General features: G+C 70.3%; 105 protein-coding genes, 3 tRNA genes, 3 rRNA genes, 1 other RNA gene and 9 pseudogenes (2 of these 121 running past the window's edge). 49 read left to right on the forward strand and 72 right to left on the reverse strand.

Translation table 11 applies throughout. From position 1 onward, the window contains the following. The 5 genes from E2C04_RS10980 to E2C04_RS10995 all read right to left on the reverse strand — a co-directional run. Positions 1–1,857, reverse strand: the 5' portion of a protein-coding gene (locus E2C04_RS10980; RefSeq protein WP_238694253.1) for a bifunctional [glutamine synthetase] adenylyltransferase/[glutamine synthetase]-adenylyl-L-tyrosine phosphorylase. It extends 489 nt beyond the left edge of the window; the window shows 1,857 of its 2,346 coding nt (coding positions 1–1,857); the start codon lies at positions 1,855–1,857; its stop codon lies off the left edge, out of view. Positions 1,858–2,038: 181 nt separating this feature from the next. Next, on the reverse strand, positions 2,039–2,509 hold the full coding sequence (locus tag E2C04_RS18760; RefSeq protein WP_202977770.1) for a hypothetical protein: 471 nt from the start codon (positions 2,507–2,509) through the stop codon (positions 2,039–2,041). After that, entirely contained in the window at positions 2,506–3,345 is an 840-nt protein-coding gene (locus E2C04_RS10985) for an SLC5/6 family protein (protein WP_135832610.1), read from the reverse strand. The genes E2C04_RS18760 and E2C04_RS10985 overlap by 4 nt, the downstream gene beginning before the upstream one ends. A 1-nt stretch (position 3,346) precedes the next feature. Continuing rightward, positions 3,347–4,684: a glutamine synthetase family protein gene (locus tag E2C04_RS10990; protein WP_135832611.1), complete on the reverse strand. Its 1,338-nt coding sequence runs from the start codon at positions 4,682–4,684 to the stop codon at positions 3,347–3,349. A gap of 57 nt (positions 4,685–4,741) precedes the next feature. After that, entirely contained in the window at positions 4,742–6,781 is a 2,040-nt protein-coding gene (locus E2C04_RS10995) for an NAD(+) synthase (RefSeq protein WP_188422445.1), read from the reverse strand. 128 nt (positions 6,782–6,909) lie between these two features. Here E2C04_RS10995 and E2C04_RS20975 point away from each other — a divergent pair, with 128 nt between their 5' ends. Both E2C04_RS20975 and panB read left to right on the forward strand, forming a co-directional pair. Beyond that, positions 6,910–7,116 (forward strand): 3-methyl-2-oxobutanoate hydroxymethyltransferase, encoded by a 207-nt coding sequence (locus E2C04_RS20975; RefSeq protein ID WP_275106495.1) that lies wholly within the window; start codon positions 6,910–6,912, stop codon positions 7,114–7,116. Between the two features lie 37 nt (positions 7,117–7,153). Next, the gene (panB, locus tag E2C04_RS11000) at positions 7,154–7,777 is read left to right on the forward strand and encodes a 3-methyl-2-oxobutanoate hydroxymethyltransferase (protein ID WP_275106586.1); all 624 of its coding nucleotides are present in this window, start codon (positions 7,154–7,156) and stop codon (positions 7,775–7,777) included. Between the two features lie 32 nt (positions 7,778–7,809). Here panB and E2C04_RS11005 read toward each other — a convergent pair whose 3' ends face one another. Then, positions 7,810–8,043, reverse strand: coding sequence for a hypothetical protein (locus E2C04_RS11005; protein ID WP_135832613.1), 234 nt, complete (start codon positions 8,041–8,043; stop codon positions 7,810–7,812). 24 nt (positions 8,044–8,067) lie between these two features. On the opposite strand from E2C04_RS11005, the pseudogene map reads away from it, so the two are divergent. After that, positions 8,068–8,915, forward strand: a pseudogene (gene map, locus E2C04_RS11010) (type I methionyl aminopeptidase). 155 nt (positions 8,916–9,070) lie between these two features. Here map and E2C04_RS11015 read toward each other — a convergent pair. From E2C04_RS11015 to idi, 6 genes and pseudogenes are all read right to left on the reverse strand, one after another. After that, on the reverse strand, positions 9,071–10,216 hold the full coding sequence (locus E2C04_RS11015) for a DUF222 domain-containing protein (RefSeq protein ID WP_135832614.1): 1,146 nt from the start codon (positions 10,214–10,216) through the stop codon (positions 9,071–9,073). 236 nt (positions 10,217–10,452) lie between these two features. Then, positions 10,453–11,415: a prenyltransferase gene (locus E2C04_RS11020; protein ID WP_202977771.1), complete on the reverse strand. Its 963-nt coding sequence runs from the start codon at positions 11,413–11,415 to the stop codon at positions 10,453–10,455. Then, positions 11,412–13,067 carry a phytoene desaturase family protein gene (gene crtI / locus E2C04_RS17760; protein WP_158630673.1) on the reverse strand — a complete coding sequence of 552 codons (1,656 nt, stop codon included), beginning with the start codon at positions 13,065–13,067 and terminating at the stop codon, positions 11,412–11,414. The genes E2C04_RS11020 and crtI overlap by 4 nt, the downstream gene beginning before the upstream one ends. Further along, positions 13,064–13,963 (reverse strand): phytoene/squalene synthase family protein, encoded by a 900-nt coding sequence (locus tag E2C04_RS17765; RefSeq protein WP_158630674.1) that lies wholly within the window; start codon positions 13,961–13,963, stop codon positions 13,064–13,066. The genes crtI and E2C04_RS17765 overlap by 4 nt, the downstream gene beginning before the upstream one ends. Beyond that, entirely contained in the window at positions 13,960–14,724 is a 765-nt protein-coding gene (locus tag E2C04_RS20980; RefSeq protein WP_338088841.1) for a polyprenyl synthetase family protein, read from the reverse strand. The genes E2C04_RS17765 and E2C04_RS20980 overlap by 4 nt, the downstream gene beginning before the upstream one ends. 17 nt (positions 14,725–14,741) lie before the next feature. After that, a pseudogene (gene idi / locus E2C04_RS20985) lies at positions 14,742–15,665 on the reverse strand (isopentenyl-diphosphate Delta-isomerase); the annotation flags it as partial. A gap of 200 nt (positions 15,666–15,865) precedes the next feature. On the opposite strand from idi, the gene E2C04_RS11045 reads away from it, so the two are divergent. After that, positions 15,866–16,747 carry a MerR family transcriptional regulator gene (locus E2C04_RS11045; RefSeq protein ID WP_275106496.1) on the forward strand — a complete coding sequence of 294 codons (882 nt, stop codon included), beginning with the start codon at positions 15,866–15,868 and terminating at the stop codon, positions 16,745–16,747. Between the two features lie 51 nt (positions 16,748–16,798). Next, positions 16,799–17,185: RNase P RNA component class A (rnpB, locus tag E2C04_RS11050), an RNA gene on the forward strand. A gap of 93 nt (positions 17,186–17,278) precedes the next feature. Here rnpB and E2C04_RS11055 read toward each other — a convergent pair. The 7 genes from E2C04_RS11055 to E2C04_RS11085 all read right to left on the reverse strand — a co-directional run bounded on the left by E2C04_RS11055 (position 17,279) and on the right by E2C04_RS11085 (position 21,626). Next, a complete protein-coding gene (locus tag E2C04_RS11055; RefSeq protein ID WP_338088749.1) occupies positions 17,279–17,899 on the reverse strand; it encodes a helix-turn-helix domain-containing protein in 621 nt (206 codons plus the stop codon). Then, entirely contained in the window at positions 17,850–18,254 is a 405-nt protein-coding gene (locus E2C04_RS11060; RefSeq protein WP_135832619.1) for a hypothetical protein, read from the reverse strand. The genes E2C04_RS11055 and E2C04_RS11060 overlap by 50 nt, the downstream gene beginning before the upstream one ends. 222 nt (positions 18,255–18,476) lie before the next feature. Continuing rightward, the gene (locus tag E2C04_RS11065) at positions 18,477–18,710 is read right to left on the reverse strand and encodes a tyrosine-type recombinase/integrase (protein WP_135832620.1); all 234 of its coding nucleotides are present in this window, start codon (positions 18,708–18,710) and stop codon (positions 18,477–18,479) included. A 121-nt stretch (positions 18,711–18,831) separates the two neighbouring features. Continuing rightward, positions 18,832–19,266 carry a hypothetical protein gene (locus E2C04_RS11070; protein ID WP_135832621.1) on the reverse strand — a complete coding sequence of 145 codons (435 nt, stop codon included), beginning with the start codon at positions 19,264–19,266 and terminating at the stop codon, positions 18,832–18,834. A 294-nt stretch (positions 19,267–19,560) separates the two neighbouring features. Continuing rightward, entirely contained in the window at positions 19,561–20,028 is a 468-nt protein-coding gene (locus tag E2C04_RS11075) for a relaxase domain-containing protein (protein ID WP_229721699.1), read from the reverse strand. A 136-nt stretch (positions 20,029–20,164) separates the two neighbouring features. After that, positions 20,165–21,004 (reverse strand): hypothetical protein, encoded by an 840-nt coding sequence (locus E2C04_RS11080; RefSeq protein ID WP_135832622.1) that lies wholly within the window; start codon positions 21,002–21,004, stop codon positions 20,165–20,167. 94 nt (positions 21,005–21,098) lie between these two features. Beyond that, positions 21,099–21,626: a DUF6932 family protein gene (locus tag E2C04_RS11085; RefSeq protein WP_135832623.1), complete on the reverse strand. Its 528-nt coding sequence runs from the start codon at positions 21,624–21,626 to the stop codon at positions 21,099–21,101. A 527-nt stretch (positions 21,627–22,153) separates the two neighbouring features. Between E2C04_RS11085 and E2C04_RS11090 the strand changes: the two genes are divergently transcribed. The 4 genes from E2C04_RS11090 to E2C04_RS11100 all read left to right on the forward strand — a co-directional run bounded on the left by E2C04_RS11090 (position 22,154) and on the right by E2C04_RS11100 (position 25,194). Further along, positions 22,154–22,549, forward strand: a complete 396-nt coding sequence (locus E2C04_RS11090; protein ID WP_135832624.1) for a helix-turn-helix domain-containing protein — start codon at positions 22,154–22,156, stop codon at positions 22,547–22,549. 45 nt (positions 22,550–22,594) lie between these two features. After that, entirely contained in the window at positions 22,595–23,593 is a 999-nt protein-coding gene (locus E2C04_RS11095; RefSeq protein ID WP_135832625.1) for a DUF3039 domain-containing protein, read from the forward strand. Positions 23,594–24,460: 867 nt separating this feature from the next. Continuing rightward, positions 24,461–24,979: a DUF5677 domain-containing protein gene (locus E2C04_RS22035; RefSeq protein ID WP_420873080.1), complete on the forward strand. Its 519-nt coding sequence runs from the start codon at positions 24,461–24,463 to the stop codon at positions 24,977–24,979. Next, positions 24,922–25,194 carry a hypothetical protein gene (locus E2C04_RS11100; protein ID WP_135832626.1) on the forward strand — a complete coding sequence of 91 codons (273 nt, stop codon included), beginning with the start codon at positions 24,922–24,924 and terminating at the stop codon, positions 25,192–25,194. The genes E2C04_RS22035 and E2C04_RS11100 overlap by 58 nt, the downstream gene beginning before the upstream one ends. A gap of 309 nt (positions 25,195–25,503) precedes the next feature. On the opposite strand, the gene E2C04_RS11105 is transcribed toward E2C04_RS11100, so the two are convergent. Beyond that, positions 25,504–26,124 (reverse strand): TetR/AcrR family transcriptional regulator, encoded by a 621-nt coding sequence (locus tag E2C04_RS11105; RefSeq protein WP_202977774.1) that lies wholly within the window; start codon positions 26,122–26,124, stop codon positions 25,504–25,506. 70 nt (positions 26,125–26,194) lie between these two features. On the opposite strand from E2C04_RS11105, the gene E2C04_RS11110 reads away from it, so the two are divergent. Both E2C04_RS11110 and E2C04_RS11115 read left to right on the forward strand, forming a co-directional pair. Continuing rightward, entirely contained in the window at positions 26,195–27,355 is a 1,161-nt protein-coding gene (locus E2C04_RS11110; RefSeq protein ID WP_135832628.1) for a sterol desaturase family protein, read from the forward strand. A 106-nt stretch (positions 27,356–27,461) separates the two neighbouring features. Then, positions 27,462–28,799: a glycoside hydrolase domain-containing protein gene (locus E2C04_RS11115; protein WP_158630676.1), complete on the forward strand. Its 1,338-nt coding sequence runs from the start codon at positions 27,462–27,464 to the stop codon at positions 28,797–28,799. Positions 28,800–28,823: 24 nt separating this feature from the next. Here the strand turns inward: E2C04_RS11115 and E2C04_RS11120 are convergent, their stop codons facing one another. From E2C04_RS11120 to E2C04_RS11130, 3 genes are all read right to left on the reverse strand, one after another. Continuing rightward, entirely contained in the window at positions 28,824–29,390 is a 567-nt protein-coding gene (locus E2C04_RS11120) for a hypothetical protein (protein ID WP_135832630.1), read from the reverse strand. A gap of 322 nt (positions 29,391–29,712) precedes the next feature. Further along, complete coding sequence (gene hrpB / locus E2C04_RS11125) at positions 29,713–32,241, reverse strand: ATP-dependent helicase HrpB (RefSeq protein WP_229721698.1); 2,529 nt, start codon at positions 32,239–32,241, stop codon at positions 29,713–29,715. 35 nt (positions 32,242–32,276) lie between these two features. Beyond that, complete coding sequence (locus E2C04_RS11130) at positions 32,277–32,882, reverse strand: DUF1294 domain-containing protein (protein WP_135832631.1); 606 nt, start codon at positions 32,880–32,882, stop codon at positions 32,277–32,279. A 214-nt stretch (positions 32,883–33,096) separates the two neighbouring features. Between E2C04_RS11130 and E2C04_RS11135 the strand changes: the two are divergent. The 3 genes and pseudogenes from E2C04_RS11135 to E2C04_RS11145 all read left to right on the forward strand — a co-directional run bounded on the left by E2C04_RS11135 (position 33,097) and on the right by E2C04_RS11145 (position 36,537). Next, a pseudogene (locus tag E2C04_RS11135) lies at positions 33,097–34,655 on the forward strand (CocE/NonD family hydrolase). Between the two features lie 51 nt (positions 34,656–34,706). Further along, a pseudogene (locus E2C04_RS22040) lies at positions 34,707–35,300 on the forward strand (DUF72 domain-containing protein); the annotation flags it as partial. Between the two features lie 295 nt (positions 35,301–35,595). Continuing rightward, on the forward strand, positions 35,596–36,537 hold the full coding sequence (locus E2C04_RS11145; RefSeq protein WP_202977775.1) for a class II glutamine amidotransferase: 942 nt from the start codon (positions 35,596–35,598) through the stop codon (positions 36,535–36,537). A 113-nt stretch (positions 36,538–36,650) separates the two neighbouring features. Here E2C04_RS11145 and E2C04_RS11150 read toward each other — a convergent pair whose 3' ends face one another. Then, a complete protein-coding gene (locus tag E2C04_RS11150; RefSeq protein WP_229721695.1) occupies positions 36,651–38,138 on the reverse strand; it encodes a malate:quinone oxidoreductase in 1,488 nt (495 codons plus the stop codon). A gap of 210 nt (positions 38,139–38,348) precedes the next feature. On the opposite strand from E2C04_RS11150, the gene E2C04_RS11155 reads away from it, so the two are divergent. Further along, positions 38,349–38,786, forward strand: a complete 438-nt coding sequence (locus tag E2C04_RS11155) for a hypothetical protein (protein ID WP_188422438.1) — start codon at positions 38,349–38,351, stop codon at positions 38,784–38,786. Positions 38,787–38,812: 26 nt separating this feature from the next. On the opposite strand, the gene E2C04_RS11160 is transcribed toward E2C04_RS11155, so the two are convergent. Genes E2C04_RS11160 through E2C04_RS11170 form a run of 3 tightly spaced genes read right to left on the reverse strand, consistent with a single transcriptional unit; the run spans position 38,813 to position 40,794 of the window. After that, positions 38,813–39,301 carry an SRPBCC family protein gene (locus E2C04_RS11160; protein ID WP_135832633.1) on the reverse strand — a complete coding sequence of 163 codons (489 nt, stop codon included), beginning with the start codon at positions 39,299–39,301 and terminating at the stop codon, positions 38,813–38,815. A gap of 5 nt (positions 39,302–39,306) precedes the next feature. After that, positions 39,307–39,678 (reverse strand): ArsR/SmtB family transcription factor, encoded by a 372-nt coding sequence (locus E2C04_RS11165; protein ID WP_135832634.1) that lies wholly within the window; start codon positions 39,676–39,678, stop codon positions 39,307–39,309. A 33-nt stretch (positions 39,679–39,711) separates the two neighbouring features. Beyond that, a complete protein-coding gene (locus tag E2C04_RS11170; RefSeq protein WP_135832635.1) occupies positions 39,712–40,794 on the reverse strand; it encodes an FAD-dependent monooxygenase in 1,083 nt (360 codons plus the stop codon). Between the two features lie 53 nt (positions 40,795–40,847). On the opposite strand from E2C04_RS11170, the gene E2C04_RS11175 reads away from it, so the two are divergent. Both E2C04_RS11175 and E2C04_RS11180 read left to right on the forward strand, forming a co-directional pair. Beyond that, positions 40,848–41,387, forward strand: coding sequence for a TetR/AcrR family transcriptional regulator (locus tag E2C04_RS11175; protein WP_135832636.1), 540 nt, complete (start codon positions 40,848–40,850; stop codon positions 41,385–41,387). Positions 41,388–41,449: 62 nt separating this feature from the next. Next, positions 41,450–41,803: a VOC family protein gene (locus tag E2C04_RS11180; protein ID WP_238694254.1), complete on the forward strand. Its 354-nt coding sequence runs from the start codon at positions 41,450–41,452 to the stop codon at positions 41,801–41,803. Between the two features lie 44 nt (positions 41,804–41,847). On the opposite strand, the gene E2C04_RS11185 is transcribed toward E2C04_RS11180, so the two are convergent. After that, positions 41,848–42,285 (reverse strand): Hsp20/alpha crystallin family protein, encoded by a 438-nt coding sequence (locus E2C04_RS11185; protein WP_135833783.1) that lies wholly within the window; start codon positions 42,283–42,285, stop codon positions 41,848–41,850. A gap of 247 nt (positions 42,286–42,532) precedes the next feature. Next, complete coding sequence (arr, locus tag E2C04_RS11190) at positions 42,533–42,967, reverse strand: NAD(+)--rifampin ADP-ribosyltransferase (RefSeq protein ID WP_135832638.1); 435 nt, start codon at positions 42,965–42,967, stop codon at positions 42,533–42,535. 46 nt (positions 42,968–43,013) lie between these two features. Here arr and E2C04_RS11195 point away from each other — a divergent pair, with 46 nt between their 5' ends. Beyond that, on the forward strand, positions 43,014–43,520 hold the full coding sequence (locus E2C04_RS11195) for a cupin domain-containing protein (protein ID WP_135832639.1): 507 nt from the start codon (positions 43,014–43,016) through the stop codon (positions 43,518–43,520). Here E2C04_RS11195 and E2C04_RS11200 read toward each other — a convergent pair. Beyond that, positions 43,508–44,242, reverse strand: coding sequence for an SDR family oxidoreductase (locus E2C04_RS11200; protein WP_135832640.1), 735 nt, complete (start codon positions 44,240–44,242; stop codon positions 43,508–43,510). The two genes, E2C04_RS11195 and E2C04_RS11200, sit on opposite strands and share 13 nt — an antisense overlap. A gap of 54 nt (positions 44,243–44,296) precedes the next feature. Beyond that, positions 44,297–44,893, reverse strand: coding sequence for a malonic semialdehyde reductase (locus E2C04_RS11205; protein WP_135832641.1), 597 nt, complete (start codon positions 44,891–44,893; stop codon positions 44,297–44,299). An 83-nt stretch (positions 44,894–44,976) separates the two neighbouring features. Between E2C04_RS11205 and E2C04_RS11210 the strand changes: the two genes are divergently transcribed. Together E2C04_RS11210 and arfB are read left to right on the forward strand one after the other, a co-directional pair. Next, positions 44,977–45,687 carry a hypothetical protein gene (locus tag E2C04_RS11210; RefSeq protein WP_135832642.1) on the forward strand — a complete coding sequence of 237 codons (711 nt, stop codon included), beginning with the start codon at positions 44,977–44,979 and terminating at the stop codon, positions 45,685–45,687. Continuing rightward, positions 45,684–46,085, forward strand: a complete 402-nt coding sequence (gene arfB, locus E2C04_RS11215) for an alternative ribosome rescue aminoacyl-tRNA hydrolase ArfB (RefSeq protein WP_135832643.1) — start codon at positions 45,684–45,686, stop codon at positions 46,083–46,085. The genes E2C04_RS11210 and arfB overlap by 4 nt, the downstream gene beginning before the upstream one ends. Before the next feature lie 4 nt (positions 46,086–46,089). Here the strand turns inward: arfB and E2C04_RS11220 are convergent, their stop codons facing one another. Both E2C04_RS11220 and heR read right to left on the reverse strand, forming a co-directional pair. Further along, positions 46,090–48,153 (reverse strand): MMPL family transporter, encoded by a 2,064-nt coding sequence (locus tag E2C04_RS11220; protein WP_229721694.1) that lies wholly within the window; start codon positions 48,151–48,153, stop codon positions 46,090–46,092. A gap of 126 nt (positions 48,154–48,279) precedes the next feature. Next, positions 48,280–49,056: a heliorhodopsin HeR gene (heR, locus tag E2C04_RS11225; RefSeq protein WP_135832645.1), complete on the reverse strand. Its 777-nt coding sequence runs from the start codon at positions 49,054–49,056 to the stop codon at positions 48,280–48,282. Between the two features lie 122 nt (positions 49,057–49,178). Between heR and E2C04_RS11230 the strand changes: the two genes are divergently transcribed. The 4 genes from E2C04_RS11230 (at position 49,179) to E2C04_RS11245 (ending at position 52,226) form a co-directional block, all read left to right on the forward strand. Next, positions 49,179–49,499: a hypothetical protein gene (locus E2C04_RS11230; protein WP_135832646.1), complete on the forward strand. Its 321-nt coding sequence runs from the start codon at positions 49,179–49,181 to the stop codon at positions 49,497–49,499. A 653-nt stretch (positions 49,500–50,152) separates the two neighbouring features. Continuing rightward, positions 50,153–50,599, forward strand: coding sequence for a phage holin family protein (locus E2C04_RS11235; RefSeq protein WP_135832647.1), 447 nt, complete (start codon positions 50,153–50,155; stop codon positions 50,597–50,599). A gap of 47 nt (positions 50,600–50,646) precedes the next feature. Continuing rightward, entirely contained in the window at positions 50,647–50,991 is a 345-nt protein-coding gene (locus tag E2C04_RS11240) for a DUF3618 domain-containing protein (protein WP_135832648.1), read from the forward strand. Next, the gene (locus E2C04_RS11245) at positions 50,991–52,226 is read left to right on the forward strand and encodes a YihY/virulence factor BrkB family protein (protein ID WP_202977776.1); all 1,236 of its coding nucleotides are present in this window, start codon (positions 50,991–50,993) and stop codon (positions 52,224–52,226) included. Before E2C04_RS11240 ends, E2C04_RS11245 begins: the two co-directional genes overlap by 1 nt. A 75-nt stretch (positions 52,227–52,301) precedes the next feature. Here E2C04_RS11245 and E2C04_RS11250 read toward each other — a convergent pair whose 3' ends face one another. After that, entirely contained in the window at positions 52,302–53,795 is a 1,494-nt protein-coding gene (locus E2C04_RS11250; protein ID WP_135832649.1) for an RNB domain-containing ribonuclease, read from the reverse strand. Between the two features lie 9 nt (positions 53,796–53,804). Then, positions 53,805–54,305, reverse strand: a complete 501-nt coding sequence (locus E2C04_RS11255) for an SRPBCC family protein (protein ID WP_135832650.1) — start codon at positions 54,303–54,305, stop codon at positions 53,805–53,807. A 138-nt stretch (positions 54,306–54,443) separates the two neighbouring features. On the opposite strand from E2C04_RS11255, the gene E2C04_RS11260 reads away from it, so the two are divergent. From E2C04_RS11260 to yaaA, 4 genes are all read left to right on the forward strand, one after another. Then, positions 54,444–54,734, forward strand: a complete 291-nt coding sequence (locus E2C04_RS11260) for a hypothetical protein (RefSeq protein WP_158630677.1) — start codon at positions 54,444–54,446, stop codon at positions 54,732–54,734. 87 nt (positions 54,735–54,821) lie between these two features. Beyond that, entirely contained in the window at positions 54,822–55,076 is a 255-nt protein-coding gene (locus tag E2C04_RS11265) for a hypothetical protein (protein ID WP_135832652.1), read from the forward strand. A gap of 16 nt (positions 55,077–55,092) precedes the next feature. Further along, on the forward strand, positions 55,093–55,596 hold the full coding sequence (locus E2C04_RS11270) for a Gmad2 immunoglobulin-like domain-containing protein (protein ID WP_158630678.1): 504 nt from the start codon (positions 55,093–55,095) through the stop codon (positions 55,594–55,596). A 180-nt stretch (positions 55,597–55,776) separates the two neighbouring features. Continuing rightward, entirely contained in the window at positions 55,777–56,556 is a 780-nt protein-coding gene (yaaA, locus tag E2C04_RS11275) for a peroxide stress protein YaaA (RefSeq protein ID WP_135832654.1), read from the forward strand. 66 nt (positions 56,557–56,622) lie between these two features. Here the strand turns inward: yaaA and E2C04_RS11280 are convergent, their stop codons facing one another. Both E2C04_RS11280 and E2C04_RS11285 read right to left on the reverse strand, forming a co-directional pair. Continuing rightward, a complete protein-coding gene (locus E2C04_RS11280) occupies positions 56,623–57,342 on the reverse strand; it encodes a zinc ribbon domain-containing protein (protein WP_229721692.1) in 720 nt (239 codons plus the stop codon). Positions 57,343–57,398: 56 nt separating this feature from the next. Beyond that, entirely contained in the window at positions 57,399–58,523 is a 1,125-nt protein-coding gene (locus tag E2C04_RS11285; RefSeq protein ID WP_135832655.1) for a Nif3-like dinuclear metal center hexameric protein, read from the reverse strand. 111 nt (positions 58,524–58,634) lie between these two features. On the opposite strand from E2C04_RS11285, the gene E2C04_RS18260 reads away from it, so the two are divergent. Further along, entirely contained in the window at positions 58,635–58,949 is a 315-nt protein-coding gene (locus tag E2C04_RS18260) for a hypothetical protein (protein ID WP_188422428.1), read from the forward strand. A 120-nt stretch (positions 58,950–59,069) separates the two neighbouring features. On the opposite strand, the gene E2C04_RS17775 is transcribed toward E2C04_RS18260, so the two are convergent. Continuing rightward, positions 59,070–59,498 (reverse strand): hypothetical protein, encoded by a 429-nt coding sequence (locus E2C04_RS17775; protein WP_158630679.1) that lies wholly within the window; start codon positions 59,496–59,498, stop codon positions 59,070–59,072. Continuing rightward, positions 59,458–59,781, reverse strand: coding sequence for a hypothetical protein (locus E2C04_RS19905; protein WP_238694256.1), 324 nt, complete (start codon positions 59,779–59,781; stop codon positions 59,458–59,460). The genes E2C04_RS17775 and E2C04_RS19905 overlap by 41 nt, the downstream gene beginning before the upstream one ends. Between E2C04_RS19905 and E2C04_RS11300 the strand changes: the two genes are divergently transcribed. Beyond that, positions 59,717–60,478: a sensor histidine kinase gene (locus E2C04_RS11300; protein ID WP_420873107.1), complete on the forward strand. Its 762-nt coding sequence runs from the start codon at positions 59,717–59,719 to the stop codon at positions 60,476–60,478. The two genes, E2C04_RS19905 and E2C04_RS11300, sit on opposite strands and share 65 nt — an antisense overlap. Further along, a complete protein-coding gene (locus E2C04_RS11305) occupies positions 60,463–61,137 on the forward strand; it encodes a response regulator transcription factor (RefSeq protein WP_135832658.1) in 675 nt (224 codons plus the stop codon). Before E2C04_RS11300 ends, E2C04_RS11305 begins: the two co-directional genes overlap by 16 nt. Before the next feature lie 417 nt (positions 61,138–61,554). Here the strand turns inward: E2C04_RS11305 and E2C04_RS11310 are convergent, their stop codons facing one another. From E2C04_RS11310 to E2C04_RS11335, 6 genes and pseudogenes are all read right to left on the reverse strand, one after another. Beyond that, positions 61,555–62,391 carry a serine/threonine-protein kinase gene (locus E2C04_RS11310; protein WP_238694258.1) on the reverse strand — a complete coding sequence of 279 codons (837 nt, stop codon included), beginning with the start codon at positions 62,389–62,391 and terminating at the stop codon, positions 61,555–61,557. A 1-nt stretch (position 62,392) separates the two neighbouring features. After that, positions 62,393–62,737, reverse strand: coding sequence for a hypothetical protein (locus tag E2C04_RS11315; protein WP_135832659.1), 345 nt, complete (start codon positions 62,735–62,737; stop codon positions 62,393–62,395). Between the two features lie 113 nt (positions 62,738–62,850). After that, positions 62,851–62,925, reverse strand: a tRNA-Val gene (locus E2C04_RS11320). A gap of 206 nt (positions 62,926–63,131) precedes the next feature. Then, positions 63,132–63,605 carry a peroxiredoxin gene (locus E2C04_RS11325; RefSeq protein WP_135832660.1) on the reverse strand — a complete coding sequence of 158 codons (474 nt, stop codon included), beginning with the start codon at positions 63,603–63,605 and terminating at the stop codon, positions 63,132–63,134. Between the two features lie 40 nt (positions 63,606–63,645). Beyond that, the gene (locus tag E2C04_RS11330; protein ID WP_135832661.1) at positions 63,646–65,232 is read right to left on the reverse strand and encodes an AMP-binding protein; all 1,587 of its coding nucleotides are present in this window, start codon (positions 65,230–65,232) and stop codon (positions 63,646–63,648) included. Between the two features lie 74 nt (positions 65,233–65,306). Beyond that, positions 65,307–65,737: pseudogene (locus E2C04_RS11335) on the reverse strand (DUF3052 domain-containing protein). Positions 65,738–65,887: 150 nt separating this feature from the next. On the opposite strand from E2C04_RS11335, the pseudogene aceE reads away from it, so the two are divergent. Next, positions 65,888–68,611, forward strand: a pseudogene (gene aceE, locus E2C04_RS11340) (pyruvate dehydrogenase (acetyl-transferring), homodimeric type); the annotation flags it as partial. Here aceE and E2C04_RS11345 read toward each other — a convergent pair. Next, complete coding sequence (locus E2C04_RS11345; RefSeq protein WP_238694259.1) at positions 68,506–69,681, reverse strand: alpha/beta fold hydrolase; 1,176 nt, start codon at positions 69,679–69,681, stop codon at positions 68,506–68,508. The pseudogene aceE and the gene E2C04_RS11345 overlap by 106 nt on opposite strands. 171 nt (positions 69,682–69,852) lie before the next feature. On the opposite strand from E2C04_RS11345, the gene E2C04_RS11350 reads away from it, so the two are divergent. The 6 genes from E2C04_RS11350 (at position 69,853) to E2C04_RS11375 (ending at position 76,390) form a co-directional block, all read left to right on the forward strand. Further along, positions 69,853–71,079: a PucR family transcriptional regulator gene (locus E2C04_RS11350; protein WP_238694260.1), complete on the forward strand. Its 1,227-nt coding sequence runs from the start codon at positions 69,853–69,855 to the stop codon at positions 71,077–71,079. Between the two features lie 79 nt (positions 71,080–71,158). After that, complete coding sequence (locus E2C04_RS11355; protein ID WP_135832663.1) at positions 71,159–72,343, forward strand: acyltransferase domain-containing protein; 1,185 nt, start codon at positions 71,159–71,161, stop codon at positions 72,341–72,343. Beyond that, complete coding sequence (locus E2C04_RS11360) at positions 72,340–73,362, forward strand: beta-ketoacyl-ACP synthase III (protein ID WP_135832664.1); 1,023 nt, start codon at positions 72,340–72,342, stop codon at positions 73,360–73,362. Before E2C04_RS11355 ends, E2C04_RS11360 begins: the two co-directional genes overlap by 4 nt. Before the next feature lie 60 nt (positions 73,363–73,422). Continuing rightward, positions 73,423–73,668 (forward strand): acyl carrier protein, encoded by a 246-nt coding sequence (locus tag E2C04_RS11365; RefSeq protein WP_135832665.1) that lies wholly within the window; start codon positions 73,423–73,425, stop codon positions 73,666–73,668. Between the two features lie 44 nt (positions 73,669–73,712). Beyond that, entirely contained in the window at positions 73,713–74,945 is a 1,233-nt protein-coding gene (locus E2C04_RS11370; RefSeq protein WP_135832666.1) for a beta-ketoacyl-[acyl-carrier-protein] synthase family protein, read from the forward strand. Continuing rightward, positions 74,945–76,390: an acyl-CoA carboxylase subunit beta gene (locus tag E2C04_RS11375; RefSeq protein WP_135832667.1), complete on the forward strand. Its 1,446-nt coding sequence runs from the start codon at positions 74,945–74,947 to the stop codon at positions 76,388–76,390. The genes E2C04_RS11370 and E2C04_RS11375 overlap by 1 nt, the downstream gene beginning before the upstream one ends. A 102-nt stretch (positions 76,391–76,492) precedes the next feature. Here the strand turns inward: E2C04_RS11375 and E2C04_RS11380 are convergent, their stop codons facing one another. The 7 genes from E2C04_RS11380 to tyrS all read right to left on the reverse strand — a co-directional run bounded on the left by E2C04_RS11380 (position 76,493) and on the right by tyrS (position 85,678). Further along, complete coding sequence (locus E2C04_RS11380) at positions 76,493–77,035, reverse strand: DUF3145 domain-containing protein (protein WP_135832668.1); 543 nt, start codon at positions 77,033–77,035, stop codon at positions 76,493–76,495. Between the two features lie 170 nt (positions 77,036–77,205). Next, on the reverse strand, positions 77,206–77,595 hold the full coding sequence (locus E2C04_RS19910; RefSeq protein WP_238694261.1) for a hypothetical protein: 390 nt from the start codon (positions 77,593–77,595) through the stop codon (positions 77,206–77,208). Beyond that, a complete protein-coding gene (locus E2C04_RS11385) occupies positions 77,592–78,332 on the reverse strand; it encodes a hypothetical protein (RefSeq protein WP_238694262.1) in 741 nt (246 codons plus the stop codon). The genes E2C04_RS19910 and E2C04_RS11385 overlap by 4 nt, the downstream gene beginning before the upstream one ends. A gap of 102 nt (positions 78,333–78,434) precedes the next feature. Next, positions 78,435–78,551, reverse strand: a 5S ribosomal RNA gene (gene rrf / locus E2C04_RS11390). 202 nt (positions 78,552–78,753) lie between these two features. Next, a 23S ribosomal RNA gene (locus E2C04_RS11395) occupies positions 78,754–81,861 on the reverse strand. A 478-nt stretch (positions 81,862–82,339) separates the two neighbouring features. Next, positions 82,340–83,854: ribosomal RNA gene (locus tag E2C04_RS11400) — 16S ribosomal RNA — on the reverse strand. The 16S, 23S and 5S rRNA genes sit together here, the layout of an rRNA operon. Positions 83,855–84,412: 558 nt before the next feature. Continuing rightward, complete coding sequence (gene tyrS, locus E2C04_RS11405) at positions 84,413–85,678, reverse strand: tyrosine--tRNA ligase (RefSeq protein ID WP_135832669.1); 1,266 nt, start codon at positions 85,676–85,678, stop codon at positions 84,413–84,415. Between the two features lie 105 nt (positions 85,679–85,783). Here tyrS and E2C04_RS11410 point away from each other — a divergent pair, with 105 nt between their 5' ends. The 4 genes and pseudogenes from E2C04_RS11410 to E2C04_RS19920 all read left to right on the forward strand — a co-directional run bounded on the left by E2C04_RS11410 (position 85,784) and on the right by E2C04_RS19920 (position 89,271). Next, entirely contained in the window at positions 85,784–87,235 is a 1,452-nt protein-coding gene (locus E2C04_RS11410) for a serine/threonine-protein kinase (protein ID WP_158630681.1), read from the forward strand. A gap of 89 nt (positions 87,236–87,324) precedes the next feature. Next, a complete protein-coding gene (locus tag E2C04_RS11415) occupies positions 87,325–88,443 on the forward strand; it encodes a glycosyltransferase family 4 protein (protein ID WP_135832671.1) in 1,119 nt (372 codons plus the stop codon). Between the two features lie 119 nt (positions 88,444–88,562). After that, a pseudogene (locus E2C04_RS19915) lies at positions 88,563–88,931 on the forward strand (GDSL-type esterase/lipase family protein); the annotation flags it as partial. Between the two features lie 58 nt (positions 88,932–88,989). Continuing rightward, positions 88,990–89,271, forward strand: coding sequence for an SGNH/GDSL hydrolase family protein (locus tag E2C04_RS19920; protein ID WP_238694558.1), 282 nt, complete (start codon positions 88,990–88,992; stop codon positions 89,269–89,271). On the opposite strand, the gene E2C04_RS17780 is transcribed toward E2C04_RS19920, so the two are convergent. The 3 genes from E2C04_RS17780 to E2C04_RS11430 all read right to left on the reverse strand — a co-directional run bounded on the left by E2C04_RS17780 (position 89,268) and on the right by E2C04_RS11430 (position 91,222). Beyond that, positions 89,268–90,776, reverse strand: coding sequence for a lipase family protein (locus tag E2C04_RS17780; protein ID WP_135832672.1), 1,509 nt, complete (start codon positions 90,774–90,776; stop codon positions 89,268–89,270). The genes E2C04_RS19920 and E2C04_RS17780 overlap by 4 nt on opposite strands. Positions 90,777–90,977: 201 nt before the next feature. After that, positions 90,978–91,133 carry a hypothetical protein gene (locus E2C04_RS17785; RefSeq protein WP_158630682.1) on the reverse strand — a complete coding sequence of 52 codons (156 nt, stop codon included), beginning with the start codon at positions 91,131–91,133 and terminating at the stop codon, positions 90,978–90,980. Between the two features lie 16 nt (positions 91,134–91,149). Continuing rightward, positions 91,150–91,222, reverse strand: a tRNA-Ile gene (locus E2C04_RS11430). A 96-nt stretch (positions 91,223–91,318) separates the two neighbouring features. Here E2C04_RS11430 and E2C04_RS11435 point away from each other — a divergent pair. Then, a complete protein-coding gene (locus E2C04_RS11435; protein WP_135832673.1) occupies positions 91,319–92,074 on the forward strand; it encodes a PIG-L deacetylase family protein in 756 nt (251 codons plus the stop codon). A 66-nt stretch (positions 92,075–92,140) separates the two neighbouring features. Here E2C04_RS11435 and E2C04_RS11440 read toward each other — a convergent pair. From E2C04_RS11440 to dnaG, 3 genes are all read right to left on the reverse strand, one after another. Further along, positions 92,141–92,213: transfer RNA gene (locus tag E2C04_RS11440), tRNA-Asn, on the reverse strand. A gap of 88 nt (positions 92,214–92,301) precedes the next feature. After that, positions 92,302–92,811 carry a hypothetical protein gene (locus tag E2C04_RS11445; protein WP_135832674.1) on the reverse strand — a complete coding sequence of 170 codons (510 nt, stop codon included), beginning with the start codon at positions 92,809–92,811 and terminating at the stop codon, positions 92,302–92,304. Further along, on the reverse strand, positions 92,808–94,715 hold the full coding sequence (dnaG, locus tag E2C04_RS11450; RefSeq protein WP_135832675.1) for a DNA primase: 1,908 nt from the start codon (positions 94,713–94,715) through the stop codon (positions 92,808–92,810). Before dnaG ends, E2C04_RS11445 begins: the two co-directional genes overlap by 4 nt. Before the next feature lie 98 nt (positions 94,716–94,813). On the opposite strand from dnaG, the gene E2C04_RS11455 reads away from it, so the two are divergent. After that, positions 94,814–95,929 carry an FAD-dependent oxidoreductase gene (locus E2C04_RS11455; protein ID WP_135832676.1) on the forward strand — a complete coding sequence of 372 codons (1,116 nt, stop codon included), beginning with the start codon at positions 94,814–94,816 and terminating at the stop codon, positions 95,927–95,929. Between the two features lie 15 nt (positions 95,930–95,944). On the opposite strand, the gene E2C04_RS21485 is transcribed toward E2C04_RS11455, so the two are convergent. The 10 genes from E2C04_RS21485 to E2C04_RS11500 form a co-directional block, all read right to left on the reverse strand. Continuing rightward, the gene (locus E2C04_RS21485) at positions 95,945–96,256 is read right to left on the reverse strand and encodes a hypothetical protein (RefSeq protein WP_338088751.1); all 312 of its coding nucleotides are present in this window, start codon (positions 96,254–96,256) and stop codon (positions 95,945–95,947) included. A gap of 504 nt (positions 96,257–96,760) precedes the next feature. Continuing rightward, positions 96,761–97,207, reverse strand: a complete 447-nt coding sequence (dgt, locus tag E2C04_RS21490; protein ID WP_338088752.1) for a dGTP triphosphohydrolase — start codon at positions 97,205–97,207, stop codon at positions 96,761–96,763. Between the two features lie 67 nt (positions 97,208–97,274). Further along, entirely contained in the window at positions 97,275–97,658 is a 384-nt protein-coding gene (locus E2C04_RS11465; RefSeq protein WP_135832677.1) for a fluoride efflux transporter FluC, read from the reverse strand. Then, positions 97,655–98,083, reverse strand: coding sequence for a fluoride efflux transporter FluC (locus E2C04_RS11470; RefSeq protein WP_229721682.1), 429 nt, complete (start codon positions 98,081–98,083; stop codon positions 97,655–97,657). The genes E2C04_RS11465 and E2C04_RS11470 overlap by 4 nt, the downstream gene beginning before the upstream one ends. 16 nt (positions 98,084–98,099) lie before the next feature. After that, positions 98,100–98,999, reverse strand: a complete 900-nt coding sequence (locus tag E2C04_RS11475; RefSeq protein ID WP_135832678.1) for a VldE C-terminal domain-containing protein — start codon at positions 98,997–98,999, stop codon at positions 98,100–98,102. A gap of 166 nt (positions 99,000–99,165) precedes the next feature. Beyond that, on the reverse strand, positions 99,166–100,323 hold the full coding sequence (gene dusB, locus E2C04_RS11480) for a tRNA dihydrouridine synthase DusB (protein ID WP_135832679.1): 1,158 nt from the start codon (positions 100,321–100,323) through the stop codon (positions 99,166–99,168). Between the two features lie 68 nt (positions 100,324–100,391). After that, a complete protein-coding gene (locus E2C04_RS11485; RefSeq protein ID WP_135832680.1) occupies positions 100,392–101,384 on the reverse strand; it encodes a hypothetical protein in 993 nt (330 codons plus the stop codon). A gap of 190 nt (positions 101,385–101,574) precedes the next feature. Further along, on the reverse strand, positions 101,575–102,669 hold the full coding sequence (locus E2C04_RS11490) for a hypothetical protein (protein ID WP_135832681.1): 1,095 nt from the start codon (positions 102,667–102,669) through the stop codon (positions 101,575–101,577). A gap of 52 nt (positions 102,670–102,721) precedes the next feature. Then, positions 102,722–104,119 carry a glycine--tRNA ligase gene (locus E2C04_RS11495; RefSeq protein WP_135832682.1) on the reverse strand — a complete coding sequence of 466 codons (1,398 nt, stop codon included), beginning with the start codon at positions 104,117–104,119 and terminating at the stop codon, positions 102,722–102,724. Positions 104,120–104,171: 52 nt separating this feature from the next. Continuing rightward, positions 104,172–104,492 (reverse strand): antibiotic biosynthesis monooxygenase family protein, encoded by a 321-nt coding sequence (locus tag E2C04_RS11500; protein ID WP_135832683.1) that lies wholly within the window; start codon positions 104,490–104,492, stop codon positions 104,172–104,174. 75 nt (positions 104,493–104,567) lie between these two features. Between E2C04_RS11500 and E2C04_RS11505 the strand changes: the two genes are divergently transcribed. The 3 genes and pseudogenes from E2C04_RS11505 to E2C04_RS11520 all read left to right on the forward strand — a co-directional run bounded on the left by E2C04_RS11505 (position 104,568) and on the right by E2C04_RS11520 (position 107,828). Continuing rightward, a complete protein-coding gene (locus E2C04_RS11505) occupies positions 104,568–105,551 on the forward strand; it encodes a metal ABC transporter substrate-binding protein (RefSeq protein WP_135832684.1) in 984 nt (327 codons plus the stop codon). 34 nt (positions 105,552–105,585) lie between these two features. Further along, positions 105,586–107,374: pseudogene (locus E2C04_RS21495) on the forward strand (metal ABC transporter permease). Beyond that, positions 107,361–107,828 carry a Fur family transcriptional regulator gene (locus E2C04_RS11520; RefSeq protein ID WP_135832685.1) on the forward strand — a complete coding sequence of 156 codons (468 nt, stop codon included), beginning with the start codon at positions 107,361–107,363 and terminating at the stop codon, positions 107,826–107,828. The pseudogene E2C04_RS21495 and the gene E2C04_RS11520 overlap by 14 nt, the downstream one beginning before the upstream one ends. 18 nt (positions 107,829–107,846) lie before the next feature. On the opposite strand, the gene E2C04_RS11525 is transcribed toward E2C04_RS11520, so the two are convergent. Both E2C04_RS11525 and E2C04_RS11530 read right to left on the reverse strand, forming a co-directional pair. Continuing rightward, positions 107,847–108,626 (reverse strand): isoprenyl transferase, encoded by a 780-nt coding sequence (locus E2C04_RS11525; RefSeq protein WP_135832686.1) that lies wholly within the window; start codon positions 108,624–108,626, stop codon positions 107,847–107,849. Positions 108,627–108,636: 10 nt separating this feature from the next. Next, complete coding sequence (locus E2C04_RS11530; RefSeq protein ID WP_135832687.1) at positions 108,637–109,071, reverse strand: MarR family winged helix-turn-helix transcriptional regulator; 435 nt, start codon at positions 109,069–109,071, stop codon at positions 108,637–108,639. Between the two features lie 70 nt (positions 109,072–109,141). On the opposite strand from E2C04_RS11530, the pseudogene E2C04_RS22045 reads away from it, so the two are divergent. Next, positions 109,142–109,603: pseudogene (locus E2C04_RS22045) on the forward strand (maleylpyruvate isomerase family mycothiol-dependent enzyme); the annotation flags it as partial. Positions 109,604–109,795: 192 nt separating this feature from the next. On the opposite strand, the gene recO reads toward E2C04_RS22045, so the two are convergent. Continuing rightward, complete coding sequence (recO, locus tag E2C04_RS11540) at positions 109,796–110,524, reverse strand: DNA repair protein RecO (RefSeq protein WP_135832688.1); 729 nt, start codon at positions 110,522–110,524, stop codon at positions 109,796–109,798. A 654-nt stretch (positions 110,525–111,178) separates the two neighbouring features. On the opposite strand from recO, the gene E2C04_RS11550 reads away from it, so the two are divergent. Beyond that, a protein-coding gene (locus E2C04_RS11550) for an ATP-binding protein (protein ID WP_238694515.1) crosses the window boundary here: on the forward strand, positions 111,179–112,925 show its 5' portion. 140 nt of this gene lie beyond the right edge of the window; 1,747 of the gene's 1,887 nt are visible here — the first part of the coding sequence; it begins with the start codon at positions 111,179–111,181; its stop codon lies off the right edge, out of view.

Here is a 112,925-nt window from a genome sequence, read left to right on the forward strand (position 1 = left end):
CGGGTCGATGAGCGCGGTGAAGCGCTCCCGCAGGCCGGGGTCGCCGATCACCGCGTCGGCACGCAGCAGCGCCTGCGCCTCCCACAGCGCCGACCACTTGGCGTAGTAGGCGGCGTACGAGTCGAGGCTGCGGGTCAGCGCACCCTGGCGCCCCTCCGGGCGCAGGTCGGCATCGACCTCCAGCGCCGGGTCGGTGCCCGGGGTGGCGAGCAGCGTGCGTACGTCGTTGGCCACCGCGGCAGCGAACTGCGACGCCTCGTGGGCGTCGGCGCCCTCGACGACCTCGTGCACGAACATCACGTCGGCGTCGCTGGCGTAGGAGAGCTCGAAGCCGCCGTAGCGGCCCATCGCCACGATCGCCATCCGGGCCGGGGGCGCGTCGAAGCCGCGGCTCGCGGCCTGGTCGCGCATGACCGCCTGCAACGTCGCCTCCAGGGTGGCGTCGGTCATCGAGGTGAGGGCCCGGCCCGCCTCCTCGACGTCGGTCTCGCCGAAGATCTCGCCGACGGCGATCCGGAAGAGCTCACGGCGCCGGATGCCGCGGACCGCGCGCACCGCGTCGACCGCGCTGGCCTGGCGCAGCGCGGTGGCCACGGTCTCGGAGGTGAGCGCCTCCTTGCTGAGCGGGGTGAGGTCCTCGCCGAGGATCTTGACGCCCTGGGGCTCACGCTCCAGCAGGCCGCTGACGAAGCGGGAGGTGGAGAGCACGCGGGCGAGGCGCTCGGCCACCTGCCCCTCGTCGCGCAGCTGGCGCAGGTACCAGGGGGTGTCGCCGAGGGTCTCGCTGATCCGACGGAAGCCGAAGAGCCCGGCGTCGGGGTCGGGTGAGTCGGCGAACCACTCCAGCATCACCGGCAGCAGCGTGCGCTGGATGTTGGCGCTGCGCGAGACCCCCGAGGTGAGCGCCTCGAGGTGGCGCAGGGCTGCCCGCGGGTCCCCGTAGCCCAGCGCCTTCAGCCGCTCCTCGGCCTGGGCCAGGGTCAGGCGGGCGTCGGGGCCCGGGATCCGTGCCACCGCCTCCAGCAGCGGCCGGTAGAAGAGCTTCTCGTGGAGGCGTCGCACCAGCCGGCGGCGCCGCTGCCACTCCTCCTCCAGGGTCGTCGCGGGGTTGCGAAAGAAGCCCATGGAGCGGCCCAGGCGGCGCAGGGCGGCCTCGTCGGCCGGGACCACGTGGGTGCGCCGCAGCTGGAAGAGCTGGATGCGGTGCTCGAGTGAGCGGAGGAACGTGTAGGCCTCGTGCAGCGCCTCGCCGTCGGCCCGACCGACGTAGCCGCCGCGGGTCAGCTGGAAGAGGCCGCTGAGCGTCGTCGGGGCGCGCACCGTCTCGTCGGCCCGCCCGTGCACCAACTGGAGCAGCTGCACCGCGAACTCCACGTCGCGCAGGCCACCGGCGCCCAGCTTGAGCTGGCGCTGCGCCTCCTTGCTGGGGATGTGCTCCAGCACCCGGCGTCGCATCGCCTGGACGTCGGGCACGAAGCCGTCGCGCTCGGCCACCGACCAGACCATCGGGGCGACCATCTCGCAGAAGCGCTCACCCAGCTCGACGTCGCCCGCGACGGGGCGCGCCTTCAGCAGTGCCTGGAACTCCCAGGTCTTGGCCCAGCGCTCGTAGTAGCCCCGGTGGCTGGCGACCGTGCGCACCAGCGGGCCCTGGTTGCCCTCGGGCCGCAGGCCTGCGTCGACCGGCCAGATCGTGCCCTCGCGGGTGTGCTCGGAGCAGACCTGCATGAGGTGGGCGGCCAGCTGGGTCGCCACCCGGGTGGCGTCGTGCTCCTCCACCCCGTCGGCGGCCTCGTGCACGAAGATCACGTCGACGTCGGAGACGTAGTTGAGCTCGTGCGCGCCGCACTTGCCCATCGCGATCACCGCGAGCCGCGCCCGGGCGGACTGCTCCCCACCCGCGCGCGGGCGACGGCCAGTGCGGCCTCGAGGGTGCCTGTGGCGAGGTCGGAGATCTCCGCGGCCGTGTCGTCGAGCTGCTGCCCGTGCGCCAGGTCGCGGGCGACCAGGGGCAGCAGCAGCCGGCGGTAGGCGACCCTCAGGTTGTCGACGGCCTCCGCGTCGGGCAGCGTCGCTGTCGGGGCGTCGCTGTCGGGGTCGGCCCCACGCTCTGCAGCAGCTGCTCGCGCAGCCGCCAGGCGGCAGACCGGGTGCAGGGCAGGGAGTCGTCCTGCAGCACCTGCCAGTGGTCGGGGTGGCGTACCAGGTGCTCGCCCAGGGCCTGGCTGGCGCCGAGCACGTGGACCAGGCGGCAGGCGGTCGCGTCATCGGCGGCCAGGGCGGCGAGCAGCTGCGTACGCCCGTCAGTGGCGGCCTCGACCGCGTCGCGCAGGGAGAGCAGCGTACGCAGGGCGAGGTCCGGGTCGGCGGCCTTCGCCAGGTGCTCGAGGACGACCTCGTACGCCTCCCCCAGCTCAGCGAGGCCCGTGCGGGCGGCCGCGAGGTCCTCGAACCCCGTCCGGACGAGGAGCGTGGTGCTGGGGGGTGGGACATCGGTCGAGTCCGTCACTCCATGTAGTGCGGCAACCCGGCGTCGGGCAGCTCGACGTCGGCACGACGCTCGGGCCGCAGCAGCATGAAGCGGACCGCGGCCATCACGATCACGAAGAGTCCGAGCAGCGGGAGCAGACGGTCCCAGCCGGTCTGGCCGCCGGGGCTCACCCCGACGAGGCCGACCTGGGAGGCGTCCCACGCGTAGTAGGCCACGATGCCCGCGATGCCGAGGAGGACGACCAGGACCGTGCGCTCCACCCCCGTGGGGCGGCGCGTCAGCACCGACGGGCTCGTCGGCCAGGGCACGGCGCAGATCGCGACGAGCAGCACGCCGACGCCGATGGAGATCCACGACATGCCGAGCAGGTCCTGGGTGTCGACGGGGTGCAGCTTGGCGAAGAGCCACCCCGACGCGAGCATGCCGAGGCCGGCGAAGGCGGTGCGCGCACGCGTCGAGGAGGTCGAGACCGGCAGCCACATCAGGGCGCTGATCGTCGAGATGAGCAGGATCGCCGCGACGATGATCGCCAGCGGGAGGGTGAACTCGTAGAAGACGATGTCGTCGGCCTGGTTGCGCACGCCGGGGTCGAGGGCGATCAGCACCCAGGTGATGCCGCTGAGGAAGGCCAGCCAGAGCATCGGCTCCAGGACGACCCGGATCGGGCCGCTGACGCGGGTCGCGTCGACACGGACGTCCTTGCCGATCTTCTTCGACCGCTTCACCGAGACCGGGCGGAGCCGGTCGTCGAGCACCGGCCCACGGGCCACCGGCGCGTCACTGACCACGACCCGCTCTGCCTGGTCGGCCCGGCGGGCTCCGGCGCGACGCTGCGACTGCCCCCATGCAGCCATGTCAGATCACCGGAAGCATCTGGTCGCGCTCGAAGGCGGAGACCTGTCCGCGGTAGGCGTCCCACTCCGCCCGCTTGTTGCGCAGGAAGAAGTCGAAGACGTGCTCGCCGAGGGTCTCGGCGACCAGCTCGGAGCTCTCCGCCATGTTGATCGCCTCGTAGAGGGTGCGCGGCAGCTCCTGGATGCCGAGGCTGCGGCGCTCGCGCTCGGTGAGCGACCAGACGTCCTCCTCGGCCTCCCGCGGCAGCTCGTAGCCCTCCTCGATGCCCTTCATGCCGGCGGCGAGCGTCACGGCGAAGGCGAGGTAGGGGTTGCAGGCGGCGTCGAGCGAGCGGAGCTCGATGCGGGTCGACTGGCCCTTGCCGGGCTTGTACATCGGCACCCGGATCATCGCGGAGCGGTTGTTGTGGCCCCACGAGATGTACGACGGCGCCTCGCCGCCGCCGATCAGGCGCTTGTAGGAGTTGACCCACTGGTTGGTCACGGCGGAGATCTCCGCGGCGTGGGTCAGCAGGCCGGCCATGAACTGGCGGCCCGTGGTGGAGAGCTGGTACTGCGAGCCGGCCTCGTAGAAGGCGTTGCGGTCGCCCTCGAAGAGGGAGAGGTGCGTGTGCATGCCGGAGCCGGGCTGCTGGGTGAAGGGCTTGGGCATGAAGGAGGCCCACACGCCCTGGCCCAGCGCCACCTCACGGATGACGGTGCGGAAGGTCATGATGTTGTCGGCCGTGGTCAGGGCGTCGGCGTAGCGCAGGTCGATCTCCTGCTGGCCCGGACCGGCCTCGTGGTGGCTGAACTCCACCGAGATGCCCATCGACTCGAGCATCGTGATCGCCTCGCGGCGGAAGTCGGCGCCGGCCGACTGCGCGGTGTGGTCGAAGTAGCCGGAGCTGTCGACCGGGCGCGGCTCGACGCCGGCCTCCGGGGAGTCCTTGAAGAGGTAGAACTCGATCTCGGGGTGCGTGTAGAAGCTGAAGCCCTTGTCGGCGGCCTTCGCGAGGGTGCGCTTGAGCACGTGGCGAGGGTCGGCGTACGACGGGCTGCCGTCCGGCATCATGATGTCGCAGAACATGCGCGCGGTCGACGGGGCGTCGCCGCGCCACGGCAGGATCTGGAAGGTCGACGGGTCCGGCTTGGCCAGCATGTCGGCCTCCTGGACGCGCGCGAAGCCCTCGATCGCCGAGCCGTCGAAGCCGATGCCCTCACCGAAGGCGCTCTCCAGCTCCGCCGGGGCGATCGCCACCGACTTGAGGAACCCGAGAACGTCGGTGAACCACAGACGTACGAACCGGACGTCGCGCTCCTCGAGAGCGCGGAGAACGAAGTCTTCCTGCTTGCCCATGGGGGCAACTATGTCGTACGCCCACCACCGGGACGTGCAGTTCCCCCCAAACCGGTCTCACGCGGCGGGAATTCGCTCCATCTCGGCCAGCCAGGCGGCCGGGCTGGCGTCCGAGGGCATCCGCCAGTCGCCGCGCGGCGACATGGTGCCGCCGGCGCTGACCTTGGGTCCGTTGGGCAGGGCGCTGCGCTTGAACTGGTTGGCGAAGAAGCGCCGGATGAAGACCTCCAGCCACACGCGCACCTGGGCCAGGTCGTACTCGGGGCGCTCGTCCTCGGGGAAGCCGGGCGGCCACTCGCCCACCGTCGCGTCGCGCCACGCGTGCATCGCCAGGAAGGCGACCTTGCTGGGGCGCTGGCCGCGGCGGACCATGTGGAAGAGCGTGAAGTCCTGGAGGTTGTAGGGGCCGACCGTGTCCTGGGTGGCCTGCGGCTTCACGCCCTCGACGTCGGGGATCAACTCGGGGGTGATCTCCTGCGCCAGCACCGCGCGCAGCACCTCGTTGGTCTCGTCGTCGAACTCGCCCGAGTCGGCGACCCACCGGATCAGGTGCTGCACGAGGGTCTTGGGCACGCCCGCGTTGACGCCGTAGTGCGACATCTGGTCGCCGACACCGTAGGTGCACCAGCCGAGCGCCAGCTCGGACAGGTCGCCCGTGCCCACCACCAGGCCGCCGTTGTGGTTGGCGAGGCGGAAGAGGTAGTCGTAGCGCAGACCTGCCTGGACGTTCTCGAAGGTGACGTCGTAGACCTCCTTGCCCTCGGCGAACGGGTGCCCCAGGTCGGAGAGCATCTGGGTCGCCGCGGGCCGGATGTCGATCTCCTGGAAGGTGACCCCCAAGCTCGTGGCCAACCGGGTGGCCAGTGACTTGGAGGTGTCGCCGGTCGCGAAGCCCGGCATCGTGTAGCCGAGCACGTCGCTGCGCGGGCGCCCGAGACGGTCCATCGCCTTGGCGGCCACGATCAGGGCGTGGGTGGAGTCGAGGCCGCCGCTCACGCCGATGACGGCCTTGGGGGTGCCGATCGACTGGATGCGCTTCTCCAGACCGTTGACCTGGATGTTGTAGGCCTCGAAGCAGTCAAGGGCCAGGCGGGCCGGGTCGTCGGGCACGAACGGGAAGCGGTCGACCTTGCGCCGCAGCCCCACGTCGCCCGTCGGCGCGTCCAGGGTGAACTCGACGGTGCGGAAGTCGTCGGGCCCGGTGCCGGTGCCGCGGCGGTTGTCGTCGAAGGTGTTGAGCCGGAAGCGCTCGTGGTCGATCCGGTCGACGTCGACGTCGGCGACGGTGCGCACGGCGTGCTGCGGGAAGCGCTGGCCCTCGGCCAGCATGTCGCCGACCTCGTAGATCATCGTCTGGCCGTCCCACGAGAGGTCGGTGGTCGACTCCCCCTGGCCGGCGGCGGCATAGACGTACGCCGCGCAGCACCGCGCGCTGGCGGCCTCGACGAGGCGGCGGCGCTCCTCGGCGCGGGCGATGGTGATCGGGCTGCCCGACAGGTTGGCGAGCACGGTGGCGCCGGCCAGGGCCGCCTCCGCGCTGGGCGGGATCGGCACCCACATGTCCTCGCAGATCTCGACGTGCAGGCGCAGCGCGGGGAGATCGGTGGCGGCGAAGATCAGGTCGGGCCCGAAGGGCACCTCGACGCCGTTGAGGTGGATCCAGCTGCCGCGCTGGTCGTCGCCGGGGGCGAAGTGGCGACGCTCGTAGAACTCGCCGTAGGTGGGCACGTGCGACTTCGGCGCGACGCCGAGGACCTCACCGCGGTGGATCACGACGGCACAGTTGTAGAGGCGGCTGCGGTGGCGCAGCGGGGCGCCGACCACGACGACGGGCAGCAGGTCGACGGTCTCGGCGACCAGCCGTTCGAGCTGGACCTCGACGGTGTCCAGCAGGGTCTGCTGGAGGAAGAGGTCGTCGATCGCGTAGCCGGTGAGGGCCAGCTCGGGGAAGACGGCGACGCCGACGGCCTCGTCGTGGCAGGCACGGACCTGCTCGATGATGGTGGTGGTGTTGGCCTCGGGGTCCGCGACGCTCACCGGGACGGTGCAGGCGGCGGTCCGGACGAAGCCCTGGGCGTAGGCCGAGTAGAAGTCCACGTCGCGAGTGTAGGGGCGGACGGGGTGGGCGTGACCACCACCACAGCGCCCGGAGCGGGTCCCGCGACTAACGTGGTGCTCGTCCGTGGACTCCATCAGGGAGCCGCGAGATGCGTCAGGAGAGACCCATGTCCGAAGAGACCGCCCCCTACGGCTCGGGCGCCGCTGCGCCCTCCTCCGAGCCCTCCCCCGCCCCGGTGCGCAAGGTGCGTACGCACCACCTGCGCGAAATGAAGGAGCGGGGCGAGCCGATCACGATGCTCACCTCGTACGACATGTACACGGCGCAGATCTTCGACGAGGCGGGCATCGACCTGCTCCTCGCCTCTCGGTGACAGCGCCTCCAACAACGTCTTCGGCAACGAGACCTCGCTGCCGGTCACGGTCGACGAGCTGGTCCCGCTCACCCGGGCCGTCGCCCGGTCGACGCGGCGCGCCATGGTCGTGGGCGACCTGCCGTTCGGCTCCTACCAGGCCTCGCCGGAGCAGGGCTACCTGACGGCCGTGCGCTTCATGAAGGAGGGCGGCGCCCACTGCGTGAAGCTGGAGGGTGGCGCCGAGATGGCGCCGGTGATCCGCAAGTGCGTGGAGGGCGGCATCCCGGTCATCGCCCACATCGGCTTCACCCCGCAGTCCGAGCACACCCTGGGCGGCTACCGGGTCCAGGGCCGCGGCGACGCCGCCGAGCGCGTGCTCGCCGACGCCCGTGCGGTGCAGGAGGCGGGCGCGTTCGCGGTCGTCATGGAGATGGTGCAGGCCGACGTGGCCGCGAAGGTCTCCGCCGAGCTCGAGATCCCGACGATCGGCATCGGCGGCGGCAACGGCTGCGACGGGCAGGTCCTGGTGTGGACCGACGCCTTCGGCATCCGCACCGGCAGGATGCCGCGCTTCGTCAAGCAGTACGTCGACGTGCGTACGGTCCTGCTCGACGGCGCGAAGGCCTACCGCGACGACGTGAAGGCCCGGACCTTCCCCGGCCCGGAGCACTCCTTCTGAGGTGACGCCCCCGAGGACCGGGGGCCGCCCCGTCAGCCGCGTTCGTTGTCCTCGCTGCTGCGCGGGTCGTCCTCGTCGTCCTCGGGGTCGTTCCACGCCGGGTCGTTGTCCCATGCCTCGTTGCGCTCCTCGACCTTCTCGAGCGCCCGCGACGCGTCCGCCTGGCTGGCGTAGGGGCCGAGCCGGTCGGCGTTCTTGCACCCCTCCCGGGGCTCGACCGTCTTGTGCTTGAGGCAGTACCAGTACTCCGAGTCCGTGTCGCTCATGCTCGCGAAACTACACTCGAACCCGTGAGTCCTGTAGTAGCTGCCGCCATCTCGCCGCGCCTCCCCGTCCCCTCCTTCATCGCCCGCCCGGAGTACGTCGACAAGCCGGCGCCCAGCCCTTCAACGGCTCCGAGGTGAAGGACGCCGAGACGATCGAGAAGATGCGGATCGCCGGCCGCCTGGCCGCGCAGGCCCGTGAGCTGGTCGGCAGCCACGTCGCCCCCGGCGTCACCACCGACGAGCTCGACCGGATCGGCCACGAGTTCCTCTGCGACCACGGCGCCTACCCGTCGACGCTGGGCTACCGCGCCTTTCCGAAGTCGCTGTGCAGCAGCGTCAACGAGGTGATCTGCCACGGCATCCCCGACGCCCGGGTGATCGAGGACGGCGACATCGTCAACATCGACATCACCGCCTTCATCCACGGCGTGCACGGTGACACCAACGCGACCTTCCTCGCCGGCGACGTCGACGAGGAGTCGCGGCTGCTCGTCGAGCGTACGAAGGAGTCGCTGGACCGCGCGATCAAGGCGGTCAAGCCCGGCCGTCGGATCAGCGTGATCGGTCGCGTCATCGAGTCCTACGCGAAGCGCTTCGGCTACGGCGTGGTGCGTGAGTTCACCGGTCACGGCATCGGCACCTCGTTCCACTCCGGCCTGGTCATCCCGCACTACGACCAGGACCACTACGACGACCTGATCGAGGTCGGCATGACCTTCACGATCGAGCCGATGCTCAACCTGGGCACCCACGAGTGGACGATGTGGCCCGACAACTGGACCGTCGTCACCCGTGACCTCAAGCGCAGCGCCCAGTTCGAGCACACCCTCCTGGTGACCTCCGACGGCGCCGAGGTTCTGACCAACCCCTGACCTCCCCTGACCTGCCTGCATCCCTACCGCCGCCTGTGGAAGCGGTAGTCGCCCGAGGCCAGCCGCGTCATGTCGTACGCCGCGTCGTGGGCGCGGTGGTGGTGCCGCGAGCAGAGGAGCGCGGAGTTGTCGAGGTCGGTCGCGCCGCCGTGTGATCAGGGGACGAGGTGGTGGGCCTCGGACCAGGTGCCCGGGATGTCGCACCCCTCGGCACGGCAGGTCGTGTCCCGCAGCAGCAGAGCTCGTCGTTGCGCCCTGGTGAAGAGCCGGGAGGCGCGGCCGAGGTCGAGCACCTCGGAGTCCGTGCCCAGCACCGCCGGGATGATCCGCGCGTTGCACGCCAGCCGGCGCGCCTGCGCAGCCGTGATCGTGTCGAAGCCGTCGCCAGGGACGCCGTTGTCCAACGTCGCCACCCCGAGGCCGTCGCGCAGCGACTCCAGCGAGATCGTCACGGTCACGTTCGTGGCGTCACCGCCATGGATCGGGAGGCGCCGAGGGGCCAGGCACTCCACGAGCTGGCCGAGTGCCTCGGCCAGCCGTCGGGAGTGGTTGACCGGCGAGCCGAAGCCCGTTGCCGTGCTCGCACCGGGGCCCTCGTCCAGGGCGCCGCGCACTGCTCCGTCGGCCAATCGCGGAGTCGTGAAGGCGTGCAGGTAGGTCGCCAGCCGCGCTGCCACCGCGTCCGGGATCACTCCTGAGATCCGGGTCAGCCCGTCACCCGCAGCCCTCATACGCAGGCGCTGCCTCTCGCTGGCATGCCGCTCGGTGTCCTCGAGCCGGCGCCGTTCCTCGTCCTCGAACCGCTCAGGGTCCACGACCTCGAGAATCCGCCGGCCGAGCTTGGCCAGGTCGCCGGGGTCGTGGTCGACGGCGAGCTTGACGAGCTTGACCTCGGCGGCCTCGATCACCTCGCAGCCGACCCGGGCGGGGAGCTCCTCGACGGCGGCCGCGATCACGCGCGCCTGGGCGATGCTCACCCGTCCCTCACGCACTCCCGCCGCCAACGTCGGCCGCTCCCGGTCCAACGCCTCGGCCAGCCGCAGGTCAGCGGCGGCGTCGCCCCGGCGTACGCGACCGTGGTGCGCCAGCCACGCCGCGATCGACCGGAAGCCCTCCCCCTCGGCCACGTCACCCGCAGCGGCCATCACCCGCAACCGCAGCTCGGCGGTGCGCGACTCGACCTCCAGCAGCGACAGCAGTGCACTGGCCTTCTCGTCGGCGCTCATGAACGTCGGGTTCACGTCGCACACCGACTTCAGCGACGCACTCATCTCCTCGGCGACCGCGTTCACCGGATGCATGAGCCCACCTCCCTCGACAACGACGACGAGCGCCCTGCGCGTGGCACCCACTCATTCGTTGCTCCTGGAGGCCCGGACCTGCCGGACGATCACGTCACCCTCGCAACTGGCCCCACCGTCTCCGGCTGCCCCGAGAGGAACCCGGTGTCCTGGGAGAGGACCTGACGCTCACAATATTCGAACACCAGTTCGAATGCCATCCCCCAGATCGGGGAACCGGGTGCGTCGAACCGCCGTCAGAGCACGACGAGCACGATCATCAGCTGCGTGACCAGGAATCCGGTCACGAAGTTGAGCCAGAGGAAGCGCCGCCAGCCCGCGTTGGCCTGCTCGCACTCCTCGTCGGTGATCGCCAGGTAGGGCGCGACGTTGGCGACGTACGGCACCACCAGCGCTGCCGCCCACTGGCCCGGGCCGGGCATCATCAGCAGCGCGGTGCCGCCGGCCACGTAGCAGTAGAGCGCGAACCAGACGGTCGGTCGCGCGCCGAGCACGGTGCCCACCGAGGCGATGCCACCCTCACGGTCGGCGCGCACGTCCTGCACCGCGCCGAAGGCGTGCGAGCCCATCCCCCAGAGGAAGAAGCCGATCAGCGACATGAGCACCGGGCCCTCCCACGTCACGCTGGCGCCGCGGTCGGCGGCGAGCGCGAGGCCGAGGACGGCCGGGCTCACGAAGTGGGTGCTCGAGGTGAGCGAGTCGAGGAACGGCTGCTCCTTGAAGCGCAGTCGCGGGGCCGAGTAGGCAACGACCGCGAAGATGCTGACGGCGAGGACCAGCGCCGAGGTGGTCGACCCCATCGCCAGCAGCGCCACGACGAAGGGCAGCGGCGTCAGCACCGCGGCCCACAGCGTCGTACGGTGCACGGCCCGGTCGAGCACGACGCCCTCGACGCCGCCCTTGCGTGGGTTGCGCAGGTCGGACTCGTGGTCGAAGACGTCGTTCACGCCGTACATCACCAGGTTGTAGGGCACCAGGAAGAAGAGCGTGCCGACCCAGAACGCGGCGTCCAGTCCCCCACCGACGAGCAGGTAGGCGGCGCCGAACGGGAAGGCGGTGTTGACCCACGACAGAGGGCGTGACGAGGCGACGACCGTACGCAGTCGCGACAGCCCGGCAGACGTCTCGCCGTGACCCGTATCACCGCGGCCCAACCCCCCGTCGCCAGGCGCGAGCGGCAGCTCGACGACCGCGCTCACGAGGTCGCTCCTCGTCCGGCTCCGACGGTCTCCAGCTCGCGGCGCGCCACCAGGGGCGTGGCGACCATGCCGCCGACACGATCGCCACGCAGCCTCTTGAGCACCAGCTCGGCGCTGATCAGGCACATCGGCAGCCCGATCCCTGGCAGGGTGCTGGAGCCCGCGTAGAGCAGGCCCTCGACCTTCTTCGAGACGTTGGAGGCGCGGAAGAACGCACTCTGGGAGAGGCGGTGACCGGGGCCCAGCATGGTCCCGGACCAGGCGTTGAGGTCGCCGGCGAAGTCGCCGGGGCCGACGGTGCGGCGTACGACGATCCGTTCGGCCAGGTCGGGGATGCCCGCCCAGCTGGCGACCTGGGCGATGGCCGCGTCGGCGACCCTCTCCACCGCGGGGTCACCCTGGCCGTCGAGGCCGCCGCGACCGAGGTCGACGTCGGCAGGCACCGGCACGAGGACGAAGAGGTTCTCGGCGCCCTCGGGCGCCACGGAGGCGTCGGTGGCGCTGGGGCGGCAGACGTACGACGAGGCCGGGTCGGGGACGTACTTGCCGTGGCCCCTGCGGTCACCGAGCACGCCGTCGAAGTTGGTCTCCCAGTCCTCGGTGAAGAACATGGTGTGGTGCGCCAGCTCGGGCAGCTCGCCGGTGACGCCGAGGTAGACGAGCACGGCGCCGGGGCCGGGGTCGCGACGACGCCACCACGACTCGGGGTAGGTCTGCAGGTCGCTGGGCAGCAGCCGGGTCTCGAGGTGGTGCAGGTCGGCAGCACCGACGACGACGTCAGCCGCGACGCGCTGCTCCGCACCGTCCTGCCCGCGGTAGGCGACGCCGCAGACGGCGGCCTTGCGGCGGGACCAGGGCTTGGCACCGGGCAGCGCGACGGTGTCGATCGAGGTGACGGTCGCACCGGTGCGGATGGTGACGCCGAGCTCGGTGGCGAGCGACACGAGGGTGTCGACGAAGGCAGCGAAACCGCCCTGCGGGTAGAGCACGCCGTCGTCGAGGTCCATGCTGCTCATCAGGTGGTAGAGCGCGGGGATCCGCTCCGGCGAGCCGCCGAGGAAGACCGCGGGATAGCCCAGCACCTGCTGGAGGCGGCGGTCGGAGAAGCGCGAGTGCACGTGCGACTTGAGGCTGCGCAGCAGCAAGGGCAGGAGCTGTGGGGCGCGGCGGAGCACGTCGGCGTTGAGCACGTCGCCGACGCGCTCGAAGCTGGTGTAGAGGAAGTGGCGCAGGGCGACCTGGTAGGTCTCGCCGGCCTGGTCGAGGTAGGCGTCGAGCTGGGCGCCGGCGCCAGGCTCGAAGGACTCGAAGACCGCCTTGTTGTCCTCGCGCGCCACGCGCGTCTCGAGGGGGCGCTCCTCGCCCTCAAAGTAGACCCGGTAGCCGGGGTCGAGGACCTCGAGGTCGAGCTGCTCGGCGGCAGAGGTGCCGAGCAGGCGGTAGAAGTGGTCGAAGACCTCGGGCATCAGGTACCACGACGGCCCGGTGTCGAAGCGGAAGCCGTCCTTGGCCCATGACCCGGCGCGGCCGCCGAGCTCGTCGCGCTGCTCCAGCAGCTCGACCTCCCAGCCGTCGGCGGCGAGCAGGGCCGACGTCGCCAGTCCGGCGACTCCGCCGCCCACCACGACGACGCGGCGTCGGTCGGCGCTCACGCCGCACCTCGGGCCAGCACCAGGGCGACCAGCTGGGCCTTGCGCGGCGACGGCACCCGGACGCGCTGGGTGCGGATCGCGGCGGGCGGCGTACGACGCAGGCGCAGGGCCAGCTCGCCGAAGAGGACGTGGGCGGCGCGCACCGCCCGGCGGCTGCTGGCCGGCAGGTGCGGGATCGCTGCGGCGGCGACGGCCAGGTCGGCGTCGATGTCGTCGAGCAGGCGGTCGCGGGTCGCGTCGTCGAAGTGGTCGACGTCGAGCCCCGGGAAGTAGCTGCGGCCCAGGTCGTCGTGGTCGGCGGCCAGGTCGCGCAGGAAGTTGATCTTCTGGAAGGCCGCGCCGAGGCGCAGGGCGCCCTCGCGCAGCCGGTGGTACTGCAGCTCGGCGTCGGGGGTCTCGAGCAGGAAGGCCTTGAGGCACATCAGGCCGATCACCTCGGCGGAGCCGTGGACGTACGCCGCGAAGCTCGCCTCGTCGTGCTCGACGCGCTCGAGGTCCATCCGCATCGAGGCGAAGAACGGGTCGATGAGCTCGGCGTCGATGCCGCAGGTGCGGGCGGTGCGGGCGAAGGCGTGGACCACCAGGTTGGCGCTGTGGCCGGTCTCCAGCGCGCGCAGCACCTCGGCGTGCAGCTCGGTGAGCAGGGCGGCGCGGCCGGCCACGTCACCGTCGGGGCGCGGGGCGTCGACGACCTCGTCGGCGACCCGGACCAGCGCGTAGACGTTGCGCACGTGCGTACGCACCGAGGGCGCGAGCAGGCGCGAGGCCAGGCCGAACGAGGTCGAGTAGCGGCGGATCACCATGTCTGCGGCGGCCTCCGCGACCTCGTCGTAGAGCTCGTACGGCAGGGGTTGCGCGCCGCGGGCGGGTCTCGCCGCCTTCTCCCTGAGTCTCATGCGACACCCACCGCTGCTCCGACGGGCGCCTCGGCGTGCGCCGGGGCGACGGTGGCGCCGGCGATGTCCCAGGCGGAGGTGAGGGTGTCGACGATCGGGCCGGCGAGCTCGAGGGTGTCGGCGTGCCAGCGGGCGATGCGCACGTGGCGGTTCATGAGGTTCTCGACGTGCTCGAAGGACCCGGCGTCGATGAGCGCGTGGCGGACCTCGTCGGCCTCGTCCTTGGTCACCGCGGCGTTGCCCAGGTGGGGCTCGATGCGCCACCAGTGCGAGGTGGAGGCGGCGTGCACGACCAGCGGGGTGCGCTTGCCCTCGCGGATGTCGCCGTCGACGTCCTTGCCGACGATCTCGGGGTCGCCGAAGGTGCCGAGCAGGTCGTCGCGCAGCTGGAAGGCGATGCCGAGCGAGCGGGCGATGTCGGCGACCTTCTCGACGACCTCCTCGGGGGCACCGGCGACGATCGCGGCGGCCTTCATCGGGAGGACGAAGGAGTACGCAGCCGTCTTGAGCTCGGCGACCGCGATGGCGTCGTCCATGGTCGGGGCGGCGCCGCCGATGGCGAGGCGTACGTCGGAGAGCTCGCCGACCGCGGAGTCGTGCAGCGTGGCGTCGAGCAGGTCGAGCAGCGCGGTGGTGGTCTCGGCGGGGGCGCCGCAGGTGGCGATGCCGCGGACCGCGGCAGCCAGGGCGAGGTCGCCGGTGAGGATGGCGCCGGCCCGGGCGTAGACGTCGAACCCGACGTGGTCGAGCCGCGGAACCAGCCCGGGATGCTGCTGTTCCCGCGGCGCTCGTCGTCGTTGTCGATGACGTCGTCGTGGATGACGAAGGCGGTGTGCAGCAGCTCGATGGCGGCCGCGATGCGCTCAAGGGTCTTGTGGTCGACGGCGGGGGCGTCGTCGTAGCGGCCGTTGAGCTGCTGGTAGGTGGTGGCGAAGAGCCACGGGCGGAAGCGCTTGCCGCCCTCGGTGCCCATCCGCAGGGCGATGCCCAGCATGGAGCGGTCGAGGGAGAGGCCACCCAGTCCGGGCGTCGGGGAAACCAGCGTGTCGATCTGTGCCTGAAGCGTCATCGTGCAACTCCTTGGTCGTCGTTCGTGCGTAGTCCCGGATGAGGTCCCAGGCACGGTGGTCCAGCTGTTCGGCCTGCTCGCGCAGCCAGGGGCTGAGGGCCCACGGGGCGGCGGCGAGCGCGGCGCGCAGTTCATCGATCTCCCCCTCCACCAGACGTGTTCCGACACCTCGGAGGGGTGCGGGACCGGAGGGGTGGTGGTGCGGGCGAGGTGCACGGGGCAGACCTCGTTCTCCACGACGCCCGAGGCGTCGACGGCGCGGTAGGCGAAGTCGGGCAGCAAGGGGCTGACCGCCTCCACGTCGACGCCGAGCTCGTGGCGGCCGCCGCGGACGACGGCCTCGGCCACCGTCTCGCCGGGGCGGGGGTGGCCGCAGAAGGAGTTGGTCCAGACGCCGGGCCAGGAGCGCTTGCCCAGGGCCCGGCGGGTGAGCAGGAAGCGGCCGCCCGGGCAGAAGAGCCAGCACGAGTACGCCAGGTGCAGCGGCGTGTCGAAGCCGTGAACTCCCTCGCGGGGCGCGGTGCCGACCGGGCGACGGTCTGAGTCGAGGAGGACCACCAGGTCGGCCTCGGCGGGTCGTCGTCGTGTCGTCGGAAGTCGGCTGCTCCGGACGCGCCGTGTGCTCCGGGGCACAGGGGCTGTTCAGCATCTCGACTCTTGGTTGGCATCTGTTCGTGGCCATTGCCGCCGAACACTGAGGATGCTAGATTCATCGTCGAAGGTATGTCAAAGGTTTGATCAAGGTTTGACCAAGGTTTTTTCCGGACAGCCTGTCCGGAGCCCCAACCCCGCTCCTCCAGCACCTCCCCCACAGAGAGGCAAACCCCCACTCCTTGTTCACGATCAAGCACGCTGCACGCCTTGTCGGAGTGTCCGAAGCGACCCTCCGAGCCTGGGAGCGCCGCTACGGCATCGGGTCCCCGGTGCGCACCGAGGCGGGATACCGCCTCTACGACGACGCCGCCGTCCAGGCCCTCGAGACGATGAAGCACCTGGTCGACGAGGGCTGGCCGGTGAAGACCGCCGCCGAGGAGACACTGCGCAGGCTCTCCCGCGACGTGACGGCTCAAACCAGCGTCCCGGACGGTGGGTCCACGGCCTACTCCCCTGCCGACCTCGACGCGTTGGTGCCGCTCGCCAAGGCCTACGACGTGCCCGCCCTGGACGAGCTCCTCGACGAGCGCTTCTCGAGCGCGTCGTTCGAGAGCGTCGTCGACGACTGGCTGCTGCCTGCGCTGGGGCGGTTGGGTGCGGCCTGGGAGGCAGGCGAGGTGAGCGTCGCCGGTGAGCACCTGGTGTCGCACGGCGTCACGCGGCGGCTGTCGCGGGCGTACGAGGCTGCGGGCGACAGCCCGGTCGGCCCGCAGGTCGTGATCGGCCTTCCGCCGGGGTCGCGCCACGACCTGGGGCTGCTCTGCTTCGCCACCGCGGCGCGCCGTGTGGGGCTGGCGCCGCGCTACCTCGGCACCGACGTGCCGACCGAGGACTGGATCGGTGCGGTCTCCCCCGCCGCCGTGCGCGCCGTGGTGCTCTCCGCGCCGTTGCGCGAGGACCTGTCGGCGCTCGAGGCGGTGGTCGACGCCGTACGCCTGACCCGCCCCGACGTCCTCGTCGCCGTCGGTGGCGCGCAGCAGGACGACGCCCCGGCCTACTGCCTGCGACTGGGGCACCGCATCGGCGACGCCGCGCACGAGCTGGCCGTACGCCTGGCCTGACGCCTCCGTCTGCGCGTTGCGGCAGACGGGGCATAGACTCGCCCGTGCGAACGGGCCGGCCGGGCGATCGCGTCATCCGAGGGAGACCGAGGGTGCCGAGGAAAGTCCGGGCTCCACAGGGCAGGGTGGTGGGTAACACCCACCCGGGGTGACCCGCGGGACAGTGCCACAGAGAACAGACCGCCGCTCCTCGGAGCGGTAAGGGTGAAACGGTGGTGCAAGAGACCACCAGTGATCCAGGCGACTGGAGCAGCTCGGTAAACCCCACCCGGAGCAAGGTCAAGAAGCCACTCGCTCGCGAGTGGTGCGTGTACGTCCGAGGGCTGCCCGCCCGAGTACACGGGTAGACCGCAGGAGGCGTCAGGCAACTGGCGTCGTAGATGGATGGTCGCCCCCACGCAAGTGGGACAGAACCCGGCTTACAGGCCGGCCCGTTCGCTTCACCCCCTCTGACCTGCGGAAACGCTTCTCGGAGGGGTTTACTGTGCCCGTACTGTGCCCACGATTTTCACTCTAGCCCGCCAGCGAGGGTCATGAACGATCGTCGGCAGGACGTCCTGCGCCGCGCCCTCGCTCCCAGTGCTTCTTGAAGGAGCGCAGGACCTGGACCCGGGTCTCGTCGTCCAGGATTCCGGCGAACGGCGAGTTCTGACGCAGCTCGCAGGCTTCAGGGCTGGTCGAGGTGAGGGTGTCGAGCACGGCCTCCAACCCCTCGTCGAGGACGCGTTCCCAGGCGTCGAGGTAGCGCACCGTCATCCCGTCGCTGCGGTGCTCCGCCCTCCACCGCTCGATGTTGCCTCGCGCGCGATGCAGCCACAGCGACCGCTCCTGCTCACGCGTGAGCTCCCGCCCGGACCCGAGGATCCTCCTGACCTCGCGAGCCGGGATGCGGCGGTGGCGGCCGACGAACACGTGCTCGATCTCGTCGCGGCCGCACATGTTGACCACCTGCTGGCGCGACACGCCCAAGTGCCTGGCGACCTCGCCAGTGCTTAGGAGCTGCCGTTCGCTGGTCATGCGGCCAGCCTCGGCCACAAACACCAAAACACAACGCGCTGCCGAGCGGTGACGCTCCTCGAGGAACGTCCCTGGCGGCGCTGCGCTATGACCGAAGGAGGTCCACGTGGGCGTCGGTCCACGCCACGTAATCATCGGCTGAGAACAGGTCAGTTGACGACGACCGGTTGGGCTTGAGAGTGACGGTCCCCATGAGCGTCCCCACGTTCTGGTCGCCGTCGAAGACGCTCACGGTGATCATCACGTCCTGATACGTGCTGCCCGTGTTCTGGACCGTGATGGCCGCGTCGAAGCGGCCGTCTTCCCCCTTTGTCACCTTCAGGCCGCTGAAGTGTGCGTCCGAACCAACGACCTCGCCCCCACCGCCGATGGCGTCCCGAATCGGTCCCGGCAGGTCACGACCAGTGAGTCCGGACCAGGCGATGTAGGCCGACGCGGCGAACGCGAGCAGGACGAGGACCAGAAGGATCCGCTTCACACGCTTGAACATCAGTGCGCTTCCACTCGGGGCCGATTCAAGCTCTCATCCTCGCGCAGGGAGTCACTCGGCAGGACCGGATTAGCCTTATTCCCTCCGGCACCACGAGCCTCGTCCGAAACGCCTCAGCGCACCCGGGACTGGGTCTCTCCTCCGTCCCGCGGGTCCGCAACCGCAGCGCCTTCGACTGCTCGAAGGACGTGCTGCCTCTCCCCCCAACAGCTCATCCATCACCTAGCGGCTGCGGGGATCCTCGTCGCCTATCAGGTGGCCGTAGGTGTCCCAGGTCTCCATGGCCGACTTGTGGCCGAGGAGAGCTTGGAGCACCTTGATCGACTGTCCGCCGCGGATCTGCGCGGAGGCGAAGTAGTGGCGCAGGTCGTGCGGCGTCGCGGTCAGGCCCAGCTGCTTGTTCGCCGTCGTCCAGGCCGACTGAAGGGTACTGGGAGCCAGAAGCCTGCCGCTCACTCCGGTGCGAGGATTCCGAAGCGTCTGTGTGAAACTCGGACGCTATTCGGGTTCCCGGAGTCAACGGTAAGGCGACAACGGGGCCATCAGCTCTCGGCCTCCGCCGGAGGACGCGATCAGGTCACTCACCCAGGGTTAGTGACAAGGAACCTGCCTCGTCCTGCTTGAACAGGTACGGTTCGGCGCTGGTGGTGCCGACCGTGAGACCGTAGACGTCGGTTTCGCCGACCGGGACCTCGTAGACGACGAAGTCGTAGCGGCACGGACCCATGTACTCCTCGGTGTCGACGTCGACCCCCTCCCCAAGTTCATCGAAGGCCAGAACTTTGCCGCTGTTGTCGGTGATCGTGACGCGAGCACCGTCCTCGACGGAGCCATTGGCTTGGCTACCGCAACCTCCAGGACCTGAGATGGTTCCGGCGACGTCGAAGGTGGTCGGCTCCGTCTCCTTCTCGGACTTGGCTTTCTCCCCGCTGTCGGACGCACCGGAGCCGCACGCGACCAAGGACAGGCCAAGGAATACGGCAATGGCTGCGCTCCGGGTCAGGTTCATCATGGTGCTCCTCGCAGGTTCGGTTGCCCTGGCCGGGCGGGAGCCTTTCTACACCAGCGCGACGACCACTGGGGGGCTAAACCGCGAGGGAGCGTCCCAGATTGCGGAGGTCGCTGAGAGGCGGCGGCGAGGCGCGAGGCGGGCTGAGTTCGGTCACGAGGCTAGACGTGCACAGAATCCGATGGATCAGTCATGCCCCCAAGGGTGTCGCGGTGCCGACCTCGGTGGCGGTGAGGTGAGTGCTCGGGAACGTCTCCACGCCTCGAAAGGGACGGGAAGCCTCCACGCCGCGGACCGTCAGGTCTTCGGCCACCTCGCGTCGCACATTGCCGGTGCGGCGCCGAGGAGGTGTTCGACTTCGCCTCGGGCGTCTGCCTGGTTCCACGCCGAGCACTGCGCGCCGAGACGCAACAGCGCCACGCTCGCCAGGGCGGCGCGGTCCAGAGAGCCGACCGCCACCGCGGGTGGGGCGCCCCGTCGCGGGGCTGGTTTCTGGAAACCCAGCTCGTGGATCTCGTCGACCCAGCGCCGTTCCAGGTCGGCACCGGTGACGGGGACGACCTTGTCCGGGCGGGCGTCCGCCCAGGCGCGTCGGTCCCAGGCTTGCCGCAGCGTCGGCCCGGGCTCCTCACCGGGATGCTCACTGCGCCACTGCGCTTCGTAGGAGTCGACGTCGGTCTCGATCTGGCGGGCCCGGGCACTGAAGGCTGCGGCGTACGCAGCCAGCTCAACGACTTCGCCGCTGTCGGAGTCGATTCGTAGCATGCGTGCCGGTGCTTGGGGAGTCACTAGAGGGTTTGGTGAGTAGTGGATTTCTGAGCCGTCGATGATTGCGAGCGAATACCGAGGGCGGCGACTCAGCATCCGAAGTGCGCCCTATGGCCTCGTGCGCGGCTCCGGTTCATGCGGGACCGAGCAGTTCGAGCGCGGTGTATGTCTCCGAGGAAGTGCCGTCTGGGCGCTCGGTGGGCTGGACGCGGACGCGGAGCGTGATGGTCTCACGAAGCCGGGGCACCTCGAAGGCCTCGGGAGGCAGCTCGGAGACGTCCACGTACCTTGGCCCGTCCTCGGTGTCGATCCGCCATCGTGCGACGTCGCTCAGTGTGTGGGCGACCCCAATCAGTTCATCCTCGTAGGAGTCCAGCGCCTGTCCATCGACAAACTGTGCGAGCCAGCCCGCTATACCGGATGACACCGTCACTCGCGCCGCGGGCTGACCAGGTTCGAGCCAAGTCGCGTCAAGATCAAAGTTCGCGGCACTGAGCGACTTCGCGAGGTCCTTCACGTTCGACGCCACCCGCGCACCGAGCTCGCGCATGTGCTGTGCAAGAGCGTCACCGTCCGGCCCGGCGCTTGCGGCCTCGGACAGCAGCCCGATGAGCGTCTCATTGGCTCGGTCCGCGAGGGGGCGCTCAACATCGACCATCACCCTCTGTCCCTCTGGAGCGACCTCCGCGAACGGGTCACTCCTGGGCGTGAGGTTGAGAATCACAGAACCCGGAGCGGGAGATGTCGCTAGCATCATCGTCGTCCGCTGCACGATCGCTTCGGAGAGGCGGCCACGGTTGACTTTGGCACCCTCGAGGGAGGCACCAACGGCGGACACGGCGCGCTGCCACGTGGCGGCGACCTGGCCGATCGATGCGAGCGGAGCCGAGTGACCCTCGACTCCCGCCCCGTGGATTCGTAGATGACCACGAGAAAGCAGCTCGCGAACATCTCCGAGCTGCTGGGCGATCATGGCCTCTATGCTGCGCCGGCCGAGGTCGCCCGCTGCAGACCAATTCGGCTCAGGGAGATCGCGAGCGCGACCCATGAGAACCTCGAAGGCAGACTCAGACGTAGCCATCTAGGATCACCTCCACGTAGCCGCGTCGGGGAAGGCTGTTCTCACGCAGGTCTAGTGAGCGCTCCCGGGACCACAGGTCATCCCAGTAGCCCCTGCTCTCACGGTACTCCGCCGCCCAATGGACCGGGTTGGTCCCGGGGCGAGGCACCCATTCAAGGATGAAACAGTCGACCTGCAGGCCGAACACTTCCTTCACACGTTTGTCGGCGACCGTCTGGAGGAACTGTGACTTACGCTCGTCCACCTTGGCGCCGAGGACGCGCCAGGACTCGACCACGTAAACGCTGTCGATGTCGCCCGGCTCGTGCTTCTCCGTCAGAAAGCTCCCGCCCAGCCACGCGGCGGGCACGGCCTCGACGACCTCCCGCATCGCTTGGGTGAGCGTCAGCCAATCCGCCCAAATCTGCTGTCGCCGCTCCGATTGGCCAGTGACGAACGCAGCCTCGACCTCCTCGATCGTGGCAGTCCACCGACCTAGCGGAAGGCGGCCAGCATTGAGCTCGGGAACCGACATGTTCCGGATCGTAATGGTCGCCGCGGCCCCTCCGCAGGCGATCAGTGCGGGTGCCCTGGCGCCGACCAGCGTCGACTATGTCGGCGGCAACGCCCCTTGGGGTCACGGGTGCACCGCCGGGGCCAGACGCGCCATGCAGAACGTGGGTTGCAGTTGAGGTGGGGAGGTTCGGTCACTTGCACGCACTGTGCCGGTCCACGGGTCCGGGCGAACGATCAGCGAGGTCCTTCGCGATCACCGACCCTTGACAGCCGCACGGAGAGGCTCAGCACTCTACGGCGAACGCGAACAACGACAAACGGCGGAGTGCAGCAGGCTTGGATGTAGCAAGCATGCAGCAGACGCGGTCCCCGGCGACCCCGGCCCCGGCCCTGCATGGAGTGTCCCGCCTGTGTCGTAGCGCACCTGTTAGTTCCATTGAAAGCAGGGCGTGTCGGCGGTTACAGTTCTTACATCTGTGACAGATAGTAGTGCAGATGCTTCAACTTCCGGGCGAGAGCGACGCCCGCATTATCGAAGGAACCGGCATGAAGACTCTCGATGCATCCACCGTCCACGCAGATGACCTGGACCGTCTCGAGGACACCCTCAAGACGATGCAGCCTGACTCCGAGCTCGCCTTCTTCTTGGCGGCTCTGGCCGCCGCTGTGCGCGACGGCAGTGACATCATCGCTGGACGTGAGGCTGATCTGGTCACGCCCGCCCAGGCTGCGAAGCTCCTTGGGATCAGCCGTGTCCATCTCTACAAGGTCATGGACGCCGGAGACATCCCCTTCGTCCAGGTCGGACGTGATCGCAGGCTCGCGCTCGGGGACGTTAAGACTCTGCTCAACGAGCGGAACGCCGCCAGCAAGGAACTCGCCGAGCGTCTCGCTCGCACCAGCGACGCTCGCGCAGCTGCGCTGGACTCCCTCGACGCATAGGCGCGTCTTGGCTCATTTGTCCGTCCCGTGACCCATAATCATGGGGTGAACTCGGACGGACGGCCCACGCTGCGCTGCCTTAAGGACGACCTGCCCAACGACTGGGAAAGCGCCTCCGATAACGCGGCCGCTCAACAGAGCCGAGTCGACAAGCCCCTGCCGGAACTCGGCCATCCAATCATTCGAAAAGCTGCCGCGGATTTCCCTGCCGAGCGCGCGGTGGTTCAACCAGCCCGAGAAAGCATTTCGGGGCTAAGCGACCCGGTCTGGTGGAAAGTCAAGATCGGCGGGCGCTGGCGTGGTGCAGTGTGGGAGGACCCTGAGACTGGCCAAGGGTGGCTGTGTGCCGCTGGCTACCGGCGCGAGCGCGAAGCCTCTGACTTCTACAAGGGGTTCATGGCTGCGGTGGCAGCTAAGGGCCCGGACATCTTCCTGCCCACGGACGAGGACCGCGCCCTCCTGAAGCGCGAGTTGCAGACACACACCCTGGATGAGTGGTCGCTCTCCCTGCAAGAGCTCGTGCGCTCCGCGGCGCTGACGCACTGGGAGAGTTTTGGCGAGGCGCAAATCGACGTCATGCACCCCATAGCGACAGAGAAAGAAATCGCGCTCGTCACCGTCACGGTAGATCGGGAGACCATCGATGACGAAGTTCTCCTCGAGATTCTGATCTCGATTGAATGCGTAGATTACGCACACCTGCCCCTCGTGCAATGGGCCGAACTGGTCGCCCTCAGCGCCGTTGATCGCCGCGAACAGAGGTGGCGCTCACTACCGATCGCCGGCGTTCCTACTCACTCCCAAGTGCTCGAAGGCATGGACGTCGATGCTGTCGCCTACAGCATGTCGCAGGAGGCCATTCCCGGCTTGTTCGAACTGGGAGACACCGCGCACTTCGCTCACACAGGGAGGCTGGTCGAGAGCATCATCGAAGGCGAGGGAGTCAAATCGCTGTGCGGAGCCTTTTTCGTCCCGCGCCAAGACCACCAGGACCTGCCGAAGTGCCCGCACTGCACCGCAATTCACAATGCGATGTCCGACTAAGCCTTGGCCGTCTCCTCCGTCTCGTTGCCTAGCCACGCATCCGATGCAGCGTCATCGTGGGCGGCGCGCAGCGCCCCACACGGTCTCAACTGGGCCTGCAGCCGGCAGCCACCAACTCAGTTCCACTCAACCATGTGCGACCCGCTACGACGCTGGCTCCAAGGCTCCTCACGGCCGGTTTACTGTGCCTAGATTGTGCCTGCGATTTTCACTGAGGGTCACAACCGACCACCGACGAAATCACGTTTCCGCAGGTCAGGGGGCATATGCCAGTGACGGCCACCAATGACTTTCACGCGAGGGGTCTCCGCGGCTTACAGGCCGGCTCGTTCGCTTCACCCGTCAGGTCGTTCACGCGCCAGCACGCTTTTACGGTCGCCGGGGACCCTGACGACTCCTCACCCCGGGGGCATCTGCGACCTCTTGCGACGACTCGCGACCCTTCACGTTCCCTTCCAGTTGTGCGCGACAACGGCGCACACCCCCTCACGTTTGCGCTTGACTACGTCCTGTGAATCCAGACACTGGACCGAAATCCGATGAGGAGTGCAGTTCCCCCGCAGACTTACTGCCGGCACCATTCGATTTCCACGCTGACGTGCGCCTAGCGGTGCAACAGCTGGCTCGCACTATCAGGCGCCCTCCCGCCACCATCGGTCTCTACGAACGAGCCGATGCTGTGTTTCTCGAGTTCGCCGACCGATTCGAAGAGACCGCCGTCAACACATGGGTTGGCAGGAGGGCCTTCGAGCGGCGCCTAGGGTCCGATTTCCAGAGATTGTTCCAGCACCTTGACGTCTCGATCGGTGTGGGCCGTAGCGTCATGAGGGTCTTGGAGGAGGACAAGCCCATTTGGCCCCCGATCCGGTGGCGTACGCAGCGCTTTCCCTATCTGTCAGAGCCCTGACCGTCTCGCACGAAATATGTGCCCTCCTGCGTGCTGGCTTTCCCCAAGCGGCCATGGGGCGCTGGCGAACCCTCTACGAAGTGAACGTGGTGGCCGCCGTACTGGGGGTTGGAAACCGCCACACTGCAACACGTCTCAACGAACACCGGTGGATCATGCTTGCGAGAGATCGTCGACACGCGGACGGCGAGGCCACTTGGCCACACGATGGGCCAACTCCGGAAGAGATGCAGGAACGGCTGGTCCGACGCTTCGGGCCCACCTACACAGGACGATACGGCTGGGCCGCTGAAGTGACTCGCAGACGGTTAGGCGTCGCAAAGCCGCAGTTCCACCATCTGGAGAAGGTCGCTGCCTTGGGCGGCCGATCTGACAGACATCTCGCCGCACATCACCGCGTGCACGCTGACGCGCTTGGCACTTGGAGCTCCTCACCGAGGACGGCGCCTGGCACATCGGTCCTCGCTACAGCGGGATAGCGCTGGCGGCCTACGAAACGATCCACGTCCTGCGCGACAGCCTGTTGTCTTTGGTGGCACTCTGGGCCTCGTACCGCGAGCATCCGATCACTTCCGCCTGCCACGCTTTGTTGTCTGAAACGCTCCTCGACGCCGAGCACTCGTTCTTCCAGGCTGCGTTAGCCCTCGGGGAGGTTGAACTTGACCCTGGCGCATTCGCCTTCAGGAACCTCTAAAGGAACACAATTCGGTTGACGTCTGAGGGCCGTCGGATCCTGCGTCACCTCGCACAGGCCACTCGGAGGTCTTCCTGGGAAACGGGCGATCAATCCCACATTCTCGCCAGCGTCCACACAGCCCGTCGCTACGCGCTACGAGGCTCGTGGCATGCACGCGATGTCGAAGGAGGCACGCGGGTACTTTACGGAGATCGTGGTCATCATCAGCGGCTGGCGGCTGGATCTCCTCAAGGAGTCCCATTGGCCCGATCGTGCGCGACGGTGCTGGGCCCGGGCCGGATCGCCCTCCGCGGTGCGAACTCTCAACTACACGGACTTCTCCCCACCCGGCTCCACCGGCGGCATGAGCACCCCGAGCAACCTCGCGCAGCGCGTCGCCATCTCCTCGGCACTCAGCTCGTCGTGCGTCTGCCACCAGCGCACGGCGGTCGCCACGGCTGACTGCCACATCCGGTCGAGGAGCTCGTGGTCGAGCGCGTCGTGGTCGCCGGCTACGGTCAAGATCTGACGCGTCCCGTCCGTGCCGAGCGCCTCGAGCTGCTTGCGAAAACCGGCGGCGAGCTGACCGGCGGGGCCGTCCGGGAGCGTCGGGTCGTAGATGACGGCCCAGGCGTGGCGGTTCTCCGCGAGGGCAGTGAAGATCGCGGTCAGCGTGTCGAGGGCGCGCTGCCGGGGGTCGGTCGACTCCTGCGCAGCCGTGACCGCGTCCACGAGGTCCGGTCCGACCGCCTCCAGGCAGGCCCGGCTCAGCCCTTCCTTGGAGCCGAAGAGGTGGTAGACCATCCCCTTCGAGACGCCAGCAGCCTGGGCGACGCGCTCGGTCGAGGCACCGGCGTACCCCTGCCGACCGAACTCCTCGACGGCGCAGAGCACCAGCTGCCGCTCGCGGTCGGCCCGCGCGACGCCCTTGGTTCCGCTGTTTGCCACTTCGCCTCCTCTTGACCGTGATGCAATTTACCGTAGGGTCAATTCGTCGCTCACCACGGAGGAAGTCAGCATGCCGCGTCCCGACCTGACCGTTCTGGCCATCCCTGCCTTCATCGGGGCTATGGGGGCTGAGATGTGGTGGCAGCGCACCCACCCCGCCGAGCCCGGCACGGTCCGACCCGGCGACTACGAGCTCAACGACACCATCGCCAGCCTCACCATGGGCGTCGGCAGCCTCATCGCGCCCTTCGTCACGGGCCCGATCCTGCGCCGCCTCTCCCCCGGCACGACCAAGGCCGGCACAGCCCTCCTCGCGATCGGCGCCGCCGCAGGCCTGGCCACGACCGTGGGCGACGTACTGCGCCGTCGTCGCGAGCACGGCGGCACCCTTCCCGAGGCCGGCACCCTGCCCGCCGACGAGCCAGCACCTGTGGTCGTACGCTCGCGCGCCGAGGCCCTCGGCCTGCTGACCTCCGGCACCGCCGTCGCCGCGGTGGCCTCCACGGCAGTCGCCGCCGCCTCCATCTGGGCCACCCACGCCTCGGCGACGCGCCTGGCGCAGCGGTCACCGTTCCCGATGCGGAGCGGCCCGGCCACCTTCCTGCTCGCGATCGCCGGCTGGGACTTCATCTACTACTGGAACCACCGCCTCTCCCACGAGTCCCGCTGGATGTGGGCCATGCACGTGGTCCACCACAGCAGCGAGCGCTACAACCTCTCGACCGCACTCCGGCAGCCGGTGGCCGAGGGCTGGACCATCACCGTCCCCTACGGGCTGCTCGCCCTCGTCGGCGTCCCCGTGAAGTACATCGAGGACGCGCGGGCGATCAACCTGATCTACCAGTTCTGGATCCACACCGAGGTGGTGCGCTCCATCGGGTGGCTCGAGAAGATCCTCAACACCCCGAGCCACCACCGCGCCCACCACGGCAGCCAGCGCCAGTACCTCGACATCAACCACGGCTCGATCCTCATCATCTGGGACAAGCTCTTCGGGACCTTCGAGCCGGAGGACGAGCGGGTGCGCTACGGCCTGACCCGCAACCTCGACTCCTTCAACCCCGTCACCATCGCCACCCACGAGTGGCGCGACATCGCGACGGACGTTGCCTCCGCACCGACCTGGCGCGACCGCTTCTCCTTCCTGCTGCGCGGGCCGGGATGGGCGTACGAACGCCGCGCGCAGCTCGCACCCGCCGACGAGACGGCCATCGCAGCGGGCGTGGCCTAGGCGGGCTCCGGGGAGCCGGCCGCCCAGCCCGAGCATGTGCACGAACCCGCCGGACGTGTCGGTCCCGTGCACTAGGGTCGTGCCTCCACGATCTCGGGGGAGAACCATGCGCCGCACGTCCGTCCGTCCGCACCACGCACGCGTGGGCGTCGTCGTGGTGGCAGTCCTCGCGTTCTGCGCCTCGCTGCTCTCCGCGGGCCCCGCGACCGCGGCGGCCAAGCCGGCTGGCTTCACGGGCTACGCCTTCGACGCCCGTTGCGCGCCGACGCAGTCGCAGATGGACAGCTGGCTCACCTCGTCGCCCTTCTGGGGCGTGGGGATCTACATCGGCGGCTCGATGATGTCCTGCCGCCCGACGGTGACCGACCCGGGGCAGCCGCACCTCGACGCCACCTGGGTGTCGCGCCAGCGCGCCAAGGGCTGGCGGATGCTGCCGATCTGGGTCGGACCGCAGGCCTCGTGCCACACCCGCTACGGCGACCGCATCGACCCCGACCCCACCGGCTCGTACGCCGCGGCGGACGCGCGAGGGCGTACGGAGGCCGCCGCCGCGGTGAGCCGGGCGCGCGAGCTCGGGCTCCCCGCCAGGAGCACCCTCTGGTACGACCTCGAGGGTGGCTTCGACCTGGAGAACGACGACTGCCGCCGCTCGGCGCTCCGCTTCCTGAGCGGCTGGACGATCGCCGTGCGCCAGCTCGGCTACCGCTCCGGCGTCTACTCGAGCGTCTCCGCCGGCATCCACGCCCTCGACAACGCCGACAACCTCTCCCCCGGCTCCTACGCCATGCCCGACCAGGTCTGGTACGCCTGGTACAACGGCCGCCCCGACGTGCACATCAGCTCCCAGTGGGTGCGCGCCACGAGCTGGCGAGGCCAGCGCGTGCACCAGTACCAGGCGGACACCCCGGCGTCGTACGGCGGCGTCGCCCTCACCATCGACCGCAACTTCATGCAGGTCGACGGCGGCTCGAAGGCGCCGAAGGTGAAGCTGTGCGGCGGCACCCGTATGGACTTCCCCGGCTACCCCAAGCTCAAGAAGGGCGACCGCGGCGGCAAGGTCAAGGCCCTCCAGTGCCTGCTCAAGCGCAACGCCACGTACCGCGGACGGCTCGACGCCAAGTACGACCGGGACGTCGTGCGCTCCGTGAAGTCCTTCCAGCGCAAGCACCGCCTCCGTGTCACCGGCCGCCCCGACACCGCCACCTGGACCGCGCTCTTCGCGCAGGGCTCGGCGCCGCTGCTCAAGGTCGGCTCCGCCGGCGAACCCACGCTGCGGCTCCAGCGGTCGCTGCGCGCCGCCGGCTACACGGGCGTGAAGCCCACCGGGGTCCTCACCGACCAGACCGCCTCCGCGGTGCTCCGCCACCAGAAGAAGCTGGGACTCAAGCGGACCGGAATCGTCACGCCCGACGTCTGGGCGTCGTTGAAGCGCGGCAGGCGCTGACCCACCCTGCCGACCGCCCGGCCGTCAGGCGTCGGCGGACGGATCCTTGCGCTTGCGCAGTGCGTAGACCAGGGTCGCGGCGGTCAGGAGCGTCACCACCAGGCCCGCACCAGCGGCGACCTGCTTCCACACCGCACCCGCAGCGTCCGTGCCCGACCGGGTCACGACGAAGGTCACCTCGTACTCCTCGGTCTGCAGGTCCTCGACCCTGACCTCCCCCTTGTCGTCCGAGATCCGTACGACCGGCTTCAGCTCCACGCTGCCCACGGCCGTGCCAGCGGTGGACGCATCGATCGCCCAGCTCCACCTCACCGGATCGGGCGGCAGGTACTTGTCGGACTGCCAGTCCGTCGGCGCGACGGAGACCACGTCACCGGTGACCACGAGCCTGGCCTCGACGTGGCAGGCGACCGCCAGCTCTCCCTGCACCGGCCCGTCCGACGGGCCGGTGGGGGCGTCGGCAGCCCCCAGGGTCACCCTGAACGTCTTCTGCTCCCCCGTCTGCAGCTCCACCTCGTCGTCGAAGCGCAGGACGGCCTCGTCGAGCGCCTCGGTCGTGTTGGCGCAGCGCTCCCGGACCTGCTCCAACATGCTGGTCGTCGGGCCGGACCCGGTCGTGGGAGGCGGCGACCCGTCCGACGTGGGCGACGGCTCGGTGGTGCCTGGCCGGCCGCCGGACGGCGAGGACGGAGGCGCAGGGGCAGGCGACTCGCTCGCGTCCTCAGCGCATCCCGCGGAGAAGAGCAAGAAGAGGCAGACGATCGCCCAGACGGTTGCTCGGCCGAGTCGCGCGGCACCAGCACCCACCGTGCTCCGCATGCAGCCCTCGCGCGTGCTCATGACGATCACCGCCCCCCGAGACGTCTTCTCACGCTAACGCCGTGCGCGAGGAGCAACAAGCGTGATGCAGGTGTCACCGAGGGCGAGCGGCGGCGTTCGTACGCCGCGTGGCCTGCGCCGAGCGCGGGTCGTCGGGCCACGCGTGCTTGGGGTAGCGCCCCCGCAGGTCAGCGCGCACGCCCGGGTAGCCGTTGTCCCAGAAGGAGTCCAGGTCGGCCGTGACCGCGGCCGGACGGCGGGCGGGCGAGAGCAGGTGCAGCAACAACGGCACCTTCCCGCCCGCTAGCGCCGGGACGGCCGTCCAGCCGAAGACCTCCTGCAACCGCACGGCCAGCACCGGCTGCTCGGCGGTGTAGTCGATCCGCACGCTCGACCCGCTGGGCACCTCGACCCGTTCGGGAGCCAGCTCGTCGAGCCGCCCCGCCTCGGGCCACGGCAGCAGCGCCCGCAGCGCAGCGGTGACGTCGATCCGGCGCAGGTGCTCGACCGAGCGGACCCGCGCCAACTGCGGCCCCAGCCAGGCGTCGAGGTGCTCGGTGAGGGCCTCGTCGCTCACGTCCGGCCACGGCTCGCCGAGCACGCGGTGCAAGAAGTCGAGGCGGACGCGCAGGGTCGTGGCCGCCTCCGACCAGGAGAGCAGGCCGATCCCCTCACGCCTCAGCGCCTCACGGATCGCGCCCGTCACGGCGTCCGTCGGCGGGTCACTGAGCGGCACCGAGGCGAGCTCGATCGCGCCCAGCAGCGTACGACGTCGGGCCCTCACCCTCCCCTCGGTCCAGGTCACCTCGTCGACCTCGGTCCACTGCGAGCCCGCCGCCTCCAGCGCCAGGTCCTCGGTGAGCGGCGCGGCGCCGCGGATCCGGGCCTCGCGCTGCCCGGGCCTGCGGTCGGCGTCGGCGACCGCGAGCCACTCCAGCCCGGCAAGCGGGCCGGGATCACGCACGTCGAAGGCCGCGCCCGTCCCCGACGTCATCAGGTAGCTCGACGCGCCGGGGCGCTTGCGGGCGATCCGGTCCGGGTGGGCCAGGGCCACGACCAGCCCGACGGCCACGTCGTCGGTGAGCGGCCCCCGGGCGTCATGCTGCGGGGCCACGGCCCCCAGGCGGGTGACCTGGCTGCGCCACGCGCCGGAGCGGTGCCCCGCCCGCAGCGACCGCAGGGCCGCCACGAGGTCCCCTCCGGGCGCACGTACGTCCTCGCTCAGCATCGCGACCACCTCGGCAGCACGCCTGGTCCCGACCAGCTGCGCCCCGTCGATCAGGGCCCGTGCGAGCCGCGGGTCGGTCGGCACGCCTGCGATCATCCGTCCGCGAGCAGTGACGCGGCCGTCGTCGTCGATCGCGCCCAGGTCGCGGAGCACCTCACGGGCTGCCGCCAGAGCGTGCGTCGGCGGCTGGTCGAGCAGCGCCAGGTCGCCCACGTCGTCACTCCCCCAGCAGGCCACCTGCAGGGCGAACGCGGTGAGGTCGGCGGTGGCGACCTCGGGCTCGGGGTGGGCGGCCAGGTGCGCGTGCTCGGCCTCCGACCAGCAGCGCAGGACGACGCCCGGGCCGAGCCGTCCGGCGCGTCCGGCGCGCTGCTCGGCCGATGCCCGACTCACCGCGACCGTGACCAGCGAGGCGAGCCCACGGCGGTGGTCGGTCCGCGGCTCGCGGGAGAAGCCGGCGTCCACGACGATGCGGACGCCGGGCACGGTCAGCGACGACTCCGCGACCGCGGTGGAGACGACGACGCGGCGCCGCGGGCCCTCGGTGAGCGCACGGTCCTGCTCGGCTCCGGGCAGGCGTCCGTGCAGGGCATGGACGTCGGCCTCCACCCCGGCCAGGCGGCGTACGGTCGCCTCAACCTCCGCGACGCCCGGCACGAAGACCAGGACGTCACCCTCGTGCTCGGCCAGAGCCCGGCGTACGGTCGCGGCGACGTGGTCGTGGAAGGCCGGCGTGATCCCTCGGTCGTCCGTACGCCGCTGCCCCGCCGGCAGCGGGCACCAGAGCGTCTCGACGGGGTGCAGGGCGCCCGGGACGCTAATCACGGGGACGCTGGCCAGCGGGGGCACGGCCCCGTCGCTGGCGAGCAGCGCGGCTGTGCGCTCGGCCTCGATCGTGGCCGACATCGCCACCAGCCGCAGGTCGTCGCGCAGGTTGGTGCGGATGTCGACGAGCAGCGCCAAGGTCAGGTCCGCGTCGAGGTGCCGCTCGTGCACCTCATCGAGCACGACGGCGCCCACGCCCGCGAGCTCGGGGTCCTGCTGGAGGCGGCGGAGCAGCAGACCGGTCGTGACAACCTCGATGCGCGTACGCCTGCTGGTGCGCCGTTCGCCGCGCACGGAGTAGCCGACCGTCTCCCCCACCGGCTCTCCCAGCAGCTGCGCCAACCGGCGGGCGGCAGCACGCGCCGCTATCCGGCTGGGCTGCGTGACGACCACCCGGCCCTCGACCGCCTCGGCGACCGCCGGCGGGACGAGGGTCGTCTTGCCGGTGCCGGGCGGTGCGTGGACCACCGCCACTGCGTGCGTACGCAGCGCCTCACCGAGCTCAGTCAGCGCCGCGGTGACCGGGAGGTCGGGCGGCGCGGCGAGCAGGCGGCGCAACGGGTCGGACACCCCTGAAGTCTGCCTGACACCCGGCACGGCCACCCTCAGGGCAGCGCTATCGGCGCCTCCACCACGAACCACGCCAGTGCAGCACAGTTGGCGACGACCGTGACCCAGAAGATCGTGCGGAACGGCTGCTTGACGGTCTTGTGGCGGAAGAGCTGGCGCGCGACCAGCGCCCCGGGCCAGCCACCCGCGAGGGCGACGGCGTGCAGGGTGGACTCCGAGGTCCGCCACGCGCCCTTGACGGCCGCCGACTTGTCGACGGCATACATCAGGAACGCGAGACAGCTGACCACGCCGTAGGCCAGGAGCAGGGTGACGGGCAGCGCCGCCCACACCCACAGGCCTGCCAGCACGGAGAAGAAGGCCACGGCGACACCGGTCACCAGGCGCACCCGCGGGCCACCCGCGCGCCTCGTCGACCTGCCGACGTACTGCACCTGGGACGCGGTGGCCCTGTTCCGCTGGTCGCGCCGAGGAGCGTAGGTGACCTCGCGTCCCGCCGTCGGCCGCGGCCCACGTGGAAACGCGCTCACGTGCACGAAGAGACGCTCGCCGCCGGCCGACGGTGTGATGAAGCCGAAGCCTCGCGCATCGTTCCACTCCGCCAGCACTCCCCGCTGGCGCTCGGCACCGTGGCTCGTCACGTGTCACTCCTTGGCTTGAGGGGACGACCAGGCGGAACGCTAACGAACAACCCCTGTACGTCCGGCTCACCGCGCCGGAGGATGAGGGCATGGCGCTGGGCGACGAGGCACCGTGACGCACGGGTCGAGGCACCTGCGCGGAGTCGCCGTGGCTCGACTCCTGAAGATGCCGTGGGGCACGTGCGACGCCACCGTCACCCTGCACCGCGTCGTCATGCGCGACGGCGCGAGCCTCCTGACGGACGTCCACTTCCCCGCCACCACGCCGGACGGCGCGGCCCTGGGCACGGTCCTGATCCGCACCCCCTACGGCCGTCGCGGGCTCCTGGCCGAGCTCACCGCGGGCTGGCTGGCCAGCCACGGCTACCGCGTCGTGAACCAGAGCTGCCGCGGAACGGCAGGGTCGGGCGGCACGTTCGACCCCTTCGCCCAAGAGGTCGACGACGGCGCCGACACCGTCTCCTGGCTGCGGTGCCAGCCGTGGTTCGACGGTCGCTTCGCGCTGTGGGGAGCCTCGTACGTCGGGCACGCGGCGTGGGCGGTCATGGTCGACCCGCCTCCCGAGCTGGCGGCGGCGGTCGTCGCCGTCTCCGCGCACGACGGGCACTGGGTGGCCCACGGCGCCGGCGCCTTCGCGCTCGACGAGGTCGTGGGACTCATGGACGGTCTCGCCCACCTCGACGCGGGCCCCCGAGGACTCCTGAGCGCCGCCAGCGCCCGACGACGCCAGCGACCCGCCTTCGAGGAGCTCCCGCTGGTGGCCGCGCAGGAGACCGTCTTCGCCGACACCGGCATGCTCTACCGCGACTGGCTGCTGGCCACCGATCCGGGCGACCGGGTGTGGCGCCGCATGCGCCTGGGTGAGGCGCTCGACCGGGTGGAGGTGCCGGTGCTGCTGCAGGCCGGGTGGCAGGACCGGTTCTCCACCCAGATGTTCGAGCAGCACGACCGGCTCAGGCGGCGTGGCGTGGTCGTCGGCCTCACGGTCGGCCCGTGGACCCCCTGCAGGCGGCGACCACGGGTGCCGGGATCCTCATGGTCGAGGCCCTCGACTGGCTCGACGAGCACCTGGCCGGGACGGATGCCCGCCGCCCGAGCCCGGTGCGCCTCTTCGTGACCGGGGCCGAGGAGTGGCGCGACCTCGAGACGTGGCCCCCGCCGACCCACGAGCACGTGCTCCACCTCCACCCGCACGGCGCGTTGGCCGAGGCCGCCCCCGCGGCGGGCAGCGGCCCGAGCGTGTTCACGTACAACCCCGCGCGGCCGACACCGGCCGTGGGTGGGCGCGTGACCAACCCGGCCATCGGCGGGAGGCGCGACAACCGCCGGCTGGAGCAGCGGGACGACGTCCTGACCTTCACCACCGCACCCCTCACCGAACCCATGGAGGTCATGGGCAGCCCGGCCGTCGAGCTGTTCCACGCGACCGACAACCCCTACGCCGACCTCTTCGTCCGGCTCTGCGAGGTCACGGAGGACGGCCGCTCGGTCAACCTGAGCGACGGGTTCCGGAGGCTGGGCCCGGCGGACGCCAACGGGTCCGTGGAGATCTCGCTCGATGCGGTGGCCCACCGTTTCAACCCCGGCGTACGCCTCCGCCTGCAGGTGTCAGGAGGGGCTCACCCCCGGTACGCACGCCAGCTCGGGACCAGCGAGGGCCCCGCGACCAGCACCGCGATGGCGAACTCCCACCGCACGATCTCGCACGGCGACGGAGGGTCGTCCAGGCTGCTCCTCCCCTGCCTGCCTGCGACCCCTGTCGAGCGCGCCTGAGCCGACCGCCGTCCACCGTGCTCGTCACCGTGCGCGACCTATAGTCGCGCCATGCCCTCGTCCCGGCCTGCGAAGTCGGCCGCTCCCCAGAAGGAGCGCGAGGGCACGGTGCGCGTGGGCCTGTGCGGCTGGACGATCGCGCAGAGCGCGTACGTCCGCCGCTTCCCGCTCGTGGAGGTCCAGCACACCTTCTACGAACCGCCCACGGACGCGATGCTGGCGCGGTGGCGCGCGCAGGTGCCGGCTGAGTTCGAGTTCACGATCAAGGCGTGGCAGGTCGTCACCCACGAGTCCAGCAGCCCCACCTACCGCCGGATGAAGCAGCCGCTGCCCGACGAGGCCCACGGCCAGGTCGGAGCGTTCCGTACGACGCCCCACGTCCTGGCCGCCTGGCGACGCACCCTCGAGTGCGCGCGCATCCTGGAGGCGAGCGCAGTGCTGCTGCAGTGCCCGAAGAGCTTCCGGCCCACCGCCGCCAACGTCGACCGGCTGCGTACGTTCGTCGCGGAGGTCGAGCGGCCGGCCGGACGCCTCCTCTGGGAGCCGCGCGGTGACTGGCCTCGGTCGTTGGTCGCCGAGCTGTGCACCGAGCTGGGCCTCGTGCATGTGGTCGACCCGATGCAGACGGAGACCGTCACCCCGAGCAGACGTACTACCGGCTGCACGGGACCACTGGCGCGCGCCACGTCCACACCGACGACGAGCTGCGGCGGTTGCACGACCTGGTCGACGGTCGGCCCACGCCCTACGTCATGTTCAACAACATCCCCCGCACGGGCGACGCCGAGCGGTTCCTCGCGCTCCTCCGCGACCGCTGACCAGCGACGTCACTGGGAGGGAAGGGACCGGAGCACGCCCCTCCGGGCGTTTCGTCGCACCTCCCACCGGGCACAGCCGGGGAGGACCCCCACGACGTCAGCGAAGGAAGACCATGTGCCGCGTGCTCGCCTACATCGGGCCGGAGATCCCGCTGGAGAACCTCCTGCTCAAGCCGGAGAACAGCCTCATCAACCAGACCCTCGACCCCGAGCGGCACCCCCAGCTCCAGCTGGCGGGCTGGGGTTTCGGGGCATGGAGCGAGCACCTGCTGGCCCCCGAGAAGCCGTTCCTCTACCACCGCCCCATGGCCGCCTTCTACGACGACAACGTCGAAGGCATCGTGCCGAGCCTCCAGGTGAACACGATGCTGGCCCACGTCCGGGCAGCGGACTACAACGCCAAGACCGTGCTCACCGACGAGAACTGCCACCCGTTCTCCTACATGGGGACTCCGTGGATCGTCGCCCAGAACGGCGACATGCCCCACTGGCAGATCCTCCAGCGCGAGCTGCTGCAGCACTGCAAGGACGAGTACCTGGAGCAGATGGCCGGCAACACCGACACCGAGTTCCTCTACGTGCTCCTGCTCTCCCTGCTGGAGAGCGACAGCGACGAGGACGTGAAGCGCGCCTTCGAGGAGATGCTGAGGCTCATCGTGAAAGCGATGGAGGACCTCGACCTCCAGGCCCTGGTCAAGCTGAAGATGGCGCTGGTCGCCCCCAACCGGATCGTCGGCGTCAACGTCGGCACGGGACACCACGGCGAGACCGAGCCGGAGGGCGACTGGCGGGAGCTGCGCAAGTCCGGCCCCGGCACCGACGACTACGCCCTGGCCATGCTGCTCGAGCCGATGTACATGCTGATGGGCCGCGACTTCCACACCGACAAGGCGGTCTACGAGTTCGAGAACTGCAACGAGGAGGAGGCGACGTCCGTCATCTTCGCCTCCGAGCCGTTGACCGACAGCACCGACGAGTGGTCGACGTTGGAGTTCGGGGAGATCGTGTTCCTCGAGCGGGACGGCGACAGCATCACCCGGACCGTCGACAAGCTGAAGGTGTAGGCCGGCCGGGCGCCGACCACGCGCACCTGTCGAAATGAGTTGAGTGGAGCTCTGCAGTCACCAGGTGACTGCAGAGCTCCACTCACGCGTCTCGGCACGGAGCCGGAGATACGTCAGGCGCGGTCGCGCAGACCCAGCTGCTCGGTGGTCTCGGCCAGCGCCTCGGCAGCACACTCGGGGTGCTCGGCCAGGTTCATGCCGTAGGTCCCGATGGCCTTCTCCAGCGCGGGGGTCCAGTCCTCGATCTTCTCGGGGAAGCACCGCTGCAGCACCTCGAGCATGATCGATGCCGCGGTCGAGGCGCCCGGGGAGGCACCCAGCAGGCCGGCGATCGAGCCGTCGGCCGCAGTGACGACCTCGGTGCCGAACTGGAGCACGCCACCCTGGCCGGGAACCTTCTTGATCACCTGGACGCGCTGACCCGCGGTGACCTTCTCCCAGTCCTCGGCGCGAGCGCCGGGGAAGTACTCCTGCAGCGCCTTGAGCTGGCGGTTCTTCGAGGCCAGGAGCTCCGAGACCAGGTACTTCACCAGGGCCAGGTTGCGGACACCGACCTGGAGCATCGGGACGAGGTTGTGCAGCCGCACCGACTTGACCAGGTCGAAGAGCGAACCGTTCTTCAGGAAGCGGGGGCTGAAGCCGGCGTACGGGCCGAACATCACGGCCGGCTTGCCGTTGACCATGCGGGTGTCGAGGTGCGGCACCGACATCGGCGGCGCGCCGACCGCGGCCTTGCCGTAGACCTTCGCCTGGTGGGCCTCGACGACCTCCGGGGCGGTGGTGCGCCAGAACTCACCCGAGACCGGGAAGCCACCGAAGCCGCGGGCCTCCTCGATGCCGGAGCGCTGCAGCAGCGTGAGGGCCTGGCCGCCGGCGCCGACGAAGACGAAGCGCGCCTTCGCGGTGAACTTGCCGTTCTTTCCCTTGCCCTTGACGCGCCAGCCCTCGGCGTCGCGCTTGATGGTGCGGATCTCGGTGCCGAGGTGGATCTCGGCGTCGCCGTTGTCGACCAGGCGGTGGATCATGTGCGCGGTGAGGGCACCGAAGTCGACGTCGGTGCCGTCGAGCGAACGGGTCGCGGCGACGGGCTGCTCCGGGTCACGCCCCTGGGTGAGCAGCGGGGCCCACTCGGCGATGACGGCCGGGTCCTCGGTGTACTCCATCCCGGCGAAGAGCGGGTGGCCGTGCAGGCTGTCGTAGCGCTTCTTGAGGTAGGCGACGTTGTCGGCGCCCCAGACGAAGGAGATGTGCGGAGTCGGGTGGATGAACGACTCCGGCTCCGGGAGGTGGCCGTTGGCCACGAGGAAGGACCAGAGCTGGCGGCTGACGAGGAACTGCTCGTTGACGTCGATCGCCTTCGACACCTCGACGGAGCCGTCGGGCAGCTGCGGCGAGTAGTTCAGCTCGCAGAGCGCCGCGTGGCCGGTGCCGGCGTTGTTCCACGGACCCGAGGACTCCTGGGCGACTTCGTCGAGCCGCTCGACGAACCCGAGGCGCCAGGTCGGCTCGACCTGGTGCAGCAGGGTGGCGAGCGTGGCGGACATGATTCCGCCTCCGACCAGCAGTACGTCGTACTGGTCGATGTGGTCGGGGGTCTTCACAAACTCTCCTGGCAGGTGTATGGGTCGGAGAACGCACCAACGGTGCCACCCCTGCCGAAAGACCCTTGACAGCGGCCCCCTACCACCCCCCGGTAATTGCGTGCTAGGTCACATTTTGAGGAATCCGTCACGCTCAGGTCACCCCCGGACGGGCTCGATCGTCATGCTGGTGAAGGCCCCACGGGGCAGGGATCGAGCAAGGAGGAAGTCATGGCCGAGAAGACGTTGGAGAAGGGATTCAGCAAGGAGGAGCGCGAGGCCATGAAGGCCCGTGCCGCCGAGCTCAGGACGGCCGGGAAGTCCGGGACCAAGAAGGCCCAGGCCGAGCGCCAGGCCCTGCTCGACGTGATCGACGGGATGCCCGACGACGAGAAGGCGATCGTCACGCGCGTGCACGAGATCGTCGGCGAGCTGGCCCCCGACCTGCTGCCGAAGACCTGGTACGGCATGCCTGCCTGGGCCCGCGACGGCAAGGTCGACGTCTTCGTGAAGCATGCCTCGAAGTTCACGATGCGCTGCACCGAGGTCGGCTTCACCGAGGACGCCCACCTCGACGACGGCGCGATGTGGCCGACGGTCTTCGCGGTCACGGAGATGAACCCCACCGTCGAGAAGCAGCTCGTCGACCTGGTGGGGCGCATCTCCTGATCCTTGACCCGGGTCTCCGGGTCCGCTCAGGCGGCCACCAGGTCGTCGATCTGGTTGATCGCCGAGGAGGCACCCTCGATGACACCCATCTCCAGGACCTTCTCCAGGCCCTCGACGGTCTCGTAGGTGCTCACGAACGTGGCGCGGGTGCCGCCGTCGTGCTCGGCGAAGGAGAAGACGCTGGTGCTGACGGGCATGTCGGGGTTCTTCGTGAACTGCTCGTCCAGCGCGAAGCCGTCGACGAAGTCGAAGGCGTGGGGCTCGTCGACCGACTGGATCTCCCAGTAGCCGTAGTACCGCTCCCCCTCCGGGCTGGTCATGTAGTAGTTCATCCGGCCACCCGGGCTCATGTCGTGGTCGACGAAGGTGGCGGGGTAGGTCGGCGGACCCCAGACGCGCTCAAGCTGCCGCGGGTCGGCGTACACCTCCCAGATGCGCTTCACGGGGGCGGCGAAGTCGGCGACGATCGTGATCGTGCGGCTGTCGAGGTCGTGCGAGACGTCGGTGACGGGCATGGCGATCAGTCCTTCTGTGGGTGACGCGGAGGCGTCGGCTCGGTGTGGGGTGCCGGCTCGGCGATGAGGTCGTCGATCCGGGAGATGCGGCCACGCCAGAGGGACTCCAGCTCGGCGAGCATCGCGCCCACCGACCGCACCGCAGCCACGTCGCCGCTGGCCAGGGCCTCACGTCCCTGCCGACGCTTGGTCAGCAGGCCCGCTCGCTCCAGCACGGCGACGTGCTTCTGCACCGCGGCGAAGCTCATGTCGTACGACGCCGCGAGGGCCGAGACGGAGTGCTCGCCGGCCAGCACTCTGCGCAGGATGTCGCGCCTGGTGCGGTCGGAGAGCGCATGGAACATGGCGTCCGCCCTGTCCTCGTCCTTCTCGTCCACATCCTCAACCTACAACCATATGGTTGTAGTTTGTCAAGGGGTGTCGTGACGTTCCTCGACCGGTGCCACCCGATGCTCGGTGGAGGCCTCCCCGCCCTTCGACAGGGCCGCCACCACGCGCAAGGCCGCCGGGCCGACTCGTCGCGACAGCGCAAGGTGCATCGCGAGACCCGCCGCCACCCTCGTACGCTGCCCCGGCGCCCGGCGCTCCGCGGCATAGTGCTCCACCCCCGCCAGACCTCGGGCATTGAGCGCCTCCCCCAGCACGACTGCGTCGACCAGCGCCTCGCACGCCCCGCGGCCCAGGTTGGGCGTCATGGCGTGAGCAGCGTCGCCCACCAGCACGTAGCGGCCCTCGACCAGACGCCGAGGTCGTCGCGACTCCAGGATGCTGTTGACGACCGTCCGCTCCTCGGTGGCCGCCGCCAGCGTCGCCCGCACCGCCTCGGGCCACTGCGCGTACGCCGAGCGCGCCCACGCCAGAAGCTCGCCAGGGCTGCCCTCAGGGCGTCGCGCCGAGGCGTACCAGTTGGTCCCGAGCCCGTCGGCCATCAGGTTGGGGCCGATCCCGAAGAGCATGCCGTCGCCCCAGAACTCCTGCATGCGGTCGAGCGGCCCCTCGGGCGGCTCCGGGAGCACGCCGCGAACCGCCACCACGCCGGAGTCGCGCGGCTCCTCACCCCAGACCTGTCGCCGGACGACGCTGCGGGCGCCGTCGGCCGCCACGACGAGGTCGCCCTCGAGCGAGGCGACGTCGTCGACGTGACGGCACTCCCGGACCACCGCGTCGGGCACGGCCTGCTCGAGCAGCTGCAGGAGACCGGGACGAGTGACGAGCCAGGTGCTGGCGTCTCGCTTCACCACCGCGACGGGTCGCCGCGCCACGTCGGCCGTCACGACACCTGTCGTCAGGCGCCACCCCCGGGTGCGCAAGGGGTCGGCCAGACCGATGCGATCGAGCGCGTCAAGTGCGAAGGGCCAGATGCCGAACGCGGTCGGCACCTTGCCGCCGTGCGGGTTGCGCTCGATCACCCGCACGTCGTACATCGCGGGGTCCAGCGTCGCCGCGAGCGCGAGGCCAGCAACTCCCCCGCCGAGAATGGTGATGGTGGGCATGTGACGACGCTAGTACTACATTCGTAGTTCCACAACGCCTGTAGTCTTTTCGCGTGCCCACCCGCCGAGAGCTCGTCGCCGACGCCGCCGTGACCGTGCTCGCCACGGAGGGTCCCCGCGGACTCACGCACCGAGCGGTCGACCGGGCGGCAGACCTGCCGCCCGGCAGCACCTCCAACTGCTTCCGCAGCCGCGCGGCCCTGGTGTCGGCCGTCATCGACCGGGTCGAGCAGCTCGACCTCGAGGTGATGGCGTCGACGCTGGGCTCCGATCCCGCGCCGCTCAGCGCGCTTCCGGGCCAGCTCGCCGCCGTCGTCGGGGCGATGACCGCGCCGGAGCACGTGCGGGCGACCCGGGCACGTCTGGCCCTCCTGCTCGACGAGAGCGCCGGTGGGGCGATGGCCCTGGGCCACCACCGTTTCCTGGCCCGACTGCGCGACATGCTCGCCGAGGGTGGGCACCCGACGCCGGACGCCAGTGCGCGGATGGTCTCCGACCTGCTCGACGGCGCCCTGCTGCATGCCGTCGCAGTGCCCACACGACAGGTGGACGTCGACCAGCTGCGCGCAGGGGTGGCGCGTCTTCTCGGCTGAGCCGTGGTCATTGACGGCGCCACGGGCCAGTGGCAGCGTGCAGGAGCATGGCTCTTGCACGCATGCGAACCGTCGTCCTCGACTGCCCCGACCCGCGGGCCCTCGCCGACTTCTACGCCGACCTCGTCGGCGGGGAGGTCACCTCGGCCGAGGACGACTGGGTCGTGCTCGAGCTGGACGGCTGGCGCTTCGCCTTCCAGCGCGCGGAGGACTTCGTCGCCCCCACCTGGCCCACCGGTGAGCGACCCCAGCAGTTCCACCTGGACGTCACGGTGGACAACGTCGACGCCGTCGAGCCGCAGGTGCTCGCGCTCGGCGCCATGAAGCACGACGTACAGCCCGGGGTCGAGGCGGGCGACACCTTCCGCGTCTACCTGGACCCGGCCGGTCATCCCTTCTGCCTCTGCTGGGACTGAACGCAGCGGACCCCGGAGCCGTTCGCTCCGGGGTCCGCGCGGCCTCAGGCAGTGATCTCCTTGCGGTCGTCCCCGGAGTCACCCTGCTCCAGGCTCACCTGGATCTTGCGGGGCTTGGCCCTCTCGGCGACCGGGACGACGAGCCGCAGCACGCCGTCGGCGTACGCCGCCTCGATGGCGTCGAGGTCCAGGTTGTCGCCCAGGACCAGCTGCCGGCTGAAGACGCCGGTGGGGCGCTCGGCAGCCAGCGACTCCCAGTCGCCGTTGCGCGGGACCCGCTCGGCACGGACGGTCAGCACGTTGCGTTCGACGTCAAGGTCGATGCTCTCCTTGACGACTCCCGGCAGGTCGAACTCGATGACGAACCGGTCGCCCTCCCGCCACGCGTCCATCGGCATCACCGCGGGACGGTTGGTGGTGCCCAGCACCTGCTGGGCGAGGCGGTCGAGGTCACGAAACGGGTCAGTGGTGCGGAGCAGCATCATGTCCTCCTGATTCTCATCACGAGGGCCACCAGGGCCCTCAGGCCGTGTCAGCACTTGCACTATTTCTTGTAGCACGCCGTATCCCGGTTTCAAGGCCGCCCGGTGAGGTCCGGTGACGACCCGTGACGACCTACACGTCCCCCACCTGAGGGGTTGACCCCCGCGCCCCACGGGCCTTGCATGGGTCGGGTTGACACCGCCAGCGGTTCTTCGGTCTCCGAGCGCACCAGGCGGCGCCGTGCCCTCAGTCGAGGATGACTGCCTCACCGCGCTGGCGCAGCGCCTCGAGGCCGTCCCGCATGGCCTGGAGCGTCTCCGGCGGGTGCCCCACCCAGTCGTCCAGCTCGCCAACGACCCGCAGCGGGGCACGGCTGCGGTAGGACTGCGTCGGGTTCCCGGGCAGCTTCTTGTCGGTCACGTTGGGGTCGTCCTCGAACTCGCCCGTCGGCTCGACCAGGTAGATGTGCCCCCGACCCTCGCCCGCGGCGAGCTCAGCGCCCCAGGTCGCGGCGTCGAGGGTGCCGGTGAAGTAGACGAAGTTCATCGTCCGACCGCTCTCGAAGTTGGACTCGCGACCGGGCACCAGCAGGTCCCCGACGGCCAGCTCCGCCTTCGTGCCGTGCAGGTGGACCCCGTCCTCGTACGTCTCGAACGGCACTGGCTCTCGCATCTGCCCCATGTCGTCGAGGGTAGCCACCTCGACGAGGCAGCAGTAGCGTCGCGACATGTCGTACCCACCGCCCACCTACCTCGGCGACGACGGCGAGGTCACGGCACGGTTCCGCCCGGTGGACACGCCACCGGAGCTGCCCCTGGCCCACGGGGCGGCGAGCTACCTCGCCACCGGCGCCACGACCGACGGTCGCTTCGGGCTCTACCGCTGGGACATGGGGGCGGAGGCCGGCGGCGCCGAGCCCCACTTCCACCGCACCATCAGCGAGTCGTTCTTCGTGCTCTCCGGGACGGTCCAGCTGTTCGACGGCACGTCATGGCGGCCGAGCGGTCCGGGCGACTTCGCACACGTCCCCGAGGGTGGCGTGCACGGCTTCCGCAACGAGTCGGGCGAGGCGGCCTCGCTGCTCATCCTCTTCGCCCCGGGCGCACCGCGGGAGGCGTACTTCGAGGGGCTCGCCGACCTCGCGGAAGGACGGTGGACCCCCGACCCACGAGGAGTTGCAGGCGTTCCTCGTCGAGCACGACAACATCTACGTGGAGCCGCTCAGATCACGTGACCGCCGTTGACGGTGATCCGCTGTCCGGTGATGAAGGCGCCGCCGTCGCCGAGCAGGTGCGCGACCGTCGCCGCGATGTCCTCGGGCGTGCCCATGCGCCGCAGTGGCACCTCGGCCGCGTACGCCGTGGGGTCGACGCCGGCGTGCCGCTCGACGGGGATCCAGCCGGGTTGGAGGAGGTTGACGGTGATGCCGTCGGGACCGAGCTCCTTGGCCCAGACCTTGGTGAGCCCGACCTGGGCGCTCTTGGCCGCGACGTAGGCCGACATCATCGGGGTCGCCCGGTCGGCGAGGTCGGAGCCGATCAGCACCACCCGGCCGCCGCCGGCGGCGCGCATGCCGGGCAGCGCCGCCTGCACGAGGAGGGTCGGGCTCTTGACGAAGAACTCGAGCTGGTCGAGGTGGTGCCGCCAGGTCAGCTCGTTGAGGCTGATCTCGGGGTGGGGCCCCGTCGCGTTGGCGACGACCGCCGTGACCGGACCGAGGCCGGCCTCGACCGCGTCGAGGAGGGCCGTGACGCCCTCCTCGCTCACGACGTCGGCCCCGAACGCCTCGGCCGTGCCGCCGGCGGCGCGGATGCGGCGCACCACCGACTCGGCACCCTCGCGCCCGTGCAGGTAGTTGACCGCGACCGCCCAGCCGTCGGCAGCCAGGCGCTGCGCGACGGCAGCGCCCAGCCCGCGCGACGCACCGGTGACGAGGGCGACTCCTGCGACGGCCATGCGGTCACCCTAGCCAGTGGGAGACACCCGGTGGAGACGCTCAGCCGGGATGCGTCAGAGAGTGATGACGGCCTCGTCGTGCGCCAGGCGCGGCAGGCGGTCGAACCAGGCGTTCTCGGCCGGGCGACCGATGTTGACCACGGCGATCGACTTCAGGCCGGTGCCCTCGAGGAGGTCGGTGTCGACGCCCGTGGCGTCGTAGCCGGTCATCGGGCCGGCAGCCAGGCCGGCGGCACGCACGCCGATGATGAAGTAGCCGATCTGGAGGCCGGCGTTGAAGCGGGCCGCGTGCTCACGAGCGGTGTCGTCGAGGAAGAAGTCCTTGGCGCCCGGGAAGTGCGGGAAGGTGCGCGGCAGCGTCTCGTGGAAGTTGGTGTCCGCGGCCAGGATGGCGACCAGCGGGGCCGACTCGGTCTTGTCGCGGTTGCTTCCCGACATGTGCTTGAGGAGCTTCTGGCGCGCGTCGTCGCTGCGCACGAGCACGATCCGCATCGGCTGGCTGTTCATCGCGGTCGGGGCGAACTTCACCAGGTCGTAGATCGCGGCGACCTGCTCGTCGCTCACCGGCTCGTCGGTGAAGGCGTTGGCGGTGCGGGCCTCGCGGAAGAGGAGGTCCTGGACGTCGGAGGGCAGCGCAAGCAGATCAGTCATGCCTGCTTCAACGATGCGGCGTTCGGTCGACTTCCCGATCTCGGGGTGACCTGGGTCATGACGTGCGCCTGCGATCGTGAGACATGCGTCAGACTGACCGCAAGACGACGGAGGGACGACGACATGCGTACAACGTGGGCGCGCGGCGGGACGGGCGTACTCCTGCTCGTCTCAGGGGTCCTGCTCGTGGTGGCCTGTGGCAACGGTGGGCCAGCGCCTGCCCGTGGGGTCAGGGCTGGGAGACCGCGTCGTGCCTTCCCCGTCAGGACCACCGCCATGACTTCCTCCCGCCCGGTGACCCCTGGGTCCCCGTCGGCGCGGAGGCCCAGTGGGCTGGCATCTCCCTGCTGGTGCTGGCGCTGGCTCTTCTCACCCTGCCGTGGGCGTTGGTGCGACGCCCCCGACGCCTGCTGGTCGTCTCCACAGCGCTGAGTGCGGTGGCCATGGCCGACCTCGGCCTCGCGACCCTGCGCTCGGGGCTGGGTGGCGAGGTCGTCCTTGCCGTCGGCGGCCTGCTCACGACGGTCGTCCTGGCGCTGCTCCCCCTGGTCCTGTACCTGTCGCTCGCGGTCGTGGCGTCGGGCTGGGACAAGCCCGCAGCCGTGCTCCTGGCCCTCGCCTCGCCGCCGGTCGCCCTGTTCTACTCGATCGGCTCGTACGACGCTCGGCCCTGGTACGAGGCGGTCTCAGGGGCGTCCGTCCTCCTCGCCGGCGCCTGGTTGGTCGCGCGGAGCGTCCGCCGGCCCTCGACCACGGCCGCGAGCCAGACGTACGAGGGCGTGCCGACAGCGTGATCGTCGTCGGCTCCCACGTCATCCCCGACGCCGACCTCACCTGGCGCTTCTCGCGCTCGTCGGGCCCCGGCGGTCAGCACGTCAACACCACCGACAGCAGGGTCCAGCTCGTCCTCGACCTGGCGGGCTCCGAGGCCTTCCCCGACGAGGTGAAGCGGCGGCTGCTGGCACGGCTCGGGCCGGAGGTCGTCGTCACGGCGTCGGAGCGGCGCTCGCAGCTGCTCAACCGCAAGGCCGCCGAGGAGCGACTCGCCGAACGGCTGGAGCGGGCGTTGCGCCCTCCTCCCCCGCGCCGTGTGCCGACCAAGCCGTCGCGGGGTGCCAAGCAGCGCCGGATCGACCAGAAGAAGCAGCGCGGACAGACGAAGCGCCTGCGAGGTCGTCCCCCGATCGACTGAGCGGCTACCGCACGGGCTCGCGTACGCGGTCGACCACCTCCGCGTCCGCCTCGCGGCCACGGACGGCCAGGCGACTCGGCCACCAGATCCGGTCGCCCAGGTCGAGGTTGATCGCCGTCACCAGCACCGAGCGCACGATCATCGTGTCGAGGATGACGCCCAGCGCGACGGCCACCCCGAGCTCCACCAGGAAGACCACGGGGATGGTCGCGAGCACCAGGAAGGTCGCCGCCAGGACCAGTCCGGCCGAGGTGATGACACCTCCGGTGGAGGACAGCGCGACCAGCGACCCCTGCCTGGTCCCGCGCACCTGCGTCTCCTCGCGCACACGGGTCATCAGGAAGATGTTGTAGTCGATGCCGAGCGCGACCAGGAAGACGAAGGCGAAGAGCGGGAATCCGGGGTCGGAGCCCGCGAAGCCGAAGACGAACTCGAAGAGCAGCGCGGAGATGCCCATCGCGGCGCCGAAGGAGAGCACGACGGTGGCCACCAGGATGATCGGCGACACCAGCGCCCGCAGCAGGACCATGAGGATCACCAGCACCATCGCCAGGATGCTCGGGATGATCACCCGGTTGTCACGGGCAGAGGCCTCCTGCGTGTCGAGGTAGAAGGCCGACCCGCCACCGACCAGCGCGTCTGCACCCTCGACGGCGTGGGTGGCCTCTCGCACGTCGCGGACCGCCTCGAACGAGGCGGGCGCGGCGACGTCAGTGTCGATCACCGCCTCGACCAGGGCCAGGTCGTCGATCACGACCGGCTCGGCCGGCTCCTCGATCCCCTGGACGGCCGTCATCGCGTCACGCACCTGGTCGGCGCGGTCGGCGTTGGCGACCACGGCGACGGTGTTGGACTGGTCGACCATGCCGTGGTCGACGAGCTCCTTCTGGCCGGTGATGGACTCGAAGTCACGGGTGTACTGGTCCTCCGTGGCAAGCCCTGCGATGTCCAGGCGCAACGCCCCGAGGCAGGCGATCGCCAGCACCGCCGCGGTCACCACCCAGGTGGTCCGCGGCCGCGCCGCGATCCGGCGGCCCACCTTCGCCCAGAGCCCGGAGCTGGTCGGCTCGGCCGACCCGAACGCCGGGCGCCGCGGCCAGAAGACCCACCGGCCGCAGATCGTCAGCAACGCCGGCAGCAGGGTGATCTGCACGAGGAAGGTCACGCCGATCCCGATCGCCGCCACCGGCCCGAGCCCAGCGGTGGAGTTCAGCTCGGCGAGGAGCAGGCACAGCATCCCGAGGATCACCGTGGCGGCACTCGCCAGGATCGCCGGCGCAGCGCGGTGCAGGGCGAAGCCCATCGCCTCGTGCCGGTCGGCGTGGCGGCGCAGCTCCTCGCGGTAGCGCGCGACGAGCAGGAGGGCGTAGTCGGTGCCCGCGCCGATCACGAGGATGGTGAGGATCGCGTACGACTGCCCGTTCACCGTGAGGTCGGCGTACCGGGCCAGGAAGTAGATGAGCGCCTGCGAGCCGAAGAGGGCCACCCCGGCACAGATGATCGGCAGCACCCACAGCACCGGGCTGCGGTAGGTGAAGAGCAGGATCACGATCACGATGCCGAGCGTGGCGAAGAGCAACGTCGAGTCGATGCCCCCGAAGGCCTCGGCCGAGTCGGCGGCCTGGCCGCCCGGGCCGGTGACGTAGACGTCTCCCCCGTCGAGCGACGCGATCTCGCGCAGCTCGTCGGCGGCGTCCGGCATCGCGTTCCAACCCTCGGCACCGAAGTTGAAGGTGACCACCGTCTGCATGGCCTCACCGTCCTTCGACGGGAACGGGCCCACCACCTCACCCTCGACGCCCTCGACCTGGGCGAAGGCCTTGGCGTCCTCGGCCGCCGTGGCCACGTCCTGCTGGGTGAGCCCGGACTCCTTCGAGTAGACGACGACGGTGGGGATCGAGTTGACGTCCTGGAACTGGCTCAGCTTCTCCAGGGCGCGCGTCGACTCGGCGCTGTCGGGCAGCCAGGAGGAGGCCTCGTTGTTCTGCTCGTCGACCAGCTTGGCCGCGAACATCGACGAACCGACGGTGAGTGCCAGCCAGAGGCCGAGCACCACCCACTTGCTCACGGGGCCGGTCAACCGGCCAGCGATCTGCCGTTGCATCCGTCCAGTGCAGCACCACGGGCGGCGGTGTGCATCAGGGTTTTCCCCGATCCCGCGGGCGTTTACCCAACCGGGCGTAGTGCCCCCACCTCAGCCCGCGAGGGTGCCCCCGAAGACCTGCCACGCGAGCAGCGACTTGGCGACCAGGCTCAGCACGATGTAGATCGTCTCGCCGAACAGGTAGTCGGCCCAGCGTCCCCGGGCCCGGTACTGCAGCCATTGGTTGAGCGCGAAGACGTTGAAGAACACGAAGAGCGAGATGACGATCGCGTAGACGAAGCCGGGAGGGGTCGCCTCCGACGGCGACTGCGGCGCAACGACGTAGACCAGCACCGCGAGCCACGGGACGACACCCGCCACGCACCCGAACCAGAACGGCAACCAGCCGCCGCCACCGGCTTGCTCGTACTTCTCCTGCAGCCAACCGAAGAGGATCATCGAGGCGTTGACGCCGACGATGGCGAGCAGCGCGGTCACGTCGGCGATGCCGACCAGCTGTGCGATCACCACCATCATCAGGGAGGACGAGAGGGAGTACTCCACCCACCGCGCCCGGTTGATCCCGCGCCCCAGGTCGGCCACGTACCCGCGCCACCACACGGTCGAGACCAGAAGGTGCGCGAGCGCGGAGAGCGCCAGGAACGCAGCCACCGCCATGCCGGTCGGGAGGTCGAACAGGACGACCGGCTCCTGCGGTGCCGTGCCGGGCGGGCCGGCCAGGTAGCTCGCCGTGACGGGAAGCGCGAAGTCCGTGGCCAGGGCGACCACGGCCGTGGCCTGGGCCACGTGGAGGACCATCGCTGCCAGGTTGAGGACGCGAAGTCGACGCTGACGCGCCTCGGGAACGGCGACGGTCGTCTGGGTCATGCTTCACCGTAGCGTCTGCGAGGCAGCACGCCGAGGGCCCGAGGGTGACCCGCGAACACGGCCGGCTCGGTCGGGACGGCCTAGGCTCGGGCGCAACCCCACCCCCGACGAACCGAGGCCCCATGCCCGCCAGCCGCTCCGCCCGCGAACGCAAGGCCCAGGCGTCGGCCGGCCCCTTGGCCGAGGTCAGGATCGAGGTCGGCCCCGACGACCAGTTCGTCTACAAGATCCACTGCACCGAGTGCACCAGCCCGCGGCCGGGCTCCGGCGACCGCCGGTGGGGCACCCAGCGCCGCGGCCAGGACAACGGCTACATGGCCGCGATGGACCGCTGGATCTTCCACCTCACCGAGCGCCACCCCGACTCCGAGGCCCCCTGCCTGGCCTACCTCGACGAGGCACGCAGGCGCGTCGAGGAGCGTCGTACCACGTCGTCGGACTGACCTCGGTCTCCCCCGTCACCGAGGCATAACTTGGCCCCAAGTGGGGAACGAGTGCGGCGTTACCCTCGCCACGGCCAGACGGGTCCGCGGCGACACTCGGGAGACAGTGATGGCCAAGAAGATCGGATTCCTGCTGGGAATGGGCGCCGGATACGTCCTCGGAGCTCGAGCAGGACGCCAGCGGTACGAACAGATCGCGAGGAAGGCTCGCGGTGTGTGGCGGGACCCCCGGGTCCAGGCGAAGGCCGAGCAGGCCCAGCACCTCGCCAAGGAGAAGGCCGAGCAGGCCGCCCACGTCGCGAAGGAGAAGGCGGAGATCGCCGGCCAGGCCGCCAAGGAGAAGGCCGGCCAGGCTGCTCACGCCGCCAAGGACAAGGTCGGCAGCAGCGACTCGTCGAGCACGTCGACCAGCGGTGCGACCGGGGCACGACGACGCCCGGTGCGCACAGCACGGGCACGCCCACGAGCACGGGAGGCAGCACTGGAGGCGCCGGCACCGGCTTCCCGGCCGCGACGCCGACCACTGGCGGGCAGCCGTCGACCGCGCCGCCGACCACGTGGCCCTCTAACCCCTCGAGCAGCCAGGCCAACCCGCCGAGCACCCCCTCCGACAAGCTGCCGCCCCACTCCAGCGGCCCCGGCGGGACCCAGTCATGAGCCACCAGGACCCCACCGTCACCCAGGCGACCGGGAGCCATGCGGCCCCTGGGAGCGACCCCTCGACCGGCCAGCTCGTGTCGCAGCTGTCCAACGAGGTGTCGCGCCTGGTGCGTGACGAGCTGAAGCTCGCCCAGGTCGAGGTGACCGGCAAGGCCAAGCAGGCCGGCATCGGGCTCGGCATGTTCGGTGCGGCCGGGATCATCGCCCTGTACGGCGTGGGCGTGCTGCTCGCCGCCATCGTGCTGGCGCTGGCGCTCGTCATGGACGCCTGGCTGGCCGCCCTGATCGTCGCCGTCGTGCTCTTCGCCATCGCCGCCGTCAACGCGCTGATGGGCAAGAAGCGCGTCGAGGAGGCCGCCCCGCCGGTCCCGACCCGGGCCGTCGCCGGGGTCAAGGAGGACGTCGACGCCGTGCGCAACCCCGGTGCCCACCACCACTGACGGGACGTCCCCGCACCACGGACGACCCCCCACCCCAAGGAGTCCTGATGAGTGACATCAACGACCGTACGTCGGGTGCCGACGGCGGTCGCCACCGCCAGAACGACCCCACGGACGGCGACCCCAGGGTCGCCGAGCTGCAGGCCGACATCGAGCAGACCCGTGAGCAGCTGGCCCAGACCGTCGACCAGCTGCAGGCCAAGCTGGACGTGAAGGCGCGGGCCTCGGCCAGCGCCCACGAGACGGCGGAGAAGGCCAAGCAGAAGGTCCTGGACAACCAGGGCAACCCGCGACCTGAGGCCATCGGCGCCGCGGTCGCCGGGGTGCTCGCCCTCGTCCTCGTCGTCCTGTGGCGCCAGCGTGCGCGACGTCGTACGACGGGGAGGCGCTGATGTTCGGTCTCGGCAGGTCGAAGGATGCCGAGCGCAAGGACGAGCGCAAGGACGAGCGCAAGGACGAGCGCAAGGACGAGCGCAAGGACGAGCGCAGGGACCAGCACAGGGGCCAGGAGGCCGGGCGCGACGCCGACCCCGCACGCGGCGCCGCTCCCGACCCCGGTCCCGGCGGCCAGGCGAGCGCCCTCGACCATGCGCCCAGCCACGAGCACGAGGCCGCCGACAAGCCGGAGTCGCCCAGCGACCTCACCAAGCCCTCGTGGCTCTACACGGTGCGCTCGACGGTGCGCGAGTTCGTGGAGGACGAGTGCACCGACCTCGCCGCCGCGCTGACGTACTACTCGGTGCTGGCGATCTTCCCGGCGTCCATCGCGCTGCTCTCCCTGGTCGGCCTCGCCGACCAGGGTGACGAGACGGTGGACACGCTGCTGACGATGCTGCGCGACCTCGGAGCGTCCGGGGCCGCGGAGAACCTCGAGCCCACCCTCACCGAGCTCAGCCAGAGCACCGGCGCCGGGTGGGGTCTCGCGATCGGTCTGCTCGTCGCCCTCTGGTCGGCGTCGGGCTACGTCAACGCCTTCAGCCGCGGCATGAACCGGATCTACGAGATCGACGAGGGTCGCCCGATCTGGAAGCTCCGCCCGCTGATGCTGCTGATCACCGCGGTCACGATCACCCTGGCCGCGCTGGTCGCCCTGGGCCTGATCGTCACTGGACCCGCCGCCGAGGTGGTGGGTGACGCCATCGGGCTCGGATCGACGGCGGTGACCGTCTGGAACATCGCCAAGTGGCCGGTGCTGCTGTTCGTGGTCATCCTGATCGTGGCGCTGCTCTACTACGCGACCCCCAACGTCAAGCAGCCGAAGTTCCGCTGGCTCAGCGTAGGGGCGACGGTCGCCATCTTGGTGTGGGTGCTGGCCTCGGTCGGCTTCGGCCTCTACGTCGCCAACTTCTCCAACTACAACCGCACCTACGGCTCGCTGGCCGGCGCGGTGGTCTTCCTGCTGTGGCTGTGGATCACCAACCTGGCCCTGATGTTCGGCGCCGAGCTCGACGCCGAGCTCGAGCGGGCGCGGGAGCTCCAGGCCGGCATGCCGGCGGAGGAGACGATCCAGCTCCCGCCGCGCGACACCACCAAGAGCGAGAAGGCCGCGAAGAAGCGGGAGAAGGACGTCGCCCGGGCCCGTGCCCTGCGCCGCTCACGCGGGGAGCACCAGGACCCCGTCCGCTGACCTGCGGCTCGTCCAGCACAGGACCTGCGGCCCGCCGGGGCGTCGACCCCGGCGGGCCGCAGGTGCATGGTGGCCTCAGACGACCTCGAAGCGCACGGTCCGGGTCGCTGGGTCGGCGGCCGTCAGCACGACCGTGATCTCCTCGCCCAGCGGCAGCGGCGCCGTGCCCTCGGCGCGCGCCTCGATGGCAGGCTCGGGGATGGTGATGTCGCCGCGCTCGGGGCGCTTCTCGTCCACCTCCACGACCGCCGCGGCGAACCGCTCCCCGAGCCGGTCGTGCAGCAGCACGGCCTCGGTCAGGTTGAGCACCTCGCGCTCGTACTTCCCGGCCAGGCTGCCGGACTCGCGCATCACGGCCGGCACGGACTCCAGCTTCTCCAGGACCCAGTCGGGCACCTGCTGGCCGGCGCAGAGCGCCACGCAGATCTCGGAGGCGTAGCGGTCGACGAGACGGCGCAGGGGCGCGGTGACGTGGGCGTAGTCGGCCGCCACGGCTGCGTGGCCGGTGTGCTCGGGAAGCTCGCCGTGGAACCCTGCGTAGCCGCTGCCGCGGAAGAGCCGCGTACAGGCCAGCACCATCGCCGCGTGGCGTGAGTTGCCGGGGTCCAGCGAGCGCACGAAGTCGGGGTAGGACATCGAGGCCGGCCACTCGATGCGCAGGGCGTGCGCGGTGCCACGCAACCGGTCGACGTCGCGCTCCTGGGCGGGCGGCAGCGTACGCAGCAGCCCGACGCGCGCCTCGACCATCAGCGAGGCTGCGGCCATCCCGGTCAGCAGCGAGATCTGGGCGTTCCACTCCTCCACCGGCGTCATCGAGCGGAACTCAAGGTGCCACTCCTCCTCCGTGACCACGACCTCCTGCTCGGGCAGCGGCAGGCTCACGCCGCCACGGGCAGCCTCCAGCGTCAGGCGCAACGGTCCCACCTCGGCCAGCAGGGCCAAGGTGTCGGCCCCCTCGGCAGGGGCGTCGGTGGAGCCGTCGACGACCTGCTGGGCCTGCTCGTAGGTGAGCTGGGCCCGCGAGCGCACCAGGGCGCGCTCCACGGTCGCGGCGCGGCGCTCCCCCGCCGCGTCCAGCGTGATGGTCCACAGCAGAGCGGGACGCGTCTGGTCGGGCAGCAACGACCCGGCCTGCTCGGAGATCACCGGCGGGTGCAGCGGAATCTTGGAGTCGGCACCGTAGAGCGTCTGGCCCCGCTTGTTGGCCTCCACGTCGACCGCGTCGCCGGGCGTGACGAAGGCGCCGAGGTCGGCGATGGCGTAGTGGACGACGAACCCCTCGTCGGCGCGCTCGATGTGCAGGGCCTGGTCGAGGTCGCGGGCGCCGGGCGGGTCGATCGTGACGAACGGGATGTCGGTGCGGTCGAGGTCGGGCAACCGCGGCGCTGCGGCAGCGGCCTCGGCGGTGGCCAGGACGTCGGCAGGGAACTCCTCACTCACCCCGAGCTCGGTGCGGATCGCCTCGATCCCCTCGCGCAGCACGCGTTCACCGGGGAAGACCTCACCGGGCTCGGACCCGGCGGGCGGCGACCCGAGGGGGTGGACACGGACGTAGCGGGGACTGGCCATGCAGGCACCTTAGCCAGCGCCACCGACACCGGGGCCGCGCACGGCGTCGAGCACCACGGGGTCCTCGCAGGCACGCGCCCACGCCGCGATCCGGGCCCGGATCTCCCGTCCGAGCAGCCACTGCCCGATCGGCTCGGCGACGAAGCGCAACCACGAGGGCCTCACGGTGTAGCTGTACTTCCACACCGCGCGGGTTCCGCGCACCCCGTCGCGGACGTCCGGGACGAAGCGCCACCCGCCGCCGAAGGTGGCGAAGAACCACGGTCCGCTCACCATCGTCATCCCGACGGAGGTCGGCGGTCGGTAGGAGACGTACTCCGAGACCATCTGCGGGCCGACACGGGCGCGCGTCCACGTGCGTACGCCCTTGCTGGGGACCTCGGCGTCGAGCAGCCGCTGCTCGCGGATGAACGGGTCCCAGCGCAGCCGCAGCTCGCCGGTCGTCTGCGACACCGCGAAGGCCGTCCCCGGCTCGACGGGCACCCATGCCTCGGCGCTCACCTGGGGCATCCCCACCTCCTGGTCTCCCGATCCTGTCTCGCGACGAACCTAGCGACCGCGGTCGAACCGCCGATAGCGTGGACGCCACCCGGCGCCCGGCAGGTGGAAATGCAGCAGCGGAGATCACGGAGAGCGGCACGCCCCTCGGTGCTGGCCTGGACGGGCGCGATCGCCCTGCTGGCCGTGGCGCTGCTGGTGGTCAGCGGCCTCGGCCGCTGGGGCGGCTCGCACCGAGCAGGGCTGGTCTGGCTCGGCGCCCTCCTCTACTTCGTGTACGCCTTCGTCGTCTACGCGATGGCGGTCCACTTCAACTCGCTCTTCCTCGCCTACGTCGCCGTCCTGGGGCTCAGCACGTACGCCGCGTTCTACGCCGCCGACGAGCTGCGGGCCAGCGACCGTGCGCTGCTCCGCCGCCCGCGCACGCGGCTCGCGGGATGAGTCTGCGTCACGATCGGCGCGGTCTTCGCCCTGCTCTGGCTGGCCGAGGTCGTGCCGGCGAGCCTCGAGGGTGAGCCGCCGAGCAGCGTGGTCGAGGCGGGGCTGCGGGTGAACCCGATCCACGTCATCGACCTCGCGGTGGTGCTTCCGGCCTTTGCCCTGGCGGGCGCGTCGGCGCTGCGTGGCCGGGCCACCGGACTCTTCCTGGTCGGTCCGATGCTGACCTTCTCGGTACTGGTGCTGGCCAGCCTCGTGGCCGCCGTGCGGTACCTGCGCGAGGACCGCACCGATGACCCTCTGGCCAACCCGCGCGCCGAGGGCCACACTGAGAAATCCAGGTGACGACAGGGGGCAGATCATGGGACTGGTCACGGACGTACGGGTGCGGCAACCCGCCAAGCACGACCTGGTGGACAAGAAGTTCACCGTCTCGGGCGTGGGGGCCGGCTTCGAGGGCACCATCGGCATGCGGCTGCTGGACCCGAACGGCAAGGTGCTCGGCACCGGCCACGCACAGTCGGAGGGCGGCGGCTACGGGGTCGGCGAGTTCACCGGCTCGGTGACCATCACGAAGCCACCGCGCCCGGGCACGCGCTGCACGCTGGAGGTCTTCGGGGACAACCCCGGCCTGCCCGACGAGGGCCCGACCCCGGGCTTCAACACCCGCCGCGTCGAGGTCATCGTCTTCCCCGACCTGGCCGGGTGGCTGCTCTACCGGGTCGATCCCGGCGACACCCTCTCCGGATCGTCAAGAAGCTCAAGGACTACGGGAAGTTCACCGTCGCGCAGGTCGTCGCGGCCAACCCGAAGATCACCGACCCCGACCACATCGAGGTCGGGTGGCGGCTGCGGATCCCGATGAAGCGCTGACGCTCCCGGCAAGGCACGCACACGGCGGCGCCCGTGGCACTACGCTTGTCGAATGCCCGAGAGCCGCTCCCCGGAGTCCCATCTGCTGAGCCATTAGGCAGAATGGCCCCCGCGCCGTCCTTCGAGGTCGGCCGGTTCGGGGGCGCCCGCCAACCGTACCTAGAGTGTGGGCGTGCTGATCCTCCTCCCGCCCAGCGAGGGCAAGACCGCCCCCAGCCGCGGCAAGCCCCTGGACCTGGCCACCCTCTCCCACCCCACGCTGACCGAGACCCGCTCTTGCGTGCTCAAGCACCTCGTCACGCTCTGCGAGGGCGACGAACTGGAGGCCGCGGCGACGCTGGGGCTGGGCGCGAAGCAGGTCGACCTCGTCGCCCGCAACGCCGCACTGGCCACCGCCCCGACGGCCCGTGCCGACGCCGTCTACACCGGCGTCCTCTACGACGCGCTCGACTTCGCCACGCTCTCGTCGGCCGCCAAGCGACGCGCCACGAGCCGGGTCGGCATCGCCTCCGCGCTCTTCGGGCTGCTCTCCCCCGGCGACCGCATCCCCGCCTACCGACTTTCCGGCGACGCCAGCCTGCCCGGCCTCGGTTCGCTCGCCCCCGTCTGGCGCCCGGTCCTCGGTGAGGCGGTCGCCGCCCGGCTGGGCAACGGGCTGCTCGTCGACCTGCGCTCGGGGATGTACGCCAACCTGTGGCGTCCTGCCCCGGAGGCGGCGGCCCGGGTCGCCGGTGTCCGGGTGCTCCACGAGCACAACGGCCAGCGCAAGGTCGTGAGCCACTTCAACAAGTCCACCAAGGGTCGCATCGTCCGCGCCCTGCTGGAGGCCGGAGCCACGCCGCGTACGCCGGCGGCCCTGGCCGACGCGCTCCGCGACCTCGGCTGGCACGTCGAGGTGGGCCAGCCCGGCCCGAGGGGCACCGAGCTCGACGTGGTCGTCGCCGAGCTCTGAGCACGCAGGAGCTCCGGTCACCTCATGGCGCCCGGGGCTCCTGTTGTGCGGGGGTGGTCGAGACGGTCAGAGGCCCGACTCGGACGTACGCACCATGATGCGGCTGCACTCCTCGCACCGGACGACCTCGTCCGGGGCGGCGGCCTTGACCCGCGCCAGCTCGGCGTGGTCGAGACCCAAGCGGCAACCGCCGCACTCGCGGGCACGGATCTCGGCGGCGGCCAGGCCACCCTTCGACTCGCGCAGACGCTCGTAGAGGGCCAGCAGGTCGTCGGCGATGCCGTTGGCCGCGGCGGCACGGGTGCCGCTGGTCTGCTCGATCTCGGCGTCGATCTCGCGCCAGGCGTCGTCGCGCTCGGCCTCGAGGTCGGCGACGCGCTGGTCGAGGGCGGAGAGCTCCTCCTCGGCGCGGGTGAGAACGGCTTGGGCCTCCTCGAGGCGCTCCATGATGTCGAGCTCGACCTCCTCGAGCGAGGAGACCCGACGCTCCAGCGACTCCAGCTCGTGAGTCATCCGCTGGAGGTCCTTGGGGTTGGTGACCAGGCCGGCGTCCATGCGCTCGCGGTCGCGGGTGCGGCGGGCCTTGACCTGCTCGACGTCGGCGTCGGCCTTGGCCTGCTCGGTGGTCAGGTCGTCGACGACGATCCGGGCGTCACGGACACGGTCCACCACGACCGATCGCTCGGCGCCGAGGGTGGTGAGCTCTCGCAGCTGCGGGAGGCTCGACCGACGGTGGCGCAGCTGCGCGACCTTCGAGTCGATCGCCTGCAGGTCGAGCAGCTTCAACTGGTCGGTGGGATCGGCTTTCAGCGGAGGCTCCTTCAAACGACGGCGATCACGGGTCAGCCCGTGACCAGCATTGTCCACGGGTCGGTGGGCGTCGTGCTCACGCGGGTCTCCACCGTATCCCCCCACGCCTCCCGCAGTCTCGCCTCGACGACAGGCAGCCACGTCCACTCCGCCGCCCAGTGGGCCACGTCGACCAGCGCAGGCCCGTCCTTCTCGAGGAACTCCGAGGCGGGGTGGTGCCGCAGGTCGGAGGTCACGTAGACGTCCGCGTCGCTGCGCGCCATCGCGTCGAGCAGGAAGTCGCCGGCGCCGCCGACGAGCGCGACCCGACGCACCGTACGTCCCGGGTCACCGGCCACGCGCACCCCACCGACGGTCCGGGGCAGGGCGGCCGCGACGCGCTCGGCGAAGCCGGCCAGGTCGGTCTCGTCCACGTCTCCGATGCGTCCGGTCCCGGTGCCGGCCAGGCCGGGGTCGGCGGTCTCGACCACGTCGTACGCCGGCTCCTCGTAGGGGTGCGCGGCGAGAAGCGCCCGGACGACCGCCCCGCGTCGCGACCGCGGCAGCACGGCCTCGATCCGGACCTCCTCGACGACCTCGGCGACACCCACCGCGCCGATGTGGGGCTGGGCGCCGTCCAGCGGCCGGAAGCGCCCCTCGCCGGGCGTGGAGAAGGAGCACGAGTCGTAGTCGCCGATGCTCCCGGCGCCGGCCTCCGCCAGCGCAGCGCGCACGGCCTCGGCGTGAGTGGTCGGGACGTACGTCGTGACCTTGTCGAGCGGCCCGGACGGCGCCGGGACGAGCGGGCGCTGGTTGCGCAGGCCCAGCGCGGTCGCCATCGCCTCGGAGACACCGCCGACGGCCTGGTCGGCGTTGGTGTGCGCGGCCAGCAGGGCGCAGCCGGCGCGGGTCAGCGCGTGCAGGGTGCGGCCCTTCGGGGTGGTCGCGGCGACACCGTGGACCGGCTTGAGGAAGAGGGGGTGGTGCACGACGAGCAGGTCGGCGCCCCACTCGACGGCCTCGGCCGCCACCGTCTCGGTGGGGTCGACAGCGAACATCACCTTGCGCACCTGCGCAGCCGGGTCGCCGGAGACCAGCCCGACGGCGTCCCACGACTCCGCGGTGGCGGGCGGGTACCAGGTGTGCAGGAGGTCGACGACGTCACCGAGGGAAGGCATGGCGCGAGCCTAACGACGAGCTCCGGCGTTCGTGCCGTGGACGCCGTCGCGATGAGAGCCTTCTCATCGTCGTCTCACGCCGCTCCCACGATGAGGGAGGATGCTCCTGCCATGAGTTCGTTCGCCCGGATCGCCGTCGCCCTGGCCTTTGCGCTGCCCCTGGCGGCCTATGTGCTCGGCACCCTGGTGGCGGCCGAGCCGGCGCCGGCGGAGCACGCCCCGATCATCCTGGAGAAGTCGACCGGATCGTCGGCGCCGACTCCGACGCCCAGCCCGACGCCGTCACCGAGTGCCTCCGCCACCCCGGACGACGACGATGACGCGGACGACGATGACGACGACGGCCCCGAGGTGGTCAACCCGCGCCCCGTCGAGTCGGACGACGACGACTGGGACGACGACGATGACGACGGGGACGATGACTGAGCCGCACCCCGAGCCGTCGACCGCCGATCCTGCTGCCGAGGCCACGGCCCAGCTCCCCGTCGTACGGGATGCCAGACGAGACACCCGCCACCAGCGCACCGAGCCCCACCGCACCAACGCTCAGCGCTCGGGTCTCTCGGTCCGTCTGCGGCTCACGCTGACCGTCGCCCTGCTGACCACCTTCGCGATGCTCACCGCAGGCGTCGTGATCCACACGATCGAGAGCGCGCGACGCGACGCGGCCGTCGTCGACGACGCCAACCAGGAGGTGGCCGAGCTGCGCCAGCTGGTGCGCAACGGCGTCGACCCCACCACCGGGACGGGCTTCACCAGCGCCGAGCCGCTGCTGCGTGCCTTCATGGAGCGCAACGTCGCCGGGCCCCACGAGATGCTGCTGGGGTGGATCAACGGTGCTGCGGTGCTGCGCAGTCCCTCCTCGCCGCACCCGGAGATCGCCCGAGACCCCGCCTTCACGCAGGTCGTCGACGACCTGGTCACCGAAGGCGGGTCACGGCGCATCGACACGGCGTACGGCGAGGTGCTGGTCACCGTGCAGCCCGTCGTCGGTGACGAGCAGGACGCCGCCCTCGTGGTCGCCTCCTTCTTCGCCGACGAGCACGAGAGCCTCAACGACCTGCTGCGCACCTACACGGTGGTCTCGCTGCTCGCGATCCTGCTCATCACCGGGCTCGCGGCGTGGCAGGGTCGGCGGCTGCTCTCCCCTGCGCGACCTGTCGGACGCTGCCCGCGAGATCTCCGGCACCGACCTGTCGCGCCGGGTCCCCGAGACCGGCAACGACATCACCCAGCTGACCCGCACGGTCAACGACATGCTGGAGCGGCTCGAGACCGCGTTCGTGGGCCAGCGCCAGTTCCTCGACGACGCCGGGCACGAGCTGCGTACGCCGCTCACCGTGCTCCGCGGGCACCTCGAGCTGCTCGACGCGAGCGACCCCGCCGACGTCCGCGCCACGCGCGACCTGCTGCTCGACGAGGTCGACCGGATGGGGCGACTGGTCGACGACCTGATCATGCTCGCCAAGTCGCGCCGTCCGGACTTCCTCACGCCCTCCCCCGTCGACCTCGACGACCTGACGACGACGGTCCTGGCCAAGGCCAGGGCGATGGCCGACCGCGAGTGGCAGCTCGACGAGGTGGCCCCCGCGCGCGTCGTTGCCGACGAGCACCGCATCACCCAGGCGCTGCTCCAGCTGGTCGACAACGCCGTCAAGCACACCAACCCGGGCGACACGATCGCCCTCGGCTCCCGGGTCGACGGAGGCACGGCTCGCCTCTGGGTGCGCGACACCGGCGACGGCATCGCCCCCGAAGCCCGTACGGTGGTGCTCCAGCGCTTCGCGCGCGCCGAGGTCCGCCCCGGCGACGAGGGCTTCGGCCTGGGCCTGTCGATCGTCTCGGCGATCGCCCAGGCGCACGGGGGCCGGGTGGTCATCGAGGAGACCGAGGGTGGCGGCGCCACCGTCATCGTGGAGATCGCAGTCCAGGAGGATTCGTGGCCAGCATCCTGATCGTCGAGGACGAGGAGCGGATCGCCTCGTTCGTCGCGAAGGGCCTGACCGCGGAGGGCCACGTCACGACCATCCGAGGCGATGGCCCGTCCGGGCTGGACGAGGCCCTGTCGGGGCTGCACGACCTGGTCGTGCTCGACATCGGCCTGCCCGGCATGGACGGCCTCGAGGTGCTCGACCAGCTGCGCTCCCAGGGTTCGACGGTCCCCGTGATCGTGCTGACCGCGCGCGACTCCGTCACCGACACCGTGGCCGCGCTGGAGGGCGGCGCCGACGACTACATGGCCAAGCCGTTCCGCTTCGCCGAGCTGCTCGCCCGGGTGCGGGTGCGTCTGCGGCAGAGCCAGTCCGGCAACGGCTCGGGCGGCGGCCAGGACTCCCTGCACGCGGGAGGCGTCGACCTCGACCTGCGGACGCGGCGTGCCACCGTCGACGGCCGCCAGGTCGACCTCTCAGCGCGCGAGTTCACGCTCGCGGAGATCTTCATGCTCAACGCCGGCCACGTGCTGTCGCGCGAGCAGCTCCTCGACCACGTCTGGGGCCTCGACTTCGACCCCGGTTCCAACGTCGTCGACGTGTACGTCGGTTACCTGCGCAGGAAGTTCGGCGCCGGCGCGATCAGCACGGTGCGCGGGATGGGGTACCGCTTCAACGCGTGAGCGGCGAGCGAGTCGACCGAGCGGGGTCAGGACGGGAGCCGGTGGAGCAAGGTCCGGTTGTCGCAGGTGCGTACGGGGTAACCGTGGACGATGGAGATCCTCTCGGTCACAGGCGTCCTGCCTCCGCACCGTCACGGTCAGGGCGAGATCACGGACGCCTTCGCCGAGGTGGTGTGGCCGAAACGCTTCCACGGCGTGAGCTCGACCCTCATGATCGCGCTCCTGCTAGAGCCGATGGCCCGGTTCTCACGCTGCCGGTGCCCGGGAGGAAGAGGATGGAGTTCATGGCGTCCTGGCGAGTCGGAGTGTCGAGACGATCCTGAGGTACGCAGCTGAGGTCGTGGGCGGAAACCGGGAAACCACAGGACGAACGAGGGCGGGCGGTGAGCACCCGCTCCCATCACCGCACCTTGTACGTCAACCTCGCCGCCGGCTGGCGCCCCAGCACGGGCTGCAGCGCGTGCGCGATCTGCGCAGGAGTGGGACGCAGCCCAGGGTTCGGGTCGAGGGCTGCGGCGACGACGCCGCGTACCTCGTCGGGCACGCGCCGTCCCAGCGCAGGCGCGCGACCAGTGAGCTGAGGGAACCCCTCCCCCGAGCCGAACGGCTTCTCGCCGCTGATCGCCTCGAAGAGCGTCGCCCCAGCCCCCAGACGTCGCTGGCCGGGGTCGGGCCGCCGAGCCGCCCGGGGTCGCACTGCTCGGGCGCCATGTAGGCGTCGGTGCCGATCGGCGTACGCAGCGCAGCGGCCTCGGTCACAGGACGCGCGACCGAGAGGTCGATGACCCGGGCAGGGGCGCCCATGATGATGTTGCTCGGCTTGATGTCGAGGTGCACGTAGCCGACGTGGCGCAGGTAGTGCAGCACCGAGGCGACGTCGAGGGCCAGCGGCAGGTACTGCTGCTCCTGGAGCGGGCCGTGGCGACGTACGAGGGTGGAGAGCCGCGGCCCGTCGGCCTGCTCGAGCACGAGGTGGGGTCGCGGGCCGGTGGAGGTGTGCCGCAAGCCGCGCACCACCACGGGGTGGTTCACCGCCGCCAGGGCGACCGCCTCCCGCTCCAGCGCCGCGTGCGCGCGCTCGTCGCCCACCTTGGAGGGGCGCAGCACCTTCACCACGACGGGGGCGAAGGTGAGCTCGTCGAAGGCGAGCCACGCCTCGTAGGACGAGCCGCCCCCGAGCCGCCGCATGACGGTCAGCTCGGGGGTCAGGGCCTCGCCGGGGGCCAGGCCCCAGGAGTCCTCGGTACGTCCCACGTCAGGCCGCGGTACGGGTGTCGACGTCGCCCTTGGTCTCGTCGCCCTTGGTGTTCGTGACGTCGCCCTTGGTCTCACCCTTGGTGTTCGTCACGTCGCCCTTGGTCTCGTCGCCCTTGGTGTTGGTGACGTCGTCGCGCGTCGTGTCGTTCGTGGCGTCGTTGGTGACGTCGTCGCGGGTGCGGTCGGCAGTGTCGTCATCGTCGTCGTTGTCGTCGACCAGCACCACCTCGGCGGTGTCCTCGTCGCGCTTCGCCTCGTCGGCGAAGGCCTGCGTGGTGAGGACGCCGGTGGTGACGAGGCCGGCGAGGACCAGGGCGGTGAGGGGAAGAAGCTTGGAGGTCATGGAGGCTCCTCGGTCAGTGGCACTGGGGCCGTGTGTGTGGTGTGAGACCACTGTGACCAGACCGGGTGAGGACAAGGTGAAGCCGGCATGAGAGGGCTCTCATGCCGGCTTCGTGGTGCGTCGGGACGGTTTCGAACCGCCGACCGCTCGGGTGTAAACCGAGTGCTCTACCGCTGAGCTACCGACGCAGGTGAGGACGGCCCACAGCGTACGGGAACGGATGCCGGGCCGCACACTGGGCGACGCCCGTGGCGCCTGTCCCAGAAATGTGTCGAGCCGCCGGCGTCTCGGGTCACCAGCGGCTCAACAAGAAGAAGATTAAAGGGGTTCGCTGGACCTTGTCTCGCAAGTCCCAGCAATTGATCTTGAAATCTCCCACTGTGAGACGGGACCCTCAGGAATCGTCCGCGGCAGCGCGCAGCTGGCGCAGGTGCTCCCCCAGGTCGCGCCCCTGGGGCATCGCGTTGTGGACGCTCCAGCGGATCAGGCCCTGCTTGTCGACCACGTAGGACGAGCGCCGCGGCATGCCCTTCTCGGCGTTGAACACGTCGTACGCCGTGGCGACCTCACCGTGCGGCCAGAAGTCCGACAGCAGCGGGAAGTTCAGCCCGTCGGAGTCGGCGAAGGCGCGCAGCGAGTAGACCGGGTCGCACGAGATCGCCAGGACCTCGGTGTCGAAGGTCATGAACTCGTCGAGCCGCTCACGCACCCCCGCCATCTCGCCGGTGCAGACGCCGGAGAAGGCGAACGGGTAGAACAGGATCGCGACGGCCTTACGACCGCGGAAGTCCGACAGGGTCACGTCCTGGCCGAACTGGTCACGCAGTGTGAAGTCGGGGGCCGGCCCCCCACAGATGAGTCCACTCATAACGGCCTCATCCTCGCACCGGCACCCCTCCTGTCCGCACTCAGGGGCGCTGCGCCAGCACCCGCTTGAGGATCTTGCCCGTGGCGTTGCGCGGGAGCTCGTCGAGGAAGATGATCTCGCGCGGCACCTTGTAGCGGGCGAGGTTGGCCCGTACCCAGTCCTTGAGCGCCTCCTCGTTGGCCGCCGCGGGGTCGGAGACCACCACGAAGGCGCGCAGCCGGTAGCCGAACTCCTTGTCCTCAACGCCGACCGCGGCCGCCTCGACGACCGCGTCGTGCAGCACCAGGCAGTCCTCCACCTCGCGCGGGAAGACGTTCTCGCCGCCGCTCACGATCATCTCGTCGTCACGGCCCTCAACGTAGAGCCGACCGTGCTCGTCGAAGCGGCCGACGTCACCGGTCGACATCAGGCCCTGGATCATCTCCTTGGACCCACCACCGGTGTAGCCCTCGAAGAGCATTGCGTTGCCCACGAAGATGCGGCCCGTGGATCCCTGCGGGACCTCGTTGCCGTCGGCGTCGAAGATCTTGACCACGGTGGCGTGCGGCGGCTTGCCCGCCGAGAACGGGGCGGCACGCAGGTCCTCGGGCATGGCGATGGAGGCGTACGCGACCTCCGTCGAGCCGTAGATGTTGTAGAGGTTGTCGCCGAACTCGTCCATCCACTCGACGGCCATCTCACCCTGCATCGCGGAGCCGGAGGCGGCCGTCATCTTGAGGTGGGGCAGCGGCTTGTACTTCTCCCGCACCTCGGGCGGCAGCGTGAGGATCCGCTGCAGCATCACCGGGATGACGACGAAGGAGTCGCATTTCTCGTCCCGTACGACGCGCAGCGCCTCCTCGGGGTCGAAGCGGCGGCGCAGCACCATGGTCGAGCCGAGCAGCATCGCCATGAAGAGGTGCGCGAAGCCCCACGTGTGGAAGAGGGGCGCCGCGATGTGCGTACGCCAGCCGTGCTTCATCGGCAGGCGCGAGAGCAGGGCCACCGCGTTGGCGATGCCGGCCTCCTTGCGGGGCGCCCCCTTCGGCGTGCCGGTGGTGCCCGAGGTCAGGATCACGATCTTCGAGTGGTGCTCGACCGGGGTGTGGTCGGTCGTGGGGTTGGCGGCGATCAGCGCCTCGACGGTGTCGTCGCCCTGCGGCGTGTCCTGCCACGCGACCAGCCGGTGCTTCACGTCGGCCCCGGCCAGCAGCCCGGCGAACTCCTCGTCGGCCACCACGAGCACGGGCTTCTCCCGGGCGATCACCTCGACCAGCTGGGGCCCGGCGAACGCGGTGTTCAGGTAGAGCAGGTCGGCGCCCAGCTTGGCCGCCGCGATGGTCGCCTCGATGAAGCCACGGTGGTTGCGGCACATGATCGCGACCTGGTCGCGCTCCTTGATGCCGAGCGCCGCGAAGCCGTGGGCCAGCGCGTTCGAGCGCTGGTGGAGCTCGGCGAAGGTGAGCTGGCCGAGCTCGTCGATGACCCCCACCCGGTCAGGGTTGGAGACCGCGAGCTGCGAGAAACCACCCGCAGGGCCGGTCCCCCACGCCTTCACGATCTTGACGATCTGGGCGAGCGTGGAGAGCGGCATCCGACGGATCACACCCGCCTCGCGCAGTACGGACAGGTTCTTGATGGTGCTCATCTGGGTCCTCACGGTGGGTACGACGAGTACCCCCGGGCCCCCTGCTCAGGACCGGGTGGAGAGACGTCGTCGTGTCAGGCGGGCGTCTTGGGCGTGACCAGTCGCGTCGCCTGCCAGTCCTTGCTGACGGCGGCGGTGGTGGTCTGGGACAGCCCCGCGATCGGCGCGGCCTCTGCGATGTCGGCGGCGTCGACACTGTTGGGTCGACCCACCTTCGGGTGAGCAACCAGATCACTCCGCCGCCGACCAGGTCGGACTTGGCGTCGACGAGGCCGTCGACCAGGTCGCCATCCTCGTCGCGCCACCACAGCACGACGGCCTCGACCACGTTGCCGTAGTCGCCGTCGACCATGTCGGCGTCGAGAAGGTCCTCGATGGCGATCCGCAGGTCGTCGTCGGTGTCGTTGTCCCAGCCAAGTTCCTGGACGACCTGCCCGGGCGTAAAGCCCAGCTTCTCAGCAGGTCCAGGGGTCTGGGTGGACTCGCCGCCCACGGTCGCGCTCAAGGGAAACTCTCCTCAGGGGTGTGGCTCAAGATCTCGTGATCACCGCAGGTGTGCGGTGGGGAGTAGTCCAGCGGAGTTGTTCGCCAGACGCAACCCCCCGTACCGGAGAGTAGATTTTTTATCCTCCGGGGGCATGACAGCATGGGCGATGTGACTGAACAGACGCAACCCGAACGTCCTCCGATTCCTTCGGTCATCCATGAGGGCCTCCCGACCCAGCTCCCGGACATCGATCCCGAGGAGACGCTGGAGTGGCTCGGCAGCTTCGACGCACTGGTCGAGGGCCGAGGACGGGACCGCGCACGCTACGTGATGCTCCGACTTCTCGAGAGGGCTCGTGAGAGCAACGTGGGCGTTCCGGCCCTCCGCTCCACGGACTACATCAACACGATCCCGCCCGAGCGCGAACCCTGGTTCCCCGGTGACGAGGACATCGAGCGCCGCATCCGCGCGTTCATCCGCTGGAACGCAGCCGTCATGGTCTCCAGCGCCAACCGCAAGGGCATCGAGGTCGGCGGCCACATCGCGACCTACCAGTCCTCCGCCAGCCTGTACGAGGTGGGCTTCAACCACTTCTTCCGTGGCAAGGACCACCCCGGCGGCGGCGACCAGATCTACTTCCAGGGCCACGCCTCCCCGGGCATCTACGCCCGCGCCTTCCTCGAGGGACGTCTCGACGAGGAGCAGCTCTACCGCTTCCGCCAGGAGGTCCAGCACGGTCAGGGCGCCGGCCTCTCCTCCTACCCGCACCCGCGCCTCATGTCGGACTTCTGGGAGTTCCCGACGGTCTCGATGGGTCTCACGGGCATCAACTCGATCTACCAGGCGCGCTTCAACCGCTACCTGCACAACCGCGGCGTCAAGGACACCAGCCAGCAGCGTGTGTGGGCCTTCCTCGGTGACGGCGAGATGGCCGAGCCCGAGTCGCTGGGCGCGATCCGCGTCGCCGCGCGCGAGGAGCTCGACAACCTGACCTGGGTCGTCAACTGCAACCTCCAGCAGCTCGACGGACCGGTGACCGGCAACGGCAAGATCATGCAGGAGCTGGAGGCCAACTTCCGCGGCGCCGGCTGGAACGTGATCAAGGTCGTCTGGGGCCGCGAGTGGGACGACCTCCTCGCCCGCGACGTCAACGGCGTGCTCGTCAACAAGATGAACACCACCCCCGACGGCGACTTCCAGACCTTCTCGGTCGAGGACGGTGCCTACACCCGCGAGCACTTCTTCGGTGACGACGAGCGCCTGCGCAAGATGGTCGAGCACATGACCGACCGCCAGATCGAGCTGCTCCCCCGCGGTGGTCACGACTACCGCAAGGTGTACGCCGCCTTCGACGCCGCCACGAAGCACGTCGGCCAGCCGACCGTGATCCTGGCCAAGACGATCAAGGGCTGGACGATCGACGCACTGGAGGGCAGGAACGCCACCCACCAGATGAAGAAGCTGACGCCGGAGGACATCAAGAAGTTCCGCGACCGCCTGCGTCTCCCGATCTCCGACCGCGACCTCGAGCGCTCGTACGAGGAGACCGGCGCGCCGCCGTTCTTCCACCCCGGCGCCGACTCCCCCGAGATCAAGTACATGATGGAGCGCCGCAGCCAGCTCGGCGGCTCGATCCCCCGCCGCGTGGAGCGTGCCGAGCCGCTGAAGCTGCCGTCGGACGCTGCGTACAAGGACATCAAGCAGGGCGGCGGCAAGAACAAGGTCGCCACCACCATGGCCGTCGTGCGCCTGCTCAAGGAGTGGATGCGCGACCCCGAGATCGGCAAGCGCATCGTGCCGATCGCGCCCGACGAGTACCGCACCTTCGGCATGGACGCCATGTTCCCGAGCGCCAAGGTCTACAACCCGGGCGGCCAGCAGTACGAGTCGGTCGACCGCAAGCTGCTGCTCTCCTACAAGGAGTCGGCGCAGGGCCAGATGCTCCACGAGGGCATCTCCGAGGCCGGCGCGCTCGCGTCCGCCACGGCCGCAGGGTCGGCGTACTCCACCCACGGCGAGCACATGATCCCCTTCTACATCTTCTACTCGATGTTCGGGTTCCAGCGCACGGGTGACTCGATCTGGGCGATGGCCGACCAGCTGTCGCGCGGCTTCCTGATCGGCGCCACCGCCGGCCGTACGACGCTGACCGGCGAGGGCCTGCAGCACGCGGACGGCCACTCGCCGCTGCTCGCTGCGACCAACCCGGCGGTCGTGCACTACGACCCGGCGTTCGCCTACGAGATCGCGCACATCATGAAGAGCGGCCTCGAGCGGATGTACGGCACGGGCGGCCCGCACGGCAACGGCGAGAACGTCATCTTCTACCTGACGGTCTACAACGAGCCGGTGCACCAGCCCGCCGAGCCCGAGGGCGTCGACGTCGAGGGCATCCTCAAGGGCCTGCACCGCGTCTCCGCGGCCGAGGGAGACGGTCCGAAGGTCCGCCTGCTCGGCTCGGGCGTCGGCTTCCCGTGGGTCGAAAAGGCCGCCGAGATGCTCCGCGAGGAGTGGGGCGTGGCTGCGGACACCTGGTCGGTGACCTCGTGGAACGAGCTGGCCCGTGACGCCATCGCGGCCGAGGACTGGAACCTCCTCAACCCGGCCGAGCCCAAGCGCACCGCCTACGTCACCGACAAGCTCGGCGACGGCAACGCGCCGGTCGTCGCGGTCTCCGACTACATGACCGCCGTGCCGATGCAGATCGCCCGCTGGGTGCCGGCCGACTACCGGGTGCTCGGCACCGACGGGTTCGGCTTCGCCGACACCCGCCCGGCCGCGCGTCGCTACTTCCGCGTCGACGCGGAGTCGGTCGTCGTGCAGGCGCTGCAGGCGCTGGCCGACGCCGGTGAGATCGAGGTCGACAAGGTCGTCGAGGCCCGCACGAAGTATCGCATCGACGACCCGACCGCGGTCCAGGGAGTGCAGCAGGAGGGCGGGACGCCTGACCGCTCGCAGGCCCCGGTCGGGTGGAGCTCCCGCACCGGTGCCAAACCCTCGACACCCGTCCCGCCGCCCACGGTGGGGCGGGTGTCGTGCTTGACGGGGGCGGAGATCGCCGGGGCGCCCGAGGCGAGCATCCGCCGCCACTGCGCCTTGGTGTGACGGTTGGGCACCGTCGTACGCATGAAGTCGCGCACGATGGCGACGAAACGCCCCGGGTGGTCGCGGTGCGGGAAGTGGCCCGACTGCTCGATGACCTCGACCTGCGCCCACGGCGCCAGCTCTGCCGCGCGCTGGGCGTGCCGAGCGGGGATGACGTGGTCCTGCGAGCCCCACACCACGCACATCGGCAGCCCGCTGGTGAGGTAGGCCCGGTCGGACATCGTGACGACCTGCCCACGGAAGTCGACGACGGCGCGCACGACGTGGCGGGTGGCCGCCCGGGCGCGCGGGTCGGCGAGGTACTCGTACACCCGGGCGACCTCGGCCAGGTCGCGGGTTTGCGGGAGGCCGGTGGCCGAGAGCGCCCGCAGCGCGGTGGTGTTGACGTGGCGCACGACCGGCATGGTCAGCGCCCCCATCACGTAGTGGAAGCCAGGGGCGGTGATCGCCCGGATCGCAGGGCTGACCTCGCGTCCCAGCCCGCCGGAGGAGACGAGGACGATGCGCTCGGTGCGCTCGGGGAACTGGTAGGCGAACTGCATCGCGACGCCACCGCCGAAGCTGTGGCCCACCACGGTCACCCGGTCGATCCTCAGCACGCTGAGCAGGTCGCGCATCCCGTTGGCGTAGCCGCCGAGGCTGTAGTCGGCGCGAGGCTTGTCGGAGGCGCCGTGGCCGAGCAGGTCGGGCACGATCACGGTGTGGTCGAGGGCGAGCTCGTCGATGACGGTGTCCCAGGTCTGGTGGTCGCACCCGATGCCGTGGAGGAGCAGCAGCACGGGCCCCTGCCCAGCACGGACGTAGGCGCGCCGGTGACCGTTGATGGTCACGTACTGGATCTCGTGGTTGCTGCTCATGCCGTGTCTCCCCGCTCTGCGACACCCTCCCCGGCCCACGTCCAGGTGAACCGCGGATGAACGGTTCGAGTATCGCAGGTCACTGGTCGCGTGCGCGGCAAGTTCGACAGGATTAACACGATCTACACACCGCCGCCGGGGACCGGGCGCCCCACCAACTAGCCTCGAGGCGTGGACACCGACCCTCGAGAGCCCGCCACGCACGAGCTGGCACGGCTCGCGAGCGCCCTCGCCCGAGCCAGCGGCGCCATGAGCACCGCGGCGACCGCGCGGATGGACCGCGACATGCCGTGGTTCGCCGACCTGAGCGCGTCGGACCGGTCCTGGGTCGGGCTCATCGTGCACGCCGGCATCCAGAACTTCGTCGACTGGTTGCGCTCCAGCGCCTCCACCCCCGACGGCAGCGGGCCGGACGGCCACGCGCTGGCCACCGCGGTCTTCGGCGCGGCGCCCCGCGAGCTCGCCGGCGTGATCACGCTTCGCCAGACCGTCGACCTGATCCGGCTGAGCATCGACGTGGTGGAGAGCCACATCGACGACACCGTCGCGGCCGAGGACGCGCCGCTGGTCCACAGGGCCGTGCTGCGCTACGGGCGCGAGGTCGCCTTCGCGACAGCGGAGGTGTACGCCCGTGCCGCCGAGTCGCGCGGCGCCTGGGACGCCCGGCTCGAGGCGCTCGTGGTCGACGCCGTGCTGCGCGCCGAGCCCGACGACTCGTTGCTGTCGCGGGCCAACGCGCTCGGCTGGAACTCCCTCGGCGGGGTCGCCGTGGTCATGGGGGCCTCCCCCGACCGCCGCACCGACAGCGACGTCTTCGAGGGCGTACGACGTGCTGCCCGCACCGCCGGCGCCGACGCGCTGTGCGCCGTGCAGGGCGACCGCCTCGTCGTCGTGCTCGGTGGCGTCGAGGACGCGTTGGCCGGCGCCCGGAGCGTGGTCCACTTCTTCGGCGACGGCCCCGTCGTGGTGGGTCCGGTGACCTCCGGCTTGGGCTCGGCCCACGTCTCCGCACGTGCCGCGCTCTCCGCCGCCCACCGCGCCAGTGCCGGGTGGCCCGAGGCCCCCCGTCCCGTACGCAGCCTCGACCTGCTCGCCGAGCGGGCGCTGGCCGGCGACGGCCATGCCCGCCGCCACCTGGTGGAGGCGGTCTTCCTGCCCCTGTCGGGGCCGCGCCGGTCGTTGGTGGAGACGCTGGCGGCGTGGTTCGAGGCGGGGGGCTCGACCGAGGCGACGGCCCGTGCGCTCTTCGTCCACCCCAACACCGTGCGCTACCGCCTGCGCCAGGTCGCCGAGGTGACCGGGCTGACCCCGACCATGGCCCGCGACGCCTTCACCCTGCAGATCGCCCTGGTGCTGGGCCGGCAGTCGGGCCGGGCCCCCACCGACCCCGCTTTGTAGGAACCACACAAAGAATCGCCCCAGTTTTTCGTTCCCTGCTGTGGCGAACCGACGTCTCCGGACAGGCAGAGTGGTTCTCGTGCTCGTCATCGTCGCCCCAGGCCAAGGTGCCCAGACCCCCGGTTTTCTCACCCCGTGGTTGGAGGACCCGACCTTCCGAACCCGCTTCGAGTGGCTCTCCACCGTCGCCGGCATCGACCTCGTCACCCACGGGACCGTCTCCGACGCGGAGACCATCCGGGACACCGAGATCGCCCAGCCGCTGCTCGTGGCCACCGGGCTGATCGCGGCCCTGGAGCTCTTCCCGCACCCCGCGGACGCCTTCAGCAAGGTCGGCGCCGTCGTCGGGCACAGCGTCGGAGAGCTGACCGTCGCCGCAGGTGCACGGGCCATCACCGCGGAGCAGGCGATGGTCCTGGTGCGTGAGCGCGGCCGGGCCATGGCCCAGGCCTCCGCCCTCACCCCGACCGGCATGACGGCCGTCCTCGGTGGCGACCGCGCCGAGGTCCTCGCCGCCCTGGGGCGCCACGGCCTCACCGCCGCCAACGACAACGGCCCCGGGCAGGTCATCGCCGCCGGCACCCTGGAGCAGCTCGCGGCCCTCGCCGACGAGCCGCCCGCCAAGGCGCGCCTGATGCCGCTGAGCGTCGCCGGCGCCTTCCACACCACGCACATGGAGCCGGCCGTCAGCCACCTCGTCGCCCTCGCCCGGTCGGTCTCGACGCACGACCCGCGTACGCGTGTCATCTCCAACCGCGACGGCCGGGTCGTCCACGACGGCCGCGAGGTCGTCCAGCGCATGGTCGGCCAGATCGCCAGCCCGGTCCGTTGGGACCTCTGCATGGAGACCATGACCGACCTCGGCGTCACGGGCGTGCTCGAGATGCCCCCGGCCGGCACCCTGACCGGGATCGTCAAGCGCAACCTCAAGGGCGTGGAGACCTTCGCGCTCAAGACCCCCGACCAGCTCGACGCCGCCCGCGACTTCTGCGAGCGCCACGGCGAGGCCTCCCCCATCGAGACCTCCCCCACCTGGCGGATGGTGGTCGCCCCCTCGAAGGGCACCTTCCACCGCACCGCCGGCACCGACCACGCCGAGCGCTTCGCCGCCGGCGCCGTGATCGGTGACGTGGCCAGCACCCGCGACCGCGCCGAGGTGCGCGCGCTGCACGGCGGCCGCGTCGTCGAGTGGCTCGTCGAGGACGGCGACCTCGTCTCCCCCGGCCAGCCGCTGCTCCGCCTCCACCCGGAGGGCGCGGCATGACGCTCGCCTCACCCCTGGCCTCGGCGACGGGTGCTGCCCACACGCGCATCCTCGGCATCGGCGCCTACCGTCCCAGCCGCGTCGTGCCCAACGCCGACATCGTCGAGGCGATCGACTCCAGCGACGAGTGGATCCAGCAGCGCTCGGGCATCCGGCAGCGCCGCTGGGCCGACGACCACGAGACCGTGCAGATGATGTCCGTCGAGGCCTCGCGCAAGGCGCTCGAGCGCTCCGGTCTCACCGCCACCGACATCGACTGCGTGATCGTCGCGACCGTCTCGCACCTGCTCCAGACCCCGGCGGTGGCCACCGCCGTCGCCCACGAGCTCGGCACCGACCAGGCCGCTGCCTTCGACATCTCCGCGGCGTGTGCGGGCTTCTGCCACGGCGTCGCGCTCGCCAACGACCTCGTCCGCGCCGGGAGCGCGACCAACGTCCTGGTCATCGGCGTCGAGCGACTCAGTGACATCACCGACCTCGACGACCGTGGCACCGCCTTCATCTTCGCCGACGGCGCAGGTGCGGCGGTGGTCGGTCCGAGCGACACCCCGGGCATCGCGCCGGTCGTGTGGGGCTCCGACGGCGAGCAGTTCGACCTGATCCGGCAGCGCGAGGACTGGCGCGACGTCGTCGGCACCGACGCAGCGCCGGGCAGCGGCGTGATGCCCTACCTGACGATGCAGGGCAACCCGGTCTTCCGCTGGGCCTCCTTCGCGATGGCCAAGGTCGCGCACCAGGCGCTCGAGCGTGCCGGCATCACCGTCGACGACCTCGACGTCTTCGTGCCCCACCAGGCCAACATGCGCATCATCGACGCGATGGCACGCTCCATGAAGCTGCCCGAGAAGGTCCGCATCGCCCGCGACATCGCCGAGCAGGGCAACACCTCGGCGGCGTCCGTGCCGCTGGCGCTCGACAGGATGATCGCCGAGGGCGACGCCAAGTCCGGTGACGTCGCGCTGCTGATCGCCTTCGGCGCCGGGCTGGCGTACGCCGCCCAGGTCGTCGTCGTGCCCTGACGCACCACCTGCACCACACCCCGCAGTTTCAACCCCACCCAGTAGAGAAGGAAGCCAGCCATGGCCACCACCGAAGAGATCCGCTCCGACCTCGCCGAGATCGTCAACGAGGTCGCCGGTGTCGACACCGCCGACGTCCAGCTCGACAAGTCCTTCGTCGACGACCTCGACGTCGACTCGCTCTCCATGGTCGAGGTCGTCGTGGCCGCCGAGGAAAAGTTCGGCGTCTCGATCCCCGACGACCAGGTGAAGAACCTCAAGACCGTCGGCGACGCCGTCGCCTTCATCGAGCAGGCCTCCGCCTGACCTGAGGGACCACCTCTCCCGTCCGCACCGACCCAGGAGTATCCATGTCAGCCTCCCGTGTCGTCGTCACCGGTCTCGGAGCCACCTCTCCGGTCGGCGGCGACGTTCCCTCCACCTGGTCCGCCCTCCTCGCCGGCACCTCCGGTGTCTCCCTGCTCACCGAGGAGTGGGCCGAGCCCCTCGGGGCCCGGATCGCCGCCCGCGTGGCGGTCGAGCCCGACCAGGTGCTGGACCGCGTGAAGGCCAGGCGCATGGACCGCTCCGGTCAGCTGGCCGTGGTGGCCGCCACCGAGGCCTGGGCCGACGCCGGGCTCGCCGAGTCCGGCGTCGACCCCGAGCGCGTGGCGGTCGCCGTCGCCTCGGGCATCGGTGGCGTCACCACCCTGCTGGGCAACTACGACCAGCTCCTCGAGAAGGGTCCCCGCCGCGTCTCGCCGCTGGCGATCCCGATGCTGATGCCCAACGGGCCGGCCGCGAGCATCGGCCTCATGATCGGCGCCAAGGCGGGGGTCCACACCCCCGTCTCGGCCTGCGCCTCCGGCAACGAGGCGATCGCGCTGGGCATCGACCTGATCCGCCTCGGCCGTGCCGACGTGGTCGTCTGCGGCGGCACCGAGGCCGCGGTCCACGCCCTGCCGATGGCCGCCTTCGGCCAGATGATGGCGCTCAGCAAGCGCAACGACGACCCGAGCGCCGCCTCCCGACCGTGGGACAAGGGTCGTGACGGCTTCGTCCTCGGTGAGGGCGCCGCCGTGGTGGTGCTGGAGTCCGAGGAGCACGCCCGCGCCCGTGGCGCGAAGGTGTACGCCGAGGCAGCAGGCGCTGGCATCACCTCCGACTCGCACGACGTCGCGCAGCCCGACCCTGCCGGAGCCGGTGCCACCCGCGCCATGGGGATCGCCCTGCGCGAGGCCAGCCTCTCCCCCGGCGACGTCGTGCACGTCAACGCCCACGCCACCTCCACCCCGCAGGGTGACGTGGCCGAGGCGCTGGCGATCCGCACCGCCCTGGGCGAGGACACCTCCGCGGTCCTCACCTCGACCAAGTCGATGACCGGCCACCTGCTCGGCGCGGCCGGCGCCCTGGAGTCGGTCGCCACCGTACTGGCGCTGCACCACCGCGTGGTGCCGCCCACCATCAACCTCGACGACCCCGAGGACGTCGGGCTCGACCTGGCCACCGAGCAGCGCACGCTGCCGGACGGCGACCTCGCCGCCCTCAACAACTCTTTCGGCTTCGGCGGTCACAACGTCGCCCTCGCCTTCAGGAGCGTCTGATGACTGCCGCCCCGGCCCCCGCCTCCGCACCGAAGGCCGCCAAGCTGCCGCGCGAGGACGACCCCCGCAACCCGGTGCACCGCCTCACCGCCCTCTTCGACGAGGGATCGGTCGAGTTCCTCAGCCTCTTCGACGACTCCGGCATGATGTCGGCGATCGGCACCGTGCACGGCACCCGCGCCGTCGCCTTCTGCTCCGACCCCACCGTCATGGGTGGCGCGATGGGTGAGGCTGGCTGCCGCGTCGCCGTGGAGGCGTACGACCGCGCCCTCGCCGACGGCGTCCCGATCATCGGCCTGTGGCACTCCGGTGGCGCACGTCTGGCCGAGGGTGTGCTCTCGCTGCACGCGGTCGGCCTGATCTTCCACGCCATGACCCGGGCGTCGGGCAAGATCCCGCAGGTCTCCGTGGTGCTCGGCCCGGCAGCCGGTGGCGCCGCCTACGGCCCCGCGCTCACCGACGTGGTGATCCTCGGTCCCGAGGGTCGCATCTTCGTCACCGGCCCCGACGTGGTCCGTTCGGTCACCGGCGAGGACGTCGACATGCTGCGCCTGGGTGGCCCTGAGCCGCACGGCCGCCGCTCGGGCGTGGTGCACGTGCTGACCGACACCGAGCGCGAGGCGCTCGACGCGGCCCGCGACGTCACGTCGCTGCTGGGCGACCAGGGCACGCTCGACACCGCTGCCGTGGCCGACGTCGACCTGGCTTCCTTCCTCCCCGAGAACAAGAAGCGCGCCTACGACGTGCACCCGCTCGTGGAGGGTGTCCTCGACGAGGGCAGCGCCCGTGAGCTGCACGCCCGCTGGGCGCCCAACGTGGCCACGGTGCTGGGGCGCATGGGTGGACGTACCGTCGGCGTCATCGCCAACAACCCGCTGCGCCTGGGCGGCTGCCTCGACTCGCTCTCCGCGGAGAAGGCGTCACGCTTCGTACGCCTGTGCGACGCCCTCGGCATCCCGCTCGTCGTGCTCGTCGACGTCCCCGGCTACCTGCCCGGTGTCGGGCAGGAGTGGGACGGTGTCGTACGCCGCGGTGCCAAGCTGCTGCACGCCTTCGCCGAATCGGTGGTCCCGCGCGTCACCGTGGTGACGCGCAAGACCTACGGCGGCGCCTACATCGCGATGAACGCCCGCTCGCTGGGCGCGACAAAGGTCTTCGCCTGGCCCGGCGCCGAGGTGGCCGTCATGGGGCCCGTGGCTGCCATCAGGATCATCCACCGCCGCAAGCTGGCCGAGGTGCCTGCCGACCTTCGCGCCCAGGTCGAGGAGGAGCTGGCGGCCGAGCACGAGCGGATCGCGGGTGGCGTGGAGAAGGCCGTGGAGATCGGCGTCGTCGACGACGTGGTGGCCCCCGAGCTCACCCGCAGCGCCATCGCCGGCGCGATCGCGGACGCGTTCGCTGCCCACGGCCCGGTACGGGGGCAGCACGGCAACATCCCGCTCTGACCCACGTCCGACAACGTCGAAGGGCGGCCCTCCCGCGGGAGGGCCGCCCTTCGGCGTCGTACGAGGTGCGGTGGTTGCTCGGACCACCGCAGGGAGGTCGCGTCAGACGACCTGGTGCAGCCAGCGCACCGGGGCGCCCTCGCCGGCGTACCGGAAGGACTCCAGCTCGTCGTCCCACGGCTTGCCGAGCAGCTTGTCGACCTCGAGCTCGAGGGTCGTCTCGCCCGTCCCTGCCTTCACCATCGCCGAGCGGAGACGGTCCTCGGGGATCATGATGTCACCGTGGAGGCCGGTGACGGCGTGGAAGACGCCCAGCTCAGGGGTGAACGAGTAGCGGGAACCCTCGGTCGAGGCCGTGGGCTCCTCCGTGATCTCGAAGCGGAGGTGGTTCCAGCCGCGCAGGGCGGACACCACCGCAGCAGCGGTCCCCGCCGCCCCGGTCCAGGAGAGCTCAGCACGGTAGGTGCCAGGCTGTGCCGGCTGAGGGGTCCAGTCGAGACTCACGGCAGCGCCGAGCACACCCCCCACAGCCCACTCGATGTGAGGGCTGAGCGCGGAGGGCGTTGAGTGCACGAACAGAATCCCCCGAGTGGCAGGTCCATTCGGGCGGGGTGCAGTACGTGAAGTCACCGTTATCTCCTTCATCTCCGGCGCGAGCTACGCCTTCCCCAGCGATCTCATGACCAGAAACGAATCGTGCACAGTGACACCTATGTAATTAGTCGGTCCATTGTGACCCATGGGGTAGAAGAAAACCAGCGCACACGCCCGGACACGCCGGAGGTGTGCGCTGGTCAAGCACTGCGGTGGAGCCGTCAGTCGCGACGCTTCTCGAGCACCTCGGCACGCTCGGCAGCGTCGGTGATCTCCTCACTGTCGATCGCGTGGGTCCGGTGGAACCACGCCAGCGCGTCGGCCTCGCGGCCGGCGGCCTCGAGGATGTCGGCGTACGCGTAGCGCAGGCGGACCACCCAGGCGTCACGCGTCTTGTGCATGAGCGGTGCGAGCTCGAGCGTACGCAGCGCGGCGTCGAGCTGGCCCATGTCGCGACGGGCGCCCGCCTCGACGATCGTCATCTCGGCCTTGGCCTCGGCCGAGAAGTTGGAGACCGACGGGCTCTTGGCGAGCTTGATCGCCTGCTCGGGCTGGCCGAGCGCGCGGTGGCAGTCGGCCATGATCGGCAGGTAGTCGGTGGCGCCGTTCATCCGCTTCGCGGCCCGCAGCTCGGCGAGCGCCTCGGCGTAGTGACCAGCCGCGTACGCTGCCTCCCCCGTCGCCTCGCGGACGACAGCCGGCGGGACGCACGGCGGCGGGCCGCCAGCGTGTGCTGGTAGGCAGTCTCCGGGTCTGAGTCGATCAGCTGGCCAGCGGCCGCCAGGTGGCGCGCCACGCGGGCAGCGAGCTTCTCCGGCAGACCCTTGAGCTGAGCCGTGATGGAGCGGTCCAGCTCCTTGCCGGTGATTCCCTCCGGCAGCGGAGGACCGTCGTAGCGCTCCTGGTCCTTGGTGCGCTGCTCCTGGGTGCGCGCCGGCCCCTGGCGGTCGCGGGAGTAGGGACGTTCGCCGCGGGCACCGCGGTCGTCACGCCCGCCCCGCTCGCCGGACTTGGCGTAGGGCTTGCGGCTGTCACCGGACTTGGCGCCGTACGGCTTGCGGTCACGGCTGTCGCCCGACTTGGCACCGTAGGGCTTGCGGTCGTCGCCCGACTTCGCGCCGTAGGGCTTGCGGTCGCGGCTGTCACCGGACTTCGCCCCGTAGGGCTTGCGGTCACGGCTCTCGCCGGGACGGGAGTCGCGTCCGGCCGAGCTGCCGGAGCGGGGGCCACCAGTGCGGTTGCCGTCGTTTCCACGTGCGGAGCGGGATCCCCCCACTCCTCCGCGACCGCTGCTCCTGGGTCCGTCGCCGCCTCGTGCGGGACGCTGACCACGACGATCGTCGGCCATGGGTTTCACCTCTTCAATCGTGTCGATCCACCCCGTGGCGCGGTCGCGCAGGGGTGAAAATGCAGCAGAGGCCACCCTAAGGGGTGGCCTCTGCAAGTGTATGTCCGGCGGCGTCCTACTCTCCCACGACCTCTCGATCGCAGTACCATCGGCGCTGAAAGGCTTAACTTCCGGGTTCGGGATGGGACCGGGTGTTTCCCTTTCGCTATGGCCGCCGTAACTCTTTCCAGTCCTGTCCAGGGACCCAGGTGCACCGGGTGGGGTGCACTGCATGGGTGTGAGTGGGACCGAGTCCATTGTGTTGTTGTCCGCCTTCGTCCTGCGTGCGCAGGACAGGGGTCTGTTGTCTGGGAACTGGTTAGTGGACGCGTAGCGGGTCTTCACAACAAGATGTGTTGTGTTGAGTGGTTTTGTACGGTGTTGGGACAAGCCCTCGGCCTATTAGTACCGGTCGGCTGGGCATTACTGCTGTACACCTCCGGCCTATCAACCCAGTGTTCTGCTGGGGGCCTTAACCACTCAAGGTGGTGGGAAACCTCATCTTGAAACATGCTTCCCGCTTAGATGCATTCAGCGGTTATCACTTCCGAACGTAGCCAACCAGCCGTGCCCCTGGCGGGACAACTGGCACACCAGAGGTTCGTCCACCCCGGTCCTCTCGTACTAGGGGCAGCCTTTCTCAAGTTTCCAACGCGCGCGGCGGATAGGGACCGAACTGTCTCACGACGTTCTAAACCCAGCTCGCGTGCCGCTTTAATGGGCGAACAGCCCAACCCTTGGGACCTACTCCAGCCCCAGGATGCGACGAGCCGACATCGAGGTGCCAAACCATCCCGTCGATATGGACTCTTGGGGAAGATCAGCCTGTTATCCCCGGGGTACCTTTTATCCGTTGAGCGACGCCGCTTCCACATGCCGACGCCGGATCACTAGTTCCGACTTTCGTCCCTGCTCGACATGTCTGTCTCACAGTCAAGCTCCCTTGTGCACTTACACTCGCCACCTGATTGCCAACCAGGCTGAGGGAACCTTTGAGCGCCTCCGTTACATTTTAGGAGGCAACCGCCCCAGTTAAACTACCCATCAGGCACTGTCCCTGATCCGGATTACGGACCTAGGTTAGACATCTAGTACGACCAGAGTGGTATTTCAACGATGACTCCACCCCAACTGGCGTCGAGGTTTCACAGTCTCCCACCTATCCTACACAAGCCGAACCAAACACCAATACCAAACTATAGTAAAGGTCCCGGGGTCTTTCCGTCCTGCCGCGCGTAACGAGCATCTTTACTCGTAGTGCAATTTCGCCGAGTCCATGGTTGAGACAGCGCCCAAGTCGTTACTCCATTCGTGCAGGTCGGAACTTACCCGACAAGGAATTTCGCTACCTTAGGATGGTTATAGTTACCACCGCCGTTTACTGGGGCTTAAGTTCTCAGCTTCGACTTGCGTCTAACCGGTCCCCTTAACCTTCCAGCACCGGGCAGGAGTCAGTCCGTATACATCGTCTTACAACTTCGCACGGACCTGTGTTTTTAGTAAACAGTCGCTTGGGCCTGGTCTCTGCGGCCATCACCGCTGCCACTCGAAAAGAGTTTCACGGATCCGGCCCCCCTTCTCCCGAAGTTACGGGGGCATTTTGCCGAGTTCCTTAACCATGGTTCACTCGATCGCCTTAGTATTCTCTACCTGATCACCTGAGTCGGTTTGGGGTACGGGCGGCTCATAGCTCGCTAGAGGTTTTTCTCGACAGCATAGGATCATCCACTTCACCACAATTGGCTCCCCATCAGGTCTCAGACATCCAGAGGGCGGATTTGCCTACCCTCAGTCCTACACCCTTAGCCGTGGTCTACCATCGCCACGGTTGGACTACCTTCCTGCGTCACCCCATCGCTTGACTACTACTGGATTGGGTCCCGTGCTCCACGCACACGTCCTCACCCCGAAGGGATCAGATCACGGCGCTTCGGACGGTCAGCATCACCAGCCTCGTCATGGGCGCTACTTCGCCGGTACGGGAATATCAACCCGTTGTCCATCGACTACGCCTGTCGGCCTCGCCTTAGGTCCCGACTTACCCAGGGCAGATTAGCTTGACCCTGGAACCCTTGATCATTCGGCGGAAATGTTTCTCACATTTCATTCGCTACTCATGCCTGCATTCTCACTCGTGTGGCCTCCACGGCTAGATCACTCTGCCGCTTCACTGCCCACACGACGCTCCCCTACCCATCCACACACCTGGACCACGAAGGCCTAGCTCAATATGTGAATGCCATAGCTTCGGCGGATGACTTGAGCCCCGCTACATTGTCGGCGCGGAATCACTTGACCAGTGAGCTATTACGCACTCTTTCAAGGGTGGCTGCTTCCAAGCCAACCTCCTGGTTGTCAATGCGACTCCACATCCTTTTCCACTTAGTCACCGCTTAGGGGCCTTAGCTGATGGTCTGGGCTGTTTCCCTCTCGACTACGGAGCTTATCCCCCGCAGTCTCACTGCTGCGCTCTCACTTACCGGCATTCGGAGTTTGGCTAACGTCAGTAACCTGGTAGGGCCCATCGGCTATCCAGTGCTCTACCTCCGGCAAGAAACACACAACGCTGCACCTAAATGCATTTCGGGGAGAACCAGCTATCACGAAGTTTGATTGGCCTTTCACCCCTATCCACAGGTCATCCCCTCAGTTTTCAACCTAAGTGGGTTCGGTCCTCCACGCGGTCTTACCCGCGCTTCAACCTGCCCATGGATAGATCACTTCGCTTCGGGTCTAGAGCGTGCAACTGTGTCGCCCTGTTCGGACTCGCTTTCGCTACGGCTTCCCCACACGGGTTAACCTCGCTACACACCGCTAACTCGCAGGCTCATTCTTCAAAAGGCACGCCGTCACAAGAACAAGTTCTCGCTCCGACGGATTGTAGGCACACGGTTTCAGGTACTATTTCACTCCCCGCCAGGGGTACTTTTCACCTTTCCTCACGGTACTTGTCCGCTATCGGTCACCAAGGAGTATTTAGGCTTAACGGGTGGTCCCGCCAGATTCACACGGAATTTCAGGGGTTCCGTGTTACTTGGGGTGACGCTCCAGAGACACAGACTTACACGTACGGGGCTATCACCCTCTACGGCCAGGCTTTCCAACCTGCTTCGGCTTCATCTGTGTTTTCTTACTCTGTACCAGCACGGCAGCACTGATCGAGCGGCCCCACAACCCCCACTCCGCAACCCCTGCCGGGTATCACACGAAGTAGGTTTGGCCTCATCCGATTTCGCTCGCCACTACTCTCGGAATCACTGTTGTTTTCTCTTCCTGTGGGTACTGAGATGTTTCACTTCCCCACGTTCCCTCCACTCACCCTATGTGTTCAGGTGAGGGTAACTGGACATGACTCCAGCTGGGTTTCCCCATTCGGACACCCCCGGATCACAGCTCGGTTGCCAACTCCCCGGGGCTTATCGCAGGCTCCTACGTCCTTCATCGGCTCTTGGTGCCAAGGCATCCACCATGTGCCCTTAGTAGCTTGTCTCAACAACGTCAAAACAACTCAACGCGTCAACACAGATTCTTACTTGCTACAAAGACCAACCACCACACCACAATCAGGCGTGATGGCTCATTTGCTTAATTGCACAACACACAACCCCAACCAGTCCCGAAGAACCGTTGAACGTGCGTGCTGATGCTCGCGTCCACTATCCAGATCTCAAACAACAACCCCACCAACCCCATCGGCCCAGATCAACCAGGCTTCAAGCGAAGGAGGCCAGAAGAACCAACCCCACCCGACTACTCAGGCAGTGTTCGATCCTTCAGGACCCAACAGCGTGTCACGACCCTCCCCCTACCAGCCATCCACCAGGTTCCACGCCCAGCCTCCGAAGAGACAGGGCAGTACTGAGGTGCACGAACCAGCCAGGTTCAAGCCATTCATCGACGATTCCACTAGTGAGACACCACCATACGCAGCAGAACAGGCGTCTGCTGTCGGGGTGTGTGCTCCTTAGAAAGGAGGTGATCCAGCCGCACCTTCCGGTACGGCTACCTTGTTACGACTTCGTCCCAATCGCCAGCCCCACCTTCGACGGCTCCCTCCACAAGGGTTGGGCCACCGGCTTCGGGTGTTGCCGACTTTCGTGACGTGACGGGCGGTGTGTACAAGGCCCGGGAACGTATTCACCGCAGCGTTGCTGATCTGCGATTACTAGCGACTCCGACTTCATGGGGTCGAGTTGCAGACCCCAATCCGAACTGAGACCGGCTTTTTGGGATTCGCTCCCCCTCACGGGATCGCAGCCCTTTGTACCGGCCATTGTAGCATGCGTGAAGCCCTGGACATAAGGGGCATGATGACTTGACGTCATCCCCACCTTCCTCCGAGTTGACCCCGGCAGTCTCCTATGAGTCCCCACCACGACGTGCTGGCAACATAGGACGAGGGTTGCGCTCGTTGCGGGACTTAACCCAACATCTCACGACACGAGCTGACGACAGCCATGCACCACCTGTACACCGACTAAAAGGGCACCTATCTCTAGGTGTTTCCGGTGTATGTCAAACCCAGGTAAGGTTCTTCGCGTTGCATCGAATTAATCCGCATGCTCCGCCGCTTGTGCGGGCCCCCGTCAATTCCTTTGAGTTTTAGCCTTGCGGCCGTACTCCCCAGGCGGGGCGCTTAATGCGTTAGCTGCGGCACGGAACCCATGGAATAGGCCCCACACCTAGCGCCCAACGTTTACGGTGTGGACTACCAGGGTATCTAATCCTGTTCGCTCCCCACACTTTCGCTCCTCAGCGTCAGGTAATGCCCAGAGAACCGCCTTCGCCACCGGTGTTCCTCCTGATATCTGCGCATTTCACCGCTACACCAGGAATTCCGTTCTCCCCTGCATACCTCTAGTCTGCCCGTATCGGAAGCAAGCTCAGAGTTAAGCCCTGAGTTTTCACTCCCGACGCGACAAACCGCCTACGAGCCCTTTACGCCCAATAATTCCGGACAACGCTCGCACCCTACGTATTACCGCGGCTGCTGGCACGTAGTTGGCCGGTGCTTCTTCTGTAGGTACCGTCACTTGCGCTTCGTCCCTACTGAAAGAGGTTTACAACCCGAAGGCAGTCATCCCTCACGCGGCGTTGCTGGATCAGGCTTTCGCCCATTGTCCAATATTCCCCACTGCTGCCTCCCGTAGGAGTCTGGGCCGTGTCTCAGTCCCAGTGTGGCCGGTCACCCTCTCAGGCCGGCTACCCGTCGAAGCCTTGGTGAGCCATTACCTCACCAACAAGCTGATAGGCCGCGAGCACATCCTCCACCGCCAGAACTTTCCAACCCCCAACATGCGAAGGAGGTTCATATCCGGTATTAGACACCGTTTCCGGTGCTTATCCCGAAGTGAAGGGCAGATTACTCACGTGTTACTCACCCGTTCGCCGCTCGTGTACCCCGAAGGGCCTTACCGCTCGACTTGCATGTGTTAAGCACGCCGCCAGCGTTCGTCCTGAGCCAGGATCAAACTCTCCATTGAAAATTTCAAGAAAAGCCATCCCCGACAAGAACAAACCCTGACTAACTTACGTTGTCAGAATTCATTGTCAAAGAAATCCGTAGACACTCCCAAAGAAGTGCCGACGGGGCATATCAAACTAATTCGTCGACTATGACACACTGTTGAGTTCTCAAGGATCAAACGCTTGTCCGTGCTTTCCCTCTCGGGGCGGCTGCGGCGCTTGTTGAAACTTTAGCGAGTTGTTTCTGCGAATTCAAATCCGCGTCTTTCTCGCTTTCTCCCTGGGGTCGCTCATGTTGTTCGATCCAAGATCTTTCGATCTTCGATCTCGCTGTGAGCGAGGGAGTCGGTTGCCTCCGACCTGGCTTCCGCCCTTCTGGGCTTCATCCCGGTCACCTTCCCGGCAACGAGGTGAAACACTAGGTCACCTCTCGCCAGACGTGCAACTCGGGGTGGGGTGACGGCCAGCACACTCAACGTTTCCGCAGGTCAGAGCCGGTTTGAGCAACGCGAAGGGCCGCCGTCCACGCGTTTTAGCGCGGGCGGCGGCCCTCGGCGTACGGTAAAGGTGCCCGGTCAGGAGACCTGCACGCCCGCCAACTTCTTCTTGCCCCGGCGCAGCACGAGCCAGCCGCCAGCGACGACGTCGTCACGGGTGGGGACGAAGTCGGGGTCCTCCACGCGGACGTTGTTGAGGTAGGCGCCACCCTCGGTCACCGCACGGCGGGCCTCGCCCTTGCTCTTGGTGAGGCCGGTATGCACGAAGAGGTCGAGCAGGGACGGGATCGCGTCACCGGAGACCTGAACGGAGCCGGCCTCGGCGAGCGCTGCCCCCAAGGTGCTGGGGGGAAGGGTGTTGAGCTCTCCCCCACCGAAGAGTGCCTGGGCGGCACGCTTGGCCGCCTCGGTCTCACGCTGACCGTGCACCAAGGTGGTCACGGCGTCGGCGAGCGCCTTCTGGCCGGCGCGCAGGAACGGCTTCTCCTCCGTCTGGGCCGCCAGGTCCTCGATCTCCTCACGCGGGAGGAAGGTGAAGATCTTGAGGAGCTCGACGACCTTCTCGTCCTCGACGTTGAGCCAGAACTGGTGGAACGCGTAGGGCGACATCATCTCGGGGTCGAGCCACAGGGCACCGCCCTCGGTCTTGCCGTACTTGGTGCCGTCGCTCTTCGTGATCAGCGGAGTGGTGAAGGCATGGGCCTTGCCCCCGGCCGCGCGACGGATCAGCTCGACGCCGCCGGTGAGGTTGCCCCACTGGTCGGAGCCGCCGAACTGCAGCGTCACCCCGTGGTCGCGGTAGAGGTTGAGGAAGTCCATCGACTGGAGCAGCACGTAGCTGAACTCGGTGTAGCTGATGCCGTCCTCGAGGCGGGACTTCACCACGTCACGCGCCAGCATCCGGTTGACCGGGAAGTGCTTGCCCACGTCGCGCAGGAAGTCGATGACCGACAGCGACGCCGTCCAGTCGTAGTTGTTGACCATCGTCGCGGCGTTGTCGCCCTCGAAGGAGAGGAAGGGCTCGATCTGACGGCGTACGCGGTCGACCCAGTCCTTCACGGTGTCGAGCGAGTTCAGGGTGCGCTCACCAGAGTCGCGGGGGTCGCCGATCATGCCGGTGGCACCACCGACGAGGGCGAAGGGCGTGTGGCCGGCCTCCTGGAGGCGCTTGGCCGTCACGATCTGCACGAGGTTGCCCATGTGCAGGCTGGGGGCGGTCGGGTCGAAGCCGACATAGAACCGGACGCTCCCCTCGTCCAGCGCCGCACGCAGCGCGTCGAGGTCGGTCGAGCTGGCGATCAGGCCGCGCCACTCGAGGTCGTCCAGGATGTTCGGGGTCGACACGATTCTTCCTTCCGGTGAGCCGGCGCGGGTCTGGTCAGGGGTGCACCGGGCAGCCTTAGCCTGCCAGATCAGCCGCTGCTGGTGCCTGTTGCCTAGGCTGCAGTGGTGAGTGCGGACAGATACACGTTCGAGCGCGAGATCGGTCGCGGTGCCAGCGGCCCGGTGTGGTCCGGGCGCGACACCGTGCTCGGACGCACGGTCGCGTTGAAGCGCGTCGGGGTGCACGCCGGCGGCACCGACGCCGCCCTCCAGCAGGGTGCTCGGGAGGCCCGCCTCGCCGCCTCGCTCAACCATCCGCACGTGGTCGGGGTCTTCGATCTGGTCGTGGTCGGCGACGAGCACTGGCTGGTTATGGAGCACGTGGACGGCCAGAGCCTGGCCGAGCTGGTCCGAGAGCAGGGTCCGCTGGAGCCGCAGGAGGCCGCGCGGGTGCTCGCGCAGGTGGCCGAGGCGTTGGCCGCCGCCCACCGCGCCGGCATCGTGCACCGCGACGTGAAGCCCTCCAACATCCTGCTCACCCGGGACGGAACGGCCAAGCTCACCGACTTCGGCATCGCCCGCTCCGCCGACGACACCTCGCTGACCCAGACCGGTCTCGTGACCGGCTCCCCCGCCTACCTTCCCCCCGAGGTCGCGACCGGCTCCTCGGCGACGCCCGCCAGCGACGTGTGGGCGCTCGGCGCGACGCTCTTCCACCTCCTGGCCGGTCGGCCGCCCTACCACGTGGGCGACAACGTGCTCAGCACGATGTACCGCATCGTCCACGAGGAGCCGCCGCGCCTTCCGGAGACGGGTCGGCTCAACACGGTGCTCGAGCGCACCATGGCCATCGACCCCGAGGCACGGTGGACGATGGGGCAGGTGCGCGACGCGCTGCGCCACCTCAGTGAGGAGGCCCCTGCGCGGCCGCGGAGGACCGGCGCCACCAGCGCCGCCACGGCTGCCGCCACGACGCCCCCCGCGGCTGTCGACACGGCACCCGGGCGGAGCGACGACGACACGCGTACGACGGCGTCGATCCCGGCAGGGCGCATGACGTCGGCCCTCCCGCCTGCCCAGAGCGTGTCGCCCCCTCCGGGGCGGCGCCGTCCGTGGCTGGTCTGGGCGCGCGTGGCAGCGGGGATCCTGCTCAGCACCGTCGTGGCGCTGTACGCCGGCCTCAACGCCGCCCGCGACCCGGCTCCCACCGCAGGGCAGGAGACGCCCAGCCCGACCACCACCAGCCCCGAGCCCACCGCCAGCCCGACGGCGGTCACCGAGGCGGAGATGACCTCGTTCGTCACCGACTACCTGGCGACCGTGACCAGTGACCCGCGCGCTGCGTGGCAGCGGCTCACGCCCGGCTTCCAGGCCGACAGCGAGGGCTTCGGCTCCTACTCCGGCTTCTGGCGGACCGTGCGCTCGGCCTCGCCACGCAACATCCGGGCCGACGTCGACGCGCTGACCGTGTCGTACGACGTCGACTACCGGATGCGGAACGGACGGCAGATCTCCGACAGCGTCACCCTGGTCCTGGAGCGCAACGGATCCGAGCTGCTCATCGCCGGCGAGTCCTGACGTCGTACGCCCTGAGGCGTGGCGCGAACTTCATCGCAGCAGCCCGCCGGCGACGCCCTCCGTTCATCGCGGGCGCCCACGCTCGCAGCATGCGAGTCGTGATCGTCACCGAGTCCTTCTTCCCCCAGGTCAACGGCGTCACCAACAGTGTCCGCCACGTCGTCGACCGCCTCCTGGCCACCGGCCACCAGCCGCTCGTCATCGCTCCGGGCCCCGGACCCTCCGCCTACCGCAACGTGCCGGTGGTGCGGGTGCGCTCCATGGCGCTCCCCCGCTACGCCAGCTTCCCGGTCGGCCTGCCCGACCCCGTGGTCGAGCGGACGATGGCCGAGTTCCGCCCCGACGTCGTGCACCTCGCCTCGCCGATCGCGCTCGGTGCGATCGGGTTGAAGGCGGCGCAACGGCTGGGCATCCCCACCGTCGCGATCTACCAGACCGACATCTCCGGCTTCGCCAAGCAGTACGGCCTGCGCGCGGAGCCCGCCATCAGCCGCTGGGTGGGCCGGATCCACCGGCGCGCCGACCGCACCCTGGCCCCCTCGACCGTCTCCATGGACCAGCTGCGCGGCATGGGCGTGGGTGACCTGCACCGGTGGGGCCGCGGCGTCGACCTCGACCTCTTCTCCCCCGCCCGCCGGTGCGACGACCTGCGCGAGAAGTGGACCCGTGGTGACCGCAACCAGGTGGTCATCGGCTACGTCGGGCGGCTGGCGGCGGAGAAGCAGGTCCGTCGCCTCGCGGCACTGGGCGACCTGCCCGGCACCCGGCTGGTCGTGGTGGGTGACGGGCCGGAGCGTGCCTTGCTCGGGAGGGCGCTGCCGGGGGCCCGCTTCACCGGCATGCTCGGCGGCGAGGACCTGGCCCGCGCCTTCGCCAGCCTCGACGTCTTCGTGCACACCGGTGAGGCCGAGACCTTCTGCCAGACCGTGCAGGAGGCCCAGGCCAGCGGCGTCCCTGTCGTGGCACCTGCCGCTGGCGGGCCGCTCGACCTCGTCGACCACGGACGTACGGGGTTGCTCTACACACCGGGCTCGGGTGCCAGCCTGCGCCGGTCGGTGGAGCGGCTGACGGACGACGCCGAGCTGCGCTCACGGCTGGGCAGCGCGGGCTGCGACGCGGTCTCGCGCCGCAGCTGGGCCGACGTCGTCGACGAGCTCGTCCAGCACTACGCCGCGGTCGTGCGTACGCCGCTGCTCGACGCCGCGTGAGCCGCGCTCGCGAGCTCTCCCCCGCGGTCGCGGCGCTGCTCGGGGTCGGCGCGGGCGCGGGGGCCGTCACCGTGGCCGGTCGCCTGCTGCTGCAGCGGCAGGCAGCCGCCGCCCGCCAGGTGATCGGGAAGCCGCTCGGCGAGGAGGCCCTGGTCGCCGACCGCACCTACGGCAAGTCGCTGGGCCACCCGGTCGACCTGCTGCTGCTCGGCGACTCCATCGCGGCCGGGCTCGGTGCGGAGACGCCACGCAAGACGCTGGGCGGCCAGCTGGCCAAACGCGTCTCGAAGCGGACGGGCCGCGCTGTACGCCTGCACACGGCCGCGCGGGTCGGCGCCGAGACCTCGATGCTCGCCGGGCAGATCGCGACGCTGCCACCGACGTACCGCCCCGAGGTGGCGGTCGTCGTCGTGGGCGGCAACGACGTCACGCACCGGGTCCGGCTCGCCGAGTCACGCGCCCACCTGGCCCAGGCGATCACCGCGCTGCAGGAGCGGGGCGCAGGGTGGTGGTGGGCACTGCCCCGACCTCGCCGCGCTGCACGCGGTGCCGCAGCCACTGCGTACGCTCGCCGGCCTGCTCTCCCGCCAGCTCGCCGCCGCGCAACGCCAGGTCGCGGCCGACCTCGGCGCCCACGCGGTGAGCCTGGCGACGGTGGTGGGTCCGTTCTTCGTGACCCAGCCCGACCAGATGTTCTCGCAGGACCGCTTCCACCCCTCCGGGGTGGGCTACCGGCGCACGGCCAAGGCGCTGCTGCCGAGCGTCCTGGCCGCGCTGGGTGAGGTCGACGAGGTGCCGTTCGGGCACCACCCGCCGACGGTCGGCTAGGCCGGGCTGATCGTCACCGGCCGGGTGTCGTCGGCCGGGTCGGCCTCGGTGAGCACCTCGATCGCGCGGTGGAGGAGGTCCGCCCGCTCGGCCATCTCCTTGGTGCCGGGGCGCTTGGGCGCGACGACCGTGTGCAGGTGCAGCTCCTGGGCGAGCCGGGCCTGAGCGTCGAGCAGCACCTCCATCGCGTGCGGGCGGGTGGTCGCCATGCCGAGAGCCTCCTGGGCGCGGATGACGGCGACGATGCCGACGAGCAGGCCTCGCAGCTCCTCGACGCGCATCTGGGTCAGCGCCCCGGCGACGGCGAGTCGGAACTCGACGGCGGCGTCGCGCTCACCGGTCGCGGCGACGGCCCCGGCGCTGACCAGGGCGGTGCCGGCCCCGGTGGCGAGCACGAGCGTGAGCATCCCCCCGACCATGCCGCCCGGCCCGAAGGCGGCGAGCGTGGCGGTGATCGCGGCGGCCCCGGCCAGCGCGGTCGGCAGCACTGCCCAGAGCCCTACGCCGGTCAGCGCCAGGAGCACCGCGCCGCCGCCGACGAGGTAGCCCCACCAGCGGCGTCGGTCGGGCGTGAGGGCGTCCTGGGCGTGCTCGACGGAGGTGGCGACGGCGGTGGCGAACTCGAGGTCGCTGATGCTGCCCTGGCGGCGTCGTACGCGGTTGAGGAGCGCGGTCAGCGCCTCGAGGCGGTGCTTGGGGTCGACAGCGATGTCGAAGGGCGGCAGCGGGCTGGAGGCGTACCGCGAGACCGCGAGCGGCAGCAGGTCGTCGTCGGACCAGACGTCACGGACGAGGTCGGAGGCGCGGTCGACGAAGTCGGTGACCGAGGGCGTGGCGCCGAGGTCAGCGCGTGCGCTGTCGTCGGCCTGCTCGACCTCCTCGATGACACGGGTCGCGGAGATCCGGCGGGCGGTGTCGAAGCGCTTGCGCCAGCTGAACTTCTTGGCCTGGCAGGTGCGGGAGAGCTGCTCGGCGTAGGCGAAGCCCAGGAGCTGGAGGTGCCAGCCCTCCCCCAGTTGCCGGGCCGGCGGCAGGTCGGCGTGCGCGTCGCGCTGGCCGTAGAGCTGGTGGCCCAGCAACGCCCCGACCGCCGGGTGGGAGGCGTAGGCGCGGACGCTGTGCGAGCGGATGTCGACCGAGACGTCGACGGCCATCGGGAAGCGTGCGGCGACGCCGCGGCCGTAGGTGACGGCGTCGCGCGGGTCGAAGACGTTGATCCAGGCGTCCACCCGGTCGTAGGGGAAGTCGGTGGCCAGGGAGCGCAGCCGCTTCCACATGTCCGAGGCGAGCGGGCTGCCAAGGGTGACCAGGGCGCGTACGCGGGTGCGCTCGGGCAGGCGGGTGAGCAGGTCGGCGGCGATGACGCTGCCGAGGCTGTGGGCGACGACGACGATCTCGTCGGAGGCCGGGATCTGCTCGAGCACCTCGCGCATCACGCTGGCGCGCACGCTGCGGTGGTTGGCGTAGATCTTCGCCTCGGTGAGGTCGCCGACGCGGGTGACCACGGAGGTGAGGGTCGTGTGACCCCTGCGGCGAGTGGCCGAAGTGGACGCCGCGGGCCCGGTGCGACCACTGGCGGAGGAACTGCGCGTTGTCCTCCTGGGTGACGGCGTAGCGCCGGGCCGCATCCTCGGTGGCGTCGCTGCCCTCCCAGGTCTCCTTGACCTCGTCGGTCCTCGTCGTGCGGCTGCTCCCCGTGGGACGCATCAGCAGCGACTGGTAGGTGACCGGGACGACGGTGTCGTACGTCGGGTCGATCGCGAGTGCCCGGCCTGGACGAGGCCGACGTTGAGCGGATCGAGCCAGTCCTCGAGCGGTGTGACCCCACCGACGCCGTGGATGTAGACGATCGTGTTGCTCAACCCAGGTCTCCTCGCGTAGGGCGGGGGGGCTCGAACCCACGACCCAAGGATTATGAGTCCTCTGCTCTGACCGACTGAGCTACCGCCCCGAGTCCCTGTCGGGACCAGCGCAGCCTAGCGTCGGGGGTGAGCGGGCGGCGTACGGACCCGTTGACCGCGGACAGCCACAGGGCCACCATCGGAGGATGGAGACCACGGAGCAGCCCGGTCCGCTGAAGCCGCTCGCCGAGGACTGGGAGCGCGCACTCTGCGTCGTGGCCCATCCCGACGACATCGAGTTCGCTGCGGCCGGTGGCATCGCGCGCTGGACGGGACAGGGCAAGCAGGTCGGCTACGTGATGGTCACCAGCGGCGAGGCGGGGATCGACGGGCTGCATCCCGACGAGTGCCGGCCTGTGCGCGAGGCCGAGCAGGTCGAGGCCGCCCGAGTGGTGGGCGTCGAGGCCGTCGAGTTCCTCGGGTTCCCCGACGGGGTCCTGGAGTACGGGCTGCCCCTGCGGCGCGCGATCGCCGAGGCTGTGCGGCGCCACCAGCCCGACATCGTGATCACCGGCCACTTCCGGGAGTCCTTCGGGCCGGGGATGCTCAACCAGGCCGACCACGTCGTCGTGGGACGCGCGGTGGTCGACGCCGTCCGCGACGCCGCCAACCGGTGGGTCTTCCCGGAGCAGGTCGAGGCAGGCCTGGAGCCCTGGCCGGGCGTACGCGAGGTGTGGGCGATGGCGTCTCCGCTCTCCACGCACGGCGTCGACACGACGGAGACCTTCGACCGCAGCGTGGAGGCTCTGGCCGCGCACAAGGCGTACATCGAAGGGCTCGGGTGGGCGGACTGGGACTTCCGCGAGATGCTCGAGGGGTTCAACCGCCAGGCCGGCCAGCGGCTGGGCACGACGTACGCCGAGATCGCCGAGGTCTTCGTGCTGCGTCCGCCGACCGACTGACTGCGCCGCGGAGGGCCCGAAATGGCGAAAACCCTCCCGCCCGTAGGCGGAAGGGTTTTCTCAGAGCTCCCCCGGTTGGACTCGAACCAACAACCCTCCGATTAACAGTCGAATGCTCTGCCAGTTGAGCTACAGGGGATCAGCCGCTCTCACGAGCAGCGAGAGGAACATTAGCAACACCTGGCCGCGGACACCAAAGCGGGGGGCCTCCTGTCACCGACGCCCGCTCAGACCGGTCCGACCTCGTCCTTGGCCTGCGCCAGCGCCGCCTCGGCAGCCTCGCGGACCGCCGCATCCGAGGGGTCCACCCCGGCGTCGTACTCGTAGACCCAGAGGACCTCGGAGCTGCCGTGCGGGGCCCGTCGAGCGATCACCCGCATGCCTCCCCCGGGCACCGCGACGTGCCGCTGGAGCACGATGCTGGCGGTCACCCGCTCACGCACCAGCTCGAGGAAGAGACGGGCCTCGTCGAGGACGTAGGCGTGCTCCGGACGCTCGGCGCCCCACTCGCCCACCTCGCTGACGCGGAAGGTCGACGCCTCCGCGTCCCAGTCGGCGGCCTCGACCAGCTGCCAGGGCACCCGCTGGGGCTCGGCGCCGCCGATGGGCGCCAGGTGCAGGGCGTCGCGGGTGCCGGCGAGGACCGACCCGTCCTCGGCGACGGCGTGCGCGAGCACCCGCTCACGCGGCAGCAGCGTCGGGACCTCGACCGGCTGCGTACGCCGGCCCCACCTCACGCGCCGACCGCCTTGTCGGCGAGCTCGCGACGGCGCTGCTCCAGGGTCCACAGCTCCGAGGACAGCTGGAGGTACTCCGCGCTGCTGGGGTCGGTGCGCTGCAGCCGCGACTTGAGCGCCGCCGTGCGGCGCAGCAGGGTCAGCTCCCGCAGGCGGTAGGCGTGGGCGAACATGTAGGCCTCGGTGGGCTCGCCGGCCGAGCGCACCGGCTCCACCGCGAGCTCGGCGAAGGCCGCCGAGACGAACGGGTTCTCCAACGCCGCGCGTACGCCGGTCGCCCAGCCCGGGTCGGCCGCACCCGCGCTCGGGCCGCCGTGGGCGACGACCGCCTCCCACACCGCGCGGTAGGCGGGGTGGGTGAAGTCGTCCGGGGTCACCGGTTCGAGGCTGCGCTGGACGAGCTGAGGGTGCTGGAGGACGAGCTTGAGCGTCTCGCGCTCGATCGAGAACCGGGGGTCGCGCAGCGCCGGCATCGGCGCGCGGGGCGGCGCCGCCGGCGCAGCAGGAGCGGCGTCGCGCTGCGTACGCTCGTTGCCGCGGCGCCCGTCACGACCGGCGGCCGGCTTCTCGTTGCCCCACTTCTCGGCCCGCTTCACCTGGGCACGCACCTCGTCGACGTCCATGCCGACCATCGCAGCGACCTCGCGGGCGAAGGCGTCGACCTTGGAGCGGTCGCGCACGCTCGCCACCAGGCGGGCGGCCTCGCGCATCGCGTCGACCCGGCCGTCGGCGCGGTCGAGGTCGTAGCGCGAGACGATGTTGCTCAGCACGAAGCGGTAGAGGGGCGTGCGCTCCGCGACCAGCGCCCGGACCGCCTCGTCACCCTTCGCCAGACGCAGGTCGCAGGGGTCCATGCCCGAGGGCTCGACGGCGACGTAGGTCTGGGAGACGAAGTTCTGGTCGCCGTTGAAGGCCCGCAACGCAGCCTTCTGCCCGGCGGCGTCACCGTCGAACGTGAAGATGACCTCGCCGCGCAGGCCGCCACGGTCGTCGAGGAAGCGCCGCAGCACCCGGGCGTGGTCGTCGCCGAAGGCGGTGCCACAGGTGGCCACCGCGGTGGTAACGCCGGACAGGTGGCAGGCCATCACGTCGGTGTAGCCCTCCACGATCACGGCCTGCGAGCTGCGCGCGATCTCCTTGCGGGCCAGGTCGAGGCCGTAGAGGACCTGCGACTTCTTGTAGATCGCGGTCTCTGAGGTGTTGAGGTACTTCGCCTCGACCCGGTCGTCGTCGAAGAGGCGGCGCGCACCGAAGCCGACGGTGTCGCCGTTGGACTCACGGATGGGCCAGAGCAGGCGGCCGCGGAAGCGGTCGTACGCCGAGCGGCCCACCGCGACGAGGCCGCTGGCCACCATCTCCTCCTGGCTGAAGCCCTTCTGGCGCAGCAGCGTGGTGAGCGCCTCGCCCTCGCGCGGGGCGAAGCCGACGCCGAACATCTCGGCGGCCGCCTGGTCGAAGCCGCGGTCGGAGAGGAACTGGCGCCCGGCCAGCGCGTCGGGCCTGGAGAGCTGGTCGGCGTAGAACTCCTGGGCGACCCGGTGCGCCTCCAGGAGGCGGCCACGCGCCGGGCCCCGGGGACGCTGCGGCCCGTCGTCGCCGTCCTCGCGCCGCAGCTGCACGCCGTACTTGTCAGCCAGGTGCTCGACAGCCTCTGAGAAGGCGAGGCCGTCGATCTTCATCAGGAAGCTGATGACGTCGCCGCCCTCCTGGCAGCCGAAGCAGTGGAAGAAGCCTCGCGACGGGGTGACGTGGAAGGACGGGGACTTCTCGTCGTGGAAGGGGCACAGCCCCTTCATCGAGCCGCCGCCGGCGTTGCGGAGGGTGACGTAGGACGACACCACGTCGTCGATGCGGGCTCGTTCGCGCACCGTCGCGATGTCCTCGTCCCGGATGCGCCCTGCCACGTGCCGGAGTCTACGGCCACGGCGTGCACCGCCGAGCCACGAACGCACAAGCGTGCACCTCAGGGCATGGAATCGGGGCGTGCGTGGTTGGGACGGACGTGAGTGCCTCCGCCCAGTCTTCCGACCAGCCCTGGGACGCCGTCGTCATCGGCGCCGGGCAGGCGGGCCTCTCCGCGGCCCACCACCTGCGGCGCCGCGGCGTCCCCACGCTCGTGCTCGACGGCAACGACGCACCCGGCGGCGCCTGGCAGCACCGCTGGGACTCGTTGCGGATGGACGGGGTGCACGGGGTCGCCGACCTCCCCGGGGCACCCGCACCGCCACGCGGGCCGCAGCGCGCCAACGAGGTGCTGCCGGCATGGTTCGCGGCGTACGAGGCGGAGCAGGGCATCGAGGTCGTCCGCCCGGTCCGTGTCACCCGCGTCGAGAGCGAGGGTGAGCTGCTGCGCGTGCGCGCCGACGACCGCTCCTGGCTGACCCGCACGCTGGTCAACGCCACCGGCACGTGGGAGCGCCCCTTCGTGCCCACCTACCCGGGGCAGGAGACCTTCAGCGGCGAGCAGCTGCACGCCTCGGGCTACCGCGGGGCCGAGGCCTTCCGCGGGCGACGCGTCGTCGTGGTCGGCGGTGGTGCCAGCGCGGTGCAGCTGCTCGGTGAGATCGCGCCGGTCACCGACACCCTGTGGGTGACCCGACGCGAGCCGGTCTGGGCTGGTGACACGGACGAGTTCGACGGCACGGCGATCGTGCGTGCGGTCGAGGAACGGGTCGTGGCCGGCCTCCCTCCGGCCAGCGTCGTCAGCGTCACCGGGCTACGGCTGCGACCCCAGGAGCAGGCCGCGGCGGCGCGCGGGGCGTACGAGCGGCACCCGATGTTCGTTCGGGTCGAGCCCGACGGCGTACGCATGCCCGACGGCACCTTCGAGCCCGCCGACGTGATCCTGTGGGCAACCGGCTTCCGGCCGGACGTGAGCCACCTCGCCCCGCTGGGGCTGCGCTCCCCGCTCGGTGGCATCACCCTGCTGCCGGGACCGAACGGACCACAGAGCGCCACCACGGCGGCGGCGGACCCGCGCGTGCAGCTGGTCGGCTACGGGCCGAGCGCCAGCACGATCGGGGGCAACCGGGGCGGCCTGGCCGCCGCCATCGCGATCGTGAAGCACCTGCGCTCCGCGCACCCTGCGGGCTCCGGCTCCCCCGCCGGCGTCGCCTGAGCCCTCCTCGCCTGCTCAGTCGCGGGTCAGCGCAGCGTGCCAGGAGACGGCGCTGGCGTCGGTGAGCGAGGCGACCTGGTCGATGACCACGCGGCGCCTGGCCGCGTCGTCCGGCGCCGCGAGCCAGTCGTGGGCGAAGACGGGGTCGAGCGCGTCGGCCCCGCGCATCCAGACGCCCTCGACGACGTCGGAGAGCAGCTCGCGCTGGCGTGACATGAGCGAGACCCGCTCGTCGGTGCTCATCACGTAGTGGGCCGCGATGCCCTTGAGCACGGCGATCTCCAGCTGGGTCTGCTCCGGCACGACCACCTGGCCCTGGTAGCGCACGAAGGGTCCGGAGCCAGCCGCGAAGGTGGCCTCCTGGACGCTGCCGCAGAAGCGACCGATGAGGTCGCTGGTGAGGTTCTTGAGGGCGGCGAGACCACCGTGACCGGTCGTAGGGAGCCCGCAGCCAGCTCTCCACGCCCATCAGTCCGTCGAGGACCTCGTCGAGGCGGTCGTCGGCCGCCTCAGGCAGGTACCACTCGCGGACGGTCTGCCACACCCCGGCGCGGTCGATCCCGGCCAGGTCGATCTTGCCGGCGACGACACCGTCCTCGACGTCGTGCACTGAGTAGGCGACGTCGTCAGCCAGGTCCATCACCTGCGCCTCGAGGCACTGGTCGGTGCCAGCACCGGGCTCGCGCATCCACGAGAAGACCGGGACGTCGTCGTCGTACACCCCGAACTTCACCACCGTGCGCGGCGTGCCGTCGCCGTGGGCTCCCGACGGGGCACCGGCGCCGGCGCGGGTCCACGGATACTTCGTGCAGGCGTCCAGGGTGGCGCGGGTCAGGTTGAGCCCACGCTGGCCCCGTCGGCGTCGAAGGTCTTCGCCTCCAGACGGGTCAGCAGGCGCAGCGTCTGGGCGTTGCCCTCGAACCCGCCGCACTCACGGCTGAGCTCGTCGAGCACCCGCTCCCCGTTGTGGCCGAACGGCGGGTGGCCCAGGTCGTGGGCCAACGCCGCGGTCTCGGCGATGTCGGGGTGGCAGCCCAACGCGCGGGCGAGGTCACGGGCGACCTGGGCGACCTCGAGGCTGTGGGTGAGGCGGTTGCGGACGAAGTCGTCCGTCTGCGGCCCCATCACCTGGGTCTTGGCCGCCAGCCGACGCGTGGAGGCGGCGTGCACGACGCGCGCACGGTCGCGCTCGAAGGCGCGTCGTACGGGGGCGTCGACGCGCTTCGGGGGCTCGGGGACGAGGCGCTCGTGAGCCGCGTCGTCGTACAGGTGGTCCATCGCGCCAGACGCTACCCGTCGGCGCCGACAGCTCGGGGCCCGGACTCCGGCGTGCGTCGCAACGGTGTCAGAACGGGGAGGCAGCCACACCGAGGGCCGCGGCCGCCACCCCGAGCCCTGCGGTGCCGAGGAGGTGGAGCAGCGCGCGCCCAGGCGCGGCCGCACCCTCGACGCCGCCGCCGGCGAGCAGCTCGACGCTCTGCAGGACCGAGGTGCTGAAGGTGGTGAACCCGCCCAGCAGCCCCACCACCGCCACCCGGGCCCAGGCGTGGTCGTCGACCGCGCCCGCCAGGAGTCCGATGAAGAGGCAGCCCACGACGTTGACGGCGAGGATGCCGCGCACCTGGCCCCGGCCCCACCGGTGGGTGGCCGCCAGGTCGCACAGGTGGCGCGCGGCAGCGCCGAGGCCACCGGCCACGGCGACCGCACCCGCGGTGACGAGGCCGCTCACCGGACGGGGCTCGCTTCGGTGGCCCGCGTGCGGCTGCCCAGGCGTACGCCGGCCCAGCAGGCCGCGAAGCCTGCCGCGAGCGTCACGGCGACGAGCGCGAGCGCGGTGACGGGGACACCCTCACGGGCACTGTCCACGACGTCGAGGGCGAAGCCGCTGTAGGTGGTGTAGCCCCCGAGGACCCCGGTGCTCAGGAGCAACCCCGCACGAGAGGCTCGCCGGCGGGCGAGCACGGCGGCCAGCCAGCCGAGCGCGAAGGCACCGGTGACGTTGACCAGGACGGTCGCCCACCCGACGCTCCAGCCGTCGAGGTGGCCGAGGCCGAGGGAGACGCCGTGCCGGGTCAGTGTCCCGACGGCGCCGCCGAGGGCGACGAGGAACGGGCCGGACCCGATGCGTGGCGACGCAGGTCTCGCTCGCTCCAACGACGTTGCCGCCGGCTCAGTAGACCGTGACGTGGACGTGGTCGTAGTGGTTGGCGGTGACCGACCCACGGTCGGACATCCCGCGCCAGCCCTCGCCGGAGCGCTCGACCGACCAGATCTTCTGGGCGTAGATCAGGTACTCGATGCCCAGCGCGGCGTGGTTGGCGCGCAGCATCTCGGCGATCTCCCAGCCGGCCTCACCGCTGATCATGATGTCGACGGCGCGACCCTGGCCGTGCTCACCGTCGCTGCGGAAGGTGCCGTACGTCGTGACCTGCGGGAAGGCGGCGCAGACGGCCTGGTGGACCTTCTTGATGCTGGCCGAGACGCCAGAGGGGACCGAGGTGCCGTTGGTGCACTCGCCACCGATGGCGGCGACGGTGGGCTTCTCGGCGTCGAGGTAGCCGGCGGTCACCCAGCGGGACTTGCCCTGGACGACGAGCTCCTCGCGCCCCTCGGCCTTGCGGCCGGTGACCAGGACCTTCTTGCCGGCGTCGAGGAGGCCGACCTTCTCGGCGTCGTCGCCAGCGGCGCTCCACAGGTTGAGGGCGACGGTGGTCCAGAGCTTGGTCTTCGCACCTGCGATCGCGCGCTGGGTGGCCTTGCGCTCCTGGGCAGCGGCGGCGCGGGCGGCCGCGGCGGCCTTCTCAGCCTTCTCGACCTTGGCCTCGGCGGCCGCGCGGCGGGACTGGTTGCGGGAGACGGGGGCGTCACGCTTGGTGATCGCGGCCTCGACGCGCGGGGCTTCAGCGCGGAGGCTCGTGTCGGAGGAGACGGGCTGACCCTGGACGACGCCGAGGGTGACGGCGGAGACGGTGGCCAGGACGGCTACCGGGGCCGCCACGAGGGCGGCACGGGGGACGAGACGGGTAAAGGCGCGGGCATTGGTTTCCCGCTTGTGGCGATGTTGGGCCACAGCGCTGATCCTTTGCTGTTGCTGACAGGTGTCCGGTGATCGGGGGGGGGTCTCCCCGGGCACGATCAAGGAGTCAAGCACAGATCGACTCGATCGGCACGATCGTCGGAAGATGTCTTGTCCGTCGACCGCATCTCACCAATTCAGATGACGGCGCACCCTCGCGCTAGCCGCCGGTTGCCTCGTTGGCGTCCTCTTGCACGTGGATGCCGCGACCGTCCTGGTCGTCCAGCCAGCCCTCCGGGAGCACCACCCGCTTGCGCGGCGCGCCCTGGCGACCACGCGGCGCACCGAGCTCGGAGACCGGGAACGCCTCGTCCGGGTCCAGCTCGTCGAGCAGGGCGCTGAGCGTGGCCAACGAGTCGACCAGGGCCAGGGAGTGGCGCAGGGTGCCGCCGGCGCGGAAGCCCTTGAGGTACCAGGAGACGTGCTTGCGGAACTCCTTGCAGCCGCGCTCCTCCCCCATGTGCTCGCAGAGCAGCTCGGCGTGGCGCAGCATCATCGTGCGCACCTCGCCGAGCGTGGGCAGCACGGTGGTGGTCGGCGTACCGGAGAAGGCAGCGGCCAGGTCGCGGAAGAGCCACGGCCGCCCCAGGCAGCCACGGCCCACGACGACGCCGGCGGCGCCGGTCTGCTCGACCATGCGCACGGCGTCCTTGGCCTCCCAGATGTCGCCGTTGCCCAGCACGGGGATGTCGACGTGGTCGACGAGCTCGGCGATCGCGTCCCAGTCGGCCGTGCCCGAGTAGGCCTGCTCGACGGTGCGCCCGTGCAGCGCGATCGCGGTGACCCCGCTCTCCTGGGCGATCCGCCCGGCGTCGAGGTAGGTGAGGTGGTCGTCGTCGAGTCCCTTGCGGGTCTTGATCGTCAGCGGCACGTCGTACTTCGACGTCGCGGCGACCGCGGCCTCCAGGACCTCGGCGAGCAGCCCGCGCTTCCACGGGAGGGCTCCCCCGCCGCCCTTGCGGGTCACCTTGGGGACCGGGCAGCCGAAGTTGAGGTCGACGTGCGCGACGCCGTACTCGTTGCAGAGGATCTCCGCGGCCTGGCCGACGTACTTCGGGTCGGTGCCGTAGAGCTGGACCGAGCGGACGGTCTCCAGCTCGTCGAAGACCAGCATCTTCTTCGTGGTCTCGTCGCCCTCCACGAGGCCGCGCGAGGTGATCATCTCGCAGACGTAGAGGCCGGCGCCCTGCTCCGCGCAGAGACGGCGGTAGGCGGCGTTGGTGATCCCGGCCATCGGCGCGAGCACCACCGGCGTCTCGACGCGGACGTTGCCGAGGACGAGCTCGGTGGGCAGGGACGCTGCGGTGGTCACGGACACCCCACCATTGTCGGCAGCGCCCCCGGCCGCTCCCAAATCAGAAGCAGGTGGGGCCGGTCACGCCCACGTCACCACTGGACCAGCTCGTGCGAGGCGGAGAGGGGCCCACCGGCGTCCGACGCCCTGGCGCACTTGCCCGCGGTGGTGCACCGGACCAGGCGCGACCTGCCACGGGTGGTGAGCTCGAAGACGAAGCGGGAGCTGGTCTCGAACCGGGCCGTCTGGTCGGCCACCTGGCCCGGTGCGCCGTAGGCGAGCTGCTGGAGGATTTTGCCGTCGGACATCCGACGCACCTGGAGCACCGCGCGCCGCTTCACCCGACGCGGGCCGGTGCCGATGACCAGCTTCTTGTCGGGCGAGACGGCCAGCGCGGTGAAGCGTGCGCTCCAGGCCGGGGTGCCGGGTGCCGAGATCGAGGTGGGGCCGTAGGCGTACGGCCCGGGCGTGCCGGGTGCCGGCCCGACGAAGACGACGTCCTGACGCAGGAAGCCGGCGTTGAGGCCGGGACCGAGCCGGCGGTCGGTCCCGGTGGCGGGCGCCCAGTCGGCGGCGTAGGTCACGTCGGGCTCGCCCGCGGGCTGGCGGTGCAGCAGCACGCGGCCGCCGGCGGCGTCGTACGGCTGCGTGCAGAGCGAGGGACCGGTGGTGTCGGTGGCGATCTCCGCACCGTCCCGCGTGCGCAGGACCCAGAGGTCCAGGCCTCCGCGGGAGCCGACCGTGAGCAGGACCTGCTGGCCGTCGCGGGAGAGCCGGATGCCGACGCCGCTGCCGCGCAACCCGGCCCAGGGCATGGGCACCGGCGCTCGGCCGGCCCGGATCCGGTGCACCCGGACCGTCGCGCCGCCGCGCCTCTTCTTCGTCCAGCTGGCCACGATCCAGGCACCGTCGGAGCGACCGAGCAGCACCTGGCGCCCCTTGTCGGCCCTGACCTTGACCCGGATGCGTCGACCTCCGGCGTGGATCCACCCGTCCTGCAGGTGCGCAAAGGTGGCGTCGGGTCCGCGCCTGAGCCTGGCGGGGTCGATCGTGCGGACCGGTGGCGGCGCGGCGGCGGCCTCCACCGCCCGGGCGCCGGCCCGGACGGGGGCTCGCCCGACGCCGGCGCCGCAGTGACCCCCAGGCACACCGCGACGACTGCCGCGGCGGCCCGTGCTCCGGACCTGCTCGCTGTGACCATCCCCCGAGAGTGCCACCGACGTCGCCGCGCCGGAAGGTCCGGAAGGACAAATCAGTCGCGCACCTGCGGACCGGTCACCACATGAAGCGCTCGAAGGTGATGGAGACGTTGCTCCCGGCGTCGGAGGCCTTCGCGCACCGGCCCGAGGTCGTGCAGCGCACCAGGCGGGACCTGCCAGCCTTGGAGAACTGGAAGACGAAGCGGGTGTCGGACTCGAAGCGTGCGGTCTGCTCGTTGGTGTCGGAGATCGACCAGTCGCCGGGGTCGACGACCTTGCCGTAGGAGAACTGCTGCAGCACCTTGCCGTCGCTCATGCGGCGCACCTGCAGCACCGCCCGCTTGCGCACCAGCCGCGGGCCGACACCCAGGACGAGCGAGCCGTCGGGCGACACGTCCAGGGCCGCGAAGCGCGCCGACCACGCCGGTGCCCCGGGGGCGCTGATCGCCGTGGGGCCGAACCGGTAGGTGTCCACACCGTCCTGCACGAAGGCGAGGTCGCGGCGGTAGAAGCCGGCGTTCATCAGCGACCCCAGGACCCGGTCGTCGTCCGAGCCCGGTCGCCAGTCGGCGGCGAAGACCTCGTACGTCGTCTCGTCCTCCTTGTGCAGGAGCACGCGGCCGGCGTCGGCGTCGTAGGGCTGGGAGTAGTACGTCGTGTAGTAGTCGTCGACGGGCGCGCCGTCGACGGTGCGCGTGACGACGACGGTCGCTCCGCCACGGTCGTACCGGGTGCGCAGGAGCCGCGTGCCGTCACGCGAGACGCGGATGCCGTAGAACTCACCGCCGAACTGCCGGGTGCGGCTGCCGGGCAGCAGCTGCGGAGCCCTGTTGGCCCGGACCCGGTGGACCCGCAGGTAGCCCTTGCGGTAGCTGGCGACGAGCCAGGCGTTGCCGGAGCGGCCCAGCAGGGCCTGGCGCCCCTTCGTGAAGGGGACGCGCACCCGGACCGTCTTGCCGCCGGCGTGGATCCTGCCGTCCTGCAGGAACGGGATCGTGGCGTCGGGCCCGCGCCTGAGCTTGGCCGGGTCGATCGTGCGCACCGGCGGCGCCGGAGCGGCCCCCTCGGACGCGTGCGCCGTCGCGGAGACCGGCGCGAGCGCCACCCCCAGCGACAGCGAGACGACGGCCGCCGCGACGGCCCTGGCGGTGCTTCCCCCGAGTGCGTTCATGCCACCCACGGTGGCACTCCGGCACCCGGAGGAACATCCGCAATATTGCGGATCAGCAGCCGAGCAGCTTGCCCGCGAAGTAGTTCGAGATGCCGTCGAGGGAGATGCGCTCCTGGCTCATCGAGTCGCGCTCACGCACGGTCACCGCGTTGTCCTCGAGCGTGTCGAAGTCGACGGTGACGCAGAACGGCGTACCGATCTCGTCCTGCCGGCGGTAGCGGCGGCCGATGGCGCCGGCGTCGTCGAACTCGACGTTCCAGTTGCGACGCAGCTCGGCAGCCAGCGCCTTCGCCTTCGGCGAGAGGTCGGCGTTGCGGCTCAGCGGCAGGACCGCGACCTTGACCGGCGCCAGGCGCGGGTCGAGCTTGAGCACGACGCGCTTGTCGACGCCGCCCTTGGTGTTGGGCGCCTCGTCCTCGGTGTAGGCGTCGACCAGGAAGGTCATCAGGCTGCGGGAGAGGCCCGCTGCCGGCTCGATGACGTAGGGCACGTAGCGCTCGTTGTTGGCCTGGTCGAAGTAGGACAGGTCCTGGCCGGAGTGCTTCGCGTGGGTCGTGAGGTCGAAGTCGGTGCGGTTGGCGATGCCCTCGAGCTCACCCCACTCCGAGCCCGCGAATCGGAAGCGGTACTCGATGTCGGTGGTGCCCTTGGAATAGTGCGACAGCTTCTCCAGCGGGTGCTCGAAGAGGCGCAGGTTGTCGCGGTCGACGCCGAGGTCGACGTACCACTCCAGGCGCTCGTTGATCCAGTACTTGTGCCACTCGTCGTCCTCGCCGGGCTTGACGAAGAACTCCATCTCCATCTGCTCGAACTCACGCGTGCGGAAGATGAAGTTGCCCGGGGTGATCTCGTTGCGGAACGACTTGCCGATCTGGGCGATGCCGAACGGCGGCTTCTTGCGCGCCGACGTCACGACGTTGGCGAAGTTGAGGAAGATGCCCTGCGCGGTCTCGGGGCGCAGGTAGTGCATGCCCGACTCGTCCTCGACGACGCCGAGGTGGGTCTTGAGCATGCCGGAGAACTGCTTCGGCTCGGTCCACTGGCCGCGGGTGCCGCAGTTGGCGCAGGCGATCTCGGTCATCGCGACGTCGTCGGGGTTGTCGATCCCCTTCTTCTCCGCGAACGCCTCCTGGAGGTGGTCGGCGCGGAAGCGCTTGTGGCACGAGAGGCACTCGACCAGCGGGTCGTTGAAGGTGGCGACGTGGCCCGAGGCGACCCAGGTCTCCTTCGGCAGGATGATCGAGGAGTCGAGGCCGACGACGTCGTCGCGGCCCTGCACCATGGACTTCCACCACTGGCGCTTGATGTTCTCCTTGAGCTCCACGCCCAGCGGACCGTAGTCCCAGGCGGACCTGGTGCCGCCGTAGATCTCACCGCACGGGAAGACGAATCCACGGCGCTTGGCCAGGGAGACGACGGTGTCGACAATCGTTGCGGGCGGCTTGGCCACGGGGTTCACTCCTGCTGTGCACACGGCCGGCTGGCTGCCGACCTCGAAGAGATCAGCCTAACGACCGCGCCTGCTGGTCGTTCAGCACGCCACCCGGAACCACCGGCTCGTAGGCGCTGGGCTCGTCGATCGCCATGCTGAGCACGGGCACGGCGGTGAGCTTGACCTCGTACGTCGACAGCGCGCGGCGGTAGGAGCCGACGTCGCGCCACTGCGTGTGGACCACCCACAGCTCGGGGTCGTCGAGGTTGCGCCCCACCCCGCCCTGCTCGAAGCCGCGCTGGGCGGCCAGGGTGTCGTACGCGGCCCGGAGCTGCTCACGGAGCTCCTCGGCGCGCTCGAGCGGGACGCGGAAGCGGTTGACGACGATCACGCGGCGAGCCTAGGTCACGCAGGTCACGCTGCCGTCGTTTGAAAATGGTTCTCAGTGCGTGTGAGAATCGTTCTCATGCGTTTCAACCGTCGTGCCACCTCCGCCCTTGCCGCCCTCGCCGCGACCGCCCTCGTGACCACCGGGTGCGGCGCCCTGGCCGAGGACTCCGGCGACGACGGCGACCTGCGCCTGGCCGCCGGCTTCTACCCCCTGGCCTGGGTGGCCGAGCGCGTGGCCGGCGAGCACGCGACGATCACCACGCTCTCGCAGCCGGGTCAGGACGCGCACGACGCCGAGCTCACCATCACCGCCCGCGCCGCGATCAGCGACGCCGACCTGGTGCTCCTCAACGGCGGCTTCCAGCCGGCCGTCGACGTGGCCGCCGAGCAGTCGTCCGGAGAGGTCCTCGACGCCGCGAAGGTGCTGGAGCTGCGCGAGGTCGTCGACCACGAGGACCACGCCCACGCCGAGGACGACCACGCGGACGCCAACGACCACCACGCCGAGGACGACCACGCGGACGACCACGAGGGCCACGACCACGGCGACGTCGACCCCCACTTCTGGCTCGACCCGCTGCTGATGGCTGACCTCGGCGACGAGCTGGCCACCAGCCTCGGCCAGGTCTCCCCCGACCTGGCCGACGAGTTCACCGCCGGCGCCGAGGCGCTGCGCGCCGAGCTCGAGCAGCTCGACGCCGACTACACCGAGGGGCTCGCGGGATGCAGCCGCAGGACCGTCGTGGTCAGCCACGACGCCTTCGGCTACCTCTCCGCTACGGGCTTGAGTTCGAGCCGATCGCCGGCCTCTCCCCCGGCGCCGAGCCCACCCGGCCGACCTGGCCCGGCTGCGCGACCTGATCCGTACCGAGGGCGTGACCACGGTCTTCAACGAGGTGCTCGCCCGGTCGAGCTCGCCGAGTCGCTGGCGAAGGGAGCCGGCGTCACCACCGCCGTCCTCGACCCGATCGAAGGACTGGGCGAGGAGCCCGGCGACGCCGACTACCTCTCCCTGATGCGCGACAACCTGGCCGCGCTGACGAAGGCCAACGGATGCTGACCCGCAGGAGACCCCCGCCGACGCCACCCCCGTCGTGCTCCGCAACGGGTCCGTCACCATCGAAGGACGCCGGTGCTGCGCGGCGTCGACCTCACCTCGAGCAGGGCGACTTCCTCGCCTGATGGGTGCCAACGGCTCCGGCAAGTCGACCCTGGTCCGCGCCCTCACCGGCCTGCGCCCGCTGGCCAACGGCTCGCTGGAGCTGTTCGGTACGCCGGTGGCACAGTTCCACGACTGGCGCCGGGTGGGCTACGTCCCCCAGCGCACCACCGCCACCTCCGGCGTCCCCGCGTCGGTCTGGGAGGTGGTGGCCTCCGGCCGCCTCACCCGCCGCGGGGTGCTCCGCCCGCTCACCCGCGCCGACCGCCGGGTCATCGACGAGGCGATCGCGCTGGTCGGGCTGGAGGAGAAGGCGCGTGCGGGCGTCTCCACCCTCTCCGGCGGCCAGCACCAGCGGACCCTGATCGCCCGCGCCCTGGCCGGCGAGCCCGACCTCTTCTTCCTCGACGAACCGACCGCCGGCGTCGACCTGCCCAACCAGCAGGCGCTGGCCGACACGCTGCGGGCGCTGAAGGAGCGCGGCTCCACGATCGTCCTGGTCGCCCACGAGCTCGGCCCGATGGAGTCGCTGGTCGACCGGGCCGTCGTGCTGCGCGACGGCCGGGTCGTGCACGACGGCCAGCGGCTCACCGACGCCGAGGTCCACCACCCCGGCCTCGGCCACGCCCACCACCACCCGTCGACCCCGACGCACGACCACGTGCCGCAGGTGCTCGCGCCCTTCGACGACCCCGCGACCGCGAGGAGGGGGATCACTGATGCCCGACTTCTGGTCCCTCCGGGCTACGACTTCATGCAGCTGGCGCTGCTCGCCGCGCTCTTCACCGGCCTGGCCGTGCCGGCCGTCGGCACCTACCTCGTGCAACGCCGGATGGCACTGATGGGCGACGGCCTCGGGCACGTCGCCGTCACCGGCGTCGCCATCGGACTGGTCACCGGCACCGCCCCGACATGGACCGCGGTCGCCGCCGCCGTCGTCGGCGCCGTCGCGATCGAGCTGATCCGCGAGCGCGGGCGCTCGGGCGGCGACGTCGCCCTGGCCCTGCTCTTCTACGGCGGCCTGGCCGGCGGCATCTTCGTCGCCGGGCTGGACGGCGCCGGCACCTCCCGGCTCCAGCAGTTCCTCTTCGGCTCGATCATGACGATCACCCGCGAGGATGTCCTGGTCACCATGGTCCTGGCCCTGGTGCTCGTCGTGCTCTGCCTGGGCCTGGCGCCCCAGCTCTTCGCCGTCGCGCACGACCCCGACTTCCCGCGTGGCCGGACTCAACGTCCGCGCCTACAACCTGCTCGTCGCCGTCCTGGCCGCGGTCTCTGTGACGGTGGCGATGCGCAGCGTCGGCTTGCTGCTGGTCTCCGCCCTGATGGTGATCCCGGTGGCGACCGCGCAGCAGGTGACCAGCTCCTTCCGTCGCACGCTCGCCATGTCGATGGGCGTGGGCACCGTCGCGGCGGTCGGCGGACTGCTGGTGGCCGCCGCGGCGTCCTACCGGGCCGACGTGGCCCCCGGTGCCTCGATCGTCCTCGTCAGCCTGGCGCTCTTCCTGGTGGCCTGGCCCTTCGGGGCCTGGATGCGCCGTCGCCAGCGCCTGCGCACCCCCTTCACCGACCCGACGCCCGACGAGCACCTGCTCAGCGGCGAGCACCCCCACCAGCACGGCGACGGCTGCGGCCACGAGGCCGTCGACCACGGGGACCACGTGGACTACCTCCACGACGGCCACCGGCACGCACCGCACGGAGAGCACTATGACGAGCACTGACGCCACGAGCACCGACGCCTCGAGCGCCGACGCCTCAGGCGCCTCGAGCACCGAGGCCGGGACGGGCGCGCTGCGGCCGACGCGACAGCGTACGGCGGTGACGGAGGCGCTGACTCGGGTCGACGACTTCCGCTCGGCGCAGGAGATCCACGAGATGCTGAGCGAGGCGGGCGAGAAGGTCGGCCTGGCCACCGTGTACCGCACCCTCGCGGCGCTCTCCGAGGCCGGCGTCGTCGACGTGCTGCGCACCGAGGAGGGCGAGGCCGTCTACCGGCGCTGCGTGGCGACCCACCACCACCACCACCTGGTCTGCCGCTCCTGCGGAGCAACCGTCGAGATCGAGGGCCCGGCAGTCGAGGCGTGGGCCGCGGCCATCGCCCGGGAGCACGGCTACGCCGACATCAGCCACGAGCTGGAGCTCTTCGGCACCTGCGCCGCCTGCGCGGCTGGCTGACCGGCGGGGCGTCGAGCCTCAGACCTGGTTGGGCACCGCGCCGCCGTAGCGGCGGTCGCGGCGTGCGTACTCGTCGATCGCTGCCCACAGGTGACGGCGGTCGACGTCGGGCCACAGCACGTCGGAGAAGACGAACTCGGCGTAGGCGGACTGCCAGGTCATGAAGTTGCTCAGCCGCTGCTCCCCCGAGGTGCGCCACACCATGTCGGCGTCGGAGAGCTCGGGCACGTAGAGGTGCGCGGCAATCGTCCTGTCCGTGATCCGCTTCGGGTCGAGGCGGCCCTCGGCCACCTTGCGCGCAATGGCCTGCACGGCGTCGGTGATCTCGGCCCGACCGCCGTAGTTGACGCACATCGTGAGCGTGCAGACGGTGTTGTCCTTGGTCAGCTCCTCGGCGACCTTCAGCTCCTTGATGACCGAGCGCCACAGCTTCGGCGCGCGGCCCGCCCAGCGGACCCGCACCCCCAGCTCGTGCATTTCGTCGCGACGTCGGCGGATGACGTCGCGGTTGAAGCCCATCAGGAAGCGCACCTCGTCGGGTGAGCGCGACCAGTTCTCCGTGGAGAACGCGTAGGCCGAGATCGCCTTCACCCCGATCTCGATGGCGCCCTCGACCACGTCGAAGAGGGAGGACTCCCCCTGCTCGTGGCCACGCGTACGCGGGAGCCCGCGCTCCTTGGCCCACCGGCCGTTGCCGTCCATCACGACGGCGACGTGGTGCGGCACCAGCTCGGCCGGGATCGGCGGCGGCGTCGCACCGGACGGGTGCGGCGAGGGCGGGCGTACGGGGCGATTCACGCAGGGCAGCCTAGTGGGCGAACGGGTCGGTGATCGCGGACAGCCGAGCCAGGGAGGTGACGAGCTGGTCCATCGCCTCGTCGCCGAGGTGCTCGCGCCACTCCTCGAGCACCCGCGCGACCTCGGCGCCGGCCACGGGCACGAGCGCCCGCGCCCTGGCCGTGAGGCGCACCAGCCGGGCGCGACCGTCGGTGGGGTCGGGCACGCGCTCGACGTAGCCGTTGCGCTCGAGCTGGTCGACCAGGTGCCCGGCGGTCTGCTTCGTCACCCGGGCACGGTCGGCCAGCTCCACCAGTCGGGAACCCTCGTCGGCGACCCGGGAGAGCAGCCGTGCCTGGGCGACGGTGACGTCGTCGACACCGGCGGCGAGGACGGCGGCGTAGGCCCGCTCCTCGAGGGCACGGTTGGCGACGAAGAGGTGGACGCCGACGGCCGGATCAGGCACAGGAGCTCCCTTGACGACGAGGAACGAGAGTGACAGTTTAGTCAGATAATCTGACTACTTGGGGGATCCCATGGACTCCGACACCATCTGGCGCCACATCGACGCCGAGCGCTCCTCGTTGGCAGACCTGCTCGACGGACTGACCGAGACGCAGTGGTCCACACCCTCGCTCTGCCCCGGGTGGACGGTCCGTGACGTCGCTGCCCACCTCGCCATGGCCCAGTCGCGGGTGGGCGACGTCGTCGGCCCCATGCTCCGCTCGGGCTTCTCGATGGACCGGATGATTCGGCAGAGCGCCGTCACCTCGCCCCTCGGCCACGACGAGATCACCCGTACGCTGCGCGGCTTCGTCGGCTCCCGGCGACGGGCCCCGTTCGTGCAGGAGACCGAGCCGCTCCTCGACATCCTGGTGCACGGCCAGGACATCTGCCTCCCCCTCGGTCTCGACCGCCCGATGCCGCTCGACGCGGCGCGGGTCGCGGCCGACCGCATGGTCACGCTCAACCGGCGCCCGGTGGTGCGGTTGCGCCCCCCTGAGGGGAGTCCGCCTCGAGGCCACCGACACGGACTGGTCGACGGGCACGGGCACCACCGTCCGAGGGCCGATGCGGGCCCTGGTGATGGTCGTCGCGGGTCGCGGACGGGCCGTCACCCGCGAGCTGTCGGGCGACGTGTCGGCGGCCGTCGGCGCCTGACGGGCCCAGCGTCGCGACCAGCGCGGGGCCTAGCGCTCGACGTACTCCAGCGACCGCAGCCCCCGCTCGAGGTGCCACGCCAGGTAGGCGGCGACCAGCCCGCTGGCCTCGCGGCAGGTGCGGGGCTCGGCCGCGTGCACGACCGGCCAGTCACCGGCCAGCAGGGCGCCGAGCAGCACCAGGGTGTCGGGCGCCGGCGTCGCCGACCCGGGCATCCGGCACACCACGCAGAGGACCCCACCCGCTGCGGGGTGGAAGAAACGGTGCGGCCCCTCGGTGCCGCAGCGCACGCAGTGGTCGAACGACGGGGCGTATCCGGCGACCGAGAGCGAGCGCAGCAGGTAGGAGTCGAGCACCTGCCCGGGTGCGTGCACGCCGGCGACCATGGCGCGCAGGCCACCCACCAGCAGCAGGAACTGCTGGACCGCGGGCTCGCGCTCCTCCATGACCAGCTTCTCGGCGGTCTCCAGCATCACGGTCGCCGCGGTGTAGCGGTCGTAGTCGAGGGCCATCGCGGCGTGGAACGGCTCCAGCGTCTCGGCCTGGGTGATGGTGTCGAGCGACCGCCCCTCGGCCAGCTGGAGGTCGACGTGGGTGAAGGGCTCGAGCCGCGCACCCCACCGCGAGGTGGTGCGTCGTACGCCCTTGGCCACCGCTCGGACCAACCCGTGGTGACGGGTCAGCAGGGTGATGATGCGGTCCGCCTCGCCCAGCTTGTGGGTGCGCAGCACGACCGCCTCGTCGCGGTAGAGAGGCACCCCTCCATTGTGCCTCGTCCCCAGATCTCGGCACGGGAGGCCGGCCGGCGTCCACCACAATGGGGATCTTGGCGCGCTCTCCCACACAAACCCGCGTCGGCTGAGACACTTCCGGCGTGACGCCTCGCTTCCTGCACCCGGGCACGCCTGCCTGGACCCTCGTCGTCGTGGCGTTGCTCGTCGCGAGCGGGCTGGGCGCGCTCCACACCGCCCCGCACGGCAGCCTGGTCCCCACCTGGTGGCCGCCCGTGGGGCTGGGCATCGCGCTGCTGGCCATGACGTCGAGGCGGTGGTGGTACGTCCTGGTGCCCGCCGTCGGCGGCGCCACCCTCCTCACCAACGTGGTGCACGAGGCTCCGCTCGACTTCTCGCTCGTCTTCACCGTGCTGAGCATGGTGCAGGCCGTCGCCGGGGCGCTGGTGCTCCGCGGCCGGCGCCACCACGGCGACGTGCAGCTGACGACCCAGGACGACGTGGTCGACCTCGGCGTGGCAGCCCTCTGCGCGGCCACCATCTCGGCGGTCGGGGCGGCCCTGGCCGGGCTCGTCGGTCGACGGCCCGGACAGCGCCTTCCTCTTCCGTACGCTCTTCCCCGCGCACCTGGCCTCGGCCCTGGTCATCCTCCCCGCGCTCCTCCCCTGCCGTCGCCCGCGGCTGCGCCACCGCGCGCGGGAACGGCTGCTCCAGCTGGGGCTGCTGGTCCTCGCCATCGGGGTCGTCTTCGGCCCCACGCAGGAGCTCAACCTCGTCGCGCTGCCGCTGCCGGTTCTGATGTGGGCCGCCTACCGCTTCGGGCTCCGTGCCGTCGCGTGGCAGATCCTGGGCGCCACGGTCGCCATCAGCCTGCTGACCTGGGCGGGGCACGGCCCCTTCACCCAGGCTGAGGGCGAGGCCCTGAGCGCCGCCACCATCGGCGGCCTGACGCAGGCGTACCTGATCTGCCTGGTCGCCCTCTGCATCCCCGTCGCCATCGGCGTGCACACGAGCGACGTGCTGCAGCGCAAGCTGCGCTCGTCGCGCCACCTCAGTGACATGACGCTGTCGACGACCGCCTGCATGATCCTGGTGACCGACACCGCCGGCACCGTGGTCCGGGCCAACGAGGCGGTGCGCACGGTGCTGGGCCACGCGCCCGACGACGTGGTGGGCCGCCCCATCTGGGAGACGATCGTCCCGGAGGAGCACCGCGACCTGGCGATCCCCATGTTCGAGAACCCCGACGGCTCGGGCGTGCCAGCGACGGTCGAGGCCCCCCAGCGCGACGTGCACGGCAAGGAGCACCGCGTGCTCTGGACGTCCGGCGTCGTGCGCGACGAGGAGGGCAACGCCACCCACGTGGTCATGACCGGCTTGGACGTCACCGTCGAGCGACAGTCGTCGGGCCTGGTGGAGAACCTCCTCGGAGCCGCCCTCGACACCGCCATCATCGGCCTGGACACCCGCGGCCGGGTCACGCTCTTCAACACCGGCGCCGAGAAGATGCTCGGGCGCGGTGCCGACGAGGTGATCGGCTCCTCGTTCGTCGACGTGCTCGACCCGGACGCGTTCGCCGCGTGGGCGGTGGGCGTCGGTGGCGAGGCCACCTTCGCCACCCTCGTCGACCATTTGGTCGAGGCACCTCCGAGCGACTGGGAGTGGCGCAGCGCCCCGCGCGCCGGCGTTCCGCTGCGACGCGTCTCGATGGCCCTGAGCCCGGTGACGGACCACTACGGCAACCTGATCGGCTACCTCTGCGTCGGCACGGACGTCACCGACATCCACGCCACCGCCGAGCTCCTGATCACCGCGCTCGAGAAGGAGCGTCAGGTCGTCGGCCACCTCAAGAGCCTCGACACCGCGAAGGACCAGTTCGTCTCCACCATCAGCCACGAGCTGCGCACGCCGGTCACCACGATCGTGGGCTACTCCGAGATGCTCACCGACGGCGAGCTGGGCCACCTCTCCCCGGCGCAGGCGAAGGCGCTGGAGGCGATCACCCGCAACGGCGACCGCCTGGTCAGCCTGGTCGACAACCTGCTGGCGCTCAACGGCCTGGCCGCTGAGGGGCCCACCTGGGACCGCGACCCGGTCGACCTGCGCGAGGTCCTGCGCGCCGCCGAGACCGAGATCGGCAGCCTCGTCGACCGTCGCTCGCTGGCCGTCTCCTTCGAGAGCCCCGACACCCCGGTGCGGGTGGTCGGCGACGTCCCGACACTCACGCTGGCGCTGACCAACCTGCTGAGCAACGCGGTCAAGTTCACCCCGGACGGCGGCCAGGTGCGCTGCCTGCTGGACACCCAGGGCGCCGAGGCCCGGGTGCTCGTGCACGACACCGGGATGGGGATCCCCGAGGACGAGCAGCACCGCCTGTTCGAACGGTTCTGGCGCAGCACCACCGCCCAGCGCAACGAGATCCAGGGCA

This window comes from Nocardioides daphniae, assembly GCF_004777465.1.
Classification (GTDB): Bacteria; Actinomycetota; Actinomycetes; order Propionibacteriales; family Nocardioidaceae; genus Nocardioides; species Nocardioides daphniae.

What these genes read in the sequence shown, in the direction of transcription:
- E2C04_RS11115 (WP_158630676.1), top strand. Translation starts at nt 27,462, where the DNA reads ATGCGCCGCACGTCCGTCCGTCCGCACCACGCACGCGTGGGCGTCGTC.
- E2C04_RS11055 (WP_338088749.1), bottom strand. Translation starts at nt 17,899, where the DNA reads ATGATTACGTGGCGTGGACCGACGCCCACGTGGACCTCCTTCGGTCAT.
- E2C04_RS10990 (WP_135832611.1), bottom strand. Translation starts at nt 4,684, where the DNA reads ATGGGCAAGCAGGAAGACTTCGTTCTCCGCGCTCTCGAGGAGCGCGAC.
- E2C04_RS11490 (WP_135832681.1), bottom strand. Translation starts at nt 102,669, where the DNA reads ATGAACGCACTCGGGGGAAGCACCGCCAGGGCCGTCGCGGCGGCCGTC.
- E2C04_RS11270 (WP_158630678.1), top strand. Translation starts at nt 55,093, where the DNA reads ATGGGACTGGTCACGGACGTACGGGTGCGGCAACCCGCCAAGCACGAC.
- E2C04_RS11370 (WP_135832666.1), top strand. Translation starts at nt 73,713, where the DNA reads ATGTCAGCCTCCCGTGTCGTCGTCACCGGTCTCGGAGCCACCTCTCCG.
- E2C04_RS11200 (WP_135832640.1), bottom strand. Translation starts at nt 44,242, where the DNA reads ATGGCCGTCGCAGGAGTCGCCCTCGTCACCGGTGCGTCGCGCGGGCTG.
- E2C04_RS11315 (WP_135832659.1), bottom strand. Translation starts at nt 62,737, where the DNA reads ATGACCTCCAAGCTTCTTCCCCTCACCGCCCTGGTCCTCGCCGGCCTC.
- arr (WP_135832638.1), bottom strand. Translation starts at nt 42,967, where the DNA reads ATGGGGCAGATGCGAGAGCCAGTGCCGTTCGAGACGTACGAGGACGGG.
- E2C04_RS19905 (WP_238694256.1), bottom strand. Translation starts at nt 59,781, where the DNA reads ATGTCGTTGACCGTGCGGGTCAGCTGGGTGATGTCGTTGCCGGTCTCG.
- E2C04_RS11075 (WP_229721699.1), bottom strand. Translation starts at nt 20,028, where the DNA reads ATGCTACGAATCGACTCCGACAGCGGCGAAGTCGTTGAGCTGGCTGCG.
- E2C04_RS11155 (WP_188422438.1), top strand. Translation starts at nt 38,349, where the DNA reads ATGGCCGAGAAGACGTTGGAGAAGGGATTCAGCAAGGAGGAGCGCGAG.
- E2C04_RS11250 (WP_135832649.1), bottom strand. Translation starts at nt 53,795, where the DNA reads ATGGCCAGTCCCCGCTACGTCCGTGTCCACCCCCTCGGGTCGCCGCCC.
- E2C04_RS11180 (WP_238694254.1), top strand. Translation starts at nt 41,450, where the DNA reads ATGCGAACCGTCGTCCTCGACTGCCCCGACCCGCGGGCCCTCGCCGAC.
- E2C04_RS11110 (WP_135832628.1), top strand. Translation starts at nt 26,195, where the DNA reads ATGCCGCGTCCCGACCTGACCGTTCTGGCCATCCCTGCCTTCATCGGG.
- E2C04_RS11345 (WP_238694259.1), bottom strand. Translation starts at nt 69,681, where the DNA reads ATGAGCAGCAACCACGAGATCCAGTACGTGACCATCAACGGTCACCGG.
- E2C04_RS11325 (WP_135832660.1), bottom strand. Translation starts at nt 63,605, where the DNA reads ATGAGTGGACTCATCTGTGGGGGGCCGGCCCCCGACTTCACACTGCGT.
- E2C04_RS11120 (WP_135832630.1), bottom strand. Translation starts at nt 29,390, where the DNA reads ATGTTGGAGCAGGTCCGGGAGCGCTGCGCCAACACGACCGAGGCGCTC.
- E2C04_RS11230 (WP_135832646.1), top strand. Translation starts at nt 49,179, where the DNA reads ATGCCCGCCAGCCGCTCCGCCCGCGAACGCAAGGCCCAGGCGTCGGCC.
- E2C04_RS17765 (WP_158630674.1), bottom strand. Translation starts at nt 13,963, where the DNA reads ATGAGACTCAGGGAGAAGGCGGCGAGACCCGCCCGCGGCGCGCAACCC.
- E2C04_RS11255 (WP_135832650.1), bottom strand. Translation starts at nt 54,305, where the DNA reads ATGCCCCAGGTGAGCGCCGAGGCATGGGTGCCCGTCGAGCCGGGGACG.
- heR (WP_135832645.1), bottom strand. Translation starts at nt 49,056, where the DNA reads ATGACCCAGACGACCGTCGCCGTTCCCGAGGCGCGTCAGCGTCGACTT.
- E2C04_RS11415 (WP_135832671.1), top strand. Translation starts at nt 87,325, where the DNA reads ATGCGAGTCGTGATCGTCACCGAGTCCTTCTTCCCCCAGGTCAACGGC.
- E2C04_RS11090 (WP_135832624.1), top strand. Translation starts at nt 22,154, where the DNA reads ATGAAGACTCTCGATGCATCCACCGTCCACGCAGATGACCTGGACCGT.
- E2C04_RS11365 (WP_135832665.1), top strand. Translation starts at nt 73,423, where the DNA reads ATGGCCACCACCGAAGAGATCCGCTCCGACCTCGCCGAGATCGTCAAC.
- E2C04_RS11205 (WP_135832641.1), bottom strand. Translation starts at nt 44,893, where the DNA reads ATGACTGATCTGCTTGCGCTGCCCTCCGACGTCCAGGACCTCCTCTTC.
- E2C04_RS11080 (WP_135832622.1), bottom strand. Translation starts at nt 21,004, where the DNA reads ATGATCGCCCAGCAGCTCGGAGATGTTCGCGAGCTGCTTTCTCGTGGT.
- E2C04_RS11435 (WP_135832673.1), top strand. Translation starts at nt 91,319, where the DNA reads ATGGAGACCACGGAGCAGCCCGGTCCGCTGAAGCCGCTCGCCGAGGAC.
- E2C04_RS20975 (WP_275106495.1), top strand. Translation starts at nt 6,910, where the DNA reads ATGTCCGAAGAGACCGCCCCCTACGGCTCGGGCGCCGCTGCGCCCTCC.
- E2C04_RS11210 (WP_135832642.1), top strand. Translation starts at nt 44,977, where the DNA reads ATGCGTCAGACTGACCGCAAGACGACGGAGGGACGACGACATGCGTAC.
- E2C04_RS11195 (WP_135832639.1), top strand. Translation starts at nt 43,014, where the DNA reads ATGTCGTACCCACCGCCCACCTACCTCGGCGACGACGGCGAGGTCACG.
- E2C04_RS11005 (WP_135832613.1), bottom strand. Translation starts at nt 8,043, where the DNA reads ATGAGCGACACGGACTCGGAGTACTGGTACTGCCTCAAGCACAAGACG.
- E2C04_RS10985 (WP_135832610.1), bottom strand. Translation starts at nt 3,345, where the DNA reads ATGGCTGCATGGGGGCAGTCGCAGCGTCGCGCCGGAGCCCGCCGGGCC.
- E2C04_RS11285 (WP_135832655.1), bottom strand. Translation starts at nt 58,523, where the DNA reads ATGCCTTCCCTCGGTGACGTCGTCGACCTCCTGCACACCTGGTACCCG.
- E2C04_RS11085 (WP_135832623.1), bottom strand. Translation starts at nt 21,626, where the DNA reads ATGTCGGTTCCCGAGCTCAATGCTGGCCGCCTTCCGCTAGGTCGGTGG.
- E2C04_RS11160 (WP_135832633.1), bottom strand. Translation starts at nt 39,301, where the DNA reads ATGCCCGTCACCGACGTCTCGCACGACCTCGACAGCCGCACGATCACG.
- E2C04_RS19910 (WP_238694261.1), bottom strand. Translation starts at nt 77,595, where the DNA reads ATGAACGGCGCCACCGACTACCTGCCGATCATGGCCGACTGCCACCGC.
- E2C04_RS11380 (WP_135832668.1), bottom strand. Translation starts at nt 77,035, where the DNA reads ATGAAGGAGATAACGGTGACTTCACGTACTGCACCCCGCCCGAATGGA.
- E2C04_RS11015 (WP_135832614.1), bottom strand. Translation starts at nt 10,216, where the DNA reads ATGCATCCGGTGAACGCGGTCGCCGAGGAGATGAGTGCGTCGCTGAAG.
- E2C04_RS11060 (WP_135832619.1), bottom strand. Translation starts at nt 18,254, where the DNA reads ATGTTCAAGCGTGTGAAGCGGATCCTTCTGGTCCTCGTCCTGCTCGCG.
- E2C04_RS11375 (WP_135832667.1), top strand. Translation starts at nt 74,945, where the DNA reads ATGACTGCCGCCCCGGCCCCCGCCTCCGCACCGAAGGCCGCCAAGCTG.
- E2C04_RS11070 (WP_135832621.1), bottom strand. Translation starts at nt 19,266, where the DNA reads ATGATGAACCTGACCCGGAGCGCAGCCATTGCCGTATTCCTTGGCCTG.
- E2C04_RS11330 (WP_135832661.1), bottom strand. Translation starts at nt 65,232, where the DNA reads ATGAGCACCATCAAGAACCTGTCCGTACTGCGCGAGGCGGGTGTGATC.
- E2C04_RS11385 (WP_238694262.1), bottom strand. Translation starts at nt 78,332, where the DNA reads ATGGCCGACGATCGTCGTGGTCAGCGTCCCGCACGAGGCGGCGACGGA.
- E2C04_RS11360 (WP_135832664.1), top strand. Translation starts at nt 72,340, where the DNA reads ATGACGCTCGCCTCACCCCTGGCCTCGGCGACGGGTGCTGCCCACACG.
- E2C04_RS11235 (WP_135832647.1), top strand. Translation starts at nt 50,153, where the DNA reads ATGAGCCACCAGGACCCCACCGTCACCCAGGCGACCGGGAGCCATGCG.
- E2C04_RS11170 (WP_135832635.1), bottom strand. Translation starts at nt 40,794, where the DNA reads ATGCCCACCATCACCATTCTCGGCGGGGGAGTTGCTGGCCTCGCGCTC.
- E2C04_RS11505 (WP_135832684.1), top strand. Translation starts at nt 104,568, where the DNA reads ATGCGTTTCAACCGTCGTGCCACCTCCGCCCTTGCCGCCCTCGCCGCG.
- E2C04_RS11245 (WP_202977776.1), top strand. Translation starts at nt 50,991, where the DNA reads ATGTTCGGTCTCGGCAGGTCGAAGGATGCCGAGCGCAAGGACGAGCGC.
- E2C04_RS11185 (WP_135833783.1), bottom strand. Translation starts at nt 42,285, where the DNA reads ATGCTGCTCCGCACCACTGACCCGTTTCGTGACCTCGACCGCCTCGCC.
- E2C04_RS18260 (WP_188422428.1), top strand. Translation starts at nt 58,635, where the DNA reads ATGAGTTCGTTCGCCCGGATCGCCGTCGCCCTGGCCTTTGCGCTGCCC.
- E2C04_RS11240 (WP_135832648.1), top strand. Translation starts at nt 50,647, where the DNA reads ATGAGTGACATCAACGACCGTACGTCGGGTGCCGACGGCGGTCGCCAC.
- E2C04_RS11520 (WP_135832685.1), top strand. Translation starts at nt 107,361, where the DNA reads ATGACGAGCACTGACGCCACGAGCACCGACGCCTCGAGCGCCGACGCC.
- dgt (WP_338088752.1), bottom strand. Translation starts at nt 97,207, where the DNA reads ATGGACCACCTGTACGACGACGCGGCTCACGAGCGCCTCGTCCCCGAG.